Source organism: Amycolatopsis acididurans (genome assembly GCF_012328925.1).
Classification (GTDB): domain Bacteria; phylum Actinomycetota; class Actinomycetes; order Mycobacteriales; family Pseudonocardiaceae; genus Amycolatopsis_E; species Amycolatopsis_E acididurans.
Window position 1 is genome coordinate 55,670 of record NZ_JAAXLS010000007.1, and the last position, 111,864, is coordinate 167,533.

The 111,864-nt window shown below is 70.7% G+C and carries 118 protein-coding genes and 1 tRNA gene (2 of these 119 only partly in view); 67 read left to right on the forward strand and 52 right to left on the reverse strand.

From position 1 onward, the window contains the following. The 5 genes from hydA to HFP15_RS13350 all read right to left on the reverse strand — a co-directional run. Window positions 1-981, reverse strand: the 5' portion of a protein-coding gene (hydA, locus tag HFP15_RS13330) for a dihydropyrimidinase (RefSeq protein ID WP_168515582.1). 405 nt of this gene lie to the left of the window's left edge; only the first 981 of its 1,386 coding nucleotides appear in the window; the start codon lies at window positions 979-981; its stop codon lies beyond the left edge, outside the window. Next, window positions 981-1,823, reverse strand: a complete 843-nt coding sequence (locus tag HFP15_RS13335) for a nitrilase-related carbon-nitrogen hydrolase (protein WP_168515215.1) — start codon at window positions 1,821-1,823, stop codon at window positions 981-983. The genes hydA and HFP15_RS13335 overlap by 1 nt, the downstream gene beginning before the upstream one ends. After that, the gene (locus HFP15_RS13340) at window positions 1,774-3,342 is read right to left on the reverse strand and encodes an NCS1 family nucleobase:cation symporter-1 (protein WP_168515217.1); all 1,569 of its coding nucleotides are present in this window, start codon (window positions 3,340-3,342) and stop codon (window positions 1,774-1,776) included. The genes HFP15_RS13335 and HFP15_RS13340 overlap by 50 nt, the downstream gene beginning before the upstream one ends. A gap of 157 nt (window positions 3,343-3,499) precedes the next feature. Continuing rightward, window positions 3,500-3,865, reverse strand: a complete 366-nt coding sequence (locus HFP15_RS13345; protein ID WP_168515219.1) for an SSI family serine proteinase inhibitor — start codon at window positions 3,863-3,865, stop codon at window positions 3,500-3,502. Window positions 3,866-3,942: 77 nt separating this feature from the next. Next, complete coding sequence (locus HFP15_RS13350) at window positions 3,943-5,544, reverse strand: PucR family transcriptional regulator (RefSeq protein ID WP_168515221.1); 1,602 nt, start codon at window positions 5,542-5,544, stop codon at window positions 3,943-3,945. An 85-nt stretch (window positions 5,545-5,629) separates the two neighbouring features. Here HFP15_RS13350 and HFP15_RS13355 point away from each other — a divergent pair, with 85 nt between their 5' ends. The 18 genes from HFP15_RS13355 (at window position 5,630) to HFP15_RS13440 (ending at window position 21,630) form a co-directional block, all read left to right on the forward strand. Continuing rightward, window positions 5,630-6,931, forward strand: a complete 1,302-nt coding sequence (locus tag HFP15_RS13355; protein WP_168515223.1) for an aspartate aminotransferase family protein — start codon at window positions 5,630-5,632, stop codon at window positions 6,929-6,931. Then, window positions 6,928-8,412 (forward strand): CoA-acylating methylmalonate-semialdehyde dehydrogenase, encoded by a 1,485-nt coding sequence (locus HFP15_RS13360; RefSeq protein WP_168515225.1) that lies wholly within the window; start codon window positions 6,928-6,930, stop codon window positions 8,410-8,412. The genes HFP15_RS13355 and HFP15_RS13360 overlap by 4 nt, the downstream gene beginning before the upstream one ends. Before the next feature lie 414 nt (window positions 8,413-8,826). After that, window positions 8,827-9,852, forward strand: a complete 1,026-nt coding sequence (hrcA, locus tag HFP15_RS13365) for a heat-inducible transcriptional repressor HrcA (RefSeq protein ID WP_168515227.1) — start codon at window positions 8,827-8,829, stop codon at window positions 9,850-9,852. 30 nt (window positions 9,853-9,882) lie between these two features. Continuing rightward, window positions 9,883-11,046 carry a molecular chaperone DnaJ gene (dnaJ, locus tag HFP15_RS13370; protein ID WP_168515584.1) on the forward strand — a complete coding sequence of 388 codons (1,164 nt, stop codon included), beginning with the start codon at window positions 9,883-9,885 and terminating at the stop codon, window positions 11,044-11,046. Continuing rightward, entirely contained in the window at window positions 11,047-11,799 is a 753-nt protein-coding gene (locus HFP15_RS13375) for a 16S rRNA (uracil(1498)-N(3))-methyltransferase (protein ID WP_168515229.1), read from the forward strand. Between the two features lie 330 nt (window positions 11,800-12,129). After that, entirely contained in the window at window positions 12,130-12,486 is a 357-nt protein-coding gene (locus tag HFP15_RS13380) for a histidine triad nucleotide-binding protein (protein WP_168515231.1), read from the forward strand. 90 nt (window positions 12,487-12,576) lie between these two features. Then, window positions 12,577-13,659: a PhoH family protein gene (locus HFP15_RS13385; RefSeq protein ID WP_168515233.1), complete on the forward strand. Its 1,083-nt coding sequence runs from the start codon at window positions 12,577-12,579 to the stop codon at window positions 13,657-13,659. A 6-nt stretch (window positions 13,660-13,665) separates the two neighbouring features. Then, the gene (gene ybeY / locus HFP15_RS13390) at window positions 13,666-14,211 is read left to right on the forward strand and encodes an rRNA maturation RNase YbeY (protein WP_168515235.1); all 546 of its coding nucleotides are present in this window, start codon (window positions 13,666-13,668) and stop codon (window positions 14,209-14,211) included. Window positions 14,212-14,403: 192 nt separating this feature from the next. After that, on the forward strand, window positions 14,404-15,732 hold the full coding sequence (locus HFP15_RS13395; protein WP_168515237.1) for a hemolysin family protein: 1,329 nt from the start codon (window positions 14,404-14,406) through the stop codon (window positions 15,730-15,732). Further along, window positions 15,725-16,060, forward strand: a complete 336-nt coding sequence (locus HFP15_RS13400; RefSeq protein WP_168515239.1) for a cytidine deaminase-like protein — start codon at window positions 15,725-15,727, stop codon at window positions 16,058-16,060. The genes HFP15_RS13395 and HFP15_RS13400 overlap by 8 nt, the downstream gene beginning before the upstream one ends. Then, the gene (gene era / locus HFP15_RS13405; protein ID WP_168515241.1) at window positions 16,057-16,950 is read left to right on the forward strand and encodes a GTPase Era; all 894 of its coding nucleotides are present in this window, start codon (window positions 16,057-16,059) and stop codon (window positions 16,948-16,950) included. Before HFP15_RS13400 ends, era begins: the two co-directional genes overlap by 4 nt. A gap of 90 nt (window positions 16,951-17,040) precedes the next feature. After that, on the forward strand, window positions 17,041-17,481 hold the full coding sequence (locus HFP15_RS13410; protein ID WP_168515243.1) for a CD225/dispanin family protein: 441 nt from the start codon (window positions 17,041-17,043) through the stop codon (window positions 17,479-17,481). 54 nt (window positions 17,482-17,535) lie between these two features. Next, the gene (recO, locus tag HFP15_RS13415; protein ID WP_312871574.1) at window positions 17,536-18,297 is read left to right on the forward strand and encodes a DNA repair protein RecO; all 762 of its coding nucleotides are present in this window, start codon (window positions 17,536-17,538) and stop codon (window positions 18,295-18,297) included. 39 nt (window positions 18,298-18,336) lie between these two features. Next, window positions 18,337-19,155 (forward strand): isoprenyl transferase, encoded by an 819-nt coding sequence (locus tag HFP15_RS13420; protein WP_168515247.1) that lies wholly within the window; start codon window positions 18,337-18,339, stop codon window positions 19,153-19,155. Further along, a complete protein-coding gene (locus HFP15_RS13425; protein ID WP_168515249.1) occupies window positions 19,152-19,556 on the forward strand; it encodes a hypothetical protein in 405 nt (134 codons plus the stop codon). Before HFP15_RS13420 ends, HFP15_RS13425 begins: the two co-directional genes overlap by 4 nt. A gap of 54 nt (window positions 19,557-19,610) precedes the next feature. Beyond that, window positions 19,611-20,618 carry a permease gene (locus HFP15_RS13430; protein ID WP_168515251.1) on the forward strand — a complete coding sequence of 336 codons (1,008 nt, stop codon included), beginning with the start codon at window positions 19,611-19,613 and terminating at the stop codon, window positions 20,616-20,618. Continuing rightward, the gene (locus HFP15_RS13435) at window positions 20,615-20,917 is read left to right on the forward strand and encodes a hypothetical protein (RefSeq protein ID WP_168515253.1); all 303 of its coding nucleotides are present in this window, start codon (window positions 20,615-20,617) and stop codon (window positions 20,915-20,917) included. Before HFP15_RS13430 ends, HFP15_RS13435 begins: the two co-directional genes overlap by 4 nt. Then, a complete protein-coding gene (locus HFP15_RS13440; protein ID WP_168515255.1) occupies window positions 20,914-21,630 on the forward strand; it encodes a TIGR03943 family putative permease subunit in 717 nt (238 codons plus the stop codon). Before HFP15_RS13435 ends, HFP15_RS13440 begins: the two co-directional genes overlap by 4 nt. On the opposite strand, the gene HFP15_RS13445 is transcribed toward HFP15_RS13440, so the two are convergent. Next, the gene (locus tag HFP15_RS13445; protein WP_312871575.1) at window positions 21,599-22,033 is read right to left on the reverse strand and encodes a Fur family transcriptional regulator; all 435 of its coding nucleotides are present in this window, start codon (window positions 22,031-22,033) and stop codon (window positions 21,599-21,601) included. The two genes, HFP15_RS13440 and HFP15_RS13445, sit on opposite strands and share 32 nt — an antisense overlap. Next, window positions 22,030-22,395: an ArsR/SmtB family transcription factor gene (locus HFP15_RS13450; RefSeq protein WP_168515257.1), complete on the reverse strand. Its 366-nt coding sequence runs from the start codon at window positions 22,393-22,395 to the stop codon at window positions 22,030-22,032. Before HFP15_RS13450 ends, HFP15_RS13445 begins: the two co-directional genes overlap by 4 nt. A gap of 146 nt (window positions 22,396-22,541) precedes the next feature. On the opposite strand from HFP15_RS13450, the gene HFP15_RS13455 reads away from it, so the two are divergent. From HFP15_RS13455 to HFP15_RS13500, 10 genes are all read left to right on the forward strand, one after another. Further along, window positions 22,542-23,930 (forward strand): glycine--tRNA ligase, encoded by a 1,389-nt coding sequence (locus tag HFP15_RS13455; protein WP_168515259.1) that lies wholly within the window; start codon window positions 22,542-22,544, stop codon window positions 23,928-23,930. Window positions 23,931-24,007: 77 nt separating this feature from the next. Beyond that, a complete protein-coding gene (locus tag HFP15_RS13460) occupies window positions 24,008-24,946 on the forward strand; it encodes an ABC transporter ATP-binding protein (protein ID WP_168515261.1) in 939 nt (312 codons plus the stop codon). Beyond that, window positions 24,943-25,668: an ABC transporter permease gene (locus HFP15_RS13465; RefSeq protein WP_168515263.1), complete on the forward strand. Its 726-nt coding sequence runs from the start codon at window positions 24,943-24,945 to the stop codon at window positions 25,666-25,668. Before HFP15_RS13460 ends, HFP15_RS13465 begins: the two co-directional genes overlap by 4 nt. Continuing rightward, window positions 25,665-26,831 carry a sensor histidine kinase gene (locus HFP15_RS13470; RefSeq protein ID WP_168515265.1) on the forward strand — a complete coding sequence of 389 codons (1,167 nt, stop codon included), beginning with the start codon at window positions 25,665-25,667 and terminating at the stop codon, window positions 26,829-26,831. The genes HFP15_RS13465 and HFP15_RS13470 overlap by 4 nt, the downstream gene beginning before the upstream one ends. Further along, window positions 26,828-27,433 (forward strand): response regulator transcription factor, encoded by a 606-nt coding sequence (locus HFP15_RS13475; RefSeq protein WP_168515267.1) that lies wholly within the window; start codon window positions 26,828-26,830, stop codon window positions 27,431-27,433. The genes HFP15_RS13470 and HFP15_RS13475 overlap by 4 nt, the downstream gene beginning before the upstream one ends. A gap of 26 nt (window positions 27,434-27,459) precedes the next feature. Continuing rightward, entirely contained in the window at window positions 27,460-28,095 is a 636-nt protein-coding gene (locus HFP15_RS13480) for a YdcF family protein (protein ID WP_168515269.1), read from the forward strand. Window positions 28,096-28,134: 39 nt separating this feature from the next. Beyond that, on the forward strand, window positions 28,135-29,379 hold the full coding sequence (locus HFP15_RS13485) for a deoxyguanosinetriphosphate triphosphohydrolase (protein ID WP_168515271.1): 1,245 nt from the start codon (window positions 28,135-28,137) through the stop codon (window positions 29,377-29,379). Between the two features lie 21 nt (window positions 29,380-29,400). Continuing rightward, window positions 29,401-30,513, forward strand: coding sequence for a serpin family protein (locus HFP15_RS13490; RefSeq protein ID WP_168515273.1), 1,113 nt, complete (start codon window positions 29,401-29,403; stop codon window positions 30,511-30,513). Window positions 30,514-30,523: 10 nt separating this feature from the next. Then, a complete protein-coding gene (locus tag HFP15_RS13495; protein ID WP_168515275.1) occupies window positions 30,524-32,314 on the forward strand; it encodes a DUF6541 family protein in 1,791 nt (596 codons plus the stop codon). A gap of 44 nt (window positions 32,315-32,358) precedes the next feature. Then, window positions 32,359-32,925, forward strand: a complete 567-nt coding sequence (locus tag HFP15_RS13500) for a carboxymuconolactone decarboxylase family protein (RefSeq protein ID WP_168515277.1) — start codon at window positions 32,359-32,361, stop codon at window positions 32,923-32,925. A gap of 6 nt (window positions 32,926-32,931) precedes the next feature. Here HFP15_RS13500 and HFP15_RS13505 read toward each other — a convergent pair whose 3' ends face one another. Together HFP15_RS13505 and HFP15_RS13510 are read right to left on the reverse strand one after the other, a co-directional pair. After that, window positions 32,932-33,420, reverse strand: a complete 489-nt coding sequence (locus HFP15_RS13505) for a DUF2231 domain-containing protein (RefSeq protein WP_168515279.1) — start codon at window positions 33,418-33,420, stop codon at window positions 32,932-32,934. Between the two features lie 155 nt (window positions 33,421-33,575). Further along, window positions 33,576-33,812 carry a hypothetical protein gene (locus tag HFP15_RS13510; RefSeq protein WP_168515281.1) on the reverse strand — a complete coding sequence of 79 codons (237 nt, stop codon included), beginning with the start codon at window positions 33,810-33,812 and terminating at the stop codon, window positions 33,576-33,578. Window positions 33,813-33,962: 150 nt separating this feature from the next. On the opposite strand from HFP15_RS13510, the gene HFP15_RS13515 reads away from it, so the two are divergent. Continuing rightward, window positions 33,963-34,035: transfer RNA gene (locus HFP15_RS13515), tRNA-Asn, on the forward strand. A 139-nt stretch (window positions 34,036-34,174) separates the two neighbouring features. Here HFP15_RS13515 and HFP15_RS13520 read toward each other — a convergent pair. The 10 genes from HFP15_RS13520 to dnaG all read right to left on the reverse strand — a co-directional run bounded on the left by HFP15_RS13520 (window position 34,175) and on the right by dnaG (window position 42,833). After that, complete coding sequence (locus HFP15_RS13520) at window positions 34,175-34,801, reverse strand: Ltp family lipoprotein (RefSeq protein WP_168515283.1); 627 nt, start codon at window positions 34,799-34,801, stop codon at window positions 34,175-34,177. Between the two features lie 516 nt (window positions 34,802-35,317). Continuing rightward, window positions 35,318-35,860 (reverse strand): hypothetical protein, encoded by a 543-nt coding sequence (locus HFP15_RS13525; RefSeq protein WP_168515285.1) that lies wholly within the window; start codon window positions 35,858-35,860, stop codon window positions 35,318-35,320. 203 nt (window positions 35,861-36,063) lie between these two features. Continuing rightward, window positions 36,064-37,314 carry a hypothetical protein gene (locus tag HFP15_RS13530; protein WP_168515287.1) on the reverse strand — a complete coding sequence of 417 codons (1,251 nt, stop codon included), beginning with the start codon at window positions 37,312-37,314 and terminating at the stop codon, window positions 36,064-36,066. Between the two features lie 3 nt (window positions 37,315-37,317). After that, on the reverse strand, window positions 37,318-37,647 hold the full coding sequence (locus HFP15_RS13535; RefSeq protein ID WP_168515289.1) for a hypothetical protein: 330 nt from the start codon (window positions 37,645-37,647) through the stop codon (window positions 37,318-37,320). Between the two features lie 11 nt (window positions 37,648-37,658). Next, entirely contained in the window at window positions 37,659-38,330 is a 672-nt protein-coding gene (locus tag HFP15_RS13540; protein WP_168515291.1) for an SAV_915 family protein, read from the reverse strand. Window positions 38,331-38,435: 105 nt separating this feature from the next. Further along, window positions 38,436-38,897 carry an SRPBCC family protein gene (locus HFP15_RS13545; protein WP_168515292.1) on the reverse strand — a complete coding sequence of 154 codons (462 nt, stop codon included), beginning with the start codon at window positions 38,895-38,897 and terminating at the stop codon, window positions 38,436-38,438. Between the two features lie 95 nt (window positions 38,898-38,992). Next, the gene (locus tag HFP15_RS13550; RefSeq protein ID WP_168515294.1) at window positions 38,993-39,475 is read right to left on the reverse strand and encodes a nitroreductase/quinone reductase family protein; all 483 of its coding nucleotides are present in this window, start codon (window positions 39,473-39,475) and stop codon (window positions 38,993-38,995) included. Window positions 39,476-39,655: 180 nt separating this feature from the next. After that, a complete protein-coding gene (locus HFP15_RS13555; RefSeq protein WP_168515296.1) occupies window positions 39,656-40,414 on the reverse strand; it encodes a trans-aconitate 2-methyltransferase in 759 nt (252 codons plus the stop codon). Window positions 40,415-40,429: 15 nt separating this feature from the next. After that, window positions 40,430-40,942, reverse strand: coding sequence for a hypothetical protein (locus tag HFP15_RS13560; RefSeq protein WP_168515298.1), 513 nt, complete (start codon window positions 40,940-40,942; stop codon window positions 40,430-40,432). Between the two features lie 4 nt (window positions 40,943-40,946). Continuing rightward, window positions 40,947-42,833, reverse strand: a complete 1,887-nt coding sequence (dnaG, locus tag HFP15_RS13565) for a DNA primase (protein ID WP_512699082.1) — start codon at window positions 42,831-42,833, stop codon at window positions 40,947-40,949. Window positions 42,834-42,858: 25 nt separating this feature from the next. Here dnaG and HFP15_RS13570 point away from each other — a divergent pair, with 25 nt between their 5' ends. From HFP15_RS13570 to HFP15_RS13580, 3 genes are all read left to right on the forward strand, one after another. Beyond that, entirely contained in the window at window positions 42,859-43,779 is a 921-nt protein-coding gene (locus HFP15_RS13570) for a sigma-70 family RNA polymerase sigma factor (RefSeq protein WP_168515302.1), read from the forward strand. A 112-nt stretch (window positions 43,780-43,891) separates the two neighbouring features. Beyond that, entirely contained in the window at window positions 43,892-45,679 is a 1,788-nt protein-coding gene (locus tag HFP15_RS13575) for a glycosyltransferase (RefSeq protein WP_210717203.1), read from the forward strand. An 11-nt stretch (window positions 45,680-45,690) separates the two neighbouring features. Then, window positions 45,691-46,494: a class I SAM-dependent methyltransferase gene (locus HFP15_RS13580; protein WP_168515306.1), complete on the forward strand. Its 804-nt coding sequence runs from the start codon at window positions 45,691-45,693 to the stop codon at window positions 46,492-46,494. Window positions 46,495-46,497: 3 nt separating this feature from the next. On the opposite strand, the gene HFP15_RS13585 is transcribed toward HFP15_RS13580, so the two are convergent. The 4 genes from HFP15_RS13585 to HFP15_RS13600 form a co-directional block, all read right to left on the reverse strand. Next, window positions 46,498-47,529: an LCP family protein gene (locus HFP15_RS13585; protein ID WP_168515308.1), complete on the reverse strand. Its 1,032-nt coding sequence runs from the start codon at window positions 47,527-47,529 to the stop codon at window positions 46,498-46,500. Next, on the reverse strand, window positions 47,526-48,035 hold the full coding sequence (locus tag HFP15_RS13590) for a SigE family RNA polymerase sigma factor (RefSeq protein WP_168515310.1): 510 nt from the start codon (window positions 48,033-48,035) through the stop codon (window positions 47,526-47,528). The genes HFP15_RS13585 and HFP15_RS13590 overlap by 4 nt, the downstream gene beginning before the upstream one ends. A gap of 107 nt (window positions 48,036-48,142) precedes the next feature. Further along, the gene (locus HFP15_RS13595) at window positions 48,143-48,340 is read right to left on the reverse strand and encodes a hypothetical protein (RefSeq protein WP_168515312.1); all 198 of its coding nucleotides are present in this window, start codon (window positions 48,338-48,340) and stop codon (window positions 48,143-48,145) included. A gap of 59 nt (window positions 48,341-48,399) precedes the next feature. Continuing rightward, a complete protein-coding gene (locus tag HFP15_RS13600; RefSeq protein WP_168515314.1) occupies window positions 48,400-48,753 on the reverse strand; it encodes an STAS domain-containing protein in 354 nt (117 codons plus the stop codon). 144 nt (window positions 48,754-48,897) lie between these two features. Here HFP15_RS13600 and HFP15_RS13605 point away from each other — a divergent pair, with 144 nt between their 5' ends. After that, window positions 48,898-49,293: a hypothetical protein gene (locus HFP15_RS13605; RefSeq protein WP_168515316.1), complete on the forward strand. Its 396-nt coding sequence runs from the start codon at window positions 48,898-48,900 to the stop codon at window positions 49,291-49,293. Here the strand turns inward: HFP15_RS13605 and HFP15_RS13610 are convergent. Then, window positions 49,290-50,183, reverse strand: coding sequence for an isocitrate lyase/PEP mutase family protein (locus tag HFP15_RS13610; protein ID WP_168515318.1), 894 nt, complete (start codon window positions 50,181-50,183; stop codon window positions 49,290-49,292). The genes HFP15_RS13605 and HFP15_RS13610 overlap by 4 nt on opposite strands. 182 nt (window positions 50,184-50,365) lie before the next feature. On the opposite strand from HFP15_RS13610, the gene HFP15_RS42745 reads away from it, so the two are divergent. The 3 genes from HFP15_RS42745 to HFP15_RS13625 all read left to right on the forward strand — a co-directional run bounded on the left by HFP15_RS42745 (window position 50,366) and on the right by HFP15_RS13625 (window position 52,493). After that, window positions 50,366-51,019: a hypothetical protein gene (locus HFP15_RS42745; RefSeq protein ID WP_246271661.1), complete on the forward strand. Its 654-nt coding sequence runs from the start codon at window positions 50,366-50,368 to the stop codon at window positions 51,017-51,019. A 100-nt stretch (window positions 51,020-51,119) separates the two neighbouring features. Beyond that, window positions 51,120-51,983 carry a universal stress protein gene (locus HFP15_RS13620; protein WP_168515320.1) on the forward strand — a complete coding sequence of 288 codons (864 nt, stop codon included), beginning with the start codon at window positions 51,120-51,122 and terminating at the stop codon, window positions 51,981-51,983. 9 nt (window positions 51,984-51,992) lie between these two features. Beyond that, window positions 51,993-52,493: a DUF3995 domain-containing protein gene (locus HFP15_RS13625; protein ID WP_168515322.1), complete on the forward strand. Its 501-nt coding sequence runs from the start codon at window positions 51,993-51,995 to the stop codon at window positions 52,491-52,493. On the opposite strand, the gene HFP15_RS13630 is transcribed toward HFP15_RS13625, so the two are convergent. Further along, entirely contained in the window at window positions 52,457-52,933 is a 477-nt protein-coding gene (locus HFP15_RS13630; RefSeq protein WP_168515324.1) for a nuclear transport factor 2 family protein, read from the reverse strand. The genes HFP15_RS13625 and HFP15_RS13630 overlap by 37 nt on opposite strands. Window positions 52,934-53,003: 70 nt before the next feature. On the opposite strand from HFP15_RS13630, the gene HFP15_RS13635 reads away from it, so the two are divergent. The 3 genes from HFP15_RS13635 to nrfD are packed head-to-tail and all read left to right on the forward strand — an operon-like array spanning window position 53,004 to window position 55,232. After that, on the forward strand, window positions 53,004-53,249 hold the full coding sequence (locus HFP15_RS13635) for a hypothetical protein (protein WP_168515326.1): 246 nt from the start codon (window positions 53,004-53,006) through the stop codon (window positions 53,247-53,249). 55 nt (window positions 53,250-53,304) lie between these two features. Beyond that, window positions 53,305-54,324, forward strand: coding sequence for a 4Fe-4S dicluster domain-containing protein (locus HFP15_RS13640; RefSeq protein ID WP_168515328.1), 1,020 nt, complete (start codon window positions 53,305-53,307; stop codon window positions 54,322-54,324). Continuing rightward, the gene (gene nrfD, locus HFP15_RS13645; protein ID WP_168515330.1) at window positions 54,321-55,232 is read left to right on the forward strand and encodes an NrfD/PsrC family molybdoenzyme membrane anchor subunit; all 912 of its coding nucleotides are present in this window, start codon (window positions 54,321-54,323) and stop codon (window positions 55,230-55,232) included. The genes HFP15_RS13640 and nrfD overlap by 4 nt, the downstream gene beginning before the upstream one ends. Before the next feature lie 28 nt (window positions 55,233-55,260). Here the strand turns inward: nrfD and HFP15_RS13650 are convergent, their stop codons facing one another. Further along, entirely contained in the window at window positions 55,261-57,978 is a 2,718-nt protein-coding gene (locus HFP15_RS13650; RefSeq protein WP_246271662.1) for a helix-turn-helix transcriptional regulator, read from the reverse strand. Window positions 57,979-58,174: 196 nt separating this feature from the next. Here HFP15_RS13650 and HFP15_RS13655 point away from each other — a divergent pair, with 196 nt between their 5' ends. From HFP15_RS13655 to HFP15_RS13665, 3 genes are read left to right on the forward strand one after another with little or no spacing between them, the layout of a single operon-like run. Continuing rightward, the gene (locus HFP15_RS13655) at window positions 58,175-59,308 is read left to right on the forward strand and encodes a PucR family transcriptional regulator (protein WP_168515334.1); all 1,134 of its coding nucleotides are present in this window, start codon (window positions 58,175-58,177) and stop codon (window positions 59,306-59,308) included. A gap of 16 nt (window positions 59,309-59,324) precedes the next feature. Beyond that, window positions 59,325-59,690: a YidH family protein gene (locus HFP15_RS13660; RefSeq protein WP_168515336.1), complete on the forward strand. Its 366-nt coding sequence runs from the start codon at window positions 59,325-59,327 to the stop codon at window positions 59,688-59,690. After that, entirely contained in the window at window positions 59,683-59,967 is a 285-nt protein-coding gene (locus HFP15_RS13665) for a DUF202 domain-containing protein (RefSeq protein WP_312871576.1), read from the forward strand. The genes HFP15_RS13660 and HFP15_RS13665 overlap by 8 nt, the downstream gene beginning before the upstream one ends. A 1-nt stretch (window position 59,968) precedes the next feature. Here HFP15_RS13665 and HFP15_RS13670 read toward each other — a convergent pair whose 3' ends face one another. Together HFP15_RS13670 and HFP15_RS13675 are read right to left on the reverse strand one after the other, a co-directional pair. After that, entirely contained in the window at window positions 59,969-60,694 is a 726-nt protein-coding gene (locus HFP15_RS13670) for a GntR family transcriptional regulator (RefSeq protein ID WP_168515338.1), read from the reverse strand. Continuing rightward, the gene (locus HFP15_RS13675; protein ID WP_168515340.1) at window positions 60,691-61,857 is read right to left on the reverse strand and encodes an acyl-CoA dehydrogenase family protein; all 1,167 of its coding nucleotides are present in this window, start codon (window positions 61,855-61,857) and stop codon (window positions 60,691-60,693) included. The genes HFP15_RS13670 and HFP15_RS13675 overlap by 4 nt, the downstream gene beginning before the upstream one ends. 85 nt (window positions 61,858-61,942) lie before the next feature. Here HFP15_RS13675 and HFP15_RS13680 point away from each other — a divergent pair, with 85 nt between their 5' ends. From HFP15_RS13680 to HFP15_RS13695, 4 genes are read left to right on the forward strand one after another with little or no spacing between them, the layout of a single operon-like run. Further along, window positions 61,943-62,770: an HTD2 family dehydratase gene (locus tag HFP15_RS13680; protein ID WP_168515342.1), complete on the forward strand. Its 828-nt coding sequence runs from the start codon at window positions 61,943-61,945 to the stop codon at window positions 62,768-62,770. Next, window positions 62,767-63,549 (forward strand): HpcH/HpaI aldolase/citrate lyase family protein, encoded by a 783-nt coding sequence (locus HFP15_RS13685; RefSeq protein ID WP_168515344.1) that lies wholly within the window; start codon window positions 62,767-62,769, stop codon window positions 63,547-63,549. The genes HFP15_RS13680 and HFP15_RS13685 overlap by 4 nt, the downstream gene beginning before the upstream one ends. Window positions 63,550-63,558: 9 nt before the next feature. Next, on the forward strand, window positions 63,559-64,704 hold the full coding sequence (locus HFP15_RS13690) for an acyl-CoA dehydrogenase family protein (RefSeq protein WP_168515346.1): 1,146 nt from the start codon (window positions 63,559-63,561) through the stop codon (window positions 64,702-64,704). Beyond that, window positions 64,701-65,882 carry a CaiB/BaiF CoA transferase family protein gene (locus tag HFP15_RS13695; RefSeq protein WP_168515348.1) on the forward strand — a complete coding sequence of 394 codons (1,182 nt, stop codon included), beginning with the start codon at window positions 64,701-64,703 and terminating at the stop codon, window positions 65,880-65,882. The genes HFP15_RS13690 and HFP15_RS13695 overlap by 4 nt, the downstream gene beginning before the upstream one ends. 6 nt (window positions 65,883-65,888) lie before the next feature. Here HFP15_RS13695 and HFP15_RS13700 read toward each other — a convergent pair whose 3' ends face one another. From HFP15_RS13700 to HFP15_RS13710, 3 genes are all read right to left on the reverse strand, one after another. Then, on the reverse strand, window positions 65,889-66,380 hold the full coding sequence (locus HFP15_RS13700; RefSeq protein ID WP_168515350.1) for a DUF6069 family protein: 492 nt from the start codon (window positions 66,378-66,380) through the stop codon (window positions 65,889-65,891). A 67-nt stretch (window positions 66,381-66,447) separates the two neighbouring features. Beyond that, entirely contained in the window at window positions 66,448-67,068 is a 621-nt protein-coding gene (locus HFP15_RS13705; RefSeq protein WP_312871577.1) for a class I SAM-dependent methyltransferase, read from the reverse strand. Next, complete coding sequence (locus HFP15_RS13710) at window positions 67,065-68,630, reverse strand: PucR family transcriptional regulator (protein WP_168515352.1); 1,566 nt, start codon at window positions 68,628-68,630, stop codon at window positions 67,065-67,067. The genes HFP15_RS13705 and HFP15_RS13710 overlap by 4 nt, the downstream gene beginning before the upstream one ends. 84 nt (window positions 68,631-68,714) lie before the next feature. Here HFP15_RS13710 and pruA point away from each other — a divergent pair, with 84 nt between their 5' ends. The 9 genes from pruA to HFP15_RS13755 all read left to right on the forward strand — a co-directional run bounded on the left by pruA (window position 68,715) and on the right by HFP15_RS13755 (window position 76,931). Next, complete coding sequence (gene pruA / locus HFP15_RS13715; protein WP_168515354.1) at window positions 68,715-70,340, forward strand: L-glutamate gamma-semialdehyde dehydrogenase; 1,626 nt, start codon at window positions 68,715-68,717, stop codon at window positions 70,338-70,340. Between the two features lie 16 nt (window positions 70,341-70,356). Further along, window positions 70,357-71,277 (forward strand): proline dehydrogenase family protein, encoded by a 921-nt coding sequence (locus HFP15_RS13720; protein WP_168515356.1) that lies wholly within the window; start codon window positions 70,357-70,359, stop codon window positions 71,275-71,277. A 4-nt stretch (window positions 71,278-71,281) separates the two neighbouring features. Further along, complete coding sequence (locus tag HFP15_RS13725) at window positions 71,282-71,494, forward strand: KTSC domain-containing protein (protein WP_168515358.1); 213 nt, start codon at window positions 71,282-71,284, stop codon at window positions 71,492-71,494. Between the two features lie 72 nt (window positions 71,495-71,566). Continuing rightward, entirely contained in the window at window positions 71,567-71,779 is a 213-nt protein-coding gene (locus HFP15_RS13730; protein ID WP_168515360.1) for a dodecin, read from the forward strand. Window positions 71,780-71,800: 21 nt separating this feature from the next. Further along, window positions 71,801-73,219: a CoA transferase gene (locus HFP15_RS13735; protein WP_312871578.1), complete on the forward strand. Its 1,419-nt coding sequence runs from the start codon at window positions 71,801-71,803 to the stop codon at window positions 73,217-73,219. 196 nt (window positions 73,220-73,415) lie between these two features. Beyond that, window positions 73,416-74,081: a GNAT family N-acetyltransferase gene (locus HFP15_RS13740; RefSeq protein ID WP_168515362.1), complete on the forward strand. Its 666-nt coding sequence runs from the start codon at window positions 73,416-73,418 to the stop codon at window positions 74,079-74,081. 65 nt (window positions 74,082-74,146) lie between these two features. After that, window positions 74,147-75,343 (forward strand): thiolase family protein, encoded by a 1,197-nt coding sequence (locus HFP15_RS13745; protein WP_168515364.1) that lies wholly within the window; start codon window positions 74,147-74,149, stop codon window positions 75,341-75,343. Between the two features lie 32 nt (window positions 75,344-75,375). After that, the gene (locus tag HFP15_RS13750; RefSeq protein ID WP_168515366.1) at window positions 75,376-75,876 is read left to right on the forward strand and encodes an SRPBCC family protein; all 501 of its coding nucleotides are present in this window, start codon (window positions 75,376-75,378) and stop codon (window positions 75,874-75,876) included. Further along, window positions 75,876-76,931: an LLM class flavin-dependent oxidoreductase gene (locus HFP15_RS13755; protein WP_168515368.1), complete on the forward strand. Its 1,056-nt coding sequence runs from the start codon at window positions 75,876-75,878 to the stop codon at window positions 76,929-76,931. Before HFP15_RS13750 ends, HFP15_RS13755 begins: the two co-directional genes overlap by 1 nt. Here HFP15_RS13755 and HFP15_RS13760 read toward each other — a convergent pair. Further along, window positions 76,900-77,721: a helix-turn-helix transcriptional regulator gene (locus HFP15_RS13760; protein WP_168515370.1), complete on the reverse strand. Its 822-nt coding sequence runs from the start codon at window positions 77,719-77,721 to the stop codon at window positions 76,900-76,902. The two genes, HFP15_RS13755 and HFP15_RS13760, sit on opposite strands and share 32 nt — an antisense overlap. A gap of 102 nt (window positions 77,722-77,823) precedes the next feature. On the opposite strand from HFP15_RS13760, the gene HFP15_RS13765 reads away from it, so the two are divergent. From HFP15_RS13765 to HFP15_RS13785, 5 genes are read left to right on the forward strand one after another with little or no spacing between them, the layout of a single operon-like run. Then, window positions 77,824-79,350 (forward strand): AMP-binding protein, encoded by a 1,527-nt coding sequence (locus HFP15_RS13765; RefSeq protein WP_168515372.1) that lies wholly within the window; start codon window positions 77,824-77,826, stop codon window positions 79,348-79,350. A 44-nt stretch (window positions 79,351-79,394) separates the two neighbouring features. Next, on the forward strand, window positions 79,395-81,680 hold the full coding sequence (locus tag HFP15_RS13770; protein WP_168515374.1) for a molybdopterin oxidoreductase family protein: 2,286 nt from the start codon (window positions 79,395-79,397) through the stop codon (window positions 81,678-81,680). Further along, on the forward strand, window positions 81,677-82,120 hold the full coding sequence (locus tag HFP15_RS13775; protein ID WP_168515376.1) for a hypothetical protein: 444 nt from the start codon (window positions 81,677-81,679) through the stop codon (window positions 82,118-82,120). Before HFP15_RS13770 ends, HFP15_RS13775 begins: the two co-directional genes overlap by 4 nt. 45 nt (window positions 82,121-82,165) lie before the next feature. After that, window positions 82,166-84,625 (forward strand): beta-glucosidase, encoded by a 2,460-nt coding sequence (locus tag HFP15_RS13780; protein WP_168515378.1) that lies wholly within the window; start codon window positions 82,166-82,168, stop codon window positions 84,623-84,625. Between the two features lie 10 nt (window positions 84,626-84,635). Continuing rightward, on the forward strand, window positions 84,636-85,658 hold the full coding sequence (locus tag HFP15_RS13785) for an isocitrate/isopropylmalate dehydrogenase family protein (RefSeq protein WP_168515380.1): 1,023 nt from the start codon (window positions 84,636-84,638) through the stop codon (window positions 85,656-85,658). Here the strand turns inward: HFP15_RS13785 and HFP15_RS13790 are convergent. Together HFP15_RS13790 and HFP15_RS13795 are read right to left on the reverse strand one after the other, a co-directional pair. Beyond that, window positions 85,655-86,122 (reverse strand): DUF3237 domain-containing protein, encoded by a 468-nt coding sequence (locus HFP15_RS13790; RefSeq protein ID WP_168515382.1) that lies wholly within the window; start codon window positions 86,120-86,122, stop codon window positions 85,655-85,657. The two genes, HFP15_RS13785 and HFP15_RS13790, sit on opposite strands and share 4 nt — an antisense overlap. Then, window positions 86,119-86,853, reverse strand: coding sequence for a phytanoyl-CoA dioxygenase family protein (locus tag HFP15_RS13795; RefSeq protein WP_168515384.1), 735 nt, complete (start codon window positions 86,851-86,853; stop codon window positions 86,119-86,121). Before HFP15_RS13795 ends, HFP15_RS13790 begins: the two co-directional genes overlap by 4 nt. Before the next feature lie 75 nt (window positions 86,854-86,928). Here HFP15_RS13795 and HFP15_RS13800 point away from each other — a divergent pair, with 75 nt between their 5' ends. Further along, the gene (locus HFP15_RS13800; protein ID WP_168515386.1) at window positions 86,929-87,321 is read left to right on the forward strand and encodes a nuclear transport factor 2 family protein; all 393 of its coding nucleotides are present in this window, start codon (window positions 86,929-86,931) and stop codon (window positions 87,319-87,321) included. Between the two features lie 7 nt (window positions 87,322-87,328). Here the strand turns inward: HFP15_RS13800 and HFP15_RS13805 are convergent, their stop codons facing one another. From HFP15_RS13805 to HFP15_RS13815, 3 genes are all read right to left on the reverse strand, one after another. Continuing rightward, entirely contained in the window at window positions 87,329-87,925 is a 597-nt protein-coding gene (locus HFP15_RS13805) for a class I SAM-dependent methyltransferase (RefSeq protein WP_168515388.1), read from the reverse strand. A gap of 254 nt (window positions 87,926-88,179) precedes the next feature. Further along, the gene (locus tag HFP15_RS13810; RefSeq protein WP_168515390.1) at window positions 88,180-90,321 is read right to left on the reverse strand and encodes a heavy metal translocating P-type ATPase; all 2,142 of its coding nucleotides are present in this window, start codon (window positions 90,319-90,321) and stop codon (window positions 88,180-88,182) included. Continuing rightward, the gene (locus HFP15_RS13815; protein WP_168515392.1) at window positions 90,318-90,530 is read right to left on the reverse strand and encodes a heavy-metal-associated domain-containing protein; all 213 of its coding nucleotides are present in this window, start codon (window positions 90,528-90,530) and stop codon (window positions 90,318-90,320) included. Before HFP15_RS13815 ends, HFP15_RS13810 begins: the two co-directional genes overlap by 4 nt. 191 nt (window positions 90,531-90,721) lie before the next feature. Here HFP15_RS13815 and HFP15_RS13820 point away from each other — a divergent pair, with 191 nt between their 5' ends. Continuing rightward, window positions 90,722-92,734, forward strand: a complete 2,013-nt coding sequence (locus HFP15_RS13820; protein ID WP_168515394.1) for a phosphocholine-specific phospholipase C — start codon at window positions 90,722-90,724, stop codon at window positions 92,732-92,734. A gap of 19 nt (window positions 92,735-92,753) precedes the next feature. Here HFP15_RS13820 and HFP15_RS13825 read toward each other — a convergent pair whose 3' ends face one another. Then, on the reverse strand, window positions 92,754-94,229 hold the full coding sequence (locus tag HFP15_RS13825; protein WP_168515596.1) for a multicopper oxidase family protein: 1,476 nt from the start codon (window positions 94,227-94,229) through the stop codon (window positions 92,754-92,756). Between the two features lie 17 nt (window positions 94,230-94,246). Further along, window positions 94,247-94,465, reverse strand: a complete 219-nt coding sequence (locus tag HFP15_RS13830; protein ID WP_168515396.1) for a DUF5957 family protein — start codon at window positions 94,463-94,465, stop codon at window positions 94,247-94,249. Window positions 94,466-94,585: 120 nt separating this feature from the next. Here HFP15_RS13830 and HFP15_RS13835 point away from each other — a divergent pair, with 120 nt between their 5' ends. The 3 genes from HFP15_RS13835 (at window position 94,586) to HFP15_RS13845 (ending at window position 97,926) form a co-directional block, all read left to right on the forward strand. Then, window positions 94,586-95,725 carry a sensor histidine kinase gene (locus tag HFP15_RS13835; protein WP_312871580.1) on the forward strand — a complete coding sequence of 380 codons (1,140 nt, stop codon included), beginning with the start codon at window positions 94,586-94,588 and terminating at the stop codon, window positions 95,723-95,725. Continuing rightward, on the forward strand, window positions 95,722-96,378 hold the full coding sequence (locus tag HFP15_RS13840) for a response regulator (RefSeq protein ID WP_168515398.1): 657 nt from the start codon (window positions 95,722-95,724) through the stop codon (window positions 96,376-96,378). Before HFP15_RS13835 ends, HFP15_RS13840 begins: the two co-directional genes overlap by 4 nt. Window positions 96,379-96,501: 123 nt before the next feature. After that, window positions 96,502-97,926, forward strand: coding sequence for an MFS transporter (locus tag HFP15_RS13845; RefSeq protein WP_312871581.1), 1,425 nt, complete (start codon window positions 96,502-96,504; stop codon window positions 97,924-97,926). Here the strand turns inward: HFP15_RS13845 and HFP15_RS13850 are convergent. From HFP15_RS13850 to HFP15_RS13885, 8 genes are all read right to left on the reverse strand, one after another. Beyond that, complete coding sequence (locus tag HFP15_RS13850) at window positions 97,923-99,695, reverse strand: helix-turn-helix domain-containing protein (RefSeq protein ID WP_168515402.1); 1,773 nt, start codon at window positions 99,693-99,695, stop codon at window positions 97,923-97,925. The genes HFP15_RS13845 and HFP15_RS13850 overlap by 4 nt on opposite strands. Before the next feature lie 4 nt (window positions 99,696-99,699). Then, window positions 99,700-101,028: an MFS transporter gene (locus HFP15_RS13855; protein WP_376768870.1), complete on the reverse strand. Its 1,329-nt coding sequence runs from the start codon at window positions 101,026-101,028 to the stop codon at window positions 99,700-99,702. A 21-nt stretch (window positions 101,029-101,049) separates the two neighbouring features. Further along, window positions 101,050-101,799, reverse strand: a complete 750-nt coding sequence (locus HFP15_RS13860) for a 3-hydroxybutyrate dehydrogenase (protein WP_168515406.1) — start codon at window positions 101,797-101,799, stop codon at window positions 101,050-101,052. A gap of 103 nt (window positions 101,800-101,902) precedes the next feature. After that, a complete protein-coding gene (locus HFP15_RS13865; RefSeq protein ID WP_312871582.1) occupies window positions 101,903-102,325 on the reverse strand; it encodes a thioesterase family protein in 423 nt (140 codons plus the stop codon). Between the two features lie 18 nt (window positions 102,326-102,343). Beyond that, a complete protein-coding gene (locus HFP15_RS13870; protein ID WP_168515408.1) occupies window positions 102,344-103,810 on the reverse strand; it encodes a flavin-containing monooxygenase in 1,467 nt (488 codons plus the stop codon). Beyond that, on the reverse strand, window positions 103,807-104,652 hold the full coding sequence (locus HFP15_RS13875; protein WP_210717205.1) for an SDR family NAD(P)-dependent oxidoreductase: 846 nt from the start codon (window positions 104,650-104,652) through the stop codon (window positions 103,807-103,809). The genes HFP15_RS13870 and HFP15_RS13875 overlap by 4 nt, the downstream gene beginning before the upstream one ends. Beyond that, complete coding sequence (locus tag HFP15_RS13880; RefSeq protein WP_168515412.1) at window positions 104,639-105,532, reverse strand: alpha/beta fold hydrolase; 894 nt, start codon at window positions 105,530-105,532, stop codon at window positions 104,639-104,641. Before HFP15_RS13880 ends, HFP15_RS13875 begins: the two co-directional genes overlap by 14 nt. Beyond that, window positions 105,532-106,875: a cytochrome P450 gene (locus HFP15_RS13885; RefSeq protein WP_168515414.1), complete on the reverse strand. Its 1,344-nt coding sequence runs from the start codon at window positions 106,873-106,875 to the stop codon at window positions 105,532-105,534. Before HFP15_RS13885 ends, HFP15_RS13880 begins: the two co-directional genes overlap by 1 nt. 102 nt (window positions 106,876-106,977) lie before the next feature. On the opposite strand from HFP15_RS13885, the gene HFP15_RS13890 reads away from it, so the two are divergent. Beyond that, a complete protein-coding gene (locus HFP15_RS13890; RefSeq protein ID WP_168515416.1) occupies window positions 106,978-107,595 on the forward strand; it encodes a TetR/AcrR family transcriptional regulator in 618 nt (205 codons plus the stop codon). Window positions 107,596-107,706: 111 nt separating this feature from the next. Here the strand turns inward: HFP15_RS13890 and HFP15_RS13895 are convergent, their stop codons facing one another. From HFP15_RS13895 to HFP15_RS13915, 5 genes are all read right to left on the reverse strand, one after another. Beyond that, the gene (locus tag HFP15_RS13895) at window positions 107,707-108,519 is read right to left on the reverse strand and encodes an ABC transporter ATP-binding protein (protein ID WP_168515418.1); all 813 of its coding nucleotides are present in this window, start codon (window positions 108,517-108,519) and stop codon (window positions 107,707-107,709) included. Continuing rightward, on the reverse strand, window positions 108,516-109,184 hold the full coding sequence (locus HFP15_RS13900; protein WP_168515420.1) for a FadR/GntR family transcriptional regulator: 669 nt from the start codon (window positions 109,182-109,184) through the stop codon (window positions 108,516-108,518). Before HFP15_RS13900 ends, HFP15_RS13895 begins: the two co-directional genes overlap by 4 nt. Before the next feature lie 63 nt (window positions 109,185-109,247). Continuing rightward, window positions 109,248-109,862 (reverse strand): FMN reductase, encoded by a 615-nt coding sequence (locus tag HFP15_RS13905; protein WP_168515422.1) that lies wholly within the window; start codon window positions 109,860-109,862, stop codon window positions 109,248-109,250. After that, window positions 109,855-110,949, reverse strand: a complete 1,095-nt coding sequence (locus HFP15_RS13910) for an LLM class flavin-dependent oxidoreductase (RefSeq protein WP_168515424.1) — start codon at window positions 110,947-110,949, stop codon at window positions 109,855-109,857. Before HFP15_RS13910 ends, HFP15_RS13905 begins: the two co-directional genes overlap by 8 nt. Before the next feature lie 96 nt (window positions 110,950-111,045). Next, a complete protein-coding gene (locus HFP15_RS13915; RefSeq protein WP_168515426.1) occupies window positions 111,046-111,642 on the reverse strand; it encodes an Rv1733c family protein in 597 nt (198 codons plus the stop codon). Between the two features lie 140 nt (window positions 111,643-111,782). Here HFP15_RS13915 and HFP15_RS13920 point away from each other — a divergent pair, with 140 nt between their 5' ends. Beyond that, on the forward strand, window positions 111,783-111,864 hold the start of the coding sequence (locus tag HFP15_RS13920; protein WP_168515428.1) for a molybdopterin-dependent oxidoreductase. The gene runs 1,139 nt beyond the window's last position; only the first 82 of its 1,221 coding nucleotides appear in the window; its start codon is at window positions 111,783-111,785; the stop codon falls past the right edge of the window.

A 111,864-nucleotide genomic window follows, 5' to 3' on the forward strand; every position in this document is an offset into this window, starting at 1 on the left:
CAGTTCCTTCTGGTCCTTGAAACAGAACGGGCAGTGATCGGTCGACACCACGGACAGGTCGTTCGTCCGCAGCCCGCGCCACAGATCGGCCTGGTGCTTCTTCTCCCGCAGCGGGGGCGAGGCCACGTACTTCGCGCCCTCGAACCCGGGGCGCGCCAGGTCCTCGATGGACAAGTACAGATATTGCGGGCAGGTCTCGGCGAAGACGTTCCGGCCCCCGTCGCGTGCCTCGGCGACAGCGGAAAGCGCTTCCGCCGCCGACAGGTGCACGATGTAGAGCGGCGCGCCCGTCACCCGGGCCAGCGTGATCGCGCGGGAGGTCGCCTCACCCTCCAAAGCGGACGGACGAGTGTAGCCGTGCTGCACCGGATCGGTCTTGCCCTCGCCGAGCGCCTGCGCGACCAGTTCGTCGATCGCGATGCCGTTCTCCGCGTGCATCATGATCGTCGAGCCGGTCTCGGTGGCCTTGCGCATCGCGCGCAGGATCTCGCCGTCGGTCGAGTAGAACACGCCGGGGTAGGCCATGAACATCTTGAAACTCGACACGCCGCCGTCGATGCAGGTCTCCATCTCCTTGAGCGTCGTGTCGTTGACGTCGGAGACGATCATGTGGAAGCCGTAGTCGACGGCGCAGTTCCCGTCGGCCTTCTCGTGCCACTTGTCCAAGGTGGACACCAGCGAGGTGCCCTTGGCCTGCACGGCGAAATCGATGATCGTCGTGGTGCCGCCCCAGGCCGCCGCGGTGGTGCCGGTTTCGAAGGTGTCCGCCGAGAACGTGCCGCCGAAGGGCATTTCCATGTGCGTGTGTGCGTCGATCCCGCCCGGCAGCACGTACTTGCCGCTCGCGTCGAGCACGGTGTCCGCCGTGGTGAACACACCGGGCGCGGTGACCGCGACGATCTTCTCGTCCTCCACCAGAACGTCGGCGAGGCTGCCGCCCGTCGTGGACAGCACGGTCCCGCCCTTGAGCAACGTGCGCATCACGGCTTCACAATCGTGTCGTAGGAGTCGGGGCGGCGGTCCCGGTAGAACTGCCACAGGTCCCGCACCTGGGCGAGCTCGTCCATGTCGAGGTCACGCACGACCACCTCGTCCTTGGCGTCGGACGCGGCATCCCCGACCAGTTCGCCGCGCGGGTCGACGAAGTAGGTCTGACCGTAGAAGTCGTTGTCGCCCAACGGTTCCACGCCGACCCGGTTGATCGCCCCGACGTAGTACTCGTTGGCCACGGCCGCCGCGGGCTGCTCCAGCCGCCACAGGTACTGCGACAGGCCCCGGCTGGTGGCCGACGGGTTGAAAACGATCGTCGCCCCGGCCAGGCCCAGCGCCCGCCAGCCCTCGGGGAAGTGCCGGTCGTAGCAGATGTACACGCCGATCCGGCCGACCGCGGTGTCGAAGACCGGATAGCCCATGTTGCCGGGCCGGAAGTAGAACTTCTCCCAGAATCCCTTCACCTGGGGAATGTGGTTCTTGCGGTACTTGCCCAGGTAACGCCCGTCGGCGTCGATCACCGCCGCCGTGTTGTAGTAGACGCCCGCCTGTTCCTGCTCGTACATCGGTGCGACGATCACGATCCCGTGCCGCTCGGCCACACCTTGCAGAAGCTTCGTGGTGGGCCCGTCCGGGATGCCCTCGGTGTAGGAGTAGTAGTCGGCGTCCTGCACCTGGCAGAAATACGGGCCGTAGAACAACTCCTGCAGGCACACCACCTGCGCGCCCTGCGAGGCCGCGCTGCCGATCGCCTCGACCGCGCCGGCGATCATCGAGTCCTTGTCACCCGTCCACCGCTGTTGCACCAACGCGGCCCTGACCAGGTTGCTCACGGGTTTCCTCCACTTCTTCCGGTGCGCGACCCGGCAGGGTCAGCGCGAGATAGACCACGAAACCGCCGACCAGGCCGGCGACCCAGCTGTAGTCGTAGACGGGCTTGAGGAACGGGATCAGCCCGTCCGCCGGGAACGGACCCGATGAACCGGGGGCCGTGTAGGCGCCGCCGACCGCGAGCACCGCGCCCACGAGCGTGGCGACGATCGCCTGCCAGCTCCAGCCCGCGCGGAACCAGTACCGGCCCTTTTCGGTGTAGAGCGCGGCCAGATCGAGCTTCCGCCGCCGCAGCACCCAGTACCCGGCGACCAGCACGCCCGCGACCGCGCCGAGGATTCCGCCGTAGAACCCGAGCCAGGTGAAGATGTAGATGCTCGGATCGGAGTACAGCTTCCACGGCATGATGACGATCCCGACGATGCCGCAGATCAGCCCGCCCAGCGCGAACGTGATGCGCTTGGGGAAGGCGTTGGAGAAGTCGTAGGACGGGCTGACCACGTTCGCCGCGAGATTCGCCGAGACCGTGGCCAGCACGAGCGCGATCAACGCGATCACGACGACCACGGGGCTGGAGAACCGGTCCGCGAGACGCGCCGGATCCCAGATCGCCTGCCCGTAGAGCACCTGACCGCCCGAGGTGGTCAGGATCGCCACGATCGCGATGAACGTCATCGTGGTCGGCAGGCCGAGCAGCTGGCCACGGGCCTGGATCCGCTGGCTGCCGCCGAAGCGGGTGAAGTCGGGCATGTTCAGCGACAGCGTCGACCAGAACGCGATCATCGCCATCAGCGAGGGCGCGAACACCTTCCAGAAGCCGTGACCCCAGCCGAGCGAGGCGGGCTCGGACAGGATCGGGCCGATGCCGCCGGCCTTGACGAGCACGTAGCCGAGCAGGATCAGGAAACCGACCGACACCAGCGGCGCGGTCCAGTTCTCGAAGCGCCGCACGGCTTCCATGCCCCGCCAGATGATGAGCATCTGCACGATCCAGAACACCCCGAACGACAGCCACAGCGTCCACGGTTGCCCGCCGAAGGAGGCCGCGTTGCGCCAGCCGCCGCCGGCGAGCTTGCCGACGAGGATGTAGATCGCCTCACCGCCGACCCAGGTCTGGATACCGAACCAGCCGCACGCGATGAACGCGCGCAGCAGCGCGGCGAAATTCGCTCCCCGCAACCCGTAGAAAGCGCGGGAGAACACCGGGAACGGGATACCGTATTTCGTTCCCGCGTGACTGTTGAGCAGCATCGGGATGAGCACGATCAGGTTTCCCAGCGTGATCGTGATCAGCGCCTGCAACCAGTTCATCCCGAGCGCGATGAGTGAGGAGGCCAATGCGTAGGAGGGAATGTTGTGTGCCATCCCCATCCACAGCGCGAAATAGTTGTAGGTGCTCCAGGTTCGCTTTTCCACCGGGACCGGAGCGAGCTCGTCGTTGTAGAACCGGCTGCCACGAATGGACGCGGCGTCGGCCAGATCCACCCGGCCGTCGGGGTGCGAGATCTGCGAGGGTGCCATTGCGGAATCCTGCTCGCGCCGCGCGTGCCAGGGGCATTGGCAGAGTGTTCACCGTTGCCCGCGTCGGAACGCATTCTGTCGATTGCGCACGGCGCGGGCAGGTGTTTCGGCGCGGCCGGTAGCGGCCGGGCAATGCGACCGTAACAAAACGGCGGCCTCAGAAATCGAAGACGTGACCCGATTCTCGCGCCGCGACACAGCTGTTGGGATACGTGTGCGTGTAGAGCACGGGCTTCGCGTGCCAGTGGCCGGTCGCGGTCGCGGTGACCGGCGCCCAGATCAGCGGGCACATACCTGGATCCGCAGGCAGGTTGTCGAAGTCCCCGTCGGCGGCGGTGAGCGAGCGGCACCCTTTGCCGCGCTCGGGATGCGAGCCGCCGACCGGCTGGCAGCTCAGGGTCACCGTGCTGGTGCGGCCCCCGCTGTCGTGCAGCGAGAGGGCCAGTTCCGCGCCGGGATGGCTGGGGGTGCCGGCCATCGCGAGCAGCGAGGCCATGGCGGGAACGATCGTGGAAACAGGCATGGCGACACTATCTCGCCCAGATCACCCGTCCAGTACCTACACGACCAGGTGGTTCTGTGCCCCGAACGAGTGGCGGCTCAGCTCAGGTCGTGCACCAGCAACGCCACGTACAGCGACAACATCGACTCCGGCTCCTCCAGCGGCACGCCCAGCACCTGTTCGATCCGGGCCAGCTGCTGGTAGTACGCGGTGCGCGAGGTGTGCGCGGCCGCCGCGGCGGCCGACTTGTTCCCGCCCTGTTCGCAGTAGTGCCGCAGCGCCTGCACCAGCCGCGTGCCGGACGCTGCGTCGCGCGTGAGCAGCGGCCCCAGCTCGCGGGCGGCGAACGCGCGCAGCCGCTCGTCACCGGCCAGCAGGTGCAGCAGCCCGCGCAGGCGCACGTCCTCCAGCCGGTGCACGGCGCGATCCGACCCCGACTTGAGCGCCGCCGCGGCGACGTGTGCGGCCTCGGTCAGGCTGCGTTCGGCGTGCGCGGGGCTCGCCACCGTCGTCCCGGCCGCGACCACGCCCGGCGCGCCGGTGCGCGCCTGCCGCACCGCGTGCGCCAGCCGCTCCAGGACCGCGTCCACATTCGCCTTGGGGGACAAGGAAAGCAGCGCGCGCACGGTCACGTCGTCGGCGACCGCCACGAGTGCGCAGACCTTCGCGCGCCGGACGGCGATCGACACCGCCTCCGCCAGTTCCCGCAGCACGACCGTCGCCGACGCGGCAGGCCCCGCGGCGTCGGTCAGCCGGGGCCGGATCGCGACGCCGACGAGCCGCCGCCCCTCCAGGGGGACGCCGAGCGCGGCCGACCGTGCGAGCAGTTCCGCCGAGGGCACCGGCGAGGCCATCAGTTCCGCGAGCACCGCCCGGTGCGCCTGCCGTTCGAGGCTGTCTGTGTCGCGGGCGACCAGCCGGTGCACCGCCAGCGCCGACGCGGCCCGCTCGGCCACCACGATGTGCCGGTGGGGCGGTGGTTCGTCGGAGACGACGATCAGCCGCCCCCAGTCGTGCCCGCGCGCGCCGACGATCGTCACCAGCCACCCGGCATCGGCGTGGTAGGCGGTGCGCTTGCCGACGTGCACCGACCGCGACCGCGGCAGCCACGCGTCGAGCAGTTCGCCGGGGTCGGCGCCCGCCGCGTCGTAGGCGAGCATCTCGTGCGAGAGCGTCTCCAGGACCACGGGCCGTTCCGTCAGCCGCGCCACCTCCCGCAGCACCACGCCCGGTTCCGCGCCGGACACGGTCAGCTCGGTGAAGATCTGGTGCACCTGTTCGGCGGCCCGCAGCTCGGCCACCTGGGCGTCCACGATCAGCCCGTTCACGGTCTCGGTGATCGCGACATAGCGCGTCTCCCGCGACAGCGTCACCAGCGGCACGCCGTGGTGGTCGGCCGCCTCGACGAGCGCGGGCGGCAGCGCGTCGCTCCAGTGCCGGACCAGTTCCACGACCAGTCCCGCGACCCCGGCCCGGGCGAGCCCGTCCATGTACTCCGCGAGCGCGGCCGCGTCGTCGGGCAGCGCGATGCCGGTCGTCAGCACCAGCTCGCCGCCCTTGAGCAGGTGCCCGATGTCGGCGACCTCGGCGACGTGCACCCAGCGCACCCGCGCGTCCAGGCCCTGCTTGCCCGCCACGACGCTCGGCCGCCCGTGCCGGACGACCGGCAGCGCGAGCACGTCGGCGACGGTCGGGTACATAAGACACAAACTGTACGGCCGCACCGGGTAGTCCGTACATGTTGCCCGTATTGGCCGGGGCCGCTGTTCACCAGACTCGTAAGACATGAGCGAATCCGACCTGCTGGCCCGTCATCGCGCGGTCATGCCGAACTGGCTGTCGTTGTTCTACGACCGACCGATCGAGATCGCTCGTGGCTCGGGCCGCCGCGTCACCGACGCCGAGGGCAACACCTACCTCGACTTCTTCGCCGGCATCCTGACCAACGCGATCGGCTACGACGTCGCCGAGATCTCCGACGCGATCCGCGCGCAGGTCGACACCGGGGTGCTGCACACCTCGACGCTGTACCTCATCCGCAAACAGGTCGAACTCGCCGAGCAGATCGCGCGCCTGTCGGGCATCCCGGACGCGAAGGTGTTCTTCACCAACTCCGGTACCGAGGCCAACGAGACCGCGCTGATGATCGCGACGCAGTACCGGCGCAGCAACCAGATCCTGGCGCTGCGCAACTCCTACCACGGCCGCGCGTTCGGCACGATCGCCATCACCGGCAACCGCGGCTGGTCGGCCAGCTCGCTGTCCCCGGTCAAGGTCAGCTACGTGCATGGCGGTTACCGCTACCGCGACGCGTTCGGCTCGCTGTCCGACGCCGACTACATCAAGGCGTGCGTGGCGGACCTGCGGGACGTGCTCCAGACGGCGACCTCCGGTGACGTCGCGGCGCTGATCGCGGAGCCCATCCAGGGCGTCGGCGGGTTCAACGTGCCGCCGGACGGGCTCTTCGGCGCGTTCAAGGAGGTGCTCGACTCCTACGGAATCCTGCTGATCTCCGACGAGGTGCAGACGGGATGGGGGCGCACCGGCGAGCATTTCTGGGGTATCCAGGCGCACGGCGTCACCCCGGACGCGATGACCTTCGCCAAGGGACTCGGCAACGGCCTCGCGATCGGCGGGGTCGTCGCGCGTGGCGAGATCATGGACTCGATCACCGCGAACTCCATCTCCACCTTCGGCGGCAACCCGGTCGCCACCGCGGGCGCGAAGGCCACTGTGGACTATCTGCTCGACCACGACCTGCAGGGCAACGCCGCGAAGCTCGGCACGCTGCTGCTGGCGGGGCTGCGCGACCTGGCCGAACGCCACGACATCGTCGGCGACGTGCGGGGCAAGGGCCTGATGATCGGCCTCGAGCTGGTCGCTTCGGGCGGCACGGACCCGAGCCCTTCGCATGCCGCCGCCGTCATGGAGGAGACCAAGGCGCGCGGCCTGCTGGTCGGCAAGGGCGGGCTGCACGGCAACGTCATCCGCCTCGCGCCGCCGATGACACTGACCGACGAGGAAGCGCGTGAGGCGCTCGACATCCTGGGCGCGTCCATCGCGGCCGTGCAGAAGGGAACCAAGTGAGGATCTCCCACTGGATCGACGGCAAGAGCTGGACCGGGGACGCGGAACGGACCGGGGAGGTGTTCGATCCCGCCACCGGCGAAGTCCGCGCGCACGTGGACTTCGCCGGTGACGGGCAGGTGGCCGAGGCCGTCGGTGCGGCGGCCCGCGCCTTCCCCGGCTGGCGCGACACCTCGCTCGCGGCGCGCACCCGGATCCTGTTCGCCTTCCGGGAACTGCTGTCCGCACGCAAGGACGATCTCGCCAAGATCATCACCTCCGAGCACGGCAAGGTCGAATCCGACGCCGCCGGCGAGATCGCACGCGCCATCGAGAACGTCGAATACGCCTGCGGCGCCGCGCAAATGCTCAAGGGCGGGTTCAGCGAGAACGCCTCCCGCGGCGTGGACGTGTTCTCCATCGCGCAACCGCTGGGCGTGGTCGGCGTGATCTCGCCGTTCAACTTCCCGGCGATGGTGCCGCTGTGGTTCGTGCCCAACGCGATCGCGTGCGGCAACACCGTCGTGCTCAAGCCCAGTGAGAAGGATCCGTCCGCGTCGGTGTTCATCGCCGAACTGCTCGCCGAGGCGGGCCTGCCGCCGGGTGTGCTCAACGTGCTGCACGGCGACAAGGTCGCCGTCGACGGGCTGCTCACGCATCCGGAGGTCAAGGCGATCTCGTTCGTCGGCTCGACCCCGATCGCCCGGTATGTCTACGAAACCGGGACCAGCAACGGAAAACGCGTGCAGGCGCTCGGCGGTGCGAAGAACCACATGGTGGTGCTGCCCGACGCCGATCTCGACCTCGCCGCCGACGCGGCCGTGTCCGCGGGCTTCGGCTCGGCGGGGGAGCGGTGCATGGCGGTGTCCGTCGTCGTCGCCGTCGACCCCATTGGCGACGAGCTGGTGGCCAAGATCGCCGAGCGGATGTCGCGGCTGCGCGTGGGCAACGGCCACGACCCGGATTCGGAGATGGGCCCGCTGGTCACCTCCGCGCACCGTGCCAAGGTCGGGTCCTATGTGGACGCCGGGGTGGACTCGGGGGCGACCCTCGTGGTGGACGGGCGCGACATCGCCGTCGAGGGTGGCGGGTTCTGGCTCGGGCCCACGCTGTTCGACCACGTCACGCCGGAGATGTCGATCTACACCGACGAGATCTTCGGGCCGGTGCTCTCGGTGGCCCGCGCGGGCAGCTACGACGCGGCGCTGAACCTGGTCAACGCGGGCAGCTACGGCAACGGCACGGCGATCTTCACCAACGACGGCCGCGCCGCGCGGCGGTTCCAGAACGAGGTCGAGGTCGGCATGGTGGGCCTCAACGTGCCGATCCCGGTGCCGGTGGGCTATTACTCCTTCGGCGGCTGGAAGAACTCGCTGTTCGGCGACACCCACGCCTACGGTCCGGAGGGGTTCCACTTCTTCACGCGCACCAAGGTGGTCACCTCACGCTGGCCCGACCCGTCCCAAGGCGGCATCAACCTAGGCTTCCCCCGCAACTCCTGACCCACCCGCGAGTCCAGGCTTCCGCGCGCCCGAGTCCGGGTTTGCGTGCGCGCGTGTTCAGGTGGCCGCGCGCTCGAGTCCGAGGGTGCGCGCGCCCGAGTTCGGAGTTCCGTGCGCGGGAGTCTGGGCTCGCCTGCGCCGGAGTCCGGCCGTGGGTGTGCGCGAGTCCAGGCTTGCCCGGGTGCGTGTTCGGGGTTCCGTGCGCTTGCGTCCCGGCTCGCCCGCGCGTGTTCAGGTTGCCGTGCGCGCGAGTCCGGGCTTGCCTGCGCCCGAGGTCGGGCGCTCGCGCGCGAGCCCGGAGGAGCCCGGCATGCACGCGTCCCGGCCGCCGCGTGGGTTGTTGGCGACCTGGATACGCGTCGTCGTCGGCTTCCGTAAACTCGATGTCAGGTGTCGAGTGCGCGGAGGTGAGGCGTGGCCAGCTCTGATGAGCGCCGGTTCGAGGTGCTGCGCGCCATCGTCGCCGACTACGTGTCCAACCAGGAACCAGTCGGCTCGAAGGCGATCGTGGACCGGCACAACCTGGGTGTGTCCAGCGCCACGGTGCGTAACGACATGGCGGCGCTCGAAGAGGACGGTTACATCACCCAGCCGCACACGAGCGCGGGCCGCATCCCCACCGACAAGGGTTACCGGCTGTTCGTGGACCGGCTCGCCGACATCAAGCCGCTGACCACGGCCGAACGACGGGCGATCACCAGCTTCCTCGACGGCGCCATCGATCTCGACGACGTGCTGCGCCGCTCGGTCCGGCTGCTCGCCCAGCTGACCCGGCAGGTCGCGGTGATCCAGTACCCGACCATGTCCAACGCCACGCTGCGTCACCTGGAGGTCGTCCCGCTCACCCCGGCCCGGCTGATGCTCGTGGTGATCACCGACTCCGGCCGCGTGGACCAGCGCACCATCGACCTCGGCGACGTGATCAGCGAGGAGAACGTCGGCCGCGTGCGCGACGTGCTCAACTCCACGCTCTCGGGCAGGCGCCTCACCGACGCGGCCGCCCGCGTCGCGGAACTGCCCGACCAGGCGCCGGGCGAGCTGCGCGATGCCATGACCAGGGTGTGCACCGTGCTGGTCGAGCACCTCGTCGACCACCCGGAGGAACGGCTCATCCTCGGCGGCACCGCCAACCTGACCCGCAACGTCGCCGACTTCCCCGGATCGCTGCGCCAGGTGCTGGAGGCACTGGAGGAACAGGTCGTCGTCCTCAAGCTGCTCGCGGCCGCCCGCAACCCCGGTGCGATCACCGTGCGTATCGGCGAGGAAAATGAGGACGAGCAGATGCGCAGCACCTCCGTGGTGTCGATCGGGTACGGAAAGGACGACATGCTGCTGGGTGGCATGGGCATCGTCGGTCCGACCCGCATGGACTATCCGGGAACGATCGCCGCGGTGCGCGCGGTGGCCAACTACGTGGGGCAGATCCTGGCCGGCGGCTAGAAGCCCATTTTTCAGGAGGACATGAGAACGGTGGCGAGGGACTACTACGGCATTCTCGGGGTGCCCAAGAACGCGTCTGATCAGGAGATCAAGCGCGCGTATCGCAGGCTGGCCAGGGAACTGCACCCGGATGTCAACCCGTCCGAGGACGCCCAGCACAAGTTCGGCGAGGTCACCACCGCCTACGAGGTTCTCTCCGACCCGCAGAAGCGCAAGATCGTCGACCTCGGCGGCGACCCGCTCGACAACGGCGCGGGCGGCGGCCGCGGTGCCGGCGACCCGTTCGCCGGTTTCGGCGGGCTCGGCGACATCATGGACGCCTTCTTCGGGGCCGCGACCGGGGGCAGCCGGGGCCGCGGCCCGCGCAGCCGGGTCCAGCCCGGATCCGACGCGCTGATCCGGATCAGCCTGTCCCTGGAGGAATGCGCCACCGGCGTGAACAAGGAGATCGCGGTCGACACCGCGATCCTGTGCGACCAGTGCCATGGCAACGGCACCGCGCCCGGCGGCACCGTCAAGACCTGTGACACTTGTGGCGGCCAGGGCGAGGTGCAGTCCGTGCAGCGGTCGTTCCTCGGCCAGGTGGTCACCGCGCGGCCGTGCCCGGTGTGCCGCGGCTACGGCGAGGTCATCACCGACCCGTGCCGCCAGTGCGGTGGCGACGGCCGCGTGCGTGCGCGCCGCGACGTGACCGCGAAGATCCCGGCCGGTGTCGGCGACGGGATGCGGATCCGGCTCTCCGGCCAGGGCGAGGTCGGCCCCGGCGGCGGCCCGGCGGGCGACCTCTACGTCGAGATCGACGAGGAACCGCACGACGTGTTCGTGCGCGAGGGCCACGACCTGCACTGCAACCTGCGCGTCCCGATGACCACCGCCGCGCTGGGCGCGACCGTGCCGCTGGAAACGCTCATCGACGGCGAGTTCGAGCTGGAGATCGAACCGGGCACGCAGCCGGGCGCGGAGCTGCTGCTGTCCGGCAAGGGCATGCCGAGGCTGCGTTCCTCCGGCCGCGTCGACGGCCGTGGTGACCTGTACGTCCACATCGACGTCACGGTGCCCACCCGGCTCGACGAGAGCCAGCGCGAGCTGCTGCTGCAGCTGGCGCACGAGCGCGGCGAGGAGGTCCCGACGCTGGCCAGCAACGGCCGCTCCGGCGGGTTGTTCTCGAAGCTGCGCGCCAAGAGCCACAAGTAGATGCCGGCCACCACCACGCCGGTGTTCCTGGTCGAAGAACTTCCGGCCGGTTCCCGTGCCGTGCTGGACGGCGAGGAGGCACGGCACGCCGCGACCGTGCGGAGGATGCGGCCGGGGGAGCGGCTGACGCTGTCCGACGGCGCTGGCGGTGCCGCGGACTGCGTCGTGGAGTCGGTGCGGCCCGGACGCGACGCCGCGCTCGATCTCGTCGTGGAGCACCGGTGGTCGCAGCCGCGGCCACGACTGTGCGTGACGGTTGTGCAGGCGCTGGTGAAGGGCGACCGCGGCGAACTGGCGGTCGAGCTGGCCACCGAGGCGGGAGCGGACGCGGTGCTGCCGTGGCGGGCCGAACGCAGCGTCGCCAAGTGGGAGGACGGCCCGCGCGGAGCGAAGGCGCTCGCACGCTGGCGGAACACCGCCCGTGCCGCGGCGAAACAGGCACGGCGCACGTGGGTGCCGCCGGTCGCCGACCCCGTGGGCCTCGCCGGGCTGACCGCCGCCGTCGAGCGGGCTTCGCTGACGCTGGTGCTGGAAGGCAGCGCCGAGCGGCGGCTCACCGACGTGACGCTGCCGGAGGACGGCGAGCTGTTGCTGGTGGTGGGCCCGGAGGGCGGCGTGAGCGATGCCGAGGTCGAGACGCTGACCGCGGCGGGCGCCGTTCCGGTCCGGCTGGGCGCGTCGGTGTTGCGCACCTCGACGGCCGCCGCCGTCGGCCTCGGCGCGCTCGGTGCGCTGACCTCCCGCTGGGCGTGAGTCGCCTTTACCGGATTTCATACCCGGTGTCTTCGAAACCAGGAAGAAATTGGGTCGCGGCTGTGGCGCTCGGGCCGTACCACCCATTACGCTGGTCGACACCTGGGGCGCGATCCCGGGTATCCATACCCCGCCGGACACCTCCCCCCTCGGTCCGGCGGAGCCGTGGTGGCGGTGGGGCGACCCCCAGGCCTCACCGCCCCACGGCATCTTCAGTTTCGGCGAAACTTCGCGCCTCGAGCTGCTGTGTCTGGTGGGCCCACGGCATCTTCGGTTTCTGCGGAACTTCGCGTTCGGCCGGGGTGACAGCCGCATTGGTATGTTCCTCGCATGAGTGATGCGGAGACGCTGTTCGAGAAGATCATCGCCGGGGAGATTCCCTCGGAGAAGGTCTACGAGGACGACACCACCTACGCCTTCCGGGACATCCGGCCCCAGTCCAAGGTGCACGTGCTCGTCGTGCCCAAGACGCGGTACCGCAACGTCGCCGAACTCGCGGCGGCCGACCCCCAGCTGCTCTCCGACGTGATCACGACCGCCCACAAGGTCGCCGACCTGGAGGGAATCAGGGAGTCGGGTTACCGCGTTGTATTCAACACCGACAGTGATGCCGGGCAGACCGTCTTCCACGTTCACGCGCACGTTCTGGGCGGCGAACAGCTCGGTCTGTTCGGACGGTACGAGTAACCACCTGCGACAAGCGGGTGCGTGCCGCTAGCATTCATGGTGTCAGTGAAAACCGATTAGCGTACGCGCAGGAAGCAGGCCCGAGGGCACGTGGCCGGAACCGCACAGGGTGGAGCCGCCCGATCCGACGTCCCCGACGACGTCAGCAAGACCAACACTACGGACGTCACCGAGATCGCCACGAAGAGTGCGCAGTCCCGGTTCCCGATCCCGGACGCGGCGGCGCTCACGCTGCTCGGTTCGCGCGATGAGAACCTGCGCGTCGCCGAGGAGCTGCTCGAGGCTGACGTGCACGTACGGGGCAACGAGGTCACCCTCACCGGGGCACCCGCCGACGTCGCGTTCGGCGAGCGCGTGTTCGCCGAGCTCGTGACCCTGGCCGGGCGCGGGCAGCAGGTCGGTCCCGACACCGTGCGGCGCACCGTCGGCATGCTCTCCTCCGGCGGCGAATCGCCCGCCGACGTGCTCAGCATGGACATCCTGTCCAGGCGCGGGCGCACCATCCGGCCCAAGACGCTGAATCAGAAACGCTACGTCGACGCCATCGACAAGCACACGATCGTGTTCGGCGTCGGGCCTGCCGGAACCGGCAAGACCTACCTCGCGATGGCCAAGGCCGTGCAGGCCCTGCAGGCCAAGCAGGTCACGCGGATCATCCTGACCCGCCCCGCCGTCGAAGCCGGCGAGCGGCTGGGCTTCCTGCCGGGCACGTTGTCGGAAAAGATCGACCCGTACCTGCGGCCGCTGTACGACGCGCTGCACGACATGGTCGACCCGGACTCGATCCCGCGGCTCATCCAGGCGGGCACGATCGAGATCGCGCCGCTGGCCTACATGCGCGGCCGCACCCTCAACGACGCGTTCATCATCCTCGACGAGGCGCAGAACACCACGCCCGAGCAGATGAAGATGTTCCTGACCCGGCTCGGCTTCAGCTCGAAGATCGTGGTCACCGGCGACATCACCCAGGTCGACCTGCCCAACGGGCAGCGCAGCGGCCTTCGGGTGGTGCGCGAGATCCTCGAAGGGGTCGACGATCTACACTTCGCCAACCTGACCAGCCACGACGTCGTGCGGCACCGGCTGGTCGGCGACATCGTGGACGCCTACGAAAAGTGGCAGGCCACTCAGGACGCCGCCGGGAACGGCAACGGCTGGAAGGGCCGCCACTAAACCACCATGAGCATCGAAATCGCCAACGAGTCGGGGATCGCGGTGGACGAGACCACGATCGTCTCCGCCGCCCGGTTCGCACTCGACCGCATGGAGGTCAGCCCGCTCGCCGAGCTGTCCATCGTGCTCGTCACCCTCGACGTGATGTCCGACCTGCACGAACGCTGGATGGACCTGCCAGGGCCCACCGACGTGATGGCCTTCCCGATGGACGAGCTGGACTCGACGCGCCGCCCCGACGCGGGCGACACCTCGCCCGCGCTGCTCGGCGACATCGTGCTGTGCCCGTCCTTCGCGCGCGACCAAGCCCGCACGGCGGGCCATTCGCTGCTCGACGAGCTGCACCTGCTCACCGTGCACGGGGTGCTGCACCTGCTCGGCTACGACCACGCCGAACCGGCCGAGGAACGCGAGATGTTCGGGCTGCAGAAGCGGCTGCTCACCGATTTCAAGGCCGCGACCGCGGCGGCGAAACGGCGCGACGCCCAGCGTTCCAACGACGATCGTCTCCTCGGGGCGGCTGGTCTCGACGGCACCGTCGACGACGCGTAACGCAATGTTGGCTCGCTTGCGTAGCGGTGCGGGTGGCGGAACCTCAGACGCCCCCTCGCTCCGGGATCGCCTGGTTGGCATTACACCGCGTCGGCGCTGTGCTCGCGAGGAGACGCCTGAGAACCCGCGGCGGTGCGAGCCGCCGTCCTCCCAGGAGGCGGCTGCCGCCGCTGACCACACGCGGATCGGCTGATGGCGAGTTCAGCCGCACTGCTGATCATCGCCGTCGCGCTGGTGCTGCTCGGCGGGGTGTTCGCCGCCGCGGACGCCGCGATCAGCACCGTCTCGGCCGCCCGCGTGGACGGCCTGATCCGGCTCGGCCGGCCCGGGGCGCGCCAGCTCGCGGCCGTCGTCGCGGAACGGCGCAGGCACATCAACCTGCTGCTGTTGCTGCGGATGATCTGCGAGCTGACCGCGACCGTGCTGGTCACCGTGGTGTTCCTGCGCTGGATCGACTCCGTCGGGCTGGCCGTGGTGGTCACCGCCGTGGTGATGGTCGTGGTCAGCTTCGTGCTCATCGGGGTGGGCCCGCGCACAATCGGGCGGCAGCACCCGTACCGCGTCGGCGCCGCGCTCGCCGGGCCGGTCCGCGCGCTCGGCACCGTCCTCGGGCCGCTGTCCCGGCTGCTGATCCTCGTCGGTAACGCGATCACGCCCGGTCAGGGGTTCCGTGAGGGCCCGTTCAGCTCCGAGGTCGAGCTGCGTGAACTGGTCGACCTCGCGCAGGAACGCGGCGTCGTGGAGGACTCCGAGCGCGAGATGATCCACTCGGTGTTCGAGCTCGGCGACACCGTCGCGCGCGAGGTCATGGTGCCGCGCACCGAGATCGTCTGGATCGAGCAGGACAAGACCGTCCGCCAGGCGCTCGCGCTGTCGCTGCGCACCGGATTCACCCGCATCCCGGTCATCGGCGAGTCCGTCGACGATATCGCCGGGGTGGTGAACCTCAAGGATCTCGTGCGCGCCAGCCTCGACGAGGGCTCCGCGAAGCCGGTGGCGGAACTGATGTACCCGGCCAGCTTCGTGCCCGACTCCAAGCGGCTTGACGATCTGTTGCGGGAAATGCAGGTCTCGCACAACCACATGGCGATCGCAGTGGACGAGTACGGCGGCACCGCGGGGCTGCTCACCATCGAGGACATCCTGGAGGAGATCGTCGGCGAGATCACCGACGAGTCCGACCTGGAGGAGCGCCCGCCCGTGGAGCACCTCGACGACAAGTCCGTGCGCGTCTCGGCCCGGCTGTCCGTGGACGACCTCGGCGAACTGTTCGGTCTCGAACTGGCCGACCACGACGTGGAGACCGTCGGCGGGCTGCTCGCGCAGCGGCTCGGCCGGGTTCCGCTGCCCGGCGCGGAGGCCGAAGTGGACGGCCTGCGGCTGCACGCCGAGGGCGGCAAGGACCGCCGCGGCCGGATGCGGATCACGACCGTGGTGGTCCGCGCGGACGACCAGACCATCGCGGGACGTAGGGTTCCTACCGGCAACGGTGACGAACGTGATGGGAGCGTAGATGTCTGAGCTGGCGCCGGAAGACGAGAAGATCGTCGTGCTCGCCCGATCGGCACGGGCGAGGACACAGGCCGCGGAGGGGGCCGCGGTGCGCGACACCGACGGCCGCACCTACGCGGCGACCACGGTCGATCTGCCCTCGTTCCAGATCTCGGCGCTGCAGGCCGCGATCGCCGCCGCGGTGTCCAGCGGCGCGGAGGGGCTGGAGGCCGCCGCCGTCGTCACCAACGAGCCGCTGGTGTCCAGCGCGTCGATGCAGGCGGTGCGGGACCTGGCCGCGACCGCGCCGGTGTTCCGCGCCGATTTGAGGGGCGAAGTGCAGGAAGTGGTGCGGTGACGCATCGCAGCGGTTTCGCCTGTTTCGTCGGCCGCCCCAACGCGGGCAAGTCGACGCTGACCAACGCGCTCGTCGGCACGAAGGTCGCGATCACCTCCAGCAAGCCGCAGACCACGCGGCACGCGATCCGCGGCATCGTGCACCGCGACGACGCGCAACTGGTCATTGTGGACACCCCGGGGCTGCACCGGCCCCGCACGCTGCTGGGAGAGCGGCTCAACGATCTCGTGTACTCGACGTGGTCCGAAGTGGACGTCGTCGGGTTCTGTGTGCCCGCGAACGAGAAGGTGGGCCCCGGCGACAAGTTCATCGCCAACGAGCTGGCAAAGATCGCCAAGCGCACCCCGGTGATCGGCATCGTCACCAAGACCGACCTGGCGAGCCAGCAGCAGATCGCCGAGCAGCTGCTGGCACTGCAGGAGGTCATGGAGTTCGCCGAGCTGGTCCCGGTGTCGGCCGTGGACGGTTTCCAGGTCAAGACCCTGGAGGACCTGCTGGTGGCGCGGCTTCCGGAGGGGCCGCAGCTCTACCCGGACGGCGATCTGACCGACGAGCCGGAGCAGACCCTGATCGCGGAGCTGATCCGCGAGGCCGCGCTGGAGGGCGTGCGCGACGAACTGCCGCACTCGATCGCGGTGACGGTGGAGGAGATGCTGCCGCACGAGGGCCGCGACGACATGGTCGACGTGCACGCGCTGCTCTACGTCGAGCGGCCCAGCCAGAAGGGCATCATTCTCGGCCACAAGGGCGAGCGGCTGCGCACCGTGGGATCGCAGGCGCGCAAGCACATCGAGGCGCTGCTGGGCAGCAAGGTGTACCTCGACCTGCACGTCAAGGTCGCCAAGGACTGGCAGCGCGATCCGAAACAGTTGCGGCGCCTCGGTTTCTGATCGGCTGAATCCGGCCGCGTCCCCTTACGCTGCCCGTTCGGTCAGCTACGCTGTGCGCCGACAGTCGACGATCGAGGGGGAGCAGCCCTGATGACCAATCCGTACGGCCAGCCCTATGGCCAGCAGCCGCCGCCGCCCCAGCCCGGCTACCCGGCATCCGGCCCGGTCCCGGCCCCTGCCTACGGGCAGCAGCAGCCCTACGGCCAGCAGCCTTATCCGCAGCAGCCGTACGGGGCGCAGTATCCGCAGGCGCCCTACGCGCAGCCGGGCCAGGAGATCCCGAACTACAAGGGCTGGGCGATCGGCTGCATCTTCCTGTTCTGGATCGTGGCGATCTTCGCCATCATGAAGGCGAACGAGGTCGACACCTTCAAGGCGCAGGGCAATCTGGTCGGTGCCAAGCAGGCTTCGGACTCGGCGAGGACGCTGTGCCTGGTCGCGACGATCCTCGGCGCCGTCGGCTGGGTCATCGGCATCATCGGGTTCATCGTCGCGATCGTCGCCGCCAGCAGCGTCCCGTCCTACTACTGACCTCGGCTCGCCACCGGCGGTACGGGTTCTGTCGGTGCCCGGTGAGATGATGTCGTGGTGAGCCTCTATCGCGACACCGGGGTGGTGCTGCGGGTGCACAAGCTGGGTGAAGCCGACCGGATCATCACCCTGCTCACCCGGCGGCACGGCAAGGTGCGCGCCGTCGCCAAGGGCGTGCGGCGCACCACCTCGCGCTTCGGTGCGCGGCTGGAGCCCTTCGGCCATGTCGACGTGCAGTTCTACACCGGCCGCACGCTGGATGTGATCACCCAGGTGCAGACCGTGGACGCGTTCGCGCTGCCCATCGTCGGCGACTACCAGCGCTACACCGCGGCCAGCGCCATCGCCGAGACCGCCGACCGGCTCACGGCCGAGGAGGGCGAGCCCGCGATGCGGCTGTACCTGCTGGTCACCGGTGCGCTGCGGGCGCTGGCCGACGGGCAGCGGGACTCCTCACTCGTGCTGGACGCGTTCCTGCTGCGGGCGATGGCCTTCGCCGGCTGGGCGCCGGCGATCACCGAATGCGCGCGATGCGGGCTGCCCGGCCCGCACACGGCGTTCAGTGTGCAGGCGGGCGGTTCGCTGTGCGGCAACTGCCGCGCGCCCGGGTCGGTGCATCCGGCGCCGGAGGTGCTGGTGCTGCTGGCGGCGTTGCTGCACGGCGACTGGGACGTCGCGGAGGCGTCGGTGCCCGGTTCGCGGCGCGACGCGAGCGGGCTGGTCGCGGCGCTGCTGCAGTGGCACCTGGAACGTCAGCTGCGGTCACTGCCGCTGGTCGAACGACGCGCGCGGGAGGTGACCACCGGCGGCCAGTAGGGTCGTGCGGCGGGTCCAACGTATGGGAGGCGAGATCAGGTGCTGCGCAGGGGACGCCAGGCGACATCGGTGACGGTGCGGGCGCCGGATCCCCATCCCTCGGGGGCGCGGCCGCCGCAGATCCCGGCCGAACTGGTGCCGAACCACGTCGCGCTGGTGATGGACGGCAACGGCCGGTGGGCCAACCAGCGTGGCCTGCCCAGGATCGAGGGGCACAAGCGCGGTGAGGCCGTGATGATCGACGTCGCCTCCGGTGCGGTCGAACTCGGCGTGAAGTGGCTGTCGGTGTACGCGTTCTCCACCGAGAACTGGAAGCGCAGCCCCGAGGAGGTGCGCTTCCTGATGGGCTTCAACCGCGACACGATCCGCAGGCAGGTCGACTACCTCGGCTCGATCGGCGTGCGCATCCGGTGGGCGGGCCGGGCGCCGCGGCTGTGGCGCAGCGTCATCAAGGAGCTGCAGGCGGCCGAGGAGAAGACCAAGCACAACACGCTGCTGAACATGACGATGTGCGTCAACTACGGCGGCCGCGCCGAGATCGTCGACGCCACGCGCAGGCTCGCGCGGCTCGCCGCCGACGGCAAGATCAACCCGGACAAGATCGACGAGCGAATGCTCGCGAAGTACATGTACCAGCCCGAGATGCCCGACGTGGACCTGTTCCTGCGGCCCTCGGGCGAGCTGCGCACCTCGAACTTCATGCTGTGGCAGTCGGCCTACGCGGAGTTCGTCTTCCAGGACACCCTGTTCCCGGACTTCGACCGCAGGCAGCTGTGGGCGGCGTGCCTGGAGTTCGCCAAGCGCGACCGCCGGTTCGGCGCCGCGATCGATGCCGCCACCGGAAAGGCGAGTTCATGAGCACGACCACCGACATGCTGCGCAGGGCCCACGAGGCGCTGGAGCGCTACATCGACGTCAAGGTGGACGACGACGGCGCACTGACGTTCGCGCACGCGGGTGTGCCGTGCGTGGTGCAGTCGACCGAACTCGCCGAGGGCCTCACGGTGCTGAGCCTGACCTGCGTCGTGGCGTGGGACCTGCCCGACGAGCCGGGCGTGGCGGCCTCCGCGGCCGAGCGCGCGGGCCAGGGGCTGTTCGGCACCCTCGGGGTCAGCCACACCGACCGGGGCCTGGATCTGACGCTGCGGTACGCGTTTCCCGCGCAGGGCCTGGAAATCAGCGCGCTGGGCACGCTGCTGATGCTCGTGATCTCCACCGCTTCGCAGCTGCGGGGCGAGCTGATCCCGGCACAGAACTGAGCCGGACCGGCATCGGCTGACCGGTCCGGCCGGCCGCCCTGGCATCATCGGCGCGTGGATATCGCCACCGAAGCGGAACAGCGCGCGCCCAAACGCCGCCGCATCACCTCGGTCGAGGTGCTGTGCGTCGTGCTGCTCGTGGCGATCCTCGGGCAGTCCTGGTTGCAACGGGTACTCGACGTGCCGGCACTGCGCACCGGCGCCACCGTGTTCGTCGCGGTGTGCGTGCAGGCGCTGCCCTTTCTGGTGCTCGGCGTGCTGCTCAGCGGCGCCATCGCGGCCTTCGTCCCGGCGCGGGTCCTGGAAAGGGCGCTGCCGCGCCGCACGGAGGCCGCCGTGGGAGTCGCGGGCCTGGCCGGTGTGGCACTGCCCGGCTGTGAATGCGCCTCGGTGCCCGTCGCCCGCAGGCTGATGGGACAGGGCGTGGCACCGGCCGCCGCGCTGACCTTCCTGCTCGCCGCGCCCGCCGTGAACCCGGTCGTTCTCGTGGCCACCGCCGTCGCGTTCCCCGGCAAACCCGAGATGGTGCTGGCCCGCTTCCTCGGCTCGTTCGCCACCGCCGTGGTGATGGGGCTGCTGTGGGCGCGCTGGGGCAAGCTCGACTGGATCGTCTCGCGGGCGCTGCAACGCATGCCCGACCCCGAGGGCAGCCGCTGGAAGACCTTCGCCGAGACCGCCCGCGCGGACCTGGTCGAGGCGGGCGGGTTCCTGGTGCTCGGCGGGATCATCTCGGCCTCGCTGGGGGTTCTGGTCCCGCCGTCGTGGTTCGGCGCGCTCGGCGACCAGCTCGTGCTCGGGGTGCTCGTCATGGCCGTGCTCGCGTTCGTGCTCGCGTTGTGCAGCGAGGCCGACGCGTTCGTCGCCGCGTCGCTGACCGCGTTGCCGTTGCTGCCCAAACTCGTGTTCCTGGTCGTCGGTCCGGCCGTCGACGTGAAGCTGTTCGCGTTGCAGGCGGGCACGTTCGGCCGGTCGTTCGCCGTGCGGTTCGCGCCGGCGACGTTCGTGGTCGCCGTGTGCTGCGGCGCCGGCGTCGGCGCGTTGCTGATCGGGGGTGCGCGGTGAGGCCGAGGCTCGCGCTGGCCGGGATCGCCTCCGGCGCGATCGGGCTGGTGTTCGCGGTGTCGACGTGGGTGAGCTGGGCGATCCTGTCGCCGCCGGACACCGCCACGCTGCCGCGTTCGGTCGCGGCCGTCGCGGCGGTGCTGCTCGCCGCGCTCGGCGTTGTGGTGTTGCTCGCCGCCGTGCTCGCGGTCGTGTTCGGCGTGCTCGCGAGGAAGACGGGCGGGCTCGCGTACCTCGGCATCGGGCTCGGTGCGCTGGACGTGCTGCTCGCGCTGGTGTTCGTGAGGCAGGTGGCATGAGGCGGGAAACCCAGAACGTCCTGCTCGTGCTGCTGGGCGGCGCGCTGCTGAAGATCGGCTTCAACGGCGACTACCTGCGCTACGTCAAACCCGCGCAGCTGCCCTGGCTGCTGGCCGGGGGAGCGGTGATGGTGGCGCTCGGCGCGATCGCGATCGTCCGCGACATCCTGGCCGCGCGCGCCGGCCGGACCGTCGGGCACGGCGACGGCCACGGCCACCACCATCCGGCCCGGTCGGCGTGGCTGCTGGTGGTTCCGGTGCTGGCGGTGTTCCTGGTCGCGCCACCGGCGCTCGGCGCGTACTCGGTCACCCGGTCCGAGGCGCGGCCTGCCGTGCAGTCCTCGGCCGCGTTCCCGCCGCTGCCGCCGGGCGATCCGCTGCCCATGACGATGACCCAGTTCGTCACGCGCGCGGGCTGGGACGCCGGCGGTTCACTCGACGGCCGCACCGTCGAGCTCACCGGTTTCGTCTCGCACGACAAGGGATCGGCGCTGCTGGCACGGATGGTGATCACCTGCTGCGCCGCCGACGCCTACCCGCTGAAGGTGCGGCTCGTCGGCCGGCGAGTGGCCGCCTACGCCGACGACACCTGGCTACAGGTGACCGGGCAGGTGGTGCCGAACACCGCGACCAGGCAGAACTCCTACACCGCGGACTTCGTCGTGGGCACCGCGAAGCGGATCAGCGCGCCCCAGAACCCGTACGAGGATTAGCGGTGCAGTCGGCGCACGTGCCGACGATCTCGACGGTGTGCGTGATATCGGAGAACCCGTTGCCCGCCGCGATCTTCTCCGCCCAGCGCTCCACCGCGGGTCCTTCGACCTCGACCGTGCGGCCGCAGTAGCGGCACACGAGGTGATGGTGGTGATGCGAGGAGCAGCGGCGGTAGATCGCCTCGCCCGAGCCGGTGCGCAGCACGTCGATCTCACCGGCCTCCGACAGCGACTGCAGCGTGCGGTAGACGGTGGTCAGCCCGATCCCGTCCCCGCGCTTGCGCAGCTCGTCGTGCAGTTCCTGGGCCGAGCGGAAGTCGTCGATCTCCGCAAGCAGCTCCACCACCGCGGCGCGCTGCCTGGTCGCGCGGCGGCCGGGCACCGGGGCGACACTGCTGCTCACTTTCCCTCCTGAACGTGGGCGACTGCGTCCACCACGATATGCGCAAGGTGATCGTCCACGAGCCGGTACACCACTTCACGGCCGTGCCGCTCGCCGTAGACCACGCCCGCGGCCTTGAGCACCCGCAGGTGCTGGCTGATCAACGGCTGCGCGACGTCGAGCGCGTCCACCAGCTCGTGCACGCAGCGCTGCGCGTCCCGCAGCTGCAGCACGATGGCGATGCGCACCGGCGCGGCGAGCGCCCGCAGCAGCTCCCCGGCCTCGGCCAGCGTCGGGGGCGGCAGCGCCGGGGTGTGCGGCTTGCGCGGGTCCGCGGAATGCACCTCTTCGGGCAGGGCCGCGTCCGGGCTCGCCGTCGGCATGTCGATCTCCAGCCTGTCGATGGTTACTCCCCAGTCTAGTGGTCACTAACGGGCGGCCCTGCGATCTGTCAAGCCCCTCGCCGGGCCGGAACAACGGCCGGATACGCTGGACGAAACAAGTTCCCCGCAGCCATGGAGAGCGTGGAGTGCCCGCCAACACCATTGAAACCGTAGTCAGCCTGTGCAAGCGCCGTGGATTCGTCTTTCCCAGCGGGGAGATCTACGGCGGTACCCGCTCGGCCTGGGACTACGGACCGCTCGGGGTCGAGCTCAAGGAAAACATCAAGCGCCAGTGGTGGAAGACCATGGTGCAGGGCCGTGACGACGTCGTAGGGCTCGACTCCGCCGTGATCCTGCCGCGCAAGGTGTGGGAGGCCTCGGGGCACGTCGAGGCCTTCGTCGACCCGCTGGTGGAGTGCCTGTCCTGCCACCGCCGGTTCCGCGCCGATCACCTCCAGGAAGAGTTCGAGGAGCGCACCGGCAAGCAGGTCCCCGAGGGCGACCTGTCCGAGGTGCCCTGCCCCAACTGCGGCACCCGCGGCCAGTACACCGCGCCCCGCAGCTTCAACGGGCTGCTCAAGACCTTCCTCGGCCCGGTCGAGTCCGAGGAGGGGCTGCACTACCTGCGCCCGGAGACCGCGCAGGGCATCTTCGTGAACTTCCTCAACGTGCTCACCACGTCGCGCAAGAAGCCGCCGTTCGGCATCGGCCAGGTCGGCAAGTCCTTCCGCAACGAGATCACGCCGGGCAACTTCATCTTCCGCACGCGCGAGTTCGAGCAGATGGAGATGGAGTTCTTCGTCGAGCCCGGCGAGGACGAGACGTGGCACCAGTACTGGATCGACCTGCGCACCGACTGGTACACCGGCCTGGGCATCAAGCGGGACAACCTGCGCCACTACGAGCACCCGAAGGAGAAGCTGTCCCACTACTCGAAGCGGACGGTGGACATCGAGTACCGCTTCGGGTTCTCCTCCGGTCAGGAGTGGGGTGAGCTGGAGGGCATCGCCAACCGCACCGACTTCGACCTCACCACGCACTCCAACCACTCGGGTGTGGACCTGTCGTTCTTCGACCAGGCCGGCGGCGCCCGCTACCGGCCGTTCGTGATCGAGCCCGCGGCCGGTGTTGGCCGCCCGATGATGGCGTTCCTGCTGGACGCCTACGCCGAGGACGAGGCGCCCAACGCCAAGGGCGGCGTGGACAAGCGCACCGTGCTGCGGCTGGACCGCAGGCTCGCGCCGGTGAAGGCCGCGGTGCTGCCGCTGTCGCGCAACGCCGACCTGACCCCGAAGGCGCGCGACCTCGCGGCGGCGCTGCGCAGGAACTGGAACGTGGAGTTCGACGACGCGGGCGCGATCGGCCGCCGGTACCGCCGCCAGGACGAGATCGGCACGCCGTTCTGCATCACCGTGGACTTCGACTCGCTGGAAGACCAGGCGGTCACGGTCCGCGAGCGCGACACCATGTCCCAGGAACGCGTGGCCATGGACAAGGTCGAGGAGTACCTCGCCACCCGCCTTCTGGGCTGCTGAACCCCTGACAAACGTCATGCCCAGGGGGTGACGGGCGGCCTGCGCTTCGCGGGCCGCCCGGCGGCAGTCTCGGTGGCATGAACGCAACTGAGATCGGCCAGGCCAGGAGCGCGGTCGCGCAAGGCGCGGCAGTGCGGCTCACCGGCTTGCGCAAGCACTACGGCCAGGTGCGGGCGGTCGACGGCGTCGACCTCACCATCGCACCGGGGGAGGTCGTCGCGCTGCTCGGCCCGAACGGGGCGGGCAAGTCCACGACCATCGACATGATCCTGGGCCTGAGCCGGCCCGACGCGGGCACGGTGAGCGTGTTCGGCGCCGAGCCGTCCGGCGCGATCGCCGACGGCGTGATCGGCGCGATGCTGCAGGGCGGTGCGCTGCTCGACGACGCGACGGTCGGCGAGATGGTCGGCATGGTCGCCTCGCTGCACCGCACCCCGATGCCGGTCGCCGAGGCACTGCGCCGCGCCGGTATCGAGGAACTCGCCAAACGCCGGGGCAACAAGCTCTCCGGCGGCCAGAAACAACGCGTGCGGTTCGCTGTCGCGCTGGTCAGCGATCCGGATCTGCTGCTGCTGGACGAGCCGACCGCGGCGATGGACGTCGGCAGCCGCCGCGAGTTCTGGCGGTCGATGCAGGCCTTCACCGACACCGGCCGCACCGTGCTGTTCGCGACCCACTACCTGGAGGAGGCCGAGGAGTTCGCCGACCGGGTGGTGCTGATGCGGGGCGGCCGCGTCGTGGCCGACGGCTCGGTCGCCGAGGTCCGCGCGCTGGCCGGGGGCCGCACGCTACGCGCCGTCGCGCCGGGGGCGACGAAGACAGCGATCGCGGAGCTTCCGGGCGTCACCGAGTACCAGGTCCGCGGCGACCGGATCGCGGTGTCCAGCAACGACTCCGACGCCACTTTGCGCGCCCTGCTGACCGCCTGTCCCGCCGCACACGACATCGAGATCACCGCGATCGGTCTCGAAGGCGCCTTCCTGACCCTGACCGCCGACGAGGAGACCGGACGATGAGCGTCAAATTCCTGGCACTGGAGATCCGGCGCGTGCTGCGCTCGCCCCGGTTCATGATCTTCACCGTCGCCTTCCCGGTGCTGCTTTTCCTGCTGTACGTGGGAATCTTCGCCAAGGCACAGGACGAGAAGGCGGTACTGATGGTGAGCATGACGGCCTTCGGCGCGATGGCCGCGGCACTGTTCACCGGCACCAGGGTCGCGCTGGAACGCGCGGCGGGCTGGCAGCGGCAGCTGCGGCTGACCCCGCTGTCCGGCAGCGGTTACCTCGCCGCCAAGGCCGCGACGGGCATGACGCTCGCGCTCGCGCCCGTGGTGCTGGTGCCCGCGGTCGGCGGGTTGATCGAGGGGGTTTCGCTCGGCGGCGCCGGCTGGGTGCGCGTGACGCTGGGGGTGTGGCTGGCGGCGATCCCGTTCGCGCTGATGGGCCTGCTGATCGGGCAGATCGGCACGGCCGACTCCACACAGCCGATCACCCAGCTGGTGCTGTTGCCGATGGCGTTGCTGGGCGGGGTGTTCATCCCGGTCACCGCGATGCCGGCGTGGCTGCTCAAGATCGCGCACGTGCTGCCGACCTACTGGATGGGGGAGATCGGCCGCGGCGCGATTCCCGGCGGCTCCGCCAGCACGCTCAGCAAGGACGTGCTCGTGCTCGCGGTGTGGACCGTGGTGCTCTCGATCGCCGTCATCCGGCGCTACCGTAGAGACTCGGCGCGGGTGTGACGAGGGGGAACGACGTGGACTGGCGGCGGGACACCGAGCAGTGGCGGGGCGGGTTCGCGGACCCGGACCGCCGCCGCTTCGGCGGGCGATGGCCCGTGATCGGCGCGCTGTGCCTGCTGCCGGTCATCGTGCCCGCGGTGCGGGAGGTCGTCAGCGGCAAGGCGAGCGTCGGCGAAAGCGTGCTCGCGATGTCCCTGCTGACCCTCTACACGGCCGGTTACCTCACGTTCCCGAAGGTCCTGTTCCGGCCGGACGCGCTGCCGTCGAAGCTGGCCTTCTGCGCGGGATTGCTCGCGATCGGCTGGCTGATGGTCCTGCTCGTGCACGGCGGCACGATCTACGTGCTCGTGTACGCGATGGCGGTGATCGCGCTCGGGCTGCCGGTGCTGTGGGTGCTGGTGCTGGACGGCGCGTCGGTGCTCGCACTGGGGATGCTGCTGGTGTTCGACGTCGGGGCACACGGCACGCGCGGCGACTTCGGCACCGTCATCGGCGTGACCACCGCGCTGTTCTTCATGGGCCGCCTGCTCGCCACGGTGCGCCGCCTGCGCGCGGCGCAGGACGAGATCGCGACGCTGGCGGTCACCGCCGAACGTGAGCGGCTGGCACGGGACCTGCACGACATCCTCGGCCACAGCCTCACCACGATCGCGGTCAAGGCGGGGCTGGCGCGACGGGTGCTGGAGACCGGCGGCGAGGCCGAACGCGCGATCTCGGAGATCCGTGAGGTGGAATCGTTGTCCCGCAGCGCGTTGACCGACGTGCGGGCGACCGTGTCGGAATATCGCGAGGTGTCGCTGTCGGCGGAGGTCGTGGGGGCGCGGGCGGCGTTGCGGGCGGCCGAGATCGACGCGGATCTGCCGCACGCGGTGGACAACGTCCGGCCGGATCTGCAGCAGACGTTCGGTTACGTGCTGCGCGAGGCGGTGACGAACGTGCTGCGGCATTCCGGCGCGAAGCGCGTGAAGGTGCGGCTCGGCGGGACCTGGATGGAGATCGAGGACGACGGGGCCGGCGCGCCGGAAGGCGTGTGCGGCAACGGTTTGCGTGGTCTGGCCGAACGGCTCGCCGGCGTGGGCGGGACGTTGCGCGCCGAACCGCGTGCCGACGGCGGATTCCTGGTGCGGGCCGAAGTGCGGCCCGCGCTGGAGGCGGTGTCGTGATCCGGGTGCTGCTGGCCGACGACCAGGCGATGGTGCGCGGCGCGCTGGCGACGGTGCTCGGCCTGGAGGCGGACATCGAGGTCGTCGCGCAGGTCGGCTCCGGCGAGGAGGTGCTCGCCGCCGCCGAGGAGTCCAGCCCGGACGTGGCGTTGCTCGACGTGCAGATGCCCGGCAAGGACGGGCTCGCGGCCGCGGCCGAGTTGCACGCCGCGCTGCCGTCGTGCCGGATCATCGTGTGCACCACGTTCGGCAGGCCGGGCTATCTCGCGCGCGCGATGGCCTCGGGCGCTTCGGGTTTCCTCGTCAAGGACTCACCGCCCGAGCAACTGGTCGATGCCGTGCGGCGGGTCTCCAACGGGCTGCGTGTGGTCGATCCCGCGCTCGCCGCGGAGTCGCTGGCCACCGGGGCGAGTCCGCTGACGGCGCGCGAACACGAGGTGCTGCGCGCCGCCAGCGACGGCGGCACGGTCGCGGACGTGGCGCGGCGGCTGCACCTGTCGGAGGGCACGGTCCGCAACCACCTGTCGGCGGCGATCGGCAAAACGGGGGCGCGAACCCGGGCGGAGGCGGTGCGGCTCGCCGAGGAGAACGGCTGGCTCTGAACGTCCTCGTGCGAGGATGGGCCGCGATGGGGAAACGCAACCACAGCTGGCTTCGCCGCTTCGTGTTCGGCGGGGTGCTGATCATCGCGCTCGTGCTGGGCGGCACCGCGTTCCGCGTGTGGCAGGTGGCCAGGACCGACGACCGCTCGCACGCCGACGTGATCGTCGTGCTCGGCGCCGCGCAGTACAACGGCAAGCCGTCGCCGATCTTCCAGGCCCGGCTGCGCCACGCCAAGCAGCTCTACGACGCCGGCGTCGCGAAGGTGATCGTCACGGCGGGCGGCAACAAGGCGGGCGACACCTACACCGAGGCCTCGGCCGGTGCGAAGTGGCTCAACGAGGAAGGCGTGCCCACGTCGGCGACCGTGCCCGTGGGGGAGGGCCGGGACACGCTCGGCAGCCTGCGGGCGGTCGCGACGGAAGCCTCGGCCCGCGGCTGGCACACCGCCGTCGTGGTCAGCGACCCCTGGCATTCGCTGCGCGCCCGCACGATGGCCGATGACGTCGGCCTCGACGCCTGGTCCTCGCCGACGCACAGCGGCCCGATCGTGCAGACCCGCGAGACGCAGGCGATGTACATCTACCGCGAGACCGGCGCCCTGCTGTTCTACCGCCTGACCAACACCCCGGCCGACGACATCGGCGGCACCGGCGTCGGCTGAGCAGGCGGAAATGTCGGCCGCCCCGGTTAGGGTGGCGGGGTGTACGGCGAGAAGGACCGCGAGCGCCGGATCGCGGAGCAGCCCAAGGGGGCCGCGCTGCCGGGCGCGCGCGGCGACGGGCGCAGCGAGTTCGCGCGCGACCGGGCGCGCGTGCTGCATTCGGCGGCCCTGCGGCGTCTCGCCGGCAAGACGCAGGTCGTCGGACCTGGCGAGGGCACCGAGGTCACCGGCGTGCCCAGGACCCGGCTCACCCACTCGCTGGAGGTCGCGCAGATCGGCCGCGGCATCGCCGAGGAGCTGGGCGCCGATCCCGATCTCGCCGACACCGCGGGCCTCGCGCACGACATCGGCCACCCCCCGTTCGGCCACAACGGCGAGCAGGCGCTCGACGGCGTCGCCCAGCCCTGCGGCGGCTTCGAGGGCAACGCGCAGACCCTGCGCATCCTCACCCGCCTCGAACCCAAGCTCGAACCCGCCGGCCTGAACCTCACCAGGGCCTGCCTGGACGCGGCCACCAAGTACCCGTGGCGCCGCGAGCCGGGGCAAGCCAAGTTCGGCGTCTACGACGACGACCTGGAGATCTTCACCTGGATGCGCGAAGGCGCGCCCGATCGCCGAAGATGCCTCGAAGCGCAGATCATGGACTGGTCCGACGACGTCGCCTACTCCGTGCACGACGTCGAGGACGGCGTGCTGGCCGGCCGGATCACCCTGGCGGTGCTGGCCGACGCGGGGGAGCGCGCCGCGGTCGCCGAGCTGGCGGCCAAGCACTTCTCGCACCAGTCGGTGTCCGCGCTGGAAAGCGCCGCGCGCGAACTGCTCACCCTGCCCGCGGTCGCCGATGCCGCCTCCTACGACGGCTCACTGCGCGGCCACGTCGCCCTCAAACGCATGACGAGCGAACTCGTCGGCCGCTTCGCCACCGCGGCGGTCACCAGCACCCGCGCCGCGCACGGCGAGGGGCCGCTGGTCCGCTACGACGCCGACCTCGAAGTGCCCGAACAGGTGGCCGCCGAGGTCGCCCTGCTGAAGGCACTCGCGTTGCGCTACGTGATGAGCGATCCCCGCCGGCTGGCGATGCAGGAGGGCCAGCGGCAGGTACTGACCGAACTGGTCGAAGCGCTGGCCAAACGCGGTCCCGAGGCGCTGGACACGGTGTTCCACCCGGCGTGGGAAGCCGCTTCCGGGGACGCCGGCCGGTTACGCGTGGTGATCGACCAGGTGGCCTCGCTGACCGACGCGCAGGCCCACGCGTGGCACGCCTGGCACACCGGGCGGCACTGAAGTTGCGGTAGCGTCGGAGCGGTGGGCAATCCCGAACGAGACCACCTCCGGTTCTGCCTCGCAGCGCACCGGGCCGTCGCGGGCACCGGCGCCGACTCGTGCTTCTCGCCCTACTCGGTCGCCAGCGCCCTCGGATTGACCAGCCAGGCCACCCGCGGTGCCGCCTCGGCCGAGCTGGTCCGGCTGCTCGCGGGTGACGACGCCGACGTCGCCAAACAGGCCGGACTGCTGCGCGCGGCCGCCACGCTCACCGAGAAGGGGCGCCACGAACAGCCCGTGCTCGAGGTGTCGAACACCCTGTGGGCCTGGCAGGAGCTGCCGCTGAACGAGGACTTCCTCGGCGAGCTGGCCGCGTGGCCCGACGGCGGCGTGAAGACGGCACCGTTCGTCACCGACCCCGCCGAGGCCCGCCGGCTGATCAACGCCGACGTCGCCGAGACCACGCACGAGCTCATCCCCGAGCTGCTCCCGCCCGGTTCGATCAAGGTGGACACCGTGGCGAGCCTGGTCAACGCGCTGTATCTGAAGGTCGCCTGGATCCACAAGTTCGACGAGCACCGCACCGAGGACGCGGACTTCTTCGCGCCGCGCGAGACCCGCCGCGTGCCGATGATGCATGTCTCCGAGCAGCTGGGCTACGCGGAGCGGGACGGCTGGCAGCTGGTGGAGCTCCCCGGCGCGGGCGGGGTCGGCGCCACGATCCTTCTGCCCGACGGCGACCTCGCCGAGCAAGAGTCCACTATGGACGCCGACCGACTGCTGGATCTGCTGTCCGCGAAGAAGAACCGGCAGGTCCGGTTGTCCATGCCGAAGGTGAAGCTGGACTCGCGCGCCATGCTGAAGCCGGCCTTGCAGAGCCTGGGCGTGCGCACGATGTTCAGCGCCGACGCCGACTTCACCCCGCTGAGCCCGGACCCCCGGCTGGTCGTCGACGACGTCGTCCACCAGTCGGTGCTGCGGCTGGACGAGCAGGGCCTGGAGGGTGCGGCGGCGACCGCGGTGACGATCCGGGCGCTGGCCATGATCACCCCGATAGATCCGGTCGAGGTGGTCGTGAACAGGCCTTTCCTGCTCCTCGTGCGGCACGCCGCGACGGGTGTGGTCTACTTTTTCGCCCGCGTTGTCCAACCGTGAGGGTAGGAAGTTGACCGCGTTGCTGGACGCTCCGGAGACGGTGCACGTGGCCGAGCGGAAGCGGCCGAGGTGGAACCGCATCGACACGCTCGTCGTGCTCTGTTACGTGCTGGCCGCTTTCGTCATCTACGCCGGGTTGTGGACCAACCTGAGCAGCGGCTACCTGTACAACAGCGCGCAGGACCAGAACATGTGGGAGTGGTTCTTCGCCGTCACCGCGCGCTCGGTGTGGCATCTGCAGAACCCGCTGGAATCCGCGCTGCAGAACCATCCCGACGGCGTCAACCTGATGGCCAACACGGCGATGTTCGGGCTCGGCATCCCGCTCTCACCGATCACGCTGCTGTTCGGCCCGACCGTGACGTGGGCGATCGCGCTCACCGGTGGCCTCGCGGGCACCGCGACCGGCTGGTACTGGGTGTTCTCGCGGCACCTGGTCGGGTCCCGCCTCGCCGCCGCCATCGGTGGCGCGTTCTGCGGATTCGCGCCGGCGATGATCTCGCACGGCAACGCGCATCCGAACTTCGTCGGGCTGTTCCTGCTGCCGTTCATCGTGCTGTGGCTGGTCAAGCTCGCGCGGGGCGAGCGGCCCGTGCGCAACGGGTTGCTGCTCGGGCTGATGCTGGCCTACCAGGTGTTCCTCGGCGAGGAACCGCTGCTGATCACGATGCTCGGCTTCGTGGTGTTCGCGCTCGCCTACGTGGTGTCCCGGCCGCGTGAGGCCGGGAAGATGGTGCGCCCGATGGCCATCGGCCTGGTCATCGGCGGCGCGCTCGCGCTGGTGCTGGTGATCTACCCGTTGTGGTGGCAGTTCTTCGGGCCGCAGAGTTACCGGACGCTCGAGCACGGCCCGGTCGGCAACGACACCGCCGCGTTCACCCGGTTCGCCACCGAATCCATCGCCGGTGACCCGTCGGCGGCCGCGGACGTGTCGATGAACCGCACCGAGGAGAACGCGTTCTTCGGCTGGCCGCTGATCGTGTTCATGGTCGTGCTGACGATCTGGTTGTGGCGCAACGTCATGGCCCGTTCGATCGCGATCGCGATGTTCGTGATGGCGTGGCTCTCGCTCGGTGTCGAGATCACCGTCGCGCACACCGCGACCGGGATTCCCGGGCCGTGGCGGCTGCTGGCGAATCTGCCGCTGTTCGACTCGCTGCTGGAGTCGCGGCTGGCGATGGCGTGTATCCCGGCGGTCGGCGCGCTGCTCGCGATCGCGACCGACCGGGTGTTCCGCGCGGCACCGTCCTATCGGGACCGGGAGCTGCCGGTGCGCTGGCTGTGGCTCGGCACGCTGGTCGCGGTGCTGCTGCCGGTCGCGCCGACGCCGCTGGAGACGATCACCAGGCCCGCGGTCCCGGCGTTCTTCACCACCGGCGCGTGGCGCGACTACGTCGGCTCGGGTTCGGTGGTCACCGTGCCGCTGACCGGCCCGGGCGATGCCAAGGCGCTGAACTGGCAGGTGCACGCCGATCTCGGCTTCCCGCTCGCCGGCGGGTACTTCGTCGGCCCGAACGGCCCGAACGACAAGCGCGGCCGGTACGGCGCGCCGAACCGGCCGACGGCGACGCTGCTCGACGACGTGCGGGACAACGGCACCGTGCCCGAGGTGTCCGACAAGGACCGGGCCAACGCCGTCGCCGACCTGCGGTACTGGGACGCCGACGTGGTCGTGCTGCCGCCGGGGCAGAACCAGCGGGCCCTGCAGTCCACTGTGGAGCTGCTGCTGAACGAGCCCGCGCGGTTCGTCGACGGCGTGTGGGTCTGGGACGTCCGCACGCTGACGCTGTCACGTTCCTGATCGCTGTCTCGTCCCCTTCTCGACGTCGAGTCGAGGAGGACGACATGCCCCGTATTCCCGCCGTGCCCGCCGGTGAAGCCGGTTTCCTGACGAAGCTGCTCTACCGCTTCACCCGCCGCCGGTACGGTGCCGTGCCCGAGCCGTTCGCGGTCATGGCGCACCATCCTGCGCTGATGCGGTCGGCGGGGGTGCACGAGATGCTGGCCGAGCGGGCGTCGAAGGTGCTGCCGGCGAACGTGCGGGAGATCGCGGTGTACCGGACCGCGGTGCGCATCGGCTGCTCGTGGTGCGTCGACTTCGGGACGATGCTGCAGAAACACGGCGGGCTGGACATCGAGCGGTTGAAGCACGTCGACGCGTACGCGACGTCCGAGCTGTTCAGCAGGCAGGAACGGCTGGCGCTGGCCTACGCCGACGCGATGACCTCGACGCCCTTGCAGGTCACGACGGAGCAGGTGGCCGAGCTGGAGCGCGAGTTCGGCCGCAAGGGCGTGATCGAGCTGACGTATCAGATCGCGCTGGAGAACATGCGGGCACGCACGTACAACGCGCTGGAGATCACCGACCAGGGGTTCACGTCGGGGGATGCGTGCAAGGTGCCGCTGCCCTGAGCGGTGTCACTTGGCGGCTTCGTCGCCGTGCCGCTGGGGTGCGGTGTACTGCACACCGGTCCAGGCGGCACGCGCGCCGGAGTCGCCGATGCGCACCACCTGGACGGCCGAGACCACGGCGAGTGCGACGACGAGCACGCTGAGGATCGGGGCGAGGGCCTTGATGCGGACCGGACGGCGGTCGAACCAGACGAGCGCGAAGGCGACGACCAGCAGGCCGGCCACGAAGACCAGGAGCTGGTCGCCGAGGTGGGCGTGCTGGCGGATGAGGTCGGTCGACGCCAGGCGGTCGCGGAGGTCCTCGCCGCTGCTGGTCGCGAGGGGGATGCAGATGGTGGCGACGGCGGTCAGCCCCACGACGATCCAGCCGAAGCGCCTGCGGGCCGCAGGCCACACGGCGATGGTCACGGTCGCCAGTACGGAAAGAGGCACCAGGACGACCACGGCGTGCACGATGAGGACGTGCAGCGGCAGACCGGCGATGAAGGCAGGCAATGGAAGCTCCCCGTTCGGTGGATCATGCGCCGCAAAGGCTGCCCGCCGATTCTGGGAACTTTCTTGGAGACGCTGGTACGACAGCGAGGCGGGCCTCGCATGTCACCGATCCGTGTGGTCGCGGGGTGAGAGCCAGGTCACCCCCGCGTTGACGTTCAGCCCCGGGTGACCCTGGACTCGGAACGATGCCCGTCACTACCCGAGCCCCGGAGCAGCGGCACCTTGTCGCCGACCTTCTCGCCCACCTTGGCCCGCACGACTCCCGCCGCGCCTTGCACCATGGGGTGGTCCGCGACCTTACGGTACGTGCGCACGATCTGGTCGTACCGCGCACGACCGGCCTTCGCCCCGAAGACGTAGCCCACTGCCGCCCCTAGCAGGAAAATCCTCATGCCCGCGCCCTCCTACACCGGTATCCAGCCCGTTCACCCATTGTCCACGAGTGCGCCACCGCGTGCCGGGGGTGCTCGCAGAGTGCTACCGGCCATGCGCTAGAGTTCCTTCTCGTTGGCCGGGAGCGATCCGGGCCAACGGATGAGCATTCCCCTGTAGCTCAATTGGCAGAGCATTCGGCTGTTAACCGAAGGGTTGCTGGTTCGAGTCCAGCCGGGGGAGCAGGAAAAACGAGGTCCCCAAGATCATTGGGGGCCTTCGTTACATCCACTGATTACATCAGTGGATGTCGGTCAGTTAGGCTCCCCCGCCCGCGTCGCCCGCGACCAACGCCCAGTCTGTGGGGTCAGCGCTTTGCTGACTATTTACATGCGGGCGTTTGGTGTGCGCCATATGTAGCCTGCGCCTGGGTGAATCCTTCCCCCGCACTGCTCGACAGCTGCTGGATCAAGCCCGAGCAGGAGAACGACGTCATATCAAGGTACTGCTGCGCACTCTTGACCGCCTGCTGATTCCAGTCGACGTTCAGCCGGTCGACGGCATCGGTGGCGACGTCCTTCGGGTACCCCTCGCCTGCCTGGCTCGAGAGCTGCCGGATCAGCCCGTTCCGGGAGAACGCGGAAAGGCTCAAGTAGCTCTGCGCTGAATTCATCGCCAACTGGACCTGGTAGGGGATCTGCGGCGCGGCAGGTGCCGGCGCAGATGTCTCCGTTGTCACGGGCGGTGTCGCGGGTGCGGTTGTCCAGGTGGGTTGGTAGCCATCGTTCGCGGCGCGCGGAACCGTGGTGCCGACGATGGACGGAACCGCGGTGGCGGCGGCGGTCGGCTCGGGGGTCTTGTTGCCGCCGCTGGCGACCGAGACGATCACGATGATCAGCACAACGAGCCCGCTGACGATCCATGGCCACTTGCGGCGCTTCTTCGGTGCCGGGGCGGGCGGCTGGTAGGGCTGCTGGGACTGCGGCGGGTAGGGGGTGGGCTGGGACATTCGGTCTCCTTCGTTGAACATCGAACTAGTCGCGCCGAGTAGGACGGGCGTTACCGGTCGTTGCGATATCGAGTCCCAGAGGGTCGGGATAGCCGCGCCGCGCGGGAAGTGCCATTCCCGGTAGTCACTCGGCGAACAGCACCCACTTCGCCCGCCCGTACCGGGCTTCCAACACGTGGACGCGTCCGATCCACAGCAGCCGGGATGCCGCGAATGCCCGAACGGTTGCTGGTTCGAGTCCAGCCGGGGAGCACGAACCCCAGGTCAGCCTTGAGGGCGCTTCCCTTCTGTCGGAGGATGGCTTCCAGAGCGCCGGCGTTGGCTTGGGTTCGCCATCTGCGCTTACGGTAGTAACGCTCGGCAAGCGCTTAGTATCGGTGAGTAGTCCGTGTCGCGACAGCGTGCCGGCTGCAGCCCGCCGAAACGTGCTCGTGTCGCGGCTTGCTGATCGAGAACGGCGGCCCACTGTCGGTGTGGATACGCGTGGTGACGGGCCACCCCTCCACGGACCAACAGCTATTCCTCGTCGGCAGACTCGCGCAGCCGTAAGGCGGGCGAGTTCTCCATGCGCAGCATTTGGACGGCAAGGCTGTTGATCTCGCACCCGTTGGCGATGGAATGCTGGATTCCGTTGTACATCAGATCCCAGATTCGCCGGTCGGGGTGGAGTTCCGTACGGGTGCGGTCGATACCCCGGCCATCCTCGTCCACGATCTGCAGATAAAGGACCGCGCCCGCACCATAGCCTTCGATCTTGGTCAGCCGATAGATCTTCAGAAACGTGCCACGGTCGCGGCGTCGTTCATACCACTTTGGCCGGCGTTTCCACTGCACCCAATCGGCGCCGGCGGAAAGCGTCTGCCGAGCCAGTGGGTCTGCCATCAGGTAGGCGCCGACAACGACTATCAGCCACATCTGCCAAGACAGAACCCAATCGAAGGCATGGTATTGCAGGAATACGATGAGGGTGATGCCCAGAATGAGAATTGCGAGCGACCACAGGTAGCGTCGAATGCCTTCCTTCCCGCCATACTGAAGCCAAATAAGCGCTGGGCCCATGCCTTCTGGTGGCTGCGCCTGTCGTGGTGGGGTACCCCGCATCGGTTCTCGGGCGTGGTCTTTCGGTAGGTCGGGCCCAATGAAATCGGGTGCTTCCGGGGGAAAGGGTTGGCCCGTTTCGCGGTCGGGTCTTGGCGGAAGCTCCGGGAGCAATTTGTCGGACAGACGGTCACTCTCGCGCCTGTGCCTGCCTCCGTTGCCGGTCATCGTGCACTCACCGCGTTGGAAAACCCCTGGACAATGTCCGTCGCGAACTTTGCGCCACCGAACCCACCCATGACGCCAAGGACCAGGGTGCCCACTGGCCCGAATGCCGAGCCCGCAACCGCTCCAACCAGAGCTCCACCGAGCGCGCCACCCCCGATCGCGGCACCGGTGTCCGCCGCGGCCCGCGCCCAGCTCTGTTCGCCCTTCCAAGCTCCGTACGCTTCGCTGCCCGCAGTCAGGATTGAACCGACGTACGGCAGAGAACGTGCGATTCGAGCCGCCCCGGCGGGCAATGTGAGATCCGTCGAGTGCTCGCCGAGATTCTCGGCCACGCTCCGGCCCGGATATGCCGTCAGTGCCTTCCGGGCATCCTCGGGAACCGTCTGAACCCACTGCTCGAATTGCTGTGCACGTGTCTGGAGTTTGCCACCGTCGTCGGCCATCTTGGCAGAGCGTTCCAGCAGCACCTTCGCCCAGTCGGGGTCCTCGACCTGCTTGCCGAGGGCGAAGTTCTTGTAGAACTCAGACTGGGTCTTGAGCCGGTCGGCTTGAGCCAGCGTGAGGCGGCGGGTGTTTTCCATGGTGCCCACGAATCCCCGCGCTTGCGAGGCCGTGGTGAACCCGATCTTCGTCATGTCCTTCTGCACGGCTTGGCTGGCTGCGCCGACGACCTGTTGCAGGGCGTGGTGGGCGTTGGCTTCCATGGTGCGGGCGGTCGTGACGATGGCCTTGGCCTCGTTGTATACGGCGACTTTGGCGTTGTAGTCGGCGATGACCTGGTTGTGTGCGGCAATGGCCCGCTGGTTTTGTTCCATGATCCGCGTCGCCTGCTCGGTGCCGCACGGCCCGGTCGGCAGGAGCGGCGCCGGTGCGGGCGGGGTGGGGGAGACGATGAACGGTCCGTCCACTTCCAACCCGCCCGCGGTCGCCTTGGCGAGGGCGTCGTCCATGCGGGCCAGGATGGCGTCGAGGGAATCGGCGAAGTCGTTGAGCGCCCACTGCACCTTGAACGCCTGATCCGACAGGGCGTCGATCTCCGGACGTGTGCCGTTGATCCAGTCAGCGAATGCATCGTGCGCGGGTCCGTGCCAGGTCGCGTCCGCTGTGGTCAGCGCGCCGCTGAACTTGCTGCCCGCCTGGTAGGCCCCGTCGTAGAGCCGCCCCAGATAGGCTGCGACTTCTCGGCAGGTGCCTGCCGAGCCGTTCACCGTCGTGTTCAACGCCTGACCCGCCATCGTGTCCCCCATGTCCTACATCGGGCCGGTTGCGATTGGGGCGTTGTCGCCCTGCACTTCCTCCTGCTCCCGCAGGGTCGCCCCGGCCTGGTTGTTCTCATAGGCCCCGTACGCGCCGTTGGCGATGTTGACGTTGCCACCGATCTCCTCCGCCAGCGACGCCGCGCCCACAGCCGCACCGATCAAGCCCGCGATCGCGTTCGCCACCACATCCGAGGACGCCCCTGCGTCCGGCGCGGTGATCTGCTGGTTGCCCACTGCTGCGAGCTCATCGCGTGCGGCGCCCAGGTCCGCGTTCACCTGGGTGAGCCCGTTCGGGTCGTAGCTGTAACCAGCGTCCGGCATTTCCCGTCCCCTCAGTCGCACTTCTCGCCCATCACGTCGTCCCGCCAGCTCCGCACCGAAGAAGTGTGCCGCGACTGCTCGGCCAGCACCGGGTTGAACAGCACCCCGTCCGCCTCCGAGCGCTGGGCGGCCTCGCCGATGAGATTCGCTGGGATCGCGACCCACGGCTGATAGGGGCCGCACCCGGCCACCAACGCTTCCTCGGAGGTGTAGGCCAGCACCATCAGCCGGCCCCGCTTGTCCGGTTGAAGTTCCAGCTGCACGAGGTCGGTCCGGGACCGCATCGGCCGGGAGGCGACATACAGCAACTGACGCTCCGCCGGTTCCCGCGGTTCCAGATCCGGCAACTCGGACACCTCCGGCTCCGGATACCGATGCCCCTCCGGTGGCGCCACGTCCAGGCCCACCACGCTCACCCGCAGCTCATCGCACAATCGGGTGAGTTCGTCGCGCGAGACCGGAACCCACGGCTGGCCAGCGCCGCACGCTCCCACGAGGGCTTGAATCGTCGAGAAGGTCAAGACCGCGCGTTCACCGCGGGCCGTCGTCCAGACGTCAACCCCGCCACCGTGGCCGTTCTCTTCGGCACTTACCAGCAGGAAGATCGCGTCCGGGACTCGCTCCGGGAGGTCATCGACCAGGACTATTCCCGGCGTTGACGTACCCGCCGGTCGCTGGCTCATTCGGTCCCACCCGGCTACTCGACACACTCTCCCAAATGCTCACTGTAGTCGGTTCCGTGAAGCAGGCGCACCGCATCAGGGAAGATCGAGAATCAGGCTCGCGCATCACCCGGCGTCGTCGGTGGCCTTCGGGCTACCGGCGGGCTTCGGGGTTTCTATCTCCGCCTTCACTGCCGGTAGGTACCTTCCGGCGGTCATGCCCTTGACGAAGTCCGCCAGTTGCCGGAGCGGCGGGAACCGCCACAAAGAGCGGGAATTGGACTCCATCGTCACCTTCGTGCCGGAACCTTCGGGCTCGAACGAGATCGTGATGTCGCCGGCCATGGACGACGACGACCTGTCCGTGATGCGCTGGTTGGGCACGAACTCCGTGTACACGTCGAAGCCCTCCATGCGGAGGACCGGTGTCTTCGAAACCCAGCTGTAGGAAGTGCCGACACCTTCGTCGGTCTTTTTGACATCCGTGACCTCGAAGTGCATCGTCACGCCTTCCGGCATATAGCTGGGGTTCTTGACGAGGTCGAACACCTTCTCGACGGGGGCCTCGATGTGGATGCTGCGCTTCATGCCGCTCACCCCTCCTCAATGGTTGGTCAGCAAGCCTCACCGTCTCCTCGCCTCCAGCGGCCGGCTAGAGGCGAAGGACCCGGCGGGACGGCTTTCTAGCCGGCAGTGCGCTGAACCGGCATCCGCGGCGTCAGGCGGATGACCGGGAGTTCCCGGTCGGTGTGCTGCTGGAAGCGGGCGAACCGGCGGGCGGCTCTGATGATCTGCTGCCAGGCTTGCGCGCGCTCGTCTCCGTGAAGCTGTTCGGCGGTCACCGGGATCGTGCGGCCGTCGATCTCGATCTCGACCTGGTCCGGGTGCGCGGCCATGTTGTAGTACCACGCCGGATTGCCCGCCGTACCTCCCGCGGCCGCGACGATCAGGTAGCTGCCCTGCCCGCCGGGGAACCAGCAGACCACGGTCTTGCGTTCGATCCCGCTCTTGCGCCCGGTGGTGGTCAGCACCAGGGCGTCGAAGTTGAAGAACGTGCTGAAGATCTTGCGGACCGGCCGCGTGCTCATCTGCCTGTCCAGCCACCGCGTGACCGGTCCGGTAGCCAGACGGCTTCCTTGAGTGCCGGCGAGGGTATCGAAGCTCATGTGGTGTCCCATCCGTATCGAGGGCGGCGGCCTGCTGGGTGGTGCGTCGTCGGCCGGCGCCGGGGTGTTCTCCCCGGCAGCACATCGTGGAACCCCTTGCCCGGGCCAGTGCGGAACGTCCACACCAGCCGGGACGTTCGTCCAGTGATTCACTCGTGAGGGCGCCGCGGGCGTCGGACCTCAGATCACCCGTGCCACAGCGAAAATCCGGCGGAACCGGAACCACGTCGTCCCGTCCGGACGCGTCGGGTATGCCTCGGCCAGCCGCGGCGCCAGTTCCGCGCGGAACTGCGTCCACGCGGCGTCGTCGAGGGCGGCGCGGATCGGGCGCAGGGCCGTGCCGGTGATCCACTCCAGCACCGCGTCCTTCCCGGTCAGCGGCTGGACGTACGTGGTCTCCCAGACATCCGCGGCACAGCCCGCATCGGTCAGGAGGTTCGCGTAATCCGTCGGCGAGGCGACCGAGTCCGCCCCGCGCACCGGGCCTATTCGCGAAGCCCACCGCGGGCTTGCCGCCAGCGAACGCGTCAGCACGTGCGACGGCGCGTCGAAATTGCCCGGCACCTGCATCGCCAGCCACGCGCCCGGCGGCAGCAGACCGGCCCACCGGCGCAGCAGCTCCTCATGCCCTGGCACCCACTGCAGAACAGCATTGGTCACCACGACATCGGTGTCCACGGCCGGGGACCAGTCGCGGACATCCACCAACTCGGCCTCGACCCCGGCGGCACGGGCCGCCGCGACCATCTCGGGTGAGCTGTCGCAGGCCTCGATCACCGCGTTCGGCCAGCGTTTGGCCAGGTCGGCCGTCAGATTGCCGGGACCGCACCCCAGATCGACGACACGCCGGGGCGCCTCCGCGCCGATCCGGCCGAGCAGGTCATGGAACGGGCGCCCGCGAAGATCGGCATACCCCAGATACGCAACCGGATCCCACACAGTACGAGCGTACTGCTATGCCTCGGGGCGCGCCAGCTTCTCCGCCGCCTCCCGTGCGATGGCCGAGACCGTCTCGACCGAAACCCCACGGTCGGGCCTCGCCTGCAGCACGCTGCCGTCCCGGCCGGGAATCTTGCGCTGCACGAACCACACCCCGCCGCCGGTCAGCTCGTGCCGGTGCCGCCCGCGGATCGAACCGTCCACCCGCTGCCGCACCATCACCGGCAGCTTTCCCGGACGGGGCAAGGCGAAACGCGCCGGTTCGCGATCGGCCAGCAACACCGCCGCGCCCGCGGCGCCGATCTCCTCGGCCTCCACCACGGTCAGAATTCCCTCGCGCCACACGGCTTTGCTCACCAGATGCCAGCCGACCCGCCGTCCCTCGGGCAGCCACAGCCCGAGTTCGGTCACCACGAGATGCCCGCCGTAGGCCACTTCGGCCGCGGCCAGCGCGTTCTCTCCCGACGCCAGCGATCCGGGGAAATCGTCCGGCAGGGGATCGCCGAGCAGCCGTCGCACCCAGCCCATCGCGTCAGTCCATCCCGCCGATCGCCTGCTCCTTGAGCGCCTTGCGGTACTCCTCGAGCGCCACCAGATCGCCGAACAACGCCCGGTACTCCTCCTCGGCCTCGATCGGCGACAGCCGTTGCAGCCGGGACTTGATCTCCGCGACCTGCCGTCCGACGAGGTTCTCCTGCACCGCGGCGATCATGCTCCCGATGTAGCGCACATCGGCTTCTCCCTTGGCGCGCAAGGGTTCCACGGCCAGCTCGGACAGCAGCTGCCGTACCGTCTCTTGTGGAACATACGTACCCGCGGCGTCGATGAGCGCCGGGCCGGCGAGACCGCTGCTCGCACCGCCCGCCTTGAGCACCGCCCGGTGCACGGCCTCGTAGGCCGGATGCGTGAACGCCTCCTCGGGCAGCGCGTCGTACTCCGGGCCCGCCATCGCCGGTTCCTGCAACGCCGCCTTGAGCACCTCGCGCTGCGCCAGGTACCGGGGGTCCTTCGCCGGTGGGCGCGTGATCTCGGCATCGCCGCCGCCGTTCTGCTGCGGCGCCCGCCGCCCCGCCTTGACCGGCTCGCCCTTCCCCGAGGCCGCGCGCACACGCCGGACCACCATGTCGGCGTCCTGCCAGCCTGCCCACCACGCGAGTTTCGTCGCGTAGCCGTCCCGTTTCGCCCGGTCCTTGATCTGCCCGACGAGCGGCACGGTGCGCTGCAGTGCGGCGACCTGCCCGTCGACCGAGTCCAGGTCGTAGTCGGCGAGGATGCTCTTGATCGCGAACTCGAACAGCGGGATCCGGCGGGCGACCAGATCGCGCACCGCGGCGTCGCCCTTGGCCAGCCGCAGCTCGCACGGGTCCATCCCGTCCGGCGCGACCGCGATGTAGGTCTGGCCGGCGAAGGTCTGCTCGCCCTCGAACGCCTTGAGCGCCGCCTTCTGGCCCGCCTCGTCGCCGTCGAAGGTGAAGATCACCTCACCGCGGAACGCGTCGTCGTCCATCATCAGGCGCCGCAGCACCTTCATGTGGTCCTCGCCGAACGCGGTGCCCGAGGACGCGACCGCCGTCGGCACCCCGGCCGCGTGCATGGCCATCACGTCGGTGTAGCCCTCCACGACGACCACCTGGTGCCGCTTGGCGATCTCGCGTTTGGCCAGGTCCAGCCCGAACAGCACCTGCGACTTCTTGTAGATCGGGCTCTCGCTGGTGTTGAGGTACTTGGCCTGGATCGGGTCGTCGTCGAACAGCCGCCGCGCGCCGAACCCGACGACGTCGCCGCTGAGGTCCCTGATCGGCCACACCAGCCTGCGGTGGAACCGGTCGATCGGGCCCTGCCGCCCCTCCTTGATCAGCTGCGCCTTGAGCAGTTCGGCCATCTCGAAACCACGGTTGAGCAGGAACTTCGTCAGCTTGTCCCAGCCGCTGGGCGCGAACCCGCAGCCGAAGCGCTGCGCGGCGGCCTCGTCGAACCCGCGCTCCTTGAGATAGCTGCGCGCCAGCTCGGCCTCCGGCGTGCGCAGCTGCTCGGCGTAGAACTCCGCCGCCGCCTTGTGCGCCTCGACCATGCGGGTGCGGGTGCCGCGGTCGCGCTGGATGGTGGCGCCGCCGCCCTCGTAGGTGAGGCGGAACCCGACGCGGTCGGCCAGCCGCTCGACGGCCTCGACGAACGGGAGGTGGTCGATCTTCATCAGGAACTTGATGACGTCGCCGCCCTCGCCGCAGCCGAAGCAGTGGAAGGTGCCGTGCGTGGGCCGGACGTTGAACGACGGGGTCTTCTCGTCGTGGAACGGGCACAGCCCCTTCAGCGCCCCGCCCCCGGCGTTGCGCAGTGCCACGTAGTCACCCACGACCTCGTCGATCCGGTTGCGCTGGCGTACCTCCGCGATGTCACTTTCCCGGATACGACCTGCCACGCCCTCGATACTAGTGTCTGGGGGCATGGCCCTCGTTGACGAGTTCACCGGCCACCGGGCGCACCTGATCGCGGTGGCCTACCGGCTCACCGGATCGGTGTCCGACGCCGAGGACGCGGTGCAGGAGTCCTGGCTGCGGCTGGCCGGTCTCGCCGAGGACAAGCTCGCCCGGATCAAGGACCTCAAGGCGTGGCTGACCACGGTCGTCGGCCGGATCTGCCTCGACCGGCTGCGCTCGGCGGCCGTGCAGCGGGAACGCTACGTGGGCGAGTGGCTGCCCGAGCCGGTGGTCACCCCGCTGACCGGGGCGCAGGGCGAGGACCCGCTGGAGGTGACCGTGCGCGACGAGGGCGTACGGATGGCCGCGATGGTGGTGCTGGACAAGCTCACCCCCGAGCAGCGCGTCGCGTTCGTGCTGCACGACGCCTTCTCGGTGCCGTTCGACGAGATCGCCGGTGCGCTGGGGGTCTCGGTGGACACGGCACGGCAGCACGCCTCGCGCGGGCGCAAGGCGCTCAAGGACGCCGAGCCGCCACCGCGCGCGAGCATGGTCGAGCAGCAGGAGCTGCTCGACCGTTTCATGCGGGCGCTGTTCGCCGGGGACGTGCGGGCCGTCACCGAGCTGCTGCATCCGGACGCGGTGCTGATCGGCGATTCGAACGGCAAGGCCCGCACCACGCGCCGGGTCATGGTCGGCGCCGACAAGATCCTCCGCTTCTTCCAGGGGCTGCTCGGCAAGTACGAGCCGGGCTCGCTGGCGAGCGGGCGCCCGGTCCTGGTCAACGGCGATATCGGCTACTACATCCCGCCGCGGCCCAGCAGTGACGGCACGTATCTCGATCTCGACGCGCACGTGCAGACAATGGCGATTCGCGACGGGCGGGTCGTGGCCATTTACGACATCGCCAACCCGGACAAGCTCACGCGGGTTCCCGCCGACGGATAACCGTCCACACGCGACAGTTCTGGAACGGCGATACGCCTCGACTGTGATCGGCATCTCACCTGCGGTACGTTTTCAGTAACCGGGATTCCTCTCCGAGGGGGTCGAGTGGGTGATGGGCGAGAGAACAGTCGTGCAGCGGACCTTCTTCGCGCCACCGCGCGAACTGGAGCCCGCCGAACTGTATTTCCAGGCCGAACGCGGCATCGCGGTCGCGGAACGGGCCCGGCTCGTTCTCGATCCGCACGCGACGGCCACCACCGACACCTATTTCGGCCGTTTCCCCGCGAGCTACTGGCAATCCTGGACCAGAATCGACGAGGTTTCCGTTCGCGTCGCTGTCGAAGGCGCCGGACGCGTCCGGCTGCTGGCCTCCGACAGCGCGGGAAGATCACGCGCGGTCGACAGCGTCCGCTTCTCCTCCGGCGGGGACGTGGAACTGCGCGCGAAGCTGGACCGCTTCGCCGACGGCGGTGCGCTGTGGCTGGAGTTCACCACGGGTGCCGCGCCGCTGGTGGCCGGGGAGGTGCGCTGGCACGTCCAGGGGCCGGTGCGGGAACGGGACGCGGTCGTGGTGATGTGCACCCACAACCGGGCCGACGACGCCATGGTCACCCTGACCACACTGGCCGGGGACGCGGAATGCCTGGCGAGGCTGGCGACCGTGTACGTCGTGGACCAGGGCAACGATCCGGTCGCCTCGCGGGACGGGTTCGCCGCGCTGCGGCAGTCGCTCGGCGGCAAGCTGAACTACCTGCGCCAGCCCAATCTCGGCGGCGCCGGCGGGTTCACCCGCGGCATGTACGAGGCCACGGCGGGGCAGCAGTGGCCCTACGTCGTGCTGATGGACGACGACATCATGCTCGAACCGGAGACGGTGCTGCGCATGATCGCGTTCGCGAGCCGCACGGACGAACCGGCGATCGTGGGCGGGCAGATGCTGCAGTTGCTGCATCCGGACCGGCTGCACGTCGACGCCGAGCACGTCGACCTGCCGAACCTGCGCGCGGGGCGTCCGGTGGCCGACGCCGTGCACGACGCCGACCTCACCGAGAAAAGCCAGCACACCAGGCTCGACGCCGGGTACAACGCCTGGTGGTGCTGCCTCATCCCGCCGGAGGTCATCACCGATGTCGGCTATCCGCTGCCGATCTTCTTCCAGTGGGACGACATCGAGTACGGGCTGCGGGCCCGCGCGGCGGGACACCGGACCGTCACGCTGCCGGGCGCAGGTGTGTGGCACGCGGATTTCGCCTGGAAGGACTGGGACGACTGGGCGCGCTACTTCAGCCTGCGCAACGCGCTGATCGTGTCGGCGCTGCACGGCGAGTTCGACGTCCGTGACACCGCGCGGTTCCTGTTCGCCGAGCTGTGGCGGTACCTGGTCTCGATGCGCTACGGGCTCGCGGTCACCCTCATCACCGCGGTCGAGGACTTCCTGCGCGGGCCCTCGGTGCTCCAGGACGGCGGCGCGCAGGCCCTCGGCGCCATCCGCAAGCTGCGCGCCGAGCACCTGGAGACCGTCACGCATCCCATCTCCGGTGCGCCCGACCTGCCCGTCGCGCCCGCCGGGCCGACCCCGTCCCGGCCGGGACTGGTGCTGGTCAAACGTGCCGCGTGGCATGTGCTCGGACGGTCTCGTGGTGGTGCGACGATCGCCGACCGGTACAGCGAGTGGTGGCACGTCTCGCTGTTCGACACGGCGGTGGTGACCGATCCGTCGCAGAGTGGAGTGCGGATGCGCCGCCGCGATCCGGCGTTGATGCGGGCGCTGGCGCTGCGGGGTGCCCGCGTGCTCTACCGTTTCCTCCGGCGCGCGCCGCGGGCGAGGGAGCGCTATCGTGCCTCTTTCCCCGAGCTGACCGGCCGCGCCAACTGGAAGCGGCTGTTCGGAACCGACTGAGGAGTGTCCCCTTGTTCAACCGGATCCGCCACCGCCTGCGGTGTTCGCTGTTGCGCGTCGCCGAAGAGGTCGCCGACCGAAACCTCGCGCGCACCGAGGAGCTGATCGACAAGGCGCGCGCGGACCTCGAGCACACCGTCCGGCACGAGGCCGACCGGGTGATCCGCGCCGTGCAGGACGTCGAGTTCCGCTCCCGCCGCGACCTGTTCGCCGCCGGTGAACGAGCCGCGGGCAAGGCCAGCGAGCAGTTCGTGCGCGAGAACATGCCCACCGCACCGCTGTTCACCACGCCGCTGGAAACGCTGGAGCACGCCCTGTCGCTGGTGTCGGCCGAGGGGATGGCCCTGGAGTTCGGCGTGTTCAGCGGAAGCACGCTCAAGGTCATCGCCACGACGCTGACGGGGCGGGAGATCTACGGTTTCGACTCCTTCGAGGGCCTGCCCGAGGACTGGCGCAACACGATGCCGGCCGGGACGTTCGCGGTGGACCGGGTGCCCGACGTCGACGGTGCCGAGATCGTCGTCGGCTGGTTCGACGAGACGCTGCCGGGCTTCCTGGCCGAACATCCCGGCCCGGTCGCGTTCCTGCACCTGGACGCGGACCTGTACTCCTCGACCAAGACCGTGCTCGACCTGGCGGGAGATCGGCTGCGCCCCGGCAGCATCGTGCTGTTCGACGAGTACTTCAACTATCCGGGCTGGGAGATGCACGAGCACAAGGCGTGGACCGAGTTCGTGGAGCACACCGGGATCCGGTTCGAGTACGCGGGATACACGGTCAACAACGAACAGCTCATCGTGCGCATCACCGGCTGAGCCTCAGTTCACGCAGCGTACGGGCCCGTCCTGCGGCGCGCCGCTCGAGGTGACCGGCGGCGCGCCGGCCTTCGTGGTGGTGATGCGGTTCGGCCGGCTCGTCACGGCGGCCGTCGCGGGATCGAGCATGCCGCGGACGTAGGCCTGGACCTCGGCCGGCGCGGCCAGCAGCACGCCCGGCGTGCTGCCGTGCGCGTCGACCAGCGGGATCGTGCCGGTCCGCAGGTCCGCCACGTGCAGGCCCCGCAGCAGCGCGGCGACGTCGAGCAGGTTCCAGCCCGGGTCGGTCCGGACGTTGTCACGCACCGTGGTCAGCAGGTGCTGGTCGGCGATCTTCCCCTGCGCGGCGAGCCGGCCGGCGAGCGAGCGCAGGAAGGTCTGCAGCCGGGCGATCCGGTCGAGGTCCCCTTTGGGCAGGCCGAGCCGCTGCCGCAGGTAGTCGAGGGTCCGTGGCCCGCTCAGCACCTGTATCCCGGACGCGAACGGCGGCGACGCCTCGACCAGGCACACTGGAACCCCGCCGACCTCGGTACTGATCCGCTCGAACGCCGCCATGCCGACCAGCACGTAGTGGTCGATGTGGACGCCGGTGAGGCTCTGCACGGCGGAGACCAGCCGTTCCGGCCCTTCCGGCAGCGTGGTGCCCAGCGTCCGCGGGCCCAGGCCGGGCACGTCGGTGAGCGTGTCGCGCGGCACCGAGATCACCGCGGCCGATCCGTCCGCGCCGAGGTGGGTGAGCGCGATCGAGTCCGCGTGGTTCGCATCGTCCACGCCGACCAGCAGGATGTTCTGGTCGGTGACCGCCGTGGCGCCGGCCGGCGGCTGGTCGTCGCGCAGCAGGCGCGGCACGACCAGCGTGGCCACGAGCACCGCGACGGCGACCGCGGCCGCCGAGAGCACCAGCGGGGTGCGCCGCCGCGGCGGGCGGGCGCGTCGTCGTTCGAGTTCGGCCAGGACGACGCGCGGGTCGACGGCCCGGTCGGCCTCGGCGGCGAGCGCCTGGCGGATGAGGCGTTCGGTCTGCTCCTGGGTCATGACAACGCCTCCTTGAAAATCGGCCGGGGCTCGGCGGCGCGCAGCGAACCGAGTGCGCGTGAGATGTGGCTGCGGACGGTGCCCGGGGAACAGCCGAGCGCCTCGGCGATCTCGGCGTCGGTGCAGTCCTCGTAGTAGCGCAGCAGGATCGCGGCTCGTTGCTTGCGCGGCAGCGCGGCGATCCTGCTGCGCATGGCGTCGCGTTCGGCGTAGCCGTCGGCGTGATCAGCGGCCGGGGCGGCGAGCGCGTCGAGTGTGCTGTGCGTGGAGGCGATGGTGCGGGCCGCCCGCCGCCGGCGCCACGACAGGTACTCGTTGGTGACCATGCGCCGCACGTAGGAGTCGGGGGCCTGCAGGGCCGAGATCCGTGCCCAGCGGCTCTGCGCGCGCAGCAGAACCTCCTGCACGATGTCCTGCGCGAGGTGCGGATCGCAGGTCAGCGCGGTTGCGTACCGCAGCAGCCGGTCGAGTCGGTCGGCCACGAACTGGTCGAAGCGGTCCGGCACGCTCCGCCCCCTTCTGCTGTTGTGCTCGTTGCTGCCCCTTCAACGCGCCGGAAGCCGCCGGATGTTGAGTCGTCGCGGAGATTTTTTCACCGGGCCGGGTGAGGTGGCTAACGCTCCCGCAGTGCCGCGACCGCGCAGCCCAGGCCGATGAGCACGAAGAAGGCCGCCGCCGTCCACGCCCACCAGGCGGCCATGCTCACCGCCAGGTAGGTCTGCAGCCCGCCCGCGACCAGGAACAGCAGCGCGCAGGCGAACCACCACAATCTGCGGAACCACGGTTTCGTGCTGGGGGAGCGGACGGACATGGGGGGGCACCACCTCGGCCTCGTTATGCCGAATATCGGCGGCGAGTGCCCCTCGTTACCTACACGTCGGAAAGCGCCGCGTCGCGGGTCGGGTACACGGCCAGCAGGCCGTCCAGCCCGGTGAGCCGGAACATCCGGTCCGTCTCCTCGGTGGCCGCGACGATGCGCAGTGCCTTCGGGCTGCTGGTGCGCTGCCGCACCGCGATCAGCGCCGCGAGACCTGCCGAGCCGAGGAACCCGACGGCGGTCAGATCGACCACGACGGTGCGCGGATCCTCGGCGCACAGCTTCGACAGGGCGGCCTCGAGCTGAGGCGCCGTGCGGATGTCCAGGTCCCCGGTCACCTCCAGGATCGCCACGTCCGGCTTGGGCCACCGTGCGCCCAAGACGAACGAATCCGGCTCCGCAACCATGGCGTCATGAACCTCCCTGGTCGGGCCTGCCAGCCTCGTGAGCAGCCTAGTCGCGCCGTGTCGCACGGCAACAGTTTCGGTTCGTTCAGGGCGGGTATCCGAGTTCCACTCGCATTGTCGGCGGGCGCACGGAGGTGGACTGGGGTGGAACGGATGGAGCGGTTCGTCGTGCGCGGTTTCGGGGATCTGGCCGCGCTCCGCACCCGTGTCCGGTCGTTGCTGGCGGACTGCGACACCGATGACGTGATCGACGCGATGCTCGTCGCCGACGAGCTGTGCGGCCTGCCCTGCCAGTACGGCAGCGTGCCCGCGACCGTCTCCCTGATCCGCTCGTTCGACCGGCCGGGGCTGCGTGTCGCGATCGACGCCCCGCCGCTGCGCTCGCCCGTGGCGCCGTCCTGGTCGCACGCGGGCGGGCGGGTGCTGGAGGCGTGCGCGACGGACTGGGGCATCGGCAACGAGGGCAACCGCATGAAACTGTGGGCCTGTGTCCGGCTGCGCTCGCGTCTCGACCTGCCCGCGCCCCGTGGGTCGGGCTAACCGGCGCCGAACTGCTTGCCCAGCTCGTTGACCTCGGGCAGGCCGATGAAGTCGGTGAACTCGCCGAACCCCGGCAGGTCCGCGACCACGCGGGCGGGTGTGCCGTCCGCCGCGATACGCGCCAGCACCTCGCGCATCGCCCTGGTGGCGGCGAGCAGCGTCGAGATCGGGCACAGGATCAGCCGGAAGCCCAGCTGCCGCAGGCGGTCGAAGTCCTTGGGCGGGGTCTTGCCGCCCTCGGCCCAGTTGAACACCAGCGGCACGCCCGCGAACTCGGCGGCGACCCGCTCGATCTCCTCGTCGCTTTGCAGCGCCTCCACGAACAGCGCGTCGGCGCCCGCGTCGAGGTAGCGGTGTGCGCGTTCGATCGCGGCGTCCACCCCCTCCACCGCACGGGCGTCGGTACGGGCGATCAGCACGAAATCCGGGTTGCGCCGGGCCTGCACGGCGGCGCGCACCTTGTCGACCATCGTTTCGGCGGGCACGACCTGCTTGCCTTCCATGTGCCCGCAGCGTTTCGGCGCGACCTGATCCTCGATGTGGATACCGGCGACGCCCGCCGTCTCGTACTCGCGCACGGTACGGATCACGTTGAGCGCGTTGCCGTAGCCGGTGTCGGCGTCGGCGATCACGGGAAGCTCCACCGCGGAATCGATCCGCCGCGCGTTGCCGACCATTTCGGACATCGTGAGCAGGCCCACGTCCGGGCGGCCGATGAGCGAGGCGGTGGTGCCGAATCCGGTCATGTAGACCACGCCGAACCCGGCCTCCTCGACGAGCCGGGCACCGAGCGCGTCGTAGACACCGGGCGCCACAACCGGTTCGCCGCGCGAGAGCAGTTCCCGCAGCCGGGCGGGACCGTCCACATCTTCCCCGATCAGCTTCGCCATTTTCCAACCTCCACACACCGGATACCCGTGACTCCGACTTTTCCACACCCGGCAGGATCAGCTCGATCCGGACCTGATCGGTCGTCATGATTCGCACGGTTTACCCAGGTCGTGTTTCAATGGAAGCTTTCCCGGGCAGCTCTTCAACGAGTGCGGACACCGAAACAGGTGGGAGGGAAGCGATGACGGCCTTGGCTGGGGAAACGCCGGAGCTCGCGGGGAAAAATCCGGAAGCCACCGGCGAACTGCCGGAAGAGCTCAACCGTGAGATCGCCGGTGGCGGGCAGCAGCCGGCGCACTCGGCGAGGCCGGAGGAGGGGGCATCGATGCGGACTGGTTCGGCCGGCCAGGCGGAGGAATTCGGGGAGAGGGCACCCGACTCGGTTGTTCAGGTGAGCGGATCGGTTGCCGCGGCAGGAGAAGCGGCCGAGCCCGCCGTCGGGGTCGGGCCGGTGCCGTACGCGCGGGGACCCGCCGATTCCGGGGGTTTCCGAGCCGGGAGAGCGCGGGACGCGGCGTGTGCGGACGGCGAGGCGGCGCCGGAACCCGTGCGGACCGCCGAGGTGGTGCAGGCCGCGCCGGCGGTGGAGGCCGGGGAGGCCGCCGAGCAGCTGGCGGCCGCGGTGACCGCGGCGTTGCGGCCCGACGCGGCCCCGCTGGACTACGCGCCGTGCCGCCAGGGAGTGACCAAGGCGGTGCAGGGCCTGCGGTCGGCGCTGCTCGGCCTGATCCGTGAACTGGAACCGCGCACCGGCACCTACGACGACAGCGCCGTGGCCCGTGCGCAGCATCTCGCGGCCGACATCCGCTTCGTCCGCCCGCTGGAATCCACATAGGACCGAAGGGGCGAAAGTCCCTCACGATGGGGCCGAACGCCAGCCGCGGCGCCGCGTCTTCTTTTCGTACCTTCTGTGGCAGGGTGAAGGAGGCGGCACGATGGCGAAGCCGGTGGTCGTCGGCGTGGACGGCTCCAGCACGGCGTTGCGCGCGGTGCGCTGGGCGATGGAGGAGGCACGCCGGCGGGGGGCGGCACTACGTATCGTGCACGCGGTCGAGCCGCCGGCGTTGCGTTTCACCGGGGGATTCGCCGAGAGCGCGGGCATCGTCACCAAGCTCCGTGCCGAAGGCGAGCGCGTCGTCGCCGAGGCGGCGGAGGTGGCCGGAGCGCTGCCGCGCGTGACCACCGTGATCCCGGCGGCCGCCGCGCCGAACGCGCTGCTCGCCGAATCCGCCACGGCCCAACTCGTGGTACTCGGGGCGACGGGGCACCACGCGTTTCCCGCCCTGCTGGTGGGCGCCGTGCCCGCGGTCGTCGTCGCGCACGCGCACTGCGCGGTCGCGGTGGTGCGGGGTGTGGAACAGGCCGCGTCCGCGCCCGTGGTCATGGGCATCGACGGCGGCCCGTACTCGACGGCCGTGATCGCGGCCGCGTTCGAGGAAGCCGCCCGGCGTGACGTGCGGCTGATCGCGGTGCATTCGTGGAGTGACGCCGACCTGGAACGCTTCGCGGGCCCGGCGCGGCCGTACTTCGGCTGGGAACCCGTCGCCGAGGCCGAACGCCGGTTGCTGGCCGAGAACCTGGTCGGCTGGCAGGAAAAGTACCCCGACGTGGCGGTGGACCGCGTGGCCGTGCGTGACCGGCCGCGGCATCTTCTGCTGGAGTGGAGCAAAAAGGCACAACTGGTCGTCGTCGGCAAGCGCGGCCGCGGCGGCTTTGCCGGGCTGCTGCTGGGATCCACCAGCCAGGCGCTGATCAGTCATGCGCACAGCCCGGTCCTCGTGGTGCACCGGTTGCGGTAAGTTGCGATCATGGGGGCCGCACGTCTGAGAACCGGCATCATCGCGGGTTATGCCGCCGTCGTGGTCGGCCTGGTCTACGCGGCGTTCAGCCTGTACTGGACCCTCGGGGGCACCGCACTGCTCGACACCGTCGGCGGCGAGGTCGGTGATCTCGCCCGCCGTGGCGGTACCGCGGCGTTCGCCCTCGGCCTGGGCGCCACGCTGCTCAAGGTGGCCGGCTGCGGCCTGTGCTACCTGCTCGTGCGCACCAGGGGACGGGTGCGCTGGGTGCTGGTGCCGGCCGCGCTGGGCGGCTGCCTGCTGATCGTCTACGGCGGTGTGCTCGTCGCGGTCGGCGCGCTCGTGCTCACCGGCGCGGTCGAGCCGGACTCGGCCGTCGACTGGACGGCACTGCGCTGGCACGTGGCGATCTGGGACCTGTGGTTCCTGGTGTGGGGCATCCTGCTGACGACGACGACGGTCGCGTTCCGCCGTCAGTCCTTTGTGGACGTGCCCGCGAGCCACGGATAGCGCGCGGTGTCGCGGCCCGCGTAGTCGGGATCGAGGTAGATGAACACGCGCTGGATCTTCCAGTCGCGGATCTCGAACACGTCACACCACCGGCCCGCACCCCACTCGGGCACGCCGGCGCGCCACGCCCCGTCCTGGTGCTCGCCGTGGCTGGTGCCCTCCGCGACGAGCGTGTCGGAACCGGAGAAGATCCAGTTGAAGCTCGCGTAGTCGTGCCTGATCGAGCGCAGGGTCGCGCCGACGTCACCGAAGAGCTTGCCGATCTCCGCTCTGCCGGTGGCCAGCCCCCATTTCGGGAAGTACACCTGCGCGTCCTCGGCGAACAGATCGAGGATCGCGCCGCCCGTACTGGTCACGCCGCCGTTGTCGAACGCCTTGAGGTATTCCAGCGCGACCGATTTGCGCTGTTCATCGGTCATTGTCTGGGTGGTGAGCGCCATTGCCGGCTCCTTCCGCGCACGCGGGACCCGAAAGTGCATAATGCCGCGCCGCGGTGGGTACGCACCAGCCATGACGAAGGTGACCGCGGCCGACCTGGAGGTTCTGCTCGCTTCCACGGACGGCACGAAGATCGTGCTGGAGGGCGGCCGGCTGACGGTCGTCCCGCCGGAGAGCCGGCCCGCCCACGACGGCGCGCTGACCGTGGCGACCCGGGAGGAGCTGCGGCGCCGCATAGGGGAGGCCCAGGCCGACCAACGGATGCTGGAGGAGCAGGCCGAGATCCTCAACACCGAGATCTCCACGCTCGGCGCATGAGCGCCCGAGTTGTGCGTGCCGCCGCGATGGCCTACCACTGAAGGTGGAGGCATCGATGATCGACGAGCACAGCCTGTACGGACGGCTCGATGATCCGGCGGCCGACGCCGGGTACGACGAGCACCCGCCACGCGTCGGCTTCTTCACCGACACCTCGGTGTGCATCGGCTGCAAGGCCTGTGAAGTGGCCTGCAAGGAATGGAACCTGGTGCCCGACGACGGGTTCAACCTGCTGGGCATGTCCTTCGACAACACCGGCTCGCTGGGTGCCGACACGTGGCGGCACGTCGCCTTCGTCGAGCAGACCCGCCCGCTGGGCGGGCAGAATCCCGGCCTGGCGGGGCTGCCGCTCGGCCCGTCGGGCACGCGGTCCTCTGCGGAGGTGGTCGGTTCGGCGCTGGCGCTGGCCGAGCGGGGCGGCGGGGAACTGGGCACGACGCCGGTCGATCTGGGGCTGCCCTCGTTCGAACCGCCGGGCGCGGCCACCGGGGCCGAGGCGCGGACCGATTTCCGCTGGCTGATGAGTTCGGATGTGTGCAAGCACTGCACGCACGCCGGCTGCCTGGACGTGTGCCCGACCGGCGCGTTGTTCCGCACCGAGTTCGGCACGGTGGTGGTGCAGGAGGACATCTGCAACGGGTGCGGCTACTGCGTTTCCGGCTGCCCGTACGGCGTGATCGACCGGCGTGAGGACGACGGGCGGGCCTGGAAGTGCACGCTGTGTTACGACCGGCTCCGTGACGGTCTGGAACCCGCGTGCGCCAAGGCGTGTCCGACGGATTCCATCCAGTTCGGGCCGCTGGACGAGCTGCGGGAGCGCGCCGCGCGGCGGGTCGAGGAGCTGCACGGCGCGGGTGTGGCCGAGGCGCGGCTGTACGGCCACGATCCCGACGACGGGGTCGGCGGTGACGGGGCGTTCTTCCTGCTGCTGGACGAGCCGGAGGTGTACGGCCTGCCCCCGGATCCGGTGGTGCCGACACGCGATCTGAAGTCGATGTGGAAGTTCGCCGGCATGGCGGCCTCGGCGTTCGTCGCGGCGGCGGTGTCCTCGTTCCTCGGACGGAGCAAGCGATGACCTCGGACTACCAGTCCTACTACGGGCGGGCCGTGCTGAAATCGCCGGTGTGGGAGTGGATGATCCCGGCGTATCTGTTCACCGGCGGGCTCTCCGCGGCCTCGGCCATGCTCGGGGCGGGTGCGGATCTGACCGGGAAGCCCACGTTGCGGCGCGTGAGCAGGCTGGGTGCGCTGGGCAGCCTGGTCGCGAGCACCGGCCTGCTGATCGGGGACCTCGGCCGCCCGGCGCGGTTCCACCACATGCTGCGGGTGGCCAAGCCGAGCTCACCGATGAGTGTGGGTACCTGGATTCTCCTGGGCTTCGGTCCGCCTGCCGGCGTCGCCGCGGTGGCCGAGCTGATGCCACGACGCAGCTGGCCGGGCCGCATCGTCCGCCCCTTCGCGCGGCCCGCGGGTCTCGCCGCGGCCGGTGTCGCGCCCGGACTGGCGTCCTACACGGCGGTGCTGTTGTCGCAGACCGCGGTCCCGGCCTGGCACGAAGCGCATCCCTACCTGCCGTTCGTGTTCACCGGTTCGGCCGCGGCCAGTGGGGCAGGCCTGGGCATGGCGCTGGCCCCGGTACGCGAGGCCGGTCCCGCGCGGCGGCTGGCGGTGGCCGGCGTCGCGCTGGAGACGGCGGCGTCGCGGCTGATGGACAAGCGGCTGGGGCTGGTGCGCGAGACCTACCGCAACCCCAAGCGACGGCTGGCGGAGGCCCTGTCCGTGGGTGGGGCGGCGGGCACCCTCCTGGCCCGGCGCAGCCGCACCGCCGCGGTGCTGTCCGGCCTGGCGCTGCTGGCGGGAAGCGCGTTGCAGCGCTTCGGCACCTTCGAGGCGGGCGTGCAGTCCACCCGCGACCCGAAATACGTGGTCGTGCCGCAGCGAGAGCGCCTGCAGGCGAAGGCGCAGCCCGAGATGGCCAGGTGAGCACACCCGCGTGAGCCACGCGGGTGGCTCACTTCACGATCGCCGTCAGTTCCACCCGGGAGCGGATCCCCAGCTTCGCGAAGATGTTGCGCAGATGGTGGTCGACCGTGCGGGGGCTGAGGAACAGCTGGGCCGCGATCTCCTTGTTCGTCGCGCCTTCGGCCACCAGGCGGGAGATGTGCGCCTGCTGGGGTGTCAGCCCGGCGATCGCGGCGGGTTCGCCGGTTTCCACGGTCTCCCCGGCCGCCCGCAGTTCCGCGCGGGCGCGGTCGGCCCAGTAAGCCGCTTCGTAGCTTTGGAAAATCTGCCACGCCTGGCGCAGATGCTCCCGCGCGGCAAGGGGTTTGCGTGCCCGCCGCAGCCGTTCGCCGTAGAACAGTTCCGTTTTGGCGCGCTCGAACGGGCGGTCGGCGTCGCGGTGCAGGCGCAGCGCGTCCCCGAACAGCTCGTGAGCCTCCTCGTCGTCATCGGCCAGCAGCGCCTGGCAGCGCAGCGACAGCGCGAGCTGGGCGGGATCGCGTGTCGCACGGGCCCACGCGTCGAAGGTCTCGACGGTACGGGCGGCCACGTCGCGTTCGCCGCAGCGTGCCGCGGCCTCCACGAGCTGGGGCGTGGCCATCACCCGGACGACCGGGTTCGCGCTCCTGGCGACGGTCCGCAGCTTCGCCAGCGCGTCCGCGGGCCGGTCTTCGTTGAGGTCGAGGCATGCCAGCGCCCACGTGCCCATCGCCCGCCGCGGCGCCAGCCCGCGTTCGGCCGCCTCCTCCGCCGCGCTGTCCAGGCGCCGCATGGTGGTCTCCTTGTCACCTTGCAGGGCGGCGACCAGCGCGAGCAGGGTCAGGTGGTTGATCACGCAGTTGTGCTGCCCGGCGGCCTTGGCGAAGCGAAGCCCGTCGCCTGCCGCCGACATCGCGGGCCCGTGCCGGTCGAGCCGCACCGAGGCGGTCGCGAGCAGCTCCAGCGCCCACGGCGTGAGCGTCGAACTGCCGTCGGCCAGCGCGGCGTTGACCCCGGCCGCGGCCAGTTCGGCCGCCCGTTCGTCGTCACCGGCGACCAGCGCGGCGATGCTCGCCCATGTCTTCGCCGAGCATCCGGACAGCTCCGCGCCCAGTGCCATCACCCGGCGCAGCGGCTCCCGGGCCTGCTCGTGCCGTTCCCGCAGAGTCGCCGACAGACCGTCGAAGTAATCGAGCATCAGATGCGGCAGCGGCGGCTGCCCGGGCGCGCCGAGGGCGCCGGCGAGCCGCGCGATCTCGCAGAAGCCGGCGTAGTCACCGGCGGCGCAACTGGCTTCGCCCGCGCGCATCAATGCGGTGAGCGCGAGCTGGCGGTCCGGGCCGGCGAGCGCGGCCGCGGCGTCCAGCAGGCTCCGGTGCCCGGCGGCGGGAGCACCGTCGCGCAGTTCGATCTCGCCGCGGAGCAGATCGGCGAGCCCGCGCACGGTCGCGTCGGCGGTGAGCGGCCGCACGCGCCGCAGCAGGGTGCGGCTCTGCCGGGCCGCGCCGGTCAGCCAGTAGTCGCGCGAGGCGTTGAGCAGCCGCAGCGCCTTGACGTTCGGGTCGGGCGTGAGGTCGGCGGCGAGATGGTAGGCGCGGGAGGAGGACGCGTGATCCCTCGATCTTCGCGCGCCCGCCGCGGCCCGGTCGAGTTCGCCCGCGAGTTCCCGGTTCGGACGCGCGCTGATCGCGGCACGGTGCGTCAGTGCGCGCAACGGATCGTCCAGCAGTTCCGCCAGCAGCCGGTGCGTCGCGTGGCGTTCGGCGAGCGGATCGTCGGCGTACAGGCAGGACCGGACCAGCTCGCTCGGCGCCGCGAGCACCTCGCCGTTGTCGGCGATGAGTCCCGATCCGGTCGCCTCGGCGAGCGCCTCGAGCGCGATTCCCGCTTCGGTGGCCGCGCGCATCACCGTGCTCACTTCGATCTCCTCGCCGGCGACGACGAGCCGCACGAGCCGTCGCGCGTCGGAAGAGAGCCCGGCGAAGCGCTCCCGCAACCGTGCGCGGAACCGGCTTCGCGCGGGCAGCGCGGCCGGCGGCGGTGCGGTCCCGGCGCGTTGTCCCGCGGTCAGTGAGCCGGCGAGTTCGACCAGCGCGAGAGGGTTGCCGGATGCCAGCGCGATCATCTGGTCCGCGAGGTCCTCGGGCAGTCCTTCCGGCACCTGTTCGGCGAGCAGTGCGCGGCTCGCGCCTTCGCCGAGCGGCGCCAGCCGCACCGACGAAAGTCCGTTCGCCTCCGGTGAACTTGTGGCGAGTATGAGCGCGATTGGTTGCCCGGTAACGCGTCTGGCCGCGAACAGCAGTGCTTCGCGTGATTCCGCGTCCAGCCACTGTGCGTCATCCACACAACACAGCAACGGCTGCTCGCGCGCGGCTTCGACGAGGACGGCGGTGACCGCGGATCCGATCGAGAAAGCGCTTTCAGTGTCGGATTTCCCTGTGCTGTTGGAAAAATCACAGCCCACGATGTCCGCCAGTGCCGGTGGTATCCGGTCCAGCCTGCTGACCAGCGGAGTCAGCAATTGGCTCAGTCCGCTGAAGGAAAGCGCTTTCTCGGTGGGCGCGGCGTCGATCCCGGCGAAACCGAAACCGGCCGCGTCGGCGCGAACGGCGGTCAACAGAGCCGTTTTTCCCAGGCCAGGCTCGCCGATCAGCTCGAGCGAGCCGCCTTCCCCGGCTTCGGCTCGCCGCACAAGTTGGGCCAAATGGCGCAGCTCTTCGTTGCGACCACACAGATTTCCCACGCGCATACCGACAGTGTTGCTCTTTGGTAACGGTAAGGGAAGGGACTGGCGATTTTGCCGATGCAGACGCCTGGTGATCGCACACAAGATGCGACACCCGATCCCGTTTGAGATCAGGAGAAGGTGGATGCACGCTGGAAATGTGGTGGTGGAGGGTGGTCGGTTGGCCGCGATGGATGAGCGAAGACGCAGACTGGGAGTGTTGCTGCGGCCTGAGCTGCCGAGCCTTGTGGACGAGATCGTCCGCGAGATCCGTCGCGCGGTGCCGGAGTACGGCCGCACGCCCGAGGAAGCCAATGGCGCGCAACTCCGCGACCGTGTCGACTACGCCGCACGGCTTTTCCTTGATCTACTGGAGTTTCCGCAGCTGGACCGCGCCGACGCGGAGCGGACGTTCCTGGGCATCGGGCGCGCCGAAGGACACGCGGGCCGCACGCTCGATCACGTGCACGCCGCGCTGCGTGTCGGTGGCCGCGTCGCGTGGCGGCGCATCGCGAAGGTGGAACGGCAGCGCGGGCTGACCGCGGTGGACGTGTCGTGGCTGGCCGACCGGCTGTTCGTCTTCCTCGACGAACTGGCCGCGCTGGCTACCCGTGGCTATCGCGAGGCGCGGTCCAAGGCCGACGACGCGGGCCGCGGTATGCGCCGTCGTTTGCTGCAGCTCATCGTCAAACGGCCGCCCGCACAGCCTTCGGCGATCACCGATCTGGCCCGCGGCGCCGCGTGGATCGTGCCCGAGCAGTGCGCGCTCGTCGCGGTGCACGTCGGCCAGTTGCGCACGGAACCCGCGCTGGACACGGACATCCTCGCCGACCTGCGCGATCCCGAACCCTGCCTGCTGGTGCCTGCGCCGGTGAACACCGAACGGCTGCAACGGCTCTCGGCCGCGTTCCACGGTGCGCGGCTGGCGATCGGGCCGACGGTGCCGTTCGCCGAAGCCGCGTCGTCGCTGCGCTGGGCCCGGCAGGCGGTGCGTCTGGTGGACGAGGGCGTGCTGCCCGACATGCCGGTGACGCTGTGCGCCGATCACTGGTCGACGCTGTGGCTGCTCGGCGATCCGGGGCTGCTCAAACAGGTCACCCGGCGGCGGCTGACACCGCTGAACACGTTTCCCGCCAAACAGCGGGCGCGGCTGGCGGGCACCCTGTTCGCGTGGCTGCAGGCGCAGGGCAACGTGCAGGAGACGGCGGCGAAGCTGAACGTGCATCCGCGTACGGTGCGGTACCGGATGCGCCAGGTCGACGAGGCGTTCGGCGATGACCTGCACGATCCGACGGCGCGATTCGAGATCGAGGCCGCACTACGGGCACTGCGGCTCAAAGGCGCGGCCTACTGAGCTACCGTGCGGTCTCATGCAAGACAAACCCCGCTGGTACGAGGAAGGCGAAGAGCCGGACTACCGGTTCACGCTCGCGAACGAACGGACCTTCCTGGCCTGGTTGCGCACCGGGCTCGCGCTGCTGGCGGGCGCGGTCGCGCTGGCGCAGTTCGTGCCGCCGTTCCCGATCAAGGGCCTGCACATCACGCTCGCGGCGGTGCTGACCGTGACCGGCACGGTGCTGACCGCCTTCTCCTATCGGCGGTGGGCACACGTGCAGCGCGCGATGCGGCACGGGAAGGCGCTGCCGATGACGTGGCTGCCGTTCGCGATCGGCTGGGCCACCGCGGCGGGTGGCGTCGCCGTACTCAGTCTCGTGCTGTCGCATTTCCGTGGCTGACCGGGATCCGGGCCTGCAGCCCGAACGCACTGCGCTCGCATGGCAGCGAACGGCGTTGGCGGCGGCCGTGGTGGCGGTGCTCATGACGCGCACCGGAGTGATTCACCGGTCGGTGCCGGACCTGCTCGCGGCGGCGTGCGCGGCCACCGCCGTCGTGCTCGCCGTGCTGGCCTCGCGAACCGTGCGCGCCACGGTCGCGCCGCGCAAGCTGCTGTGGAGCGTGACGGTGGCGGTCGTCGGCGCGGGGGTGTTCGTGACCGTGGGGCTGTTCGTGTGACCTATAACGGCTGGCGGCGGAGGCGGACGCGGTAGGAGTAGTGCTCGGGGAGGAAGTGGCTGATCGCCAGCTCGACCGGGGCGCCCGCGCAGGACAGGTACAGCCGGTCGATGCGCAGCAGTGCGTGACCGGGTTCGCAGCCGAGCAGGGCGGCGGCCTCGGCGGGGGCGTGACCGACGGTCACGCTCTGCTCGGCCTCGGCGATCGGATCGGGCAGGCGGTCTTCGAGCAGGCCGATGATCGTGGCGCTGCTGCGGGCGCCGGCCTCGGTCAGCTCCGGCGCCCCGGCGAGCAGTTCGCCGATCGCGGGCGGCAGGAACACCGTCGTGACGCAGAACGGCGTGTCCTGGTGCAGGCGCAGGAACGTGAGCTTGTCGACGGCATCGGCGGCCAGCCGCAGCCGCCCGGCGGCGTCCACGTCGATCTGCCGCCGTGGCGGGTTGACCACGCGCATGCTGGTGTCCAGCGACAGCCCCATCAGGTCCTCGATCGACCCGAACTGGCGCAGGTACTGGTCGCGCCCGGCGGCGGCGAACGTGCCGCGGCCGGGCACCCGGTAGACCATGCCCTCGGCGACGAGGTCCTGGAACGCCCGCCGCACGGTCTGCCTGCTCACCCGGTGGGTGTCGGCGAGTTCGGCTTCGGTGGGCAGCCGCACGCCGGGCGGGAACTCGCGGCGCAGTATCCGCTCGCGTAGTTGCCGGGCCAGGCTCCCGTACGCGGTCACGCCTCCAGCCCGCCCCGGCTGACCAGCTGGCGCGCGATGACGTCTCGCTGGATCTCGTTGGTGCCCTCGCCGACGATCATCAGCGGGGCGTCCCGGAAGTACCGTTCGACGTCGAACTCGGTGGAGTAGCCGTAGCCGCCGTGGATGCGCACCGCGTCGAGGGCGATCTTCATCGCGGTCTCGGACGCGAACAGCTTCGCCATGCCGGCCTCCATGTCGACCCGGCGGCCCGCGTCGGCCTCGCGCGCGGCGTGCAGCGTGAGCTGGCGCGCCGCCTGCAGCGAGGTGGCCATGTCGGCGAGGTAGTTGCCGATGGACTGGTGCCGCCAGATCGGCTTGCCGAAGGTCTCGCGGTCCTGTGCGTAGGCGAAGGCGTCGTCGAACGCGGCGCGCCCCACACCCAATGCCCGCGCCGCGACCTGCAGGCGCCCGGTCTCCAGGCCCTTCATCATCTGCGCGAAGCCGCGGCCTTCCGTGCCGCCGAGTACGGCGTCGGCGGGCGCGTGGAAGTCCTCGAAAACCAGTTCGCAGCTCTCCACGCCCTTGTAGCCGAGCTTGGGCAGGTCGCGCGACACGGTCAGCCCGGGCCCGTGTTCGACGAGCAGGATCGAAATGCCGCGGTGCTTGGGTTCGGCGTCGGGATCGGTCTTGCACAGCAGTGCGATGAGCTGCGAGCGGCGCGAGTTTGTGATCCACGTCTTCGCGCCGTTGACGACGTAGCCGTCCTCGCCGCGGCGGGCGATCGTGCGCAGCGCCTGCAGGTCCGAGCCGCCGCCGGGTTCGGTGAGCGCCATCGTCGCGCGGACCTCACCGGTGGCCATCCTCGGCAGGTACCTGGCTTTCTGCTCCTCGGTACCGAAATGTGCGAGCAGCTTGGCGACGACGGTGTGCCCGCCCATCGCACCGGCGAGGCTCATCCAGCCGCGCGCGAGTTCCTCGGTGACCAGCACGTAGCACGGCGTGGACACCGGATTGCCGCCGTGTTCCTCGCCGATGGCGAGCCCGAAGATGCCCAGCGCCTTCATCTTCTCGATCAGCTCGCCGGGGTAGGTGTTGGCGTGTTCCAGCTCACGCGCGACCGGTCGCACCTCCTTGTCGACGAAGTCGCGCACGGTGTGCACGACCATCCGTTCGTCCGCCGTGAGGATGTCGAGGGTGCTCATCGGCTATTTGTACGGCCAAATGTGTTCCCCGGTCAACGACCTCCGTGATAGGAAGGTCCGAGGTTTTGTACGGACAGGGAGCACGATGGAACTGGGCCAGTACCTCGAATCGTGGCGGCCGGGGCCGCTGACCAAGGACGACGATCTTTCGCCGGGTCCCGCGCGGGCGTTGTCCTCGGTGCTCGACCAGCCGCCGCCGGAACGGACGCTGCCACCGCTGTGGCACTGGCTGCACTTCCTCGACTGGCCCGCGCAGCGCGAGCTGGGCGAGGACGGGCATCCCACCGAGGGACACTTCCTGCCGTCGATCCCGGACCGGCGCCGCATGTTCGCGGGCGGGCGGCTGCGTGTCGAGCAGCCGCTGCGGCTGGGCGAACGGGCCGAGAGCGTGAGCAGCGTCGCCGACGTCGTGGTCAAGCAGGGCCGCACCGGCGAGATGGCGTTCGTGACGGTGCGCAGCGAGATCAGCCAGGGCGGGCGGCTGTGCGTGGTCGAGGAGCAGGACATCGTGTACCGCTCGGGCGAGGACGAGGGGCGCACGTTCGACTACGACGCCGCCGACGCGCCGCCGTCGGATGCGGCCTGGCAACGGTCGATACGCCCGGATTCGCGGTTGTTGTTCCGGTTCAGCGCGCTGACCGCGAACGCGCACCGCATCCACTACGACGACCCGTACGTGCGGGAGGTCGAGGGCTATCCGGGGCTGGTGGTGCACGGTCCGCTGCTGGCGTTGCTGATGCTGGAACTGGTGCGCGATCGTGAGGTGCGCACGTTCTCGTTCCGGCTGCGCAAGCCCGTGTTCGCCGGTGAGCACGTGTGTGCGCTGGGAGATCCCGGCGAGGGCGGTGCGGCGCTGCGGGTGGCGACGGCTCGCGACGACCGGCACGCGACGGCGGAGGTGACGTTCGCATGACCCCCGACGAGCTGGTGGCGGTGCTGTTCGTGCCCGGCGACCGGCCGGAGCGCTTCGACAAGGCCGTCGCCTCGGGCGCCGACGCGGTGATCCTCGACCTGGAGGACGCGGTCGCGGCCGGCGACAAGGACAGCGCACGGGCCGCGGTCGATGCCTGGCTCGGCGCGGGCAACAACGCGTTCGTGCGGATCAACGGCGCCGATACCCCGTGGTTCCAGGCCGATCTGGACCTGGTGGCGCGGCACGGCTGCCCGGTCATGCTGCCCAAGGCCGAGGACCCGGACGTGCTCGGGCGCATCGAGGCGCCGCTGATCCCGCTCATCGAGACCGCGGCCGGGATCGAGTCGGCCGTCGCGGTGTGCGCGGCGCGCAACGTCGTGCGCGTCGCGTTCGGCAGCGTCGATCTGGCCACCCAGCTCGGTGTTGTGCACACCGACGAGCTGGCGCTGGGCTACGCGCGCTCGCGGCTGGTGCTCGCCAGCGCCGCGGCCGGGATCGCGCCGCCGCTGGAGGGCGTCACGACGGCGCTGGGCGATCCGGCCGTGCTCGAGGCCGACGTCGCGCACGCGCGGCGGCTCGGGTTCGGTGGCAAACTGTGCATTCACCCGCGTCAGGTTCCGTTGGTGCGCCAGGGTTTCGCCCCGACGGCGGAGGAACTGGAGTGGGCGCGGCGCGTCGTCGGGGCAGGCGAGTCGGCGTCCGCTGTGGACGGTCAGATGGTGGACCGGCCGGTGGTGGAACGCGCGCGCCGGCTGCTCGCCCGCGAGGCGAAAGACTAAGGAGGAGCGGTGGAGGCCGACGAGTTCGCGGCGGTACTGGCGGCGGTGCGGGATCTGGTGCGCAAGGATGTCGTGCCGCGCGAGGAGGAGATCGAGGACCGCGACGAGATCCCGGACGAGATCCGCCGCAAGTCCGCGGAGATGGGACTGTTCGGCTGGGCGCTGCCGCAGGAGTACGGCGGGCTGGGCCTGTCCATGAGCGAGGACGTGCGGCTGGCGTTCGAACTCGGCTACACCACGCCCGCGTTCCGGTCCCTGTTCGGCACCAACAACGGCATCGCGGGCCAGGTGATCGTCCGCTACGGCACCGAGCAGCAGCGCGAGCACTGGCTGCCCAGGCTCGCCGCCGGTGCGGCCGTCGCGTCGTTCGCGCTCACCGAGGCCGAGGCGGGGTCCGATCCCAGCGGCATGACCACCACGGCGATCCGCGACGGCGACTCCTACGTGATCACCGGCACGAAGCGGTTCATCACCAACGCGCCCATCGCGGACCTGTTCGTCGTGTTCGCCCGCACCGACCCGCAGGCCAGGGGCACGCACGGCATCTCGGCGCTGCTCGTCGAGGCGGGCACGCCCGGGGTGTCCGTCGGGCCGCGCGACAAGAAGATGGGCCAGGCGGGTGCGTGGACGGCGGAGGTGTTCTTCGACGGGGCCCGCGTGCCCGCCGCGAACCTGGTGGGCGGCAAGGAAGAAGAGGGTTTCCACGCCGCGATGGCCTCGCTCGCCCGCGGCCGCCTGCACATCGCGGCGATCTGCGTCGGCCTCGCCGAGCGGGCGGTGGAGGAGATGGTCTCCTACGCGGCGAACGCGCGCCAGGGCGGGCATCCGATCGGCGATTTCCAGCTGGTGCAGGCATTGCTGGCGGAGTCCAAGGCCGAGGCGTACGCGGGACGTGCGCTCGTGCTGGACGCGGCGGCGAAGTACGACTCGCGCGAGGACACGAAGATCGGCCCGTCCTGCGCGAAACTGTTCTGCAGCGAGATGGTCGGCCGGGTCACCGACCGCGCCGTGCAGGTGCACGGCGGCATGGGCTACATCCACGGCGTCACGGCCGAACGGCTCTACCGCGACGCCCGGCTGTTCCGCATCTACGAAGGCACCAGTGAGGTGCAGAAGCTCGTGATCGGCCGGGCTTTGCTGAAAGGCGCGCGATGACACTGCCGCTGGAAGGGTTCACCGTCGTCAGCCTCGAACAGGCCGTCGCCGCGCCGCTCGCGACGAGGCATCTCGCGGACCAGGGCGCCCGGGTGATCAAGGTGGAGCGCGTGGACGGCGGGGACTTCGCCCGCGCCTACGACACCACCGTGCGGGGGATGGCCTCGCATTTCGTGTGGCTCAACCGCGGCAAGGAATCCGTGGCGCTCAACCTCAAGGACGACGAGGGGCTGCGGCTGCTGCGGGAGCTGATCGCGCGGGCCGACGTGTTCCTGCAGAACCTCGCGCCCGGCGCCGCCGCGCGGCTGGGACTGGACGCCCCGGCACTGCGCGGGGAACGGCCGGAGCTGGTCGTGGTCGACATGTCGGGATACGGCTCGTCGGGCCCGTATCGCGACCGGCGCGCCTACGACCTGCTGGTGCAGAGCGAGGCCGGGCTCGTGTCGATCACCGGGACGCCGGACGCGCCGGCGAAAACCGGCATCCCGACGGCGGATATCGCGGCCGGTATGTACGCCTATTCCGGTGTGCTCTCGGCGTTGCTGCGGCGTACGCGCACCGGCGAGGGCGCGCATCTGGAAGTGTCGATGTTCGACGCGGTCGCGGAATGGATGGGGCATCCGCTGTACCTGTCGGCGCACACCGGGCAGCAGCCGCCGCGCACCGGGCTGAGCCATCCGATCATCGCGCCCTACGACGCCTATCCCACCGCCGACGGCGAGGTCCTCATCGGCATCCAGAACGACCGGGGCTGGGTGCGGCTGGTCAAGGACGTGCTGGGCAGGCCGGAACTGGCCGAGGACCCGGATTTCGCGACGAACGTGGCCCGCGTGCGCAACCGGTCGCGGGTCGACGCCGCGGTCGCCGAGGGCACCGCGACGATGACGTCCGAGGAACTGGTGCGCCGCCTCGACGCGGCGGGCATCGCGTCGGCGAAGCTGAACATGGTGGGCGAGCTCATCGCGCATCCGCAACTGTCCGAACGCGACCGCTGGCGGGAGGTCGCCACGCCCGTCGGGCCGATCTCGGCGGTCCTGCCGCCCGTGACGTTCGGCGACGTGGAGGCGCGCATGGGTGCGGTGCCCGCGCTGGGCGAGCACACCGACGGCGTCCTGACCGAGCTGGGCCTGTCCGCGCAGGCGCTGGAATCGTTGCGCGCACGTGGAATCGTGGCCTGAGGCGGGTCAGTAGTAGCCGCCGCGCTGATCCCATTCGCGGGTCATCAGCTTGGTGTCGTCGCGCCGCGGTGGCTTGGGCCGCAGCGCGCTGCCGGACAGGCTGACCAGCAGCAGGGTGATCACCAGGCCGATGACGAGGTTCAGCAGTCCCGTCGCGATCTTGGTCTCCCAGCTGACCGACAGGCTCAGTGGCAGCACGACCGCGATCAGTGTCAGCAGCACCATGATCCACCCGAAGAACGTGGTGGCGTTCGGGGTGGCCAGCGACAGGATGTGGATCAGGCCGGTGGCCAGCAGCGCCGCGGCCGCCGAACAGAGCGCGTAGGTGGCGGTGTTGGCGTTGCCCCACAGGCCGGAGCCCTTGGGCGCCAGGATCGCGACCCCGGCGAGGCCGCGGGCGATCAGGATGCCCACGATCGCGACCAGCGCGGCTACGAGCGCGGTCGCGCAGCCGCCCGCCCACAGGCGCTTGGGATCCGGCCGGACCGGCTCGCTCATGACGTTCCCTCCTCACGCCAGACTTCACTGTCCGGCTACCCACTGCTGCGCGGGGTAAACCCAGCGGTCACGGAGCGCGGCGGGCGAGCCCGAGCACGTGTGGCGAGGCGGGCACGCCCGGTGCCGGAAAGCGGAAGTACCGGCTCTTCTCGACGGTGAATCCGGCCGCGGAGATCGACACGTCGGTGGCGCGCACGAGCTGGCAGCCGCCCGCGATGAGCGGCCACACCACGTTGACGATCTTCTGATAGCGGACGAACCCCGGTTGCCCCGCGCGGATGTGCTCGTAGAACCGCAGCTCGCCGCCCGGCCGCAGCACGCGGCGGACCTCCCGCAACGCGGCGTCGGCGTCGCGTACCGAACACAGCACGAGCGACGTGACGGCCACGTCGAAGGCCTCGTCCTCGCCGGGCAGCTGCTCGGCCGTGCCTTCGATGACCGTCACCGGCACGGGTGCCTCGCGGGCGGCCTCCTCTGCCCGGGCCCGCAGGCTGGGCTCCGGTTCGATGGCCACCACCTCGGTGACCGTCTCCGGGTAGTGGGCGAAGTTGATGCCGTGCCCCGACCCGACCTCGATGACCCGGCCGGTCACACCGGCCAGCAGCTCGTCTCGATGCTCGGCCGCACCCGCGGCCTCGCCTGCGGCGGCGATGCGCGGGTAGAGCCGGGCGAACACCGGATGTCTCACGAGGTCCAGCGTAGTGCGAGCAGCAACTGCAGGTGGCAGAAAAGCCGTTCCCTCGGATCGGCCAGTTCGATGCCGCTGACCGCGACCGCGCGCCGGATCCGGTGCCGCACCGTGTTCGGGTGGATGTGCAGCCGCGCGGCGGCGGCGCGCACGTCGCCGAGCGCGTCGAGGTAGGCCAGCAGGGAGGTGACGAGTTCGCTGCCGTGCTTCGCGTCGTGCGCGACCAGCGCGGCCACCGCCGGGTCGCGGAGATCGGGTGTGGCCTCGATGAGGTTCAGCGTCGCCCCGAGCAGCACCTCGCCGCGCAGATCGCCGATCGTCGCGACGTCGGTGTCGGGGGTGCGGGCCATCGCGTCGAGCACCCGGTCCGCCTCGGCGCGCGCGGCGGTCACCGAGGCCAGCGACGGCGCGGGCGAGCCGATGCCGGCCTGCGCGCGCATCCCGGCGCGCGCGAGCACACCGACGACGTGCCGGGCCAGTGTTGTCAGCGCCGCTTCGGCCTCGTCCGGCGGCACCTCCGGCAGCACCGCGTACACCCGCGCGCCGATCGTGCCGACGAGCGCGCCGCGGCGGTAGGAACTCGCGTGCACCGACACGACGTTGGCGATCTCCAGCTGGTGCAGTTCGTGCTCGGAGCGGTCGTGCTCGGCGTCGCGCTGCGCGAAGGCCACCACGATCACCGGTGCGGCGGGGTCGAGGCCGGACTGCCCGGCGACGAGATCCGCGCTGACCTGCCCGTCCAGCAGGCCGGGTACGAGGTCCTCGCGCGAGCGCAGGCCGGGCGAACCGCGGCGGCGCACCAGGTGGACCGCGGCGAGCCGGGCCGCGCCGAGCAGCGCGCTTTCGGCCCGCTCGGCGAAGGGGTGGCTACCCTGCTGCACCCACATCGTGCCCAGATGCTGCGACCCGGCGCGGATGCCGACCACGAGCCGCGGCCGGATGCCCAGCTCCGGCCGCTCCTCGACGCGCACGACCTCTTCGCTGGAGCGGACCCGCTGGTAGACGCCCCATTTCCGGAGCAGCGAGAGGTACTGTTCCGGCCCTTCCCAGCCCAGGATCGTCAGCCGCCGCAGTTCGTCGATCTCGTCGTCGGAACGCGAGTAGGCGACCACCCGGTTACCCGCGTCCTCGATGCTGACGTTGCCGCCGGTGAGCAGCGCGGTGGTCTGCGCCAGCCCGAACAGGTCGCCGTACCCGTCGTCCGAGGCGGCCAGCGCCGCGCCTTCGAGCACCTCGCGCACCAGCACCTGCAGCTGGTCCCAGCGCACCCGCGGCCGCACGGTCAGCAGTGCGATCCCGGCGTCCTCGGCCGCCGCGCGCGGGCCGTCGGGCCCCTTCACCGCGACCGCCGCGGCGCCGGCGCGGGCCGCGAGCCGGACCGATCGCGCCGCCTCCCGCCCGCGCGCCCCGATCACCAGCACCAGCTCGCCGGAGTAGCTGCCCAGCTCGTCGTCGGGATCCAGGATCGCGACACCGCGGACGGCGGTGTCGGCACTGCCCGCGGTCAGCTCCATGAACGGTTCGCCGACCGCGATCAGCAGCTGCCCGAGGCTCGTGTTCATGCTGTCCAATCGCACAATGTTTCTCTGTCGACTTTAGCTGATCGGACAATCCGCGGCGGGCCGCCGATCCTTACCGTTTTGCCTATGGACGCGACCACTCATCCGCCCGCACCGCGCAACGAACCGGTCCGCGAGTACGCCCCCGGTTCCCCGGAGCGGGCGAGCCTGACCGCGAAACTCGCCGAGCTCGCCGCGCAGCGGTTCGAGCTGACCTCGACCATCGACGGCGAACAGCGCATGGGCGGCGGCACGCGCATCGACGTGGTGCAGCCGCATGACCACGCGCACGTGCTGGGCACCACCGCCAACGCGACGCACGAGGACGCCAAGGCCGCCGTCGCGGCGGCGCTGCGGGCCGCGCGGAGCTGGCGCGCAATGCCCTTCGACGAGCGCGCCGCCGTCCTGCTGCGCGCGGCCGATCTGCTGTCCGGCCCGTGGCGCGACACGCTCAACGCGGCCACGATGCTGGGCCAGTCGAAGACCGTGCAGCAGGCCGAGATCGACTCCGCGTGCGAGCTGGCCGACTTCTGGCGCTACAACGTGCACTTCGCGCGCCAGATCCACGCCGGGCAGCCGGAGAGCGCGCCGGGCACCTGGAACCGGCTCGACTACCGCCCGCTCGAAGGTTTCGTCTACGCCATCACGCCGTTCAACTTCACCGCCATCGCGGGCAATCTGCCGACCGCGCCCGCGCTCATGGGCAACACCGTGATCTGGAAGCCTTCGCCGGCCCAGGGGCTGGCCGCGCACCTGACGATGCGGCTGCTGGAAGAGGCGGGCCTGCCGCCTGGCGTGATCAACCTGGTCACCGGTGACGGGCTGGCCGTGTCCGACGTGGCGCTCGCCGATCCGGCGCTGGCCGGGATCCACTTCACCGGCTCGACCCGCACGTTCGCCCACCTGTGGTCGGCCGTCGGCGCGAATATCGCGAACTACCGCGGATATCCCAGGCTCGTGGGCGAAACCGGTGGCAAGGACTTCGTCGTGGCACACGCCTCGGCCGATGCCGACGTGCTGCGTACCGCGCTCGTGCGTGGCGCCTTCGAGTACCAGGGCCAGAAATGCTCCGCCGCCTCGCGCGCGTTCATCCCACGGTCGGTGTGGGCGCGGCTCAAGGACGATCTGTTGTCCGAAGTGGACTCACTCGCGATGGGCGACGTCACCGACTTCCGCAACTTCCTCGGCGCGGTGATCGACCGCCGTGCGTTCGACCGGCTCGCGGCCGTGCTCGCGTCGGCGCGTTCGTCCTCCGATGTGGACGTGCTGGCCGGTGGCACTGCCGACGACTCGCACGGATTCTTCGTCCGCCCCACCGTATTGCTGGGCCAGGATCCCTCCCACGAGATCTTCACGACCGAGTTCTTCGGCCCGGTGCTGGCGGTGCACGTCTACGAAGACGGCGACTACGAGCGCGTGCTGCGCCTGGTCGACGAGGGAGCGCCGTACGGGCTGACCGGCGCCGTGATCGCGAACGACCGGGCCGCGGTGCGGCAGGCGAGCGAGGCGTTGCGGTTCGCCGCAGGCAACTTCTACGTCAACGACAAACCGACCGGTGCCGTGGTGGGGCAGCAGCCCTTCGGCGGCGCACGCGCGTCGGGCACCAACGACAAGGCGGGTTCGGTCTACAACCTGCTGCGCTGGGTCAGCCCGCGCACGATCAAGGAGAACCTCTGCCCGCCGACCTCGTCGGGCTATCCGCATCAGGGCTGAGAAAAGGAGATGAGCCATGCTGCGCTCGGCGTTGCTCGCCGCCTCGCGTTCGGCGACATGTCGCGCACTGGTCGAGAACACGCCCGTGCTGCGGCCGATCGTGGACCGCTTCGTCGCGGGCCCGGCGATCGAGGACGCCGTGCGCGTGGTGAACGATCTCGACGGCTTGCTGGTCTCGCTGGATCACCTGGGTGAAGCGACCCACGACCGTGCGCACGCGGAGCGCACGGTCGAGGCCTACCGGCTGGCGTTGCGCAGGCTCGGTGAGGCGGAACTGGCCGGGCGAGCGGAGGTTTCGCTGAAGCTGTCCGCGCTCGGCCGGGACCTGCCCGCCGACGGCGAGAAGATCGCACTGGAGTGCACGCGGCGGATCTGCGAGGCGGCGGCCGCGGCCGGCACCACGGTCACCGTGGACATGGAGGACCACACCACCGTCGACGCCACGCTGTCGATCGTGCGGTCGCTGCGGGCCGATTTCCCCGGCACGGGCACCGTGTTGCAGGCCTACCTCAGGCGCACCGAGGCCGACTGCGCCGACTTCGCCGGGCCTGGGTCGCGGATCCGGCTGTGCAAGGGTGCCTACGACGAACCGGGTTCGGTCGCCTACCGCGAAAAGTCCGAAGTGGACGCGTCGTATGTCCGGTGCCTCAAGGTACTCATGCGCGGCGAGGGCTATCCGATGGTCGCCACGCACGATCCACGGCTGATCGCGATCGCGGAGACGCTCGCCGGGCGAAGCGGGCGCGCGAGCGGGGACTACGAGTTCCAGATGCTGTACGGGGTGCGGCCCGACGAGCAGAAAACGCTTGCGCGGCGCGGTCTGCGGATGCGGGTGTACCTGCCCTACGGCACCGAGTGGTATCCCTACTTCATGCGCCGGCTGGGTGAACGTCCCGCCAATCTCGTCTTCTTCCTGCGAGCGCTTGCGGCACACTAGAGCCGTGGTGCGATGGCCGATTGTGTCGTCGGTGGTCAAGGCCGCCGGCTACGATCCGGAGCGTCACGTACTGGAGGTCGAGTTCCCCAGTGGGGACGTCTACCGGTACGTGCGCGTCGAACCCCGCGTATTCCATGCCTTCATGACGGCCGACAGCAAGGGCCGGTTCTTCAACGAGCGGATCCGGGAAGCCTACGAGGGTGAACGCGTCGAGTGACCGTCCGGTAGCAGGACCGCGCGTGCGGGCCGACAATGAGGTGATCGGCAGCAGCGAGCGAGGAGGCCCGAAATGCCCGGTCACACCTACCGTGTCACCGAAATCGTCGGTTCGTCGAGCGACAGCATCGAGGACGCGATCCGCGGCGGCATCGAGCGCGCGTCGCAGACCTTGCGCGAACTGGACTGGTTCGAGGTCACCGAGATCCGGGGGCACCTGGAGAACGGCGTGGTCGGCCACTTCCAGGTCGGGATGAAGGTCGGTTTCCGCATCGAGTCCGAGTAGGCCGGTGGGCGCGGATCCGGTGTGACAGGCGGGGAGCAGGGCTGGTGTCCTGAACCGGACGGCCCGCTGGCGGGACTGCGTGCCGGCGTCTGTGGCCAGGGGGCGGCGGTGTGGCACGCGGGGCGGCTGCTGGCGTCGCTCGGCGCTGTCGTGGTCGCCGGGCGCGACGCGTGGCGCGACGTCGACGGCGTCATCGACGCGCGCGGCGTGCTGCCGTCCACGTGGGACGGACCCGCGGTGCGCACGGTGGACACCACGGCGGCCGAGGACTGGGCCTCGTGCGGGGCGATGGCGCTGACCGGGCGGCGGGCCGGGCCCGCGCTGCGCGCGCCGGGTGAGCCCGCCAGCGCGGCGTGGGGTGCGTTGCTGGCACTGGAACTGCTGGCGCGCATCGGTGGGCGCGAGGTGGTGCTGCCCGGTCCGCGCGTGCTGGGCGAGCGTGCCGCGATCGCCGGGCTGGGCCGCAACGCGCCGTCCTCACCCAGTGGGACGACGCGCCTGGTCCGGGCCGCGGACGGCTGGGTGGCGGTGAACCTCGCCCGCGGCTGGCCGGACCTGCCGGAGACGGATCCGTGGTCCTTTGTGGAGCTTTCGATCGCCGGCCGTCCGGTCGCCGAAATCGTGGAAAAGGCGCGTACGCATGGCTTTCCGGTCGGTGTTCCGGCTACGGAGGACGATCAGCTGGCGGCGCGCGGCCAGGAGGGCGAGGTGTGGCCGTTCGTGCTCAACGGGCGGGTGCGGCGCGCGCGGCCGTGCGAGGAGTACGTGCGCACCGAGCCCCGGCGATGGCGGTTGCCACCCACCCGGGTGGTCGACGTGTCGTCGTTGTGGGCGGGGCCGCTGTGCGGGCACCTGCTGACGTCGCTGGGCGCGCGGGTGATCAAGGTCGAGGACGTGCGGCGGCCCGATCCGGCGCGGCAGGGGCCGGGGGAGTTCTTCGACCTGTTGCACGCCGGGCAGGAGTCGGTGGCGCTGGACCTGGGCACCGCCGGGGGACGGGCCGCGCTGGACCGGCTCATCGGCGGTGCGGACGTGGTGATCGGCAACGAGCACCCGCCGCGCGGTGGGAAGTGCTGGGTCAGCATCACGGCGTACGGGCGAACCGGTCCGTGGGCCGGGGCGCCCGGTTTCGGTGACGACACGGCCGTGGCGGGCGGCCTGGTCGCGTGGGATCCGGCGACCGGCATCCCGGCCCCGTGCGGCGATGCGATCGCGGCGCCGCTGGCCGGGGTGAACGCGGCGCTGGCGGCCGTCGCGTGCCGCCTCGCCGGGGGCGAGTGGCTCGTGGACGTGGCGCTGCGAGAACAAGCCGCGGCGACGCTGACCGGCACGCCGGAGCCGGGGCCCGTCCCCGCCGCGGCGGCCCCGGTTGCCCGCCGCCCGGCAGGCCGGGCACCGGCACTGGGTGCCGACACGGCCCGGGTGCTGGCGGAGTCGTGAGAGCGGCTCGGGTGGGCCAAGGAGTCGTTCGACCTCGATGCGGTCAGTGGCTCGAGTAGCGTGTCGGACCCCTCTGCCGGGAGGAAACCGCCGAAGCCGCTCGCGAGGGTGGCGCCTGTCCCGGCCGGTGAGCCGGTGCCGTGACATTGACCCCACGCCGAAATACCCGCCCCACACGGTGCGGTTGACTACGGACATGCCCTCTCCCCTCGACAATCCTGTGCTGGCCTCGCTCACCGGGCCCCATGCTCGCTTCGCCGACGCCCGCGGGGGTGCCGCGCGCTACGACACCGACATCTCGCCGTTTCTCGGGATGGCCGAGGACGCCTGGGACGACGTCGCGGCGCTGGTCGGGCCCGGCGGGGTCGCCTTGCTCGCCGGCTGGCCGGGCACCGCGCCGGACGGGTGGGAGGTGCTGTCGGCCATGCCGGGCGTGCAGCTCGTCGCCGACGGCGTCGCCGGGGAGGACGAGCCCGAGGCGGTGCGGCTGACCACGGCCGACGTGCCGGAGATGCTGGACCTCGTCGCGCGCACCGAGCCGGGGCCCTTCCGCAAGGGCACCATCGAACTCGGCACCTACCTCGGCATCCGCCGCGGCGGGGCGCTCGTCGCGATGGCGGGGGAGCGCATGCACCCGCCGGGCTTCACCGAGATCAGCGCCGTCTGCACCGACCCCGCCGTCCGCGGCCAGGGCCTCGCCACGCGCCTGGTGCTCGCGCTCGTCGCCCGGATCCGCGCCCGCGGCGAGACCCCGTTCCTGCACGCCGCCGCCACCAACACCGGCGCGATCCGGCTCTACGAGGCGCTCGGCTTCGTCCTGCGCCGGGAGCCCGTCTTCGCCGCGCTGCGCGCACCACAGTAGGTTGTTAAATCCAACCTAGGCGCGTATACCGGAATCGAGAGCTTCGATTCGAGGAGGAACGGGCCATGAGGGACGCGGTGATCGTCGACGCGGTGCGCACACCGGTCGGCAAGGGCAAACCCGGCGGAGCGCTGTCCGGGCTCCACCCCGTCGACCTGCACGCACACGCCATCCGCTCGCTGATCGAGCGCACCGGCATCGATCCGGCCTCGGTCGACGACGTGATCAGCGGCGTCGTCGGGCAGATCGGCGAGCAGAGCGGCAACAACGCGCGCTGGGCGGCGCTGGCGGCCGGCCTGCCCGAGTCGGTCCCGGCGGTGACCGTGGACCGTCAGTGTGGCAGCAGCCAGCAGGCGATCCACTTCGCCGCGCAGGGCGTGATCAGCGGCGCCTACGACATCGTGATCGCCTCCGGAGTCGAGTCGATGAGCCACGTGCCCATCGGCAGCCAGACCGCCGGGCAGAACATCTTCGGTGCCGCCGTGACCGAGCGCTACCCGGAAGGCCTTGTGCCGCAGGGAATCAGCGCGGAACTGATCGCGCAGCGCTGGCGGTTGTCCCGCGGGCAACTCGACGCCTTCGCCAGCGAAAGCCACCGCCGCGCCGCCGCCGCGTGGGCCGAGGGCCGCTTCGCCGGCGAGGTGAGCCCGCTCAAGGCGCCCGGCCCCGACGGCTCCCTCATGCAGGTCGCCACCGACGAGTCCGTGCGCCCGTCGACCACGCTCGAGGTGCTGGCCGGGCTCACCCCCGCGTTCCGCGCCGAGGTCTGGCAGCAGCGCTTCCCGGACATCGACTGGAAGGTCACCGCGGGTAACTCCAGCCCGGTCAACGACGGCGCCTCGGCGCTGCTGATCACCAGCAGCGAGACCGCGCGGCGACTGGGGCTGCGGCCGCGCGCCCGGCTGCACTCGTTCGCCGTCGTCGGCGACGATCCGCTGTACATGCTCACCGGCGTCATTCCCGCCACCCGCAAGGTTCTCGACCGAGCCGGACTGTCCCTTTCGGACATCGACGCGTTCGAGGTGAACGAGGCGTTCGCGAGCGTGGTGCTCGCGTGGCGGGCCGAGACCGGCGCGGATGCCGCGAAGGTCAACGTCAACGGCGGCGCGACCGCGATCGGGCATCCGCTCGGCGCCAGCGGCGGGCGCCTGATGACCACGCTGCTGTCCGTGCTGGAGCAGACCGGTGGCCGCTACGGGCTGCAGACCATGTGCGAGGCTGGCGGGCTCGCCAACGCCACCGTGATCGAGCGCCTGTCTTGACAGGCTGAGTCCGGTTACGCAACCCTCTCGTCATGGAATGGACCGGAGCCAGGTACGCCGACCTGCCCACCGTCGAGGTGCGCACCTGGATCGACGCATCGCCGCAGCGAGTGTGGGAGCTGGTGTCCGACGCCGAGCTGATGCCGGACACCAGCACCGAACTGTGCTCGGTGGAGTGGGCCGACGACAAGCGCGGCCTGGGCGCGCGGTTCGTCGGGCACAACGAGCACGAGTCGTTCGGCACCTGGTCGACGACCTCGCACGTCGTCGAGTACGAGCCCGGGCGGGTGTTCGCGTGGGCGGTGTCCGATCCGGACCAACCGGCCGCGCTGTGGCGGTTCCGGCTGCAACCACGCGACGGCGGCACCGAGCTGTCGCAGTGGGTGCGGATGGGGCCGGGTAAATCCGGCCTGTCCTACGCGATCGAGCGGATGCCCGACAAGGAGCAGAAGATCGTGTTCGTGCGGCTGCGCGAGTTCGAGCGCAACATGACGGCCACACTGGAGCACGTCAAACGCCTGGCCGAGGCCTGATGCGCACGGCGACCACGGTCGAGGCGTCCTCGGTCCCGGCCGATTTCGTCGTGGAGGCCGAAAAGCTCGGACTCGACGTGTGCTGGGTGGCCGAGGCGTGGGGCTCGGACGCCCCCTCCGCGCTGGGTTTCTATGCCGCACGCACGGAACGGATGCTGCTCGGCTCGGGTGTCCTGCAGATCGGCACCCGCACACCGGTGGCCGTCGCCCAGACCGCGATCACGTTGTCGAACCTCTCCGGCGGCCGGTTCCTGCTGGGGCTGGGCGCGTCCGGTCCGCAGGTGATCGAAGGCCTGCACGGCGTTTCTTTCGCACGGCCGCTGGCGCGGATGCGGGAGACCGTCGAGATCATCCGGCGTGTGGTCGCGGGTGGCAAGATCTCCTTTTCCGGCAAGGAGTTCCAGATCCCACTGCCCGGTGATTCCGTCCCCATGCGACTGTCCACGAAGGCCGAACACGAGATCCCGGTCTACCTGGCGACCCTCTCGCCCGCGATGCTGCGCCTGACCGGCGAGCTCGCCGATGGCTGGCTGGGCACCAGTTTCGTGCCCGAGGGCGCGGGTGAGGCGTACTTCTCGCACCTGGACGAGGGCCTCGCGAAAGCCGGCCGCACCAGGGCGGAGCTGGACGTGTGCCAGGGTGCCGAGGTCGCGTTCGCACGCGACGAGGACGCGCTGCGCGCGATGGTCGCGGGGCGGAAGAAGGAACTCGCCTTCAGCCTGGGCGGAATGGGCTCGGCCTCGGCGAACTTCTACAACCGCGCCTACGGCAGGCAGGGCTGGGCCGAGGTCGCGGCCGAGGTGCGGGAGCGCTGGCAGGCCGATGACCGGGATGCCGCGGCGGCGCTGGTGACCGATGAGATGGTGCTCGCGACGACCCTCATCGGCACGGAAGCGATGGTGCGCAAGCGATTGCGCGTATGGCAGCGGTCCGGTGTGGACACGGTGCGGCTGTACCCGGCGGGCGCGACGCTGAACGAGCGTCTCGCGACGCTGGGGCGCGCCATCGAACTGGTCCGCGAGGTCACGGCAGAAGCCCCCGCCGTCGCGCCGTGACCACCGCCTCCATGCGGGTGTGCGCGCCGAGTTTGCGCATCGCGCCATGCAGGTAACTCTTCACCGTTTCCGCGCCGACGCCGAGATCGGTGGCGATGTGGGTGTTGGTCCAGCCGAGCGCCACGCACGAGAGCACGTCCAGCTCGCGTTCGGACAGCTTCAGCGCGTCGCCGGTACCGGCACCGGCCAGCTTCGCGCACACCGCCGCCAGCCGCGGATCGCCGGTCTGCTGGCTCAGGATCCGCAGCTCCGCGTACGCCTCGCGCACCTGCTCCCGCCGCGGGCCGTCCGGATCCGCGCCGTCAGACGCTCCGGCACGGCCGTGTTCCCGCAGCCAGGCCAGCCGCCGCTCGACCTCGGCGGCCACCGCGAGGCTCTGCTCCAGCTCGCGCGCGGCGTCCTGGAACATCTGGAGCACCCGGTCGCCCAGTGCTTCCGCGCTGCGCGTCGAGCCGTACAGCACGGCCCGCGCCTTGCCGCGCACGACGACCGGCGCCGCGACCATGGCCCGCAGCCCCTCCGCCGCGATGATCCGGTCGTAGTCGTGGCTGATGCCGGGCGAGGCCACGTAGTCGTTGATCGACAAGGGCCGCCGCACCGCGACGACCTTCCCGCCGAGCCCCAGGCCCGCGCCGAGCGCGACGCCACGCAGCGCGCCCCGGTTCCGCCCGGCGAACTCGGTCAGGCGCACCTGCCAGCCCTCGTGCACCGCGCCGCCGAACGTCAACGGCAGGCGGCTCGCCTCCCGCAGGCGGGTCAGCACACGGTGGATGCGGGGCCGATCGGACATGCCTCCTCCTCGAGGTCACCACCCCCGTCCGGGGGTGGACGCGCCACCCGCCGGCCGGGACCATGCTGTCCAACGTTACGACACGCACAATCGGGAGCCTCGATGACGAGCCACGCCAGTGTCGCCGCGCTGCTGTGCGATCACCACCCCGCCGACGCGGTCGCCTTCACGGTGGTGGACGCGGATCTCGGCAGCCGCGATCTCACCTACGGCGAACTGCGCGACCGTTCCGCCCGCTTCGCCACCGCGCTGGCCGGCATGGGCGTCGGCCGCGGCGACCGGGTCGCCACGCTCATGGGCAAATCGGCCGATCTGGTGGTCGCGCTGCTGGGCATCTGGCGGCTCGGCGCGGTGCAGGTGCCGCTGTTCACCGCGTTCGCCCCACCCGCGATCGCGGCGCGGATCGACGGCGTCAAGGTCGTCGTCGCCGACACCGGGCAGCTGGCGAAGCTCGCCGAAGTGCCCGGCGACCGGCGGGTGATCAGCACCGGCCCGGAGTTCGACGCGCTGCTGAGCGCGCAGCCGCAGGCCGAGCCCGTCGCGGTCGGCGAGGACGGGCTGTTCGTGGAGCTGTTCACCTCCGGCACCACCGGGGCGCCGAAGGGTGTGCCGATCCCGGTCCGGGCGATCCGGGCGATGCGGATGTATCAGGAATACGGGCTCGACCAGCAGCCGGGCGACGTGTTCTGGAACGCCGCCGACCCGGGCTGGGCCTACGGTCTCTACTACGCGATCATCGGCCCGCTCGCGCTCGGACGGCCCAGCATCCTGCTGAGCGCGGGATTCTCGCCCGAGCTGACCTGTTCGGTGCTCGACCGCTTCGGTGTCACCAACTTCACCGCCGGTCCCACCGTGTACCGGGCGCTGCGCAACTCGGACGTCGAGATGCCGCCCGGGCTGCGGCTGCGGCACTGCTCGTCGGCGGGTGAACCGCTGAACCCGGACGTCATCGAGTGGGCCGAGAAGGCGTTCGGGGTGCCGATTCTCGACCACTACGGGCAGACCGAGCTGGGCATGTGCGTGGCCAACGGCTGGCATCCCGACATCCGGGGCGAGCTGAAGCCAGGTTCGATGGGGCGTTCGCTGCCGGGCTGGCGCGTCGAGGTGCTGCGCCCGGACGCCGACGAGATCGCCGGGCCGGGGGAGCAGGGCCGGGTCGCGGTGGATCTCGCGAACAGCCCGATGATGTGGTTCTCCGGCTACCGCGACGCGCCGGAGCGCACGGCCGAACGGTTCTCCGCCGACGGCCGCTGGTATCTCACCGGCGATGTCGCCTCCAAGGACGAGGACGGCTATGTCTACTTCGCGTCCCGGGACGACGACGTCATTCTTATGGCCGGTTACCGCATCGGGCCGTTCGAAGTGGAAAGTGTGCTGCTGGGACACGAGGCCGTGGCCGAGGCCGCCGTCGTCGGACTGCCGGACGAGCTGCGCGGCGAGGTGCTGACGGCGTTCGTGGTGACGGTGCCGGGGGCCGAGCCGGGCGACGCGCTCGCGGAGGAACTCAAGCAGCTCGTGAAGACCCGGTACGCCGCGCACGCCTATCCGCGCGAGGTCCGGTTCGTGCCGGAGCTGCCGAAAACGCCGAGCGGCAAGGTGCAGCGCTTCCTGCTGCGCCGGCAGTCCTGAGCGGCGGCGGGGTTATCAGGTCCGGTCGCGGGGTACCCGGTGCCGTGACCGAACGGGATGCGATCGCGCGGCCGTGGGGTGAGCGCACGCCCTACGGGCCGGGACAAGCCTGGCCGGTGCGCGTCGACAGTCACGTCACGGCCGGCGAGGTCGATCGCTGGGTACGCAGTGCCGCGGTGCTGCATTCCAATGGGGACGGACTCGACGTGGCGGTCAAGGACGGACGGATCGTCGGCGTGCGTGGCCGCGCCGACGATCGTGTCAACCACGGCCGCCTCGACACCAAGGACCTCTACGGCTGGCAGGCCAACAACTCCGCGGATCGGCTGACCGTCCCGCTCGTACGGCGGAACGGCGAGCTGGTGGAGTCCACATGGGACGAAGCCATGTCGGAAATCGTGGCCAGGGCGCGTGAACTTCCGCCCAGCGCCATCGGTTTCTACACCAGCGGCCAGCTTTTCGCCGAGGAGTACTACACCCTTGCCGCGATCGCCCGCGGCGGCATCGGCACCAACCACCTCGACGGCAACACGCGCCTGTGCACGGCGACCGCGGGTGAGGCGCTCAAGGAGTCCTTCGGCTGCGACGGCCAGCCCGCCTCCTACTCCGACGTGGACCACGCCGACGTCATCGCGTTGTTCGGGCACAACGTCGCCGAAACGCAGAGCGTGCTGTGGATGCGCATGCTGGACCGGCTCGCCGGTCCCGAGCCGCCCGCGATCCTGTGCGTCGATCCACGCGACACCCCGGTCGCCAGGGCCGCGACGATCCACCTCGCGCCCGTGCCGGGCACGAATCTCGCGCTGATGAACGGACTCCTGCACGAAATCATCGCCGGTGGCCGGGCCGATCACGACTACATCGAGCGGCACACGGTCGGCTACGAGGAGCTCGCCGCGACGGTCGCCCGGTACCCGCCGAGCCGGGTTTCCCGGATCTGCGGCGTGCCCGTGGACGACCTCCGCGCCGCGGCGCGGATGCTGGGCCGGTCGCGGCGGCTGCTGTGCACGGTCCTGCAGGGCTTCTACCAGTCGCACCAGGCGAGCGCGGCCGCGGTCGCCGTCAACAACCTCGCGCTGGTCCGCGGGATGATCGGGCGGCCGGGCGCGGGCGTGCTGCAGATGAACGGACAGCCCACCGCGGAGAACACGCGCGAATGCGGCGCGGACGGCGATCTCACCGGATTCCGTAACTGGGCCAACGACGCGCACGTCGCCGACCTGGCCAGGCTGTGGAACGTCGATCCGTCCCGGATCCCGCACTTCGCACCGCCGACGCACCTGATGCAGATGATGCGCTACGCCGAGAACGGGACGCTGTCGCTGCTGTGGGTGTCGGCGACGAATCCCGCCGTGTCGTTACCGGAGCTGGCCCGGATCCGCGCGATCCTCGGGCAGGAGAGGCTTTTCCTCGTCGTGCAGGACGCCTTCCGCACCGAGACCGCGGAGTTCGCCGATGTCGTGCTGCCCGCCGCGTTGTGGGGCGAGAAAACCGGCACGTTCACCAACGCCGCCCGTACCGTGCACCTGTCGGAGAAGGCCGTCGACCCGCCCGGACAGGCCAAACCGGATCTGGACATCTTCCTGGACTTCGCGCGCCGCATGGGTTTCCGCGATCGCGACGGCGCGGCCTTCCCGCACTGGCACGACACCGAATCGGCGTTCGAGGCGTGGAAGCGGGCCAGCACCGGACGTCCGTGCGATTACTCGGGGCTCAGCTACGACAGACTTCGCGCCGTCAGCGGCGTGCAGTGGCCGTGCGACGCCGAGCATCCCGATGGCACGGAACGGCTTTACGGCGACGGCCGGTTCTTCGCCCAGCCCGATTATTGTGAGACCTACGGCAAGGACCTCGTGACGGGTGCGCCGATGGAGCCGGGGGAGTACCGCGCGTACAACCCCGAGGGCAAGGCCATGCTGAAGACCGCCGATTACTTCCCGCCGCACGAGGTGCCCGGCGCGGAGTTCCCGTTCTCGTTGATCACCGGCCGCACGCTGTATCACTTCCACACCAGGACGAAGACCGGGCGAACACCCGAGCTGAACGCGGCCGCGCCGCAGGTGTGGGTCGAGATCTCCGCGCACGACGCGAAGGTGTGCGACATCGCCGAGGGCGACCTGACCGAGATCCGCACACCGCGCGGGATGGTGCGTGCCAGGGCCAGGATCGGCGGAATCCGTGACGGTGTGCTGTTCCTGCCGTTTCACTACGGCTACTGGGATTCCAGCGATCCGCGCGCGGCGAACGAGCTGACCTTCACCGACTGGGATCCGGTGTCGAAACAGCCGCTGTTCAAGCTGGCGGCCGCGACGATCGGGGCGGTGCGGTGAAACTGGGCCTCGCGCTACGGGAGCTGCACCGGTCGGAGCTGGCGCTGGTGCGGGAACTGCTCGCGGTGTCCGAACGGCACCGCGCCGAACACGAGGTGCATCACATCGCACGCGATCTGGCCGCATGGTCGCGGGAACACGTTCGCGTACTCGCCGCGACAGCCCGCGACTACGGTCTGGACCTCGAGCACGAGGCGCCCGAGGAGGTGTCCGGACATGGCACCGGCACCCCGGTGCGGTTGCTCGGCGACCTGCGGCGCCTGCATCTGGATGCCGCGGGCGTGTCGCTGGACTGGGAACTGCTCGCGCAGGGCGCCCAAGCGCTGAAGGACACCCGCCTGCTCGGCCTGGCCCAGCTCTGTCACCCGGAGACACTGCGCCAGATGAAATGGGCCAACGCGATGCTCAAGAACCTCGCGCCGCAGATCCTGGCCAGCTGAGCTGGTTGGTTTCCCTCGCGAAGGGAAGAAGGCATAGTGAGGCACGTGACCGATCTGACGCTGGACTCGCCCGTGCTGTCCGCATTGCTGAGCCGGCTGACGCTGGAGGAGAAGGTCAGTCTGCTCACCGGCCGCGATTTCTGGACCACCCGGCCGCTGGAGAAGATCGGGCTGCGCCGGATGCTGTTGTCCGACGGGCCTTCCGGGGTGCGCGGCGAGGTGTGGGACGAGCGGTCCCCGTCGCTGAACCTTCCCTCGGCGACGGCGCTGTCCTCGTCCTGGGACCCGGCGATCGCCCGCCGGTACGGCAACGTCGTGGCCGTCGAGGCGCGCCGCAAGGGCGTGGGCGTCGCGCTGGGACCGACCATCAACCTGCATCGTTCTCCGTTGGGCGGCAGGCATTTCGAGGCGTTCAGCGAGGATCCGGTGCTCACCGCCGAACTGGCCGCCGCGTATGTGGCCGGAGTGCAGGAGAACGGGGTCGGCGCCACCCCGAAGCACTACGTGGGCAACGACTACGAGACCGAACGTTTCACCGCCTCCACCGAGGTTTCCGAGCGGGCGTTGCGGGAGCTGTACCTGCTGGCCTTCGAGAAGGCCGTCACCCAGGCCCGGTCGTGGCTGGTGATGTCGGCGTACAACTCGGTCAACGGGGTCACCGCGACCGAACACCGGTTGCTGACGCAGCCGTTGAAGACCGAATGGGGATTCGACGGCGTGGTGGTCAGCGACTGGACTGCGGTGCGCAGCCTCGCCTCGGCGGAGGCGGAGCAGGATCTGGTGATGCCGGGCCCGCAGGGGCCGTGGGGTGACGCGCTGGTCGCCGCCGTCCGCGACGGGCGGATCGACGAGTCCGTTGTGGACAGCAAGGTGCGCCGGATCCTGTTGCTCGCCGCGCGGGTCGGGGCGCTGGACGGCTTTCCCCGGCGGGAACCGGCGGTCGCCGAGGACGGCGTCGCCTTCGCGCGCGAGGCGGCAGCCGCGGGCACCGTGTTGCTGGCCGACGACGGGATTCTCCCGCTGCGCCCGGACCTGCGGCGGGTCGCGGTCATCGGCCACAACGCGCGGCACGCGCGCACGCAGGGCGGCGGTTCGGCGACGGTCGTGCCCGGACACGTCGTCAGCCCCCTGGAGGGCATCCGTGCCGCGCTGCCGGACGCCGAGGTGGAGTACGCGGTGGGCGCGCTCGTGCAGCAGGGGATCGCGCCGTTTCCCCTGGCGCGCATCGTCAATCCGGCGACCGGCGAACCCGGCATGCTCGTGCGGTTCACCGACGCCGGCGGGACCGAGCTGTTCCGGGAGAACCGGCGGGCGAGCGCGCTGACCTACGTCGGCGGTGCCGCACCGGTCGCCACCGCGCACGTGATCGAGCTGTCGCTGACCTGGACACCGGAGGCCACCGAGGAGGTTCTTCCGGGTTTCGCGGCGGTGGGGCACGGGCGCGTGTTCGTTGACGGGCGGCTGGTCAAGGAGGGCACGACCGAAACCGCCGGGCAGGACCTCGGTGCGGCCTTGCTGTACCCGCCGTCGATCTCGGCGCCCGTCACCGTCGAGGCGGGGACACCGGTCGAGGTGCGCGTCGAGTTCGAACTGAAATCCAGCCTCACCGCGCAGGGCGGCGTCTTCGGCATCGCTGCCGGGCTCGAACCGAACGACACGCGCCCGGACGAGCTGATCACCGGCGCGGTGCGCGCGGCCGCCGGCGCGCAGGTGGCGGTGGTCGTGGTCGGCACGAACGCGCAGGTGGAGTCGGAAGGTTTCGACCGCACGAGCCTGTCGCTGCCGGGCCGCCAGGACGAGCTGGTGCGCGCGGTGGCGGCCACCGGCACGCCCACGGTCGTGGTGGTCAACTCCGGCTCGCCGGTGCTGCTGCCATGGCGTGACGAGGTCGCCGCGGTGCTGGTGACCTACTTCGGCGGACAGGAGATGGGCCACGCGCTCGCCGACGTGCTGCTGGGCCGTGCCGAGCCGGGCGGGCGCCTGCCCACGACGTGGCCCAAGGCGACCGGGGACGTGCCGGTGCTGGACGTGACCCCGGTCGACGGGAAACTCCGCTACGACGAGGGAATCCACATCGGCTACCGGGCATGGCTGAAGACGGGCGCCGAGCCCGCCTACCCGTTCGGCGCCGGGCAGGGCTACACGACCTGGGCCTACGAGACGGTGGACCTCCTCCGCGAACCGTCCACTGTGGAGGATGGTGAGATCGCAGTGTGTCTGCGCAACACCGGTGCCAGGGCGGGCAAGGAGGTCGTCCAGGTGTATCTGTCCCGCCCCGGCAGCGCGATCGAGCGGCCGGTGCGCTGGCTCGCCGCGTTCGCCCCGGTGACCGCGGCGGCGGGGCGGACCGCGCGGGTGACGATCCCGTTGCCGCAGCGTGCCTTCGCCGACTGGCGCGACGGCTGGTGCTACGAGCCGGGGGAGTTCACCGTGCACGTGGGCTCGTCGGTGCTCGATCTGCCGCTCACCGCGACGGTGCGGGTGAAGGACCGGCGCCCCACCTAGACTCGCGGTCGTGGGAACACACAGGATCGCCCTGATCAGGGGTGACGGCATCGGGCCCGAACTCGTCGACGCCGCGCTGACCGTGCTCGGCACGGTCACCGGCGAGCTGGACTACGTCGACGTGGACGCCGGCGCCGGCACCTACCGCCGCACCGGGGTCGCATGCGCGCCGCAGGACGTGGAACTGATGCGCACCGGCGTCGACGCGACGCTCAAGGGCCCGGTCGGACTACCGGACGTGCGGTTCCCGGACGGCACGGAAGCCGGGGTACTCGGCGGCATCCTGCGCACCGGTCTGGACCTCTACGCCAACGTCCGGCCCGTCCTGCTGTTGCCCGGGGTGTCCTCGGCGCTCGCGGCCCCTGGCCCGATCGACTACACGATCGTCCGCGAGAACACCGAGGGCCTCTATGCCTCGCGCGGCAAGGGAGTCGGCAACCGGTGGGCCGTGTCGGACACGCTGCTGACCACCCGCGAGGGCACCGCGCGCGTGTGCCGGCACGCGTTCGAACGCGCGCGCCGCAAGGTGACCTGCGTCGACAAGAGCAACGTCCTGCGCAGCCACGCCCTGTTCCGCGAGGTCTTCACCGAGGTCGCCGCGGACTACCCGGACATCGCCACGGAGTTCGTCTACGCCGACGCGGCGGCGCAGGCGCTCGTGCTGCGGCCGGCAGACTTCGACGTGCTGGTGATGGAGAACTTCCTGGGCGATGTCCTCAGCGATCTCGGCGGCGCCACCGTCGGCGGCATTTCCCTGTGCCCGGCCGGGAATATCGGTGACCACGGCGCCTACTTCGAACCGATCCACGGCAGCGCGCCCGGCCTCGCGGACAGGGGACTGGCCAATCCGGTGGGGCAGATCCTGGCCGCCGCGATGATGCTCGACCACCTCGGCCGCGGCGCGGACGGCGACCGGGTGCGGGCCGCGGTGGCGGGCGCGCTCGCGGCCGGGGCGGTGCGCATCAGGCCGGACGGTTCGGCCGAGGGCGGCCCCGGCGCCGTCGCCGACGCGATCGTGTCCTTTGTGGACTAGGTGACCTCGTAGAGATCGAGCAGGACGGCGGCGGGCGCGCGGATCGCGGAGGACACCGCGATCAGGTGGTTGAGCCAGGACAGCGGGCCGTCCTCGGCGGTTTCGAAGGAGACCGCGGTACGGAACCGGTAGGCGGCCGGGTCGGGGGACTCGCCCGCGAGCAACGCGCTCATCACCTCCGGCGGCCCGTGGCGCACGCCCCGGCTGACGATGGATACGAGTGTGCCGTCCCGCGCGCGGGCCGTGTAGCGGGCCTCGATGCGTACCCAGCCGTCCGGCTGGATGATCTGCCAGTCCGCGCCGCCGGGCAGGATCTCGCCGGTGAACCGCGTCCCGGCGACGGTGCCGCCGATGATCGGCACGACGCGGCGATGACCGTGCGGGGTGACGCCGACGTCGAGCGGCTCGCCGAGGCCGGCCTCGACATGGGCCAGCGGTTCGAGACCCGGCCGTGGCGCGGTCATGCCGCCATCGCCCGCACGACCGGGCGATCCGGGCTCAGCGGACCGCGGGGGAGCAGTGGTGGCTGCGCCACGAAACGGGGCACGCGGCCGCGATGCCGTTGCGCCGCGTGCACGAGAAACGGGTGGCACACATACACATCGCCGAGGCTACCGGTCGCGAACGCGATGGGCCGGTGCGCCGAGGCGGGGACGGCGTCGCGGCACAGGTCCATCCACTCGCGACCCGCCTCGCCGTGCGGGGACAGCAGCGGCGGCACGTCCCGGTGCGAACCGGCCCGGATGCGGGTGGGCGCGTCGTCGGGGCCGACGTCGGAGAACAGGAACAGCAGCAGCAACGCGCGGCCACGGGAGCGCGCGTTGACCCGGTACTCGCCCTGCTCGCCGGAATAGCCGGCCTCCACGTGCCAGCCGTCGTCACCGGGATCGCCCTCGACCGGAAAACGGACGGGGAACGTGCCCAGTCCGCCCAGCGGCTCCCACGCGCCAGCGCCGACAAGCTGGTCGAACGCCTCGTGCAGTGGTCCGGTGCCGGCCGCCGCCACGAACGGCGGCGTGCCGAACCCGCCGAGCCGGATCACGGGCTCGGTCCAGGTCGCGGGGTCGTCGCGGGCGCAGCCGGTGGCCGCCCACAGCTCGTCGAGGCACCGCTGCCCGACCTCGGCGGGGAAAGCGCCCTCCACCTTGACGAAACCCTCGGTGACGAACCGGTCGATCTCCGCATCGCTGAGCACGCTCCGTAGCCTGGCAAACCGGCCCGTGCTCGCCAACCGATTTCGCCCGCGGCTGGTGCTGCTAACGTCGGCGGGATGAACTCCTTCCGCACGGCCGTCGAGGCTCGCGACATCGACGCGATGATCGCGCTGCTCGCGCCCGACGTGGTGTTCACCAGCCCCGTCGTGTTCAAGCCCTACCAGGGCCGGGCGATCACCGGGGCGATCCTGCGCGGCGTGCTGCGCGTGTTCGAGGATTTCCGCTACGTCAGGGAGATCGCCGACGGGGACGACCACGCGCTGATCTTCGAGGCGACTGTCGGTGGCAAGGCCATCACCGGCTGCGATTTCCTGCACTTCGGTGCCGACGGCCTCATCGACGACTTCATGGTGATGGTGCGCCCGCTCTCCGCCGCCAACGCGCTCGCCGAGGCGATGGGCGCCCAGTTCGACCAGATCGCCAAGGACGCGGCCGCCTCGACCCCGTGAGGGCGTCTCACGGCATGCGCGTCGCCAGGGTGAGGTAGCGGTCCTCGGCGTCGTCGACCAGGTCGCAGTGCCAGCCGGAGGAGGCCAGCGCGGGCCGGATGTTGGGTTCGGCGCGCAGGTCGCCGGGCGAGAGTTCGCGTCCCTGCCTGCGGGCCAGCGCTGCCCGGCCCACCGGATGGAACAGCGCGAGCCGCCCGCCGGGACGGCACACGCGCGCCAGTTCGGCCAGGCCCGCGACGGAGTCGGTCAGGTGCGAGACCAGCCCGGCGGCGAAGACCGCGTCGAGCCGCCCGGTGCCCACGGGCAGGTGCAGCGCGTCGGCGAGCACCAGCGCCGCCACTTCGCCGCGTCCGAGCGCGGCCGCTTCGGCCAGCATTTCGACGGTGACGTCCACGCCGAGCACCACACCGCCGGAACCCACGGCGGCACGCAGTTCCGGCAGTGCACGGCCGGTGCCGCAGCCGACGTCGGCGACCGCCCCGCCCACGGGCGGAGCGAGGTCGGCGACGGCGCGCCGGTACGCGGGAGCGTCGTCGGGGAAGCGCACCTCCCAGCCGGCGGCGCGGGGACCGAAGAAGGCTCGGGTAGCCGCGATGTCACTCATGATGCCGCCGATGCTACACCTCCGCGGTAAGTCCGATGTGGACGGTTCATCACCGCTGCCCTGCCGGAGCCGTTCCACGGGCGATTCAGCCGCAGGCAGCCCGGGGCAGTGGTTTTGGTGGGAACTGCCGGTTCGCGATCATGGCCGCACCGGCGTTGGCCGGCGCGGGTCTGTCTCTGACCACGAGCGTGCCGTACAGCGGGGCTTGCGGCCGGATGGACCGTGGACGAGCGCTGGGAGTCCACTGTGGATGGTCAGGAAAAGCGGCGCAGGCGCAGGCTGTTGAACACGACGAAGCAACTCGAGAACGCCATGGCCAGCCCCGCGATCATCGGGTCCAGCACCCCGGCGGCGGCGAGCGGCAGCGCGGCCACGTTGTAGGCGAAGGCCCAGAACAGGTTGCCCTTGATCGTGGCCAGCGTGCGGCGGGACAACCGGATCGCGTCGGCCGCGGCCAGCAGATCGCCGCGTACCAGCGTGAGGTCGGCGGCGTGCATGGCGGCGTCGGTGCCGGTGCCCATCGCCAGGCCGAGATCGGCGGTGGCCAGCGCGGCGGCGTCGTTGACCCCGTCGCCCGCCATCGCCACCACCCGGCCGCGGTCGCGCAGGCCGGCGATCACGCGTGCCTTGCCTTCCGGCAGCACCCGGTGAAAGACCTCGTCGATGCCGACCTGCGCGGCGACGAACCGGGCGGGCGCCTCGGCGTCCCCGGTCAGCAGCACCGGATGCAGACCGAGCCGCCGCAGTTCGCGAACCGCCTGCGCCGAGGTGGGTTTGACCGTGTCCGCCACCACCAGCACGGCACGCGGGCGACCGCCCCACGCGACCGTGACCACCGTGTGGCCCGACTCCTCGGCCGTGCGCTGCGCCTCGCGCAGTGTCCCGGGCAGCGGATCGGGCCAGCGGCCGACCTCGACGGAGCGTTCCTCGACCACGCCGGTGACGCCGATGCCGTCTCGCGCCTGGAAATCCGACACCGGCGGCAGCGCGCCGAGGCGTTCCGTGGCTCCCGCCGCGACCGCTTGCGCGATCGGATGGCCCGACGCGTGCTCGACCGCGCCCGCGAGCCGCAGCGCCTCCCGCTCGTCCACGCCTTCGTCGGCGTGCACGGCGACGAGGCTCATCCGGCCGGCGGTGATCGTCCCGGTCTTGTCCAGCGCGATCGTGTCGATCCGGCGGGTGGACTCCAGCACCTGCGGCCCCTTGATCAGGATGCCGAGCTGCGCGCCGCGGCCGGACCCCACCAGCAACGCCGTCGGGGTGGCGAGCCCCAGCGCGCACGGGCACGCGACGATCAGCACCGCGACCGCCGCGGTGAACGCGGGCCCCGCGCCGGTGCCGAGGCCGAGCCAGAAGCCCAGCGTCATTACCGCGAGCGTGATCACCACCGGCACGAACACGGCCGAGACGCGATCGGCCAGGCGCTGCACCTCGGCCTTACCCGCCTGCGCCTGCTCGACCAGCGCCGCGATCCGCGCCAGATGCGTGTCGGCACCGACCCGCGTCGCGCGCACGAGCAGCCGCCCGCCGCTGTTCACGGCGGCGCCGGCCACCTCGTCGCCGGGCCGCACCTCGGCCGGCACCGGTTCACCGGTGAGCATGCTCAGATCGACCGCGGAGCGGCCTTCCTCGACCACGCCGTCGGTGGCGATCTTCTCGCCGGGCCGCACCACGAACCGGTCGCCGGCTCGCAGTTCGGCGACCGGCATCCGGTGCTCGGCCCCGTCGCGCAGCACGGCGACGTCCTTCGCGCCGAGTTCGAGCAGCGCCCGCAGCGCCGCCCCGGCCCGCCGTTTCGCGCGGGCCTCGAAGAACCGGCCCGCGAGCACGGCGGTGGTGACCCCGGCGGCCACTTCGAGGTAGGTGCCCTCGCCCGTGCCCGCCAGCAGGGCGCAGACCGACCAGCCGAACGCCGCCGTGACGCCGAGCGAGACGAGCGTGTCCATGGTGGCCGCCGCGTGCCGCGCGTTCGCCCACGCCGTGCGGTGCAACGGCCAGCCGCCCCAGAGCACGACCGGCGTGGCCAGCGCCAGCGCGAGCCACTGCCAGCCGGTGAACCGCAGTGGCGGCACCATCGACAGCGCCACCACCGGAATCGCGAGTGTGAGCGACACGAGCAGCCGTCGCCGCAGCGTGCCGGCCGTCTCCTGCCGGTCCGGTACGCGCGGGCCGGGCAGTGTGGCGGTGTAGCCGGCCGCTTCGACCGCGGCGATCAGGTCCGCGGCCGTCATCGTCGCCGGATACGTCACGGTGGCCTTCTCGGTCGCGAGGTTGACCGTCGCGCGCACCCCGGCCAGGCCCGCCAGCTTGCGCTCGACACGGCCGACGCAGGCCGCGCAGGTCATCCCGCCGATGAGCAGTTCCTGCCGGTGCTGGCCGAGATCGACCTCGCTCATCGCGGTTCGAGGCTGAACCCGGCCTCGGTGACCGCGGCGCTGACCTGCTCCAGTGCGAGCGGGGCCTGGCTGGTGACGACGACCTGCCCGCTCGCGACGTCGATATCGACCTTCTGCACGCCGCCCAGCGCGGTCATCTGCTCGGTGACGGACGACGCGCAATGCCCGCAGCTCATGCCCCGGACGGTGTAGACGGACTTCGTCGGCATATGTACTCCCCGGAAATAGCGGAAACCTTCGTTCGCAGAGTTGGTTCCCGGCGCCGTGCGGTTCCCGCTATCACTCGTTCGAGGGTCGCGTGCCCGAAATGCGTTGCTCGGCGGATCCTTCAACAGAGCTTCGTCCGGTGTTTCCCCGGCGGGCGGCCACCCGTTCGTGATCAGGCGTCGAATAGTGCGCCATGAGCAACGTCAACCGCAGGCGTTTCCTGCAACTCGCCGGTGGTACCGCGGCCACCTCGCTGCTGAGCACGAGCATCGCCCGCGCGGCGCAGATCCCCGCGGCCCGCCGCACCGGCACGGTCCGCGACGTCGAACACATCGTGGTGCTGATGCAGGAGAACCGCTCCTTCGATCACTACTTCGGCACGCTGCGCGGCGTGCGCGGCTTCGGTGATCCGCGACCGGTGACGCTGCCCAGCGGGAAACCCGTGTGGCACCAGTCCGACGGGAGCCGCGACATCCTGCCGTTCCGCCCGGACGCCGACAACCTCGGCCTGCAGTTCATCCAGGACCTGCCGCACGGCTGGAACGACACGCACGCCGCGTGGAACGGCGGCAGGTACGACAAGTGGGTGCCCGCCAAGGGGACCACCACGATGGCCTACCTCACCCGCGAGGACATCCCGTTCCACTACGCGCTGGCCGACACGTTCACCATCTGCGACGCCTACCACTGCTCGTTCATGGGCTCGACGGATCCGAACCGGTACTACATGTGGACCGGCTACACCGGCAACGACGGCAAGGGCGGCGGGCCGGTGCTCGGCAACCAGGAGGCCGGCTACTCCTGGACCACCTATCCGGAGCGGCTGGAGCAGGCCGGCGTGTCCTGGAAGATCTACCAGGACATCGGCGACGGGCTGGACGCCGCTGGTTCGTGGGGCTGGATCTCCGACGCCTACCGCGGCAACTACGGCGACAACTCGCTGCTGTACTTCAACTCCTACCGCGACGCGCAGCCGGGCAGCCCGCTCTACGACAAGGCCCGCACCGGCACCGACGCCAAGCAGGGACAGGACTTCTTCGACCTGCTCTCCGCCGACGTCAAGGCGGACCGGCTGCCGCAGATCTCGTGGATCGTCGCGCCCGAAGCCTTCTGCGAGCACCCGAACTGGCCGGTCAACTACGGCGCCTGGTACATCGCGAAGGTGCTCGACACGCTCACCGCGAACCCGGACGTGTGGAGCAAGACCGCGCTCTTCGTCACCTATGACGAGAACGACGGCTTCTTCGACCACGTCGTGCCGCCGTACGCGACCGCCGGACAGTCCACGGTGGACACCGGGGACGAGATCTTCGCGGGTTCCGCGGCGAACCCGGCCGGGCCGTACGGGCTGGGGCAGCGGGTGCCGATGTTCGTCGTCTCGCCCTGGAGCAAGGGCGGTTTCGTCTGCTCCGAGGTCTTCGACCACACCTCGATCATCCGGTTCATGGAGCGGCGCTTCGGCGTGCGCGAGCCCAACATCTCGCCGTGGCGCCGCGCCGTCTGTGGCGATCTGACCTCCGCGTTCGACTTCTCGCACACCGACACCACGGTGCCCGCACTGCCCGACACCTCCGGATACGCGCCGCCCGACCACCAACGCCACCCCGACTACGTGCCCGCCGTCCCGGCCGATCCGGCGATGCCGTTGCAGGAACGCGGGCAGCGGCCGGCCCGCCCGCTGCCCTACGACCTGGCCGCCGACGCCACGGTCGGCCAGGACACGCTGACGGTGATGTTCGCCAACCACGGCGGGACGGGAGCGGGCTTCTACGTCACCGCGCCCGCCGGCGGCCCGTGGACGTACACGGTGGGCGCGGGGCACAGCCTGCCCGGCGAGCTGCCCGCGGCGGGTGCCTACGACTACAGCGTGCACGGGCCGGGCGGATTCCTGCGCCGGTTCCAGGGCAGCGCCCGCGGTCCGGAGGTCAGCGCGCGCCACGACGCGGGCGGCAAGCTGCGGCTCGTGCTGTCCAACGACGGCACCGCTCCGGTGCGCCTGACGGTCGGCGACGCCTACGGCAAGGACCGGCCCGCGACCTACGAGGTGCGGCCGGGTGCCCGGACGACCGTCGTGCTGGACACGCGCGGGGCGGGCAACTGGTACGACGTCACGGTCACCGCGGAGGGCTTCCTGCGCCGCCTGGCCGGCCACGTCGAGACCGGGCAGCCGAGCACCAGCGACCCCGGCATCATCACCGGGCACTGAGCCCGCGATCCTCGCCGCGCTAGGTGACCTGGAAGTTGGCCATCATCATCATGTCCTCGTGTTCGAGGTTGTGGCAGTGCAGGACGTACTTGCCCCGATAGCCGTCGAACTGCACCAGCACTTCGGCCTGGTCGCCGCTGTCGAGGTCGACGGTGTCCTTCCAGCCGCCCGCGTAGCGCGACGGCTCCCGCACCTGGAAGCGGCCGAGGTGGATGTGGATGGGATGCGCGACGTTCTGCGCCCGCAGTTTCCACAGCTCCACCGTCCCCAGCGCGGGGGTGGCCGAGATGGTGTCCGGGCTGCAGGGCTCGCCGTTGACCGTCCACAGTGTCCTCCCGTGCTGTTCGGCGCCGCCGCGCCGGAAGACGAACTCGCGCGTGGCGACGGCGTCCGATGTGGACAGGGGGCGGATGTCGGACAGGCGGGCGGGCACGGCGCTGTCCTCGCTCGCCCGGCGGGCCACCACGAAGCGCATGACGTTCGCGGTGCCGTCCTCGCCGAGCTGGTTGACCAGCGTCACCCGCTGGCCCATCGTGTAGCGGGAGAAGTCGACCAGCACGTCGAAGCGTTCCGCCTGCGCGATCGGTACCCGCTCGTGCTCGACGGGCGCGGCCAGCAGGCCCTGGTCGCTGCCGATCTGCACGAACGCGGGGCCCTCCGGCGGCGGCGGATCGAGCGCCAGCCGGTACCGCCGCGCGTTGGACGCGTTGAGGATCCGGAACCGGTACCGCACGGCGCCCACCTCCAGCACCGGCCACGGCGCGCCGTTGACGAGCACGCAGTCGCCGAGCACACCGCTCATGTAGTCCGCCGTGACGCCAGGATGCCCGCGCAGTGAGGGATCCACCGACGGGTAGACGAACGAGCCGTCCTCGGCGAAGGCGCGGTCGGTGAGCACGAGCGGCACCTCCCGCTCCGCGCGCGGCAGGGGCAGCGCGTCCTCCTCGTCGTCGCGCACGAGGTGGAGCCCGGCGAGTCCTTTGTAGACTTGTGGACCGGTGAAATCCATGCGGTGGTCGTGATACCACAGCGTCGCGGCCCGCTGGTCGAGCGGATACTCGTAGTCCCGCACGGCGCCGGGTGCGATCGTGTCGGTGGGGTAGCCGTCGTGCTCGGGCGGTGTCCGCCCGCCGTGCAGGTGCACCACCACCGGGACGTCCAGTGCGTTGTGGTGGCGCACCACGGTCGTGCGGCCGCGCCGGGACTCGATCGTCGGTCCGGGGAAGATGCCGTCGTAGCCCCACACCCGGGTCCGCAGGCCCGGCAGGATCTCGACATCGGCGGCCCGCTGGGTGATCTCGTGGTAGTCCACCCCGTTCGCGGTCCGCACCGGGCGGCGCACCGGCGGCACCGGCAGCGGCACGGTGAACGGTTCGGGCAGCTTCGCGGTGCTGCGCAGGATCGCGCCCGCGCTCGACTCGGTCTCCACGGTGGCGCCCCCGCTGGAACATCCGGTCGTCGCGAGCAGCATGCCGCCGGCGGTCAGCCGGAGCATGTCCCGGCGCGAAACCCTCACTGCCGCTTCCTTCCGCGAATCCGGTTGTCCACCACGACGGCGAGTACCGCGCCCACGACCGCCAGCACCTGCGGGCCGAACCCGATGACGAACGTCCACGGCGCGTGCACCTGGCCGTCTTCCACGGCGAGCCTGCCGACGACCTCGCTGAAAAGCAGGAAACCCACCGCGAGACCGGCGAACAGGCCGAGAATCGCGACACCCAGTGTTCTCATGCCGGACAAGCTAAGCCGCCGCGCCGGTTCTCGTAATCGGTCCTAAGTGGGCAATCCGGCGGCGGGAATTGTCAACATACGACGACTGCCCGCCGCGCGCCCGATGGCTATCCTCGCGAGGTGGACGAGGGGAACCGGCGGGGTGTGCCGATCGACGTGACGCTGGGCGTGGCCACGTCGGTGGTCGTGGCGGTCGCGATCGCGATGGACCTCGGCGGAGCCCGGGGACCGGACGCCGTGGCGTACGTGTTCGCGCTCTGTCTCGGCGCGCTGATGTTCGTGCGCCGCCGTTTCCCGGTGCTGGCGCTCGCGGCCACCGCGGCCGGGCTGCTCGCCTACTACGCCGCCGGGTATCCACCGGTCGGGCTGGCCCTGCCGGTGGCCGCCGCGCTGTACTCGGCCGCCGAGGCGGGCAAGCTCGCCTTTTCCGCGGGTGTCGCGGCCGCGCTGGTGGCGATCAGTACGACGTTCCGACTGGTGCAGGGCGAGGACCCGGGCTACCTGCTGGGTTTCGAGCTGGCCTCGACCGTCGGGCTGATGCTCGGCGCGATCGCGCTCGGCGCGACGGTGCGTGCCACCCGGCTGCTGCGTGCCGAACAGCGGCGCACCGAAGAGCGAGCCGTGGCCGACCGCGAACGCGAGGCCGAGCGCAGGGTGGGGCAGGAGCGGCTGCGCATAGCCCGCGATCTGCATGACGCGCTTGGCCACACCATCGCCGTGGTGGCGGTGCAGACCAGCGTCGCCACCGAAGCACTCGACGACGACCCCGCGGCCGCACGGGCGGCACTGACCACGATCCGCGCCGCGAGCGACGAGGCCGTCCGCGAACTGCGCACCACGCTCGGGCTGCTCACCGACGCCGAGGGGCGCGGCCCGGCGGGCAGCCTGCGCAATCTGGGCGCTCTGGTGGCCGCCACCGCCGACACGGGCCTGCGGGTGGATATGCGCACCGAAGGCGAACCCGTGCTCCTGCCGGTGGTCGTGGACACGACCGCCTACCGCATCGTGCAGGAGGCCCTGACCAACTGCCTGCGCCACGCGCGTGCGCAGCGGGCCGAGGTCCTGTTGCGGTACGAGAGCGGGCGGCTGGAGGTCAGTGTCACCGACGACGGTGCCGGTGCCGCCTCGCCCCGGCCGGGCCGTGGGCTCGCCGGAATGCGCGAGCGTGCCGCGTTGCTGGGTGGCAGGGTGGAGATCGGTTCGCGGCCCGGCGCGGGATTCCGGGTGTCCGCGTCGTTGCCGGTGGAGGTGGGGCGGTGATCCGGGTGGTGATCGTCGACGACCAGCAGCTGATGCGTGCGGGGCTGGGCGCATTGCTGGAGCGGGCCGAGGACATCACCCTCGCCGGTGAGGCCGCCGACGGGGCGGCTGGGGTGGCGCTCGCGCTCGCGCGGCGGCCGGACGTCGTGCTGATGGACATCCGGATGCCCGGTGTCGACGGGATCGAGGCGACGCGGCGCATCGTCGCCGACGAGCGGTTGCGTGGCACCAAGGTCGTCGTGCTCACCACGTTCGACACCGACGAGCACATCTTCGACGCGATCCGGGTCGGTGCTTCGGGTTTCCTGCTCAAGAACACCGAGCCCGGCGAGCTGCGGGCCGCCGTGCGCACGGTGGCGGGCGGGGAGGCGCTGCTGTCGCCGTCGGTCACCCGGCGCGTCATGGCCGCCGTCGCCGCCCGGCGTCCCGTCGACGAGAGCAGGCTCGCGCGGCTCACCGCACGGGAACGCGAACTGCTGGCGGAGATCGCGGCGGGCCGGTCGAACGACGAGATCGCCGGCAGGTTGTTCCTCAGCCCGGCCACGGCACGCACCTACGTCAGCCGGCTGCTGACCAAATTGGACGCCCGGGACCGGGCGCAGCTGGTGCACATCGCCTACGAGGCCGGGCTGGTGACACCGGGCGAGGCCTGAGCGCGGTGATGACCTCGGCGATCGCGTTCCAGGCCTGGCTGTCGGTGACGTAACCGCAGGGTGTCCGATGTCGCCTCGCTGTGACGGGATAATCGCCCCACCCGGCGAGATATGTTGGCAGGCGTGCCCGAACCCGATCCCCGCCGCTGGCTGGCACTGCTGACCTGCTGTAGTGCCCTGTTCATGACGCTGCTCGACGTGAGCGTGACCAACGTCGCGCTGCCTTCGATCGGGCACGCCATGAGCGCGGTGCCCTCCGAGCTGCAGTGGGTGGTCAGCGGGTACACGCTCGCGTTCGGGCTGGTGCCGGTGCTGGCGGGCAGGCTCGGCGACGACCACGGGCGTCGGCTGATGTTCCAGGTGGGCGTGGCCAGCTTCGCGGGCACGAGCCTGCTGGCCGGGCTGGCCCCGAGCGTGTCCGTGCTCATCGCGGCGCGAGTGTTGCAGGGACTGGCGGGCGGGCTGATCAACCCGCAGGTGTCGGGCCTGATCCAGCAGCTGTTCCGCGGGCACGAGCGGGGCCGGGCGTTCGGCGTGCTCGGCACGACGGTCGGGCTCGGCACGGCACTCGGCCCGCTGGTCGGCGGCGCGCTCATCGCGCTCGGTGGCCAGCAGGTGGGCTGGCGGCTGGTGTTCTTCGTCAACGTGCCGATCGGGGTCGTGGTGATGCTGCTGGCCAGGCGGCTGCTGCCGTCGGACGTGGCGGTCGGGCGACACCGCCTGGACGTGCTCGGTGCGGCGCTGCTCGGTGGCGCCACGTTCGGCGTGCTGTTCGCGTCGGTGCAGTACCGGACGCTGCCCGGCTGGCTGCTCGGCGTGCTTCCGGTGCCGGTCGTGGTGCTGCTGGTGCTGTTCTTCCGGCGGGAGCGCAGGCTGACCCGGTTGCGCCGCGATCCGCTGGTGGACCTGCGCCTGTTCCGGGAGCCGTCCTACACGACCGGCTCGGTGCTCGCGCTGGCCTGCTTTCCCGCGCTGGCCGGGGTGCCGCTCGTGCTGACCCTGTACTACCAGCAAGGGCTCGGCTACACCGCGTTGGAGTCGGGGCTCGCGGCCACCGCCTACGCCATCGGCAACGGCATCTCCGCGCCGCTCGTGGGCCGTGTGGTCACGCGTGTGGGACGCCCGCTGCTGGTCGCGGCCACCGTGACCTACGGCCTGGGCGGCGTCGCGCTGGCCGTGCTGGTCGACCACGCGCCCACGGCGCATGTCGCGCTCGTGCTGGCGCCCGCGCTGTTCGTGATGGGGGCCGGTGCCGGGGCCATCGTCACGCCGAACCAGACCCTGACCCTGCTCAGCGTCGATCCCGCCATCGGCAGCACCGCGGGCGGCGTGCTGCAGACGGCGCAGCGCATCGGCCTCGCGGTGGGGCAGGCGGTGATCGGCGCCGCGTTCTTCGCGGGCGTCGGCGCCACGGGCACGACCGCGCAGCGCTACGGCGACGGCCTCGGCACGGCGATCGTGGTCGCCGTCGGCTTCGTCGTGCTGGCCACGGCCGTGGGGGTGACGGATGTGGTGCGCACCCGGCGCAGGGTGCGGCAGGCGGTCTAACCGCCCAGGGCGTGCAACCGCAGGGCCAGCTGGAGTTCGAGTGCGCGCTCCGGGGCCTGCCAGCCCTCGCCGAGCAGCGCGCCGATCCGCTCCAGCCGCTGCACCACCGTGTTGACGTGCACGTGCAGCGATTCCTTGGCCTTGGTGAGGTTCCCGCCCGCCCCGAAGTACGCGTTGAGCGTGCCCACCAGATCGGTGCCGCGGCGGGCGTCGTAGTCCAGCACCGGGCCCAGCGTCTGCCGCACGAACCCCGCCGCGTCCGCCCGGTCGCCGAGCAGCACGCCGAGAAAACCCAGTCCGGCGGCCGAGGCGCCCTCGCCGGAACGGCCGAGGGCGAGCAGTGCGCGCAGGCATCGTGCCGCTTCGGCGTGCGCGTCGGCGATCTCACGCGGACCGCGTGCCGGTCCCGCCGCGCCGACGGTCACCGCAAGCTCCACAGTGGACGACAGTTCGACGGCGAGCCGCGACGCCAGCGTTTCCGCATCCTGCGCCGCGGCCACCAGCACGACCTGCTCCGCGTGGACACCCGCGAGCGCGGTGTGCCGGGCGGCGGCCGCCACCAGCCGCCGCCGGGACACCCCGTCCGCGTGCGCGATCAGCACGACGTGCGGCGCCGCGAGGTCCAGGCCCAGACGCCGGCCGCGGGCCACCAGCGTGGCGGGGTTGCGGTCGGGCGCGGTGAGCAGGTCGGTGAGCAGTTCACCGCGCACCTCGTCCTCGGCCTTGGCCACCGACCGCCGCAGCATCAGCAGCAGCGCCGTGACCACCGCGGCCCGTTCGAACAGCCGCTTGTCGGCGTCCACCAGCTCGCCCCGCCCGCCGAGCACCAGGCTGCCCAAGAGCTCGTGCCCGGCCTGCACGGCGCACACCCACGAGTCCTCTGTGGACACCGCGCGCCCGGTTTCGCGTGACGTGGTCACGACTTTCGACGGCGGCGGCCGCCGGTCCTCGCCCGCCAGCCACGAACCTCCAGCGTCGTAGAGGCCGATCGTGCCGTGCAGCACCGCCGCGACCTCGGCGGCCACGTCGGCGAGGTCCCCGCCGCGCAGCACGAGGTCCATCAGCCGGTCGTGTGCTTCCTCCGCGCGGTGCATCGACTCCGAATGCGAGCTGATCTCCTCCAGCAGGCGGGCGTTGTCGAGCGCGATGGCGGCGTGGTCGGCCAGCGAGGACAGCAGCGCGATCTCGTCCGGACTGAACTCGCGCGGGCTGCGGTCGGAGGCGTAGAGCACGCCGATGACCTGGTCGCCGAGCGCGAGCGGCACCCCGACGATGCCGCGCAGCCCCTCGTCGCGCACCGCGGTGTCGATCGGGCTGGTGTGCCGGAAACGCGGGTCGCCGAAGTAGTCGCGCGAGGCGTAGGGCCGCGCGGTCTGCGCGACCAGCCCGCCGAGTCCCTCGCCCATGCCCAGCGTCAGCTCCTGGAACAGCTTCGACACCGACCCGTCGGTGACTCGCATGTACGTGCGGCCCGCGGCCTCGTCGTTGAGGCTCAGATACGACACGTCCACCCGCAGCAGCGTGCGGGCCCGGTGCACGATCGAGGACAGCACGGCATCCGGATCGCGCAGCCGCGCCAGGTCGCTGGCGGTGTCGAACAGCGCCAGCAGCTCGGCCTCGCGGCGGCGGTGCCCGGACAGCGTGCCGTGGATGCGCAGCGCCAGCTCGACGGCCTTGGCCGGTGCGCCGACGTGCGCCAGCCGCTCGGCGCTCGCGCCACCGGCGAGCAGGTCGAGCAGCTGGAGCACGTCGTCGTCCACGAGGATCATCTTGTCATCGCGTGGCCGGTGCGGGCACCGCCGCGGCCGGGTCCTCGGCCTCGAGGTCGCTGCCCCTGGTCTCCCTGGCCGCGAGCACCGCGACGACGGTGAGCAGGCACATCGCCAGCACGTACACCGAGACCGCGACGGTGCTGCCGAACTCCTTGAGCAGCGCGACCGCGAGAATCGGCGCGAGCGCGCCCGCCGCGATCGAGGACAGCTGGCCGCCGACGGACAGGCCGGTGTAGCGCACCCTGGTCGCGAACTGCTCGGAGAAGAACGCGGCCTGCGGGCCGTACATCGCGCCGTGCAGCAGCAGCCCGATGGTGGTCGCGAGCACGATCACGGCGGGGGAGCGGGTGTCGAGCATCGTGAAGAACACGAACCCCCAGACCGCCATGCCGATCGTGCCGAACAGATACACCGGTTTGCGGCCGACGCGGTCCGACAGCGCGCCCCAGGCCGGGATCGTCACGAAGTGCACGGCGGAGGCGATCAGCACCGCGGTGAGCCCGACGGATTTCGCCAGGTGCAGCGGGCCGGTGAGGTAGACGAGGATGAACGCGGTGAGCACGTAGTAGGAGACGTTCTCGGCCATCCGGGCGCCGATCGTCACCAGCACCTGCCGCCACGAGGTGCGGAACACGTCCAGCACCGGGATGTGGTTGTCCGGGCGTTCCTCGGCTTTGCGTTGCGCGGCAAGGAAAACCGGGGATTCGGTGACGGCGAGCCTGATCCACAGCCCGATGATCACCAGCACGCCCGAGAGCAGGAACGGCACCCGCCAGCCCCAGGACAGGAAGGTCGCGTCGGACTGGGTCGCGGCGAGGATCGCGAGCACGGCCGTGGCCAGCAGGTTGCCGCCGGGCGCGCCGCACTGCGGCCAGGAGGCCCAGAAGCCGCGGCGGTCGCGGGCACCGTGCTCGGACACGATCAGCACGGCGCCGCCCCACTCCCCGCCCAGCGCGAAGCCCTGGATCAGCCGCAGCGCCGTGAGCAGCAGCGGGGCGGCCGCGCCGACCGTGGCATACGTCGGCAGCAGCCCCATCGCGCAGGTCGCGCCGCCCATCATGAGCAGGCTGATGACGAGCAGCTTCTTGCGGCCGACGCGGTCGCCGAAATGCCCGAACACGACCCCGCCGAGCGGGCGCGCGAGAAAGCCGATCGCGTACGTGGCGAAGGACAGCAGGGTGCCGGTGAGCGCGTCGGCGGCGGGGAAGAACAGCTTGCCGAACACCAGCGCGGCGGCCGAGCCGTAGAGGAAGAAGTCGTACCATTCGATGGTCGTGCCGATCAGGCTCGCCCCGACCACCTTCGCGATCGAACCACGCGATGGGGACACGGTCACACTCCTTTGTGCGTTCTACGCGGCGGTCCATCCGCCGTCGATGGGAAGGGAAGCCCCGGTGAGCTGGCCGGCGTGATCGCCGCACAGCCAGTGCACGACCTCGGCGACCGACTCGGGCGCGATCAGCTGTTTCACCGCGGCGCGGTCCAGCAGCACGCGTTCCAGTACCTCGTCCTCGCCGAGGCGGTGTGCGGCCGCCTGTGCCGCGATCTGGTCGCGGACCAGCGGCGTGTCGACGTAGCCGGGGCTGACGCAGTTGCTCGTCACGCCGTGCGGCGCGCCCTCCAGAGCGGCCACTTTGGACAGTCCTTCGAGCGCGTGCTTCGCGGCCACGTAGGCGGCCTTGAACGGGCTCGCGCGCAGGCCGTGCACGCTGGAGATGTTGACGATCCGCCCCCAGCCCTTCGCCGCCATCGCCGGCAGGACGCGGCGGATCAGCAGGAACGGCGCGGTCACCATCACCTGCTGCATCCGGGTGAAGACCTCGGGCGGGAACTCCGGCAGCGGCGCCACGTGCTGGAACCCGGCGTTGTTGACCAGGATGTCGACCTCGGCGGGCAGGCCGTCGATCGCGGCGGGATCGGCGAGATCGGCCACCTGTGCCCAGCCGCCGATCTCGCCCGCCACGGCCGCGGCCCGGTCGACGTCGACCGCGTGCACCTTCGCGCCGGCTTCGGCGAGCGCGCGGGCACAGGCCCGGCCGATGCCGCTGCCCGCGCCGGTGACCAGCGCGACCCGGCCGTCGAGGGAGATGCCACTTCGCATGCGAAGGACGTTAAGTGGCGGCGCATCCGCCGGGTATGTGTTCAGTCACCACAACCTGGAGCGGTTCTATGGTGACCAGACACTGGGCTCAGGCAGGTGGCGGTCAGCGTCGGCCGTTGACCCGGGCGGCGAGCTTCCCGGTGAACCGGTCGCGGTCGATCACCGCACGGCGGTGCGTGCCCCGGCACACCACGGCCGCGCCGTCGGACGCCTCGACCGCGAACGTCAGCTGCCTGCCGGTGACCTCGGTCAGCTCGGCGTCGACGGTGAGCAGATCGCCCGGCGGGGTCGGTGCCTCGTGGCTGAGATCGACGTGCACGCCCAGCGTCTGCTCGCCCTCGTCGAGATGCTCGTCGATCACGCGGATGCAGGTCCACTCGACGATCGCGACGAGGTAACCGGTGGCCAGCACCGAGGGCATCACCGCGAACTCCGGCGACTCCGGCAGCAGATGCGGCACGGTGCGCTCGGCGGGCACGCGGTACTGAAACGACGTGACGAGTCCGGGACGCAGTGTCGGTTTCACGCGCCGATCATAGGGCGCTCACGCGGCGTTCGTGGTGCGGTTGCGGGAGAAACGCATGATCCCGTCCTCGACCGGGCGGTGCCGCAAGGTCACCAGATCATGCGCGTAGCTCATGCCGAGCCGCCACGGGGCGCGGGATCCGGCGCGCGGGAAGTCGTCGATCGAGCGCTGCACGTAGCCGGCGTCGAAGTCCAGCAGCGGACGTTCGGTGACGCCAGGATCATCGTTGACCGGCACGCACTCGTCGTAGCCGCCCGCGTCCATGTGCCGCAGCAGGCGCACCACGTACTCGCTCACCAGATCCGCCTTCAGCGTCCACGACGCGTTGGTGTAGCCGATGGTGAACGCGAAGTTCGGCACACCGGAGAGCATCATTCCCTTGTACGCCATGGTTTCCGGCAGCTTGATCTCACGCCCGTCCACGGTGATCGCGATACCGCCCATGGCCAGCAGGCGCAGTCCGGTCGCGGTGACGACGATGTCCGCGTCGAGGTGCTCACCCGATTCCAGTTCGATCCCGGAGGTGGTGAACCCGGCGATGCGATCGGTCACCACGGACGCCGTGCCACGGCGCAGCGCGCGGAACAGATCGCCGTCCGGAACGAGGCACAGCCGCTGATCCCACGGGTTGTAGTGCGGTTTGAAGTGCGTGTCGACGTCGAATCCGGCCGGGAGCTGCTTGACGGTCGCGGTGCGGATGAGCGAGCGCACCAGGTCCGGCCTGCGGCGGCTGAGCTGGTAGAGCAGCGTCTGGGTGATCACGTTCTTCCAGCGCACGACCGGATAGGCCCAGCGGGCGCCGAGCAGCCGCCGCAGCCGCACCGCCAGTTTGTCCTCCGCGGGCAGCGACATGATGTAGGTGGGGGAGCGCTGCAGCATCGTCACGTGCTCGGCCCGGTCCGTCATCGCGGGCACGAGTGTCACCGCGGTGGCGCCACTGCCGATCACGACGACCTTCTTGCCGCTGTAGTCCAGATCCTCCGGCCACTGCTGCGGATGCACGACCGTCCCGCCGAACCGGTCGATGCCGGGGAAGTCGGGGGAGTAGCCGCCCTCGTAACGGTAGTAGCCGCTGCACACGTAGAGGAAGTTCGCGGTCAGCCGTACCGTCTCTCCATTGTGGATCGCATCGACCGTCCAGCGAGTGTCCTCGGTGGACCACGACGCGCCCACGACGCGATGCCCGAAGCGGATGTGCCGGTCGATACCCGCCTCGCCGGCCGTGTCCCGGATGTAGTCCAGGATGGACGGCCCGTCGGCGATGGCCTTGGCGTGTGTCCACGGGCGGAACCGGTAGCCGAGCGTGTGCATGTCGGAGTCCGAGCGCACGCCGGGATAGCGGAAAAGGTCCCAGGTGCCGCCGATGGCGTCGCGGGCTTCCAGAATCGTGTAGGTGCGGCCGGGAAAGGCGGTGTGCAGGTGGTGCGCCGCGCCGATGCCGGACAGCCCGGCGCCGATGATCGCGACGTCGACGTGCTCGGTCACACGGCCTCCTTCGTCCGGCCGGCGAGCCTTTTCTGCAGCAGCGACAGCACGGTGTAGTAGTGGGTCGGCGTGATTCTGGCCAGCGCGTCGAAGAAGTACGCGTCCGGGCCGACGAGAATGCGCGAGCTGCCCCGTTCGAGTCCTTTGTGGATGATCTCGGCCGCCTTCTCCGGCGAGGTCATCGTGATCGCCTCGAACTGCGCGGCCATCTGTTCCTTCGTGCGGCCGAGCCCCTCGGGATCGGTGCGGATCCGCGCGTTGCGCGCGATGTTGGTCCTGATCCCGCCGGGGTGCACGGTCACCGCCCGCACGCCGGTGCCGCGCAGCTCCTGGCGCAGCGAGTCGGTGAAGCCGCGGACCGCGAACTTCGCCGCGCAGTAGGCGCTCTGGTAGGGCATGCCGAGCAGCCCGAACACGCTGGAGGTGTTCACGATCGCGCCGGAATCCTGCTCGGCCAGTACGGGCAGGAACGCCCGCGTGCCGTTGACCACGCCGTGGAAGTTGATCCGGTGCAGCCAGTCGTCGTCCTCCGGCACGCCGCCGAGCACGCTCGCGCTGACCGCGACGCCGGCGTTGTTGAACACCGCTGCCAGCGGTGCCGGAAGCCACTCCCGCACCTCGCCGGCGAAGCGGTGCTGGTCGTCGGCGTCGCTGACGTCGAGCACGCGGGTGAGCACGGGACCGGGCAGTGTGGCGGCGGTGGCCTTCAGCCCGGTGCGGTCGACGTCGGCGATCGCCACCGGCGACCCGAGTTTCGACAGGCGCTGTGCGAGGGCGCGGCCGATTCCGGACGCCGCACCGGTGATCACGACCGGTTTCCCGGTGACACTAAGCCTTGGCATCGGCACTCCCGACGGATGCGTGTTCGGAGATGAGGTCGAGCAGGACGGGCCACGCGCCCCGAGGAAGATCATGGCCCATCCCGCGGATGGTCGCGCGCCGCGCGCCGCGGATCGCCCTGGCCGTGGCCAGTGCCCCGGTCGGATGGACCATGCGATCACGGTCGCCGTGCACCACCAGCGTGGGCGCGGTGATCGAGTGCAGCTGCCGGGCCCGGTTGCCCGAGCGCAGGATCGCGGCGAGCTGCCGCCCGGTCCCCGCCGACGACGGGTCGCGCGCCCAGTCGCGTTGGGCCAGCTCCCGCACGAAGGGCTCGTCGAACGGGAACCCGTGCGAACCGATGTGCCGGAAGATGCGCACGGTGTGCTCGATCGCCTCGTCCCGGGTCCTGGGCGGCCGGGCGCCCAGCAGCCGCCACGTGGACCACGCCGGCAGCCCGGCGAGGCGGGTGCCGGTGGTGGACATGATCGAGGTGAGGGTGCGCGCCCGCGCCGGATGCAGCGCGGCGACGGTCTGCGCGATCATCCCGCCCATCGAGACACCGACGAGGTGGGCGGCGTCGAAGCCGAGCACGTCCAGCAGGCCGGCGGTGTCGTGGGCGAGATCGGCGAGGTCGTACTGCTGCGGCGGAAACCTTCCCAGCAGCATGGCGGGCAGGCTCGGCGGCCGGAACCGCGCGTGCGTCGAGGCGCCCACGTCCCGGTTGTCGAACCGGACGACCTGGTACCCGCGCCCGGCGAGCTGCTCGCAGAACTCGGTCGGCCAGCTGTGCAGCTGCTGGCCGAGACCCGCGATGAGCAGCAGCGGCTGCGCGCCGGGATCGCCGAACCGCTCATAGACCAGCGTGATACCGCGGCCGACGTCCGCCTTGTGCTCGGTCATCACAGCGCTCCTGAGGTCGTGGCCGGTGTGGACGGGGTCGTGACGCGGGCCCGGCGGCGGACGACCGCCTGCCCGCCCTTGCCGGGCGCGTTCGCGACGCCACGGGAATGCCAGCGCTCGTCGCGTTCGGTGGTCGGCAGGAGCGTGAAATCGCGCAGCATCGTGCGCAGGACGACGTTCATCTCCATCGCCGCGAACGCCGCCCCGACGCAGCGCCGTGTGCCTCCGCCGAACGGGATCCACTGGTACAGATCGGGTTTCGCGTCGAGGAACCGCGACGGGTCGAACTCGTGCGGCCGGCCGAACAGCGCGGGATCGTCGTGCATCAGCGCGATGCTGACCATGACCGACTGCCCCTTCGGCAGGACCCACCGGCCCAGCTCCAGCGTCTCGACCCGGACCTGGCGCCCCACGAGGTCGATCACCGGCCGCGCGCGCTGCACCTCGGTGATCGTCGCGTCACGGTAGGCGCTGCCGCCCTCGTCCACCTCCTCGACGAGCCGCCGCAGCACCGCGGGATGCCGGCGCAGCCGCTCGACCGCCCAGGCCAGTGTGGTCGCCGTGGTCTCGTGGCCCGCGACCAGCAGGGTGAGTAGCTCGTCGGCGATGTCGCGGTCGCTCATCGCGGTGCCGTCGTCGTAGCGGCTCTGCAGCATCAGCGCGAGCACGTCGTCGCGTTCGTCCAGCCCGTCGTCGCGGCGGGCCTTCGCGATCAGCCCGTCGATGATCGCGTCGAATTCGCGGCGGTAGCCCCAGAACCGGCCCCATGGGCTCCACCGTCCCAGATCGACCCGTGGCAGCGGAACCGCGGCGAGGCGGGAACCGAGCGTGACCATGCGCGGCAGCTGCTCGCGCAGCCGCTCCAGATCCGCGCCCTCGGCGCCGAACACCGCGCGCAGGATCGCGTTCAGGGTGATGCGCATCATCGAAGGCAGTGTCGCGAACGGGCGCTGCTGTGGCCAGGAGGCGAGCTCGCGCAGGGTCTCCTCCTCGATGATCCGTTCGTAGGCGCCGAGCCTGCGGCCGTGGAAGGGCGGCACGAGCAGCTTGCGCTGCTTGCGGTGCTCGTCGCCGGTCAGCGCGAACAGCGAGCCGGGCCCGAGCAGCCGCCCGAGGTTGGGCTCGATGTTCTCGGCGAGCTCGTTGCTGGTCTGGAACAGCTGCTTGATCTCGCCGGGATGGCTGAGCACGACGGCGCGGCCGAAGATCGGGACGTTCACCGTGAAGGCGTCGCCGTAGCGCGCCCGCAGCTCACGCATCCCGCGCTGCGGCTTGAGCAGCGCGTAGAGACCTTGAACCGCGCGCGGCGCGGACGGACCGGGCGGCAGTTTGACGCTCGTCATGCGATTCCCTTCCGGCCTGGTACATCGGCGTACCACAACACGGTACGCCGATGTACCATTCCGGGGCAAGAAGCCGGCGGATCGGGGTATAGCGTGACGGTGGTGAGGACGACCGGTAGCGACGCGCTCACGCGCGCGGCAAAGGAAGACGAGGGGGGATTCCGGGCGCGCCTGCTGGACGCGCTCGCCACGTGTATCGCCGAGGACGGCTACCGGCGGACGACGGTCGCCGACATCGTCCGCCGCGCTCGCACCTCACGCCGCACGTTCTACGAGCACTTCTCCGACAAGGAATCGTGCTACCTGGCGCTGCTGGCCGACGCCAACGCGCGGATGATCGAGCAGATCTCCGCGGCGGTGGACCCCAAGGCGCGCTGGGACGTCCAGATCCGGGCGGCGGTCGTGGCCTGGATAGCGGCCGCCGAGTCCGCGCCGGCGCTGACGCTGAGCTGGATCCGCGACCTGCCCTCGCTCGGCACCGCGGCCCGCACGCTGCAACGCGACATGATGGACGCGTTCGCCGCGATGATCCAGACCTTGTGCGACACCGAGGAACTGCGTGCCGCCGGGATTCAGCCGGTGCCACGGCAGCTCGCGATCATCCTGCTCGGCGGGCTGCGCGAGCTGATGGCCTCCACCGTCGAGGACGGCGGGCGCATCGGCGACGTCACCGAGGTCGCGGTCGAGGCGTCGATCGCGCTACTGGGCCCGCGCGACTGACGAAGAGATCGGCCTGCTGGAGCGGCTGACCGGCCGCGGTGCGAGCCGGGCCCGGCTGACCGGGTTCGAGCAGGACGAGGTCTCCGCCGGGTCCCGGACCCGGGCCATCCGTCAGCGCGCCGCCGTGAGACCGCGCGACGCGCGGGCGGACCAGCGCCCGTCCTGGCGGTCCACCTCGATCGGATGGTCGAACGTGCGCGAGACGTGTTCGGTGGTGACGATCTCTCCGGCGGGCCCGGCCGCGACGACGCGCCCGTTCGCGAGCAGCAGGGCATGCGTGGTCGTGGTGGGCAGCTCTTCGAGGTGATGCGTCACCAGGATCGACGAGACGCCCGGATGGGTCACCTCGAGCAGGTCGATCGTCTCCAGCAGTTGCTCGCGCGAGGCGACGTCCAGGCCGGTGGAGGGCTCGTCGAGCAACAACAGCCGGGGATCGCCGATCAGGGCGCGGGCGATGAGCGCGCGTCCGCGTTCGCCCTGGGACAGGGTCGGCCAGCGCTCGCCGGCTTTTCCTCGCAGGCCCAGGGTTTCGATGAGACTGTCGGCCTTGGCGACCTCGCCGGGCGCGGGCTGCCAGCGGGGCGGGAGATCGACGCTGCCGGTGATCCCGGTGAGCACGACCTCGCGGATCGTCAGCGGCGAGCGCAGCGGGTGGCGCGGGTTGACGTGGCCGATGGTGCGGCGCAGGGCCTGCAGTTCGACCCGGCCCAGTCGCCTGCCCAGGATGTGCACGGTGCCCGAGGTCGGATGCGTCACCGCGCCACAGAAGCCGAGGATCGTGCTCTTGCCCGCGCCGTTCGGGCCGAGCAGCGCCCAGTGCTCGCCGCGGCGCACGGTGAAGGTGATGCCGTGCAGGATCTCCTTGCCCTGCCTGCGAAAAGTGACGTCGTTCAGTTCCAGCACCGCGTCCGGTGTCGGGCTCATGCGAAGGCTCGTTTCACTGCAATCAGGTGGCTACGGCTCGATTCGGCCGCCGCGCGCGGGTCCCGGCCCGCGATCGCGTCCACGAGTTCGGTGTGCGCGGCGTGGTCTGTTTCGGGGTCAGCGACCAGACGCGCCCTGAGCATGTCGACCATCGCCTTGCGGATCCGCGGGACGAAGGTGTCGAACAGTTCGACGAGCACATCGTTGTGCGCCGCGAGGAGCACCGTGCGGTGGAACGCCATGTCGGCGTCGACGTGTTCCTCGATGTCGCCGTGCCATTCGCGGTGGGCCAGCGCGCGCCGGATGGCACGCAGGTCGGCCGGCGTGCGGCGTTCGGCCGCGAGCGAAGCGCCCTCGGTCTCGATGGCGATGCGCGCCTCGATGACCGCCACGACCGACGCGCGGCGCACTACCGCGTCCCAGTCCTCGGTGACATCGAGCGCGGTGACGAAAACGCCGGAGCCCTGACGCGAGTCGAGCACGCCCTTGCCCGCCAGTTCGCGGATGGCCTCGCGCAGCGTGGAGCGCCCGACGCCCAGCTGTGCGGCGAGCGTGGCCTCACCGGGAAGCTTGTGGCCGAGAGCCCATTCGCCGGACCGGATCTGGTTGAGCAGCTCGTCCGCGGTGAGCGAGGTCAGCGGACGACGTTGTACCGAGGGCGACACCTCCTCAGCTTATCAGAGGAGTTGGCCGGCCTTGCCCGGATTCCCCCTGGTCCGCGTGGCGGGTCAGCGTCCGAGCATGTCCTCGAAACTCGGCACGTTGTCATACAGCCCGGCCGGTCCCTGGTGCCGGGCGCCGGCGATGCGGGCCGCCAGCTCGCCGCCCGCGCGTTCGATGCGCTTGGGTAGCGGGCTGACCGTGCCGGCCTCACCGGCCCAGTCGTCGGTCGCGGCGAACACCGACGTCGTGACCAGGTCGGCGTGCAGGTAGGTGAACAGCGGGCGCATCGAGTACTCCAGCGCCAGCGAATGCCGTGCCGTCCCGCCGGTCGCGCCGAGCAGCACCGGCATCCCGGTCAGTGATTCGGGATCGATGACGTCCACAAAGGACTTGAACAGCCCCGAGTAGGACGTGGTGAACACCGGTGTGACCGCGATCAGGCCGTCGGCGCCGGTCACCTTCTCCAGCACTTCCGGCATGGCGCCGGACGGAAATCCGGTCAGCATCGTGTTGACCACGTCGTGCGCGAGGTCGCGGAGTTCGATGTTCTCGACCTTCGCGCCGGCGCCCTGCGCCTTGAGCGCGGTGACCGTCGCCTCGCCGAGCCGGTCCGCGAGCAGTCGTGTCGACGACGGTTTCCCGAGGCCCGCCGAGACGGCCACGATCGTGAAGTCACGCATTGTCCTTCTCCTTCCGTGCCGCGGCGACGCGCTCGGCGTGGCTGGGCGGGTTCGCGGGCACGTGCGCGGGCCGCTTGGCCTCCATTTCCTTGCGCAGCACCGGAACGACCTCTTCGGCGAGCAGGTCGATCTGCTCCAGCACGGTCTTCAGCGGCAGTCCGGCGTGGTCGATGAGGAACAGCTGGCGCTGGTAGTCGCCGACGTCCTCACGCATGCTCGCGTAGCGCTCGATGACCTGCTGCGGGCTGCCCACGGTCAGCGGGGTGGCCGCGGTGAAGTCCTCCATCGACGGGCCGTGCCCGTAGACCGGCGCGTTGTCGAAGTACGGGCGGAACTCGTTCCATGCGTCCTGGGAGTTCTTCCGCATGAACACCTGCCCGCCGAGCCCGACGATGGCCTGGTCGGCCTTGCCGTGGCCGTAGTGCTCGAAGCGCTGCCGGTAGAAGCCGACCATCTGCTTGGTGTGCGACATCGGCCAGAAGATGTTGTTGTGGAAGAACCCGTCGCCGTAGTAGGCGGCCTGCTCGGCGATCTCCGGGCTGCGGATCGAGCCGTGCCACACGAACGGCGGCACCCCGTCCAGCGGGCGCGGGGTCGAGGTGAAGCCGTGCAGAGGGGTGCGGAACTTGCCCTCCCAGTCCACCACGTCCTCTTCCCACAGGCGTCGCAGCAGCGCGTAGTTCTCGATCGCGAGCGGGATGCCCTGGCGGATGTCCTGGCCGAACCACGGGTAGACCGGCCCGGTGTTGCCGCGGCCCATCATCAGGTCCATCCGGCCGTCGGAGATCACCTGCAGCATCGCGTAGTCCTCGGCGATCTTCACCGGGTCGTTGGTGGTGATCAGCGTCGTCGAGGTGGACAGGACGATGTCCTTGGTCGCCGCGGCGAGGTAGCCCAGCAGGGTGGTGGGGGAGGAGGCCACGAACGGCGGGTTGTGGTGCTCCCCGGTCGCGAAGACGTCCAGCCCGGCCTGGTCGGCGTGCTGGGCGATCTTGAGCATCGAGCGGACGCGCTGGGTGTCGTCCGGTGTCTCCCCGGTGGTCGGGTCAGTGGTGACGTCGCTGACCGTGAACACTCCGAACTGCATTGGGGGCCTCCTAGTCCGTTGACCGCACCTCGGTAAACGTCTCGCGCGCAAGAATATTTCGCGCGAGAGGAAGGCGTCGCAGGCGTGTGGCCCGGGTCACGAATAGCTGGAATCGCGGCCGAGGTGCTCCCATTCGCGCGCCCAGGCGCGGTAGCGCAGCCGGTCGAGGATCCAGTGCGCCAGCGCCACGATTCCGGCCAGCGCCGCGGCCAGCGCCGACCACGCCACGATCGCCGTGAGCGAGGCGGTCAGCGCCGCGTCACCGGCAGTGGTGGGCGCGGTGGTGCGGGCCCCGGTCTGGTCCAGCCACACCGGCACGACCGCGCCCGCCCTGGTCTCGCGGCTGACGAACACGGTGCCGGCGTGCGGGCTGCCGTCGCGGGCCGTCCAGTGCGCGGGCACCTCGACCGGCACCTGCGCGGGGCCGCGCAGGGCGGCCGGCGCGTCGATCCCGTTGACCAGCGTGACGGCCGTGGTCTCGTAGCGGGTGCGCTGCTGCTGTTCGGAGATCGCCAGCTGGTCACCGTGGATGGTCGAGCCGAGCACCCCGGCCAGCGGCACCCCGGCGAGCGCGAACAGGACGGCGAAGAGCACGAGGAGGCTTTCGACGGTGTCCGCGCCGCGGCGCAGCGGCCGCCGGCGCCAGCACACGCGCCACCAGCGAAGCCACCACGACGGCGTTCCGGTCTCCACCACGGCCCCCTTTCCCCTCCCAGTATCGGACTTCCCACCGCCGCGCGCTCGTCGCGTCCATCGTGGACAACCCTTACGAGAGTCTCACCGGAGCACGTTCCGGGTTTTCCCGCCGAAGGGCCGGTCCTAACGTCGGCCGCGTGAGAACCTCCCGGCCGCGTCCGCGGTTTCGCAGCCCCCTTCGCGGGCCCTGGCTCACGTCGGTGTTCGGCGCCGTGCTGC

Bases quoted from the DNA above. Each gene is read 5' to 3' on its own strand.
- HFP15_RS13355 (WP_168515223.1), top strand. From the start codon at position 5,630: ATGAGCGAATCCGACCTGCTGGCCCGTCATCGCGCGGTCATGCCGAAC.
- HFP15_RS13500 (WP_168515277.1), top strand. From the start codon at position 32,359: ATGCCCCGTATTCCCGCCGTGCCCGCCGGTGAAGCCGGTTTCCTGACG.
- HFP15_RS13790 (WP_168515382.1), bottom strand. From the start codon at position 86,122: ATGACCGCGCCACGGCCGGGTCTCGAACCGCTGGCCCATGTCGAGGCC.
- HFP15_RS13535 (WP_168515289.1), bottom strand. From the start codon at position 37,647: ATGCCGGACGCTGGTTACAGCTACGACCCGAACGGGCTCACCCAGGTG.
- HFP15_RS13910 (WP_168515424.1), bottom strand. From the start codon at position 110,949: ATGCAGTTCGGAGTGTTCACGGTCAGCGACGTCACCACTGACCCGACC.
- HFP15_RS13575 (WP_210717203.1), top strand. From the start codon at position 43,892: ATGGGCGAGAGAACAGTCGTGCAGCGGACCTTCTTCGCGCCACCGCGC.
- HFP15_RS13595 (WP_168515312.1), bottom strand. From the start codon at position 48,340: ATGTCCGTCCGCTCCCCCAGCACGAAACCGTGGTTCCGCAGATTGTGG.
- HFP15_RS13620 (WP_168515320.1), top strand. From the start codon at position 51,120: ATGGCGAAGCCGGTGGTCGTCGGCGTGGACGGCTCCAGCACGGCGTTG.
- HFP15_RS13380 (WP_168515231.1), top strand. From the start codon at position 12,130: ATGAGTGATGCGGAGACGCTGTTCGAGAAGATCATCGCCGGGGAGATT.
- HFP15_RS13425 (WP_168515249.1), top strand. From the start codon at position 19,152: ATGAGCACGACCACCGACATGCTGCGCAGGGCCCACGAGGCGCTGGAG.
- HFP15_RS13660 (WP_168515336.1), top strand. From the start codon at position 59,325: ATGCAAGACAAACCCCGCTGGTACGAGGAAGGCGAAGAGCCGGACTAC.
- HFP15_RS13885 (WP_168515414.1), bottom strand. From the start codon at position 106,875: ATGACGAGCGTCAAACTGCCGCCCGGTCCGTCCGCGCCGCGCGCGGTT.
- ybeY (WP_168515235.1), top strand. From the start codon at position 13,666: ATGAGCATCGAAATCGCCAACGAGTCGGGGATCGCGGTGGACGAGACC.
- HFP15_RS13720 (WP_168515356.1), top strand. From the start codon at position 70,357: ATGCTGCGCTCGGCGTTGCTCGCCGCCTCGCGTTCGGCGACATGTCGC.
- HFP15_RS13850 (WP_168515402.1), bottom strand. From the start codon at position 99,695: ATGATCCTCGTGGACGACGACGTGCTCCAGCTGCTCGACCTGCTCGCC.
- HFP15_RS13740 (WP_168515362.1), top strand. From the start codon at position 73,416: ATGCCCTCTCCCCTCGACAATCCTGTGCTGGCCTCGCTCACCGGGCCC.
- HFP15_RS13440 (WP_168515255.1), top strand. From the start codon at position 20,914: ATGAGGCGGGAAACCCAGAACGTCCTGCTCGTGCTGCTGGGCGGCGCG.
- HFP15_RS13480 (WP_168515269.1), top strand. From the start codon at position 27,460: ATGGGGAAACGCAACCACAGCTGGCTTCGCCGCTTCGTGTTCGGCGGG.
- HFP15_RS13800 (WP_168515386.1), top strand. From the start codon at position 86,929: ATGAACTCCTTCCGCACGGCCGTCGAGGCTCGCGACATCGACGCGATG.
- HFP15_RS13400 (WP_168515239.1), top strand. From the start codon at position 15,725: ATGTCTGAGCTGGCGCCGGAAGACGAGAAGATCGTCGTGCTCGCCCGA.
- nrfD (WP_168515330.1), top strand. From the start codon at position 54,321: ATGACCTCGGACTACCAGTCCTACTACGGGCGGGCCGTGCTGAAATCG.
- HFP15_RS13520 (WP_168515283.1), bottom strand. From the start codon at position 34,801: ATGTCCCAGCCCACCCCCTACCCGCCGCAGTCCCAGCAGCCCTACCAG.
- HFP15_RS13640 (WP_168515328.1), top strand. From the start codon at position 53,305: ATGATCGACGAGCACAGCCTGTACGGACGGCTCGATGATCCGGCGGCC.
- HFP15_RS13820 (WP_168515394.1), top strand. From the start codon at position 90,722: ATGAGCAACGTCAACCGCAGGCGTTTCCTGCAACTCGCCGGTGGTACC.
- HFP15_RS13650 (WP_246271662.1), bottom strand. From the start codon at position 57,978: ATGCGCGTGGGAAATCTGTGTGGTCGCAACGAAGAGCTGCGCCATTTG.
- HFP15_RS13895 (WP_168515418.1), bottom strand. From the start codon at position 108,519: ATGAGCCCGACACCGGACGCGGTGCTGGAACTGAACGACGTCACTTTT.
- HFP15_RS13530 (WP_168515287.1), bottom strand. From the start codon at position 37,314: ATGGGGGACACGATGGCGGGTCAGGCGTTGAACACGACGGTGAACGGC.
- HFP15_RS13810 (WP_168515390.1), bottom strand. From the start codon at position 90,321: ATGAGCGAGGTCGATCTCGGCCAGCACCGGCAGGAACTGCTCATCGGC.
- HFP15_RS13680 (WP_168515342.1), top strand. From the start codon at position 61,943: ATGGAACTGGGCCAGTACCTCGAATCGTGGCGGCCGGGGCCGCTGACC.
- HFP15_RS13545 (WP_168515292.1), bottom strand. From the start codon at position 38,897: ATGAAGCGCAGCATCCACATCGAGGCCCCCGTCGAGAAGGTGTTCGAC.
- HFP15_RS13410 (WP_168515243.1), top strand. From the start codon at position 17,041: ATGACCAATCCGTACGGCCAGCCCTATGGCCAGCAGCCGCCGCCGCCC.
- HFP15_RS13550 (WP_168515294.1), bottom strand. From the start codon at position 39,475: ATGAGCTTCGATACCCTCGCCGGCACTCAAGGAAGCCGTCTGGCTACC.
- HFP15_RS13540 (WP_168515291.1), bottom strand. From the start codon at position 38,330: ATGAGCCAGCGACCGGCGGGTACGTCAACGCCGGGAATAGTCCTGGTC.
- HFP15_RS13585 (WP_168515308.1), bottom strand. From the start codon at position 47,529: ATGACCCAGGAGCAGACCGAACGCCTCATCCGCCAGGCGCTCGCCGCC.
- HFP15_RS13905 (WP_168515422.1), bottom strand. From the start codon at position 109,862: ATGCGTGACTTCACGATCGTGGCCGTCTCGGCGGGCCTCGGGAAACCG.
- HFP15_RS13375 (WP_168515229.1), top strand. From the start codon at position 11,047: ATGCCGGCCACCACCACGCCGGTGTTCCTGGTCGAAGAACTTCCGGCC.
- HFP15_RS13675 (WP_168515340.1), bottom strand. From the start codon at position 61,857: ATGAGCACCCTCGACATCCTCACGGCGGACGAACGGATGGTCGTGCAC.
- HFP15_RS13745 (WP_168515364.1), top strand. From the start codon at position 74,147: ATGAGGGACGCGGTGATCGTCGACGCGGTGCGCACACCGGTCGGCAAG.
- HFP15_RS13730 (WP_168515360.1), top strand. From the start codon at position 71,567: ATGCCCGGTCACACCTACCGTGTCACCGAAATCGTCGGTTCGTCGAGC.
- HFP15_RS13760 (WP_168515370.1), bottom strand. From the start codon at position 77,721: ATGTCCGATCGGCCCCGCATCCACCGTGTGCTGACCCGCCTGCGGGAG.
- HFP15_RS13525 (WP_168515285.1), bottom strand. From the start codon at position 35,860: ATGGGCCCAGCGCTTATTTGGCTTCAGTATGGCGGGAAGGAAGGCATT.
- HFP15_RS13510 (WP_168515281.1), bottom strand. From the start codon at position 33,812: ATGAGGATTTTCCTGCTAGGGGCGGCAGTGGGCTACGTCTTCGGGGCG.
- HFP15_RS13825 (WP_168515596.1), bottom strand. From the start codon at position 94,229: ATGCTCCGGCTGACCGCCGGCGGCATGCTGCTCGCGACGACCGGATGT.
- HFP15_RS13350 (WP_168515221.1), bottom strand. From the start codon at position 5,544: ATGTACCCGACCGTCGCCGACGTGCTCGCGCTGCCGGTCGTCCGGCAC.
- HFP15_RS13700 (WP_168515350.1), bottom strand. From the start codon at position 66,380: ATGAGCGAGCCGGTCCGGCCGGATCCCAAGCGCCTGTGGGCGGGCGGC.
- pruA (WP_168515354.1), top strand. From the start codon at position 68,715: ATGGACGCGACCACTCATCCGCCCGCACCGCGCAACGAACCGGTCCGC.
- HFP15_RS13750 (WP_168515366.1), top strand. From the start codon at position 75,376: ATGGAATGGACCGGAGCCAGGTACGCCGACCTGCCCACCGTCGAGGTG.
- HFP15_RS13340 (WP_168515217.1), bottom strand. From the start codon at position 3,342: ATGGCACCCTCGCAGATCTCGCACCCCGACGGCCGGGTGGATCTGGCC.
- HFP15_RS13875 (WP_210717205.1), bottom strand. From the start codon at position 104,652: ATGCCAAGGCTTAGTGTCACCGGGAAACCGGTCGTGATCACCGGTGCG.
- HFP15_RS13610 (WP_168515318.1), bottom strand. From the start codon at position 50,183: ATGGCGAAGCTGATCGGGGAAGATGTGGACGGTCCCGCCCGGCTGCGG.
- HFP15_RS13710 (WP_168515352.1), bottom strand. From the start codon at position 68,630: ATGAACACGAGCCTCGGGCAGCTGCTGATCGCGGTCGGCGAACCGTTC.
- HFP15_RS13860 (WP_168515406.1), bottom strand. From the start codon at position 101,799: ATGCGAAGTGGCATCTCCCTCGACGGCCGGGTCGCGCTGGTCACCGGC.
- HFP15_RS13765 (WP_168515372.1), top strand. From the start codon at position 77,824: ATGACGAGCCACGCCAGTGTCGCCGCGCTGCTGTGCGATCACCACCCC.
- HFP15_RS13830 (WP_168515396.1), bottom strand. From the start codon at position 94,465: ATGAGAACACTGGGTGTCGCGATTCTCGGCCTGTTCGCCGGTCTCGCG.
- HFP15_RS13685 (WP_168515344.1), top strand. From the start codon at position 62,767: ATGACCCCCGACGAGCTGGTGGCGGTGCTGTTCGTGCCCGGCGACCGG.
- HFP15_RS13625 (WP_168515322.1), top strand. From the start codon at position 51,993: ATGGGGGCCGCACGTCTGAGAACCGGCATCATCGCGGGTTATGCCGCC.
- HFP15_RS13755 (WP_168515368.1), top strand. From the start codon at position 75,876: ATGCGCACGGCGACCACGGTCGAGGCGTCCTCGGTCCCGGCCGATTTC.
- HFP15_RS13345 (WP_168515219.1), bottom strand. From the start codon at position 3,865: ATGCCTGTTTCCACGATCGTTCCCGCCATGGCCTCGCTGCTCGCGATG.
- HFP15_RS13695 (WP_168515348.1), top strand. From the start codon at position 64,701: ATGACACTGCCGCTGGAAGGGTTCACCGTCGTCAGCCTCGAACAGGCC.
- HFP15_RS13635 (WP_168515326.1), top strand. From the start codon at position 53,004: ATGACGAAGGTGACCGCGGCCGACCTGGAGGTTCTGCTCGCTTCCACG.
- HFP15_RS13600 (WP_168515314.1), bottom strand. From the start codon at position 48,753: ATGGTTGCGGAGCCGGATTCGTTCGTCTTGGGCGCACGGTGGCCCAAG.
- HFP15_RS13465 (WP_168515263.1), top strand. From the start codon at position 24,943: ATGAGCGTCAAATTCCTGGCACTGGAGATCCGGCGCGTGCTGCGCTCG.
- HFP15_RS13395 (WP_168515237.1), top strand. From the start codon at position 14,404: ATGGCGAGTTCAGCCGCACTGCTGATCATCGCCGTCGCGCTGGTGCTG.
- HFP15_RS13805 (WP_168515388.1), bottom strand. From the start codon at position 87,925: ATGAGTGACATCGCGGCTACCCGAGCCTTCTTCGGTCCCCGCGCCGCC.
- HFP15_RS13450 (WP_168515257.1), bottom strand. From the start codon at position 22,395: ATGCCGACGGCGAGCCCGGACGCGGCCCTGCCCGAAGAGGTGCATTCC.
- HFP15_RS42745 (WP_246271661.1), top strand. From the start codon at position 50,366: ATGACGGCCTTGGCTGGGGAAACGCCGGAGCTCGCGGGGAAAAATCCG.
- HFP15_RS13880 (WP_168515412.1), bottom strand. From the start codon at position 105,532: ATGACCGAGCACAAGGCGGACGTCGGCCGCGGTATCACGCTGGTCTAT.
- HFP15_RS13815 (WP_168515392.1), bottom strand. From the start codon at position 90,530: ATGCCGACGAAGTCCGTCTACACCGTCCGGGGCATGAGCTGCGGGCAT.
- HFP15_RS13630 (WP_168515324.1), bottom strand. From the start codon at position 52,933: ATGGCGCTCACCACCCAGACAATGACCGATGAACAGCGCAAATCGGTC.
- HFP15_RS13460 (WP_168515261.1), top strand. From the start codon at position 24,008: ATGAACGCAACTGAGATCGGCCAGGCCAGGAGCGCGGTCGCGCAAGGC.
- HFP15_RS13570 (WP_168515302.1), top strand. From the start codon at position 42,859: ATGGCCCTCGTTGACGAGTTCACCGGCCACCGGGCGCACCTGATCGCG.
- HFP15_RS13560 (WP_168515298.1), bottom strand. From the start codon at position 40,942: ATGGGCTGGGTGCGACGGCTGCTCGGCGATCCCCTGCCGGACGATTTC.